The sequence below is a fragment of the Streptomyces sp. NPDC059092 genome (assembly GCF_042756365.1).
Lineage (GTDB): Bacteria > Actinomycetota > Actinomycetes > Streptomycetales > Streptomycetaceae > Streptomyces.
Window position 1 is genome coordinate 1 of record NZ_JBHZEJ010000024.1, and the last position, 99,221, is coordinate 99,221.

Annotated in this window: 96 protein-coding genes and 7 pseudogenes; 47 read left to right on the forward strand and 56 right to left on the reverse strand. The window is 71.3% G+C overall.

Annotation, left to right across the window (positions count from 1 at the left end; genetic code table 11):
• Positions 1 to 136: 136 nt before the first annotated feature.
• From ACFXPL_RS16345 to afsQ1, 6 genes are all read right to left on the reverse strand, one after another.
• Complete coding sequence (locus ACFXPL_RS16345) at positions 137 to 346, reverse strand: PspC domain-containing protein (RefSeq protein WP_384918912.1); 210 nt, start codon at positions 344 to 346, stop codon at positions 137 to 139.
• A gap of 94 nt (positions 347 to 440) precedes the next feature.
• Positions 441 to 1,088 (reverse strand): VanZ family protein, encoded by a 648-nt coding sequence (locus ACFXPL_RS16350; RefSeq protein ID WP_384918915.1) that lies wholly within the window; start codon positions 1,086 to 1,088, stop codon positions 441 to 443.
• A 142-nt stretch (positions 1,089 to 1,230) separates the two neighbouring features.
• Positions 1,231 to 1,863: a TMEM175 family protein gene (locus ACFXPL_RS16355; protein WP_384918918.1), complete on the reverse strand. Its 633-nt coding sequence runs from the start codon at positions 1,861 to 1,863 to the stop codon at positions 1,231 to 1,233.
• A 197-nt stretch (positions 1,864 to 2,060) separates the two neighbouring features.
• The gene (locus tag ACFXPL_RS16360) at positions 2,061 to 2,675 is read right to left on the reverse strand and encodes a hypothetical protein (protein WP_384918921.1); all 615 of its coding nucleotides are present in this window, start codon (positions 2,673 to 2,675) and stop codon (positions 2,061 to 2,063) included.
• A gap of 113 nt (positions 2,676 to 2,788) precedes the next feature.
• Positions 2,789 to 4,492: an ATP-binding protein gene (locus ACFXPL_RS16365; protein ID WP_384918924.1), complete on the reverse strand. Its 1,704-nt coding sequence runs from the start codon at positions 4,490 to 4,492 to the stop codon at positions 2,789 to 2,791.
• Entirely contained in the window at positions 4,489 to 5,166 is a 678-nt protein-coding gene (gene afsQ1 / locus ACFXPL_RS16370; protein WP_365636338.1) for a two-component system response regulator AfsQ1, read from the reverse strand. The genes ACFXPL_RS16365 and afsQ1 overlap by 4 nt, the downstream gene beginning before the upstream one ends.
• Before the next feature lie 159 nt (positions 5,167 to 5,325).
• Here afsQ1 and ACFXPL_RS16375 point away from each other — a divergent pair, with 159 nt between their 5' ends.
• On the forward strand, positions 5,326 to 6,087 hold the full coding sequence (locus ACFXPL_RS16375) for a SigE family RNA polymerase sigma factor (RefSeq protein WP_384918927.1): 762 nt from the start codon (positions 5,326 to 5,328) through the stop codon (positions 6,085 to 6,087).
• Positions 6,088 to 6,451: 364 nt separating this feature from the next.
• Here ACFXPL_RS16375 and ACFXPL_RS16380 read toward each other — a convergent pair whose 3' ends face one another.
• A complete protein-coding gene (locus ACFXPL_RS16380; protein ID WP_384918930.1) occupies positions 6,452 to 7,150 on the reverse strand; it encodes a uridine kinase in 699 nt (232 codons plus the stop codon).
• A gap of 180 nt (positions 7,151 to 7,330) precedes the next feature.
• Here ACFXPL_RS16380 and ACFXPL_RS16385 point away from each other — a divergent pair, with 180 nt between their 5' ends.
• The gene (locus ACFXPL_RS16385) at positions 7,331 to 7,765 is read left to right on the forward strand and encodes a hypothetical protein (protein ID WP_384918934.1); all 435 of its coding nucleotides are present in this window, start codon (positions 7,331 to 7,333) and stop codon (positions 7,763 to 7,765) included.
• Between the two features lie 6 nt (positions 7,766 to 7,771).
• Here ACFXPL_RS16385 and ACFXPL_RS16390 read toward each other — a convergent pair.
• The 5 genes and pseudogenes from ACFXPL_RS16390 to deoC all read right to left on the reverse strand — a co-directional run bounded on the left by ACFXPL_RS16390 (position 7,772) and on the right by deoC (position 11,719).
• Positions 7,772 to 8,023 (reverse strand): annotated as a pseudogene (locus ACFXPL_RS16390) (type II toxin-antitoxin system RelE/ParE family toxin).
• Entirely contained in the window at positions 8,020 to 8,274 is a 255-nt protein-coding gene (locus tag ACFXPL_RS16395; protein ID WP_384844870.1) for a type II toxin-antitoxin system Phd/YefM family antitoxin, read from the reverse strand. The pseudogene ACFXPL_RS16390 and the gene ACFXPL_RS16395 overlap by 4 nt, the downstream one beginning before the upstream one ends.
• A 92-nt stretch (positions 8,275 to 8,366) precedes the next feature.
• Positions 8,367 to 9,293 (reverse strand): aldehyde dehydrogenase family protein, encoded by a 927-nt coding sequence (locus ACFXPL_RS16400; protein WP_384918937.1) that lies wholly within the window; start codon positions 9,291 to 9,293, stop codon positions 8,367 to 8,369.
• Positions 9,286 to 10,764 (reverse strand): aldehyde dehydrogenase family protein, encoded by a 1,479-nt coding sequence (locus ACFXPL_RS16405; protein WP_384918940.1) that lies wholly within the window; start codon positions 10,762 to 10,764, stop codon positions 9,286 to 9,288. Before ACFXPL_RS16405 ends, ACFXPL_RS16400 begins: the two co-directional genes overlap by 8 nt.
• Positions 10,765 to 10,771: 7 nt before the next feature.
• Positions 10,772 to 11,719 carry a deoxyribose-phosphate aldolase gene (gene deoC / locus ACFXPL_RS16410; protein WP_384919161.1) on the reverse strand — a complete coding sequence of 316 codons (948 nt, stop codon included), beginning with the start codon at positions 11,717 to 11,719 and terminating at the stop codon, positions 10,772 to 10,774.
• 450 nt (positions 11,720 to 12,169) lie between these two features.
• On the opposite strand from deoC, the gene ACFXPL_RS16415 reads away from it, so the two are divergent.
• A complete protein-coding gene (locus tag ACFXPL_RS16415; RefSeq protein ID WP_384919164.1) occupies positions 12,170 to 12,913 on the forward strand; it encodes a PH domain-containing protein in 744 nt (247 codons plus the stop codon).
• A gap of 388 nt (positions 12,914 to 13,301) precedes the next feature.
• Here ACFXPL_RS16415 and ACFXPL_RS16420 read toward each other — a convergent pair.
• The 3 genes and pseudogenes from ACFXPL_RS16420 to ACFXPL_RS16430 all read right to left on the reverse strand — a co-directional run.
• Positions 13,302 to 13,526, reverse strand: a pseudogene (locus ACFXPL_RS16420) (SDR family NAD(P)-dependent oxidoreductase); the annotation flags it as partial.
• Positions 13,527 to 13,588: 62 nt separating this feature from the next.
• Entirely contained in the window at positions 13,589 to 13,768 is a 180-nt protein-coding gene (locus ACFXPL_RS16425) for a hypothetical protein (protein ID WP_384918943.1), read from the reverse strand.
• Complete coding sequence (locus ACFXPL_RS16430; RefSeq protein ID WP_384918946.1) at positions 13,711 to 14,166, reverse strand: ATP-binding protein; 456 nt, start codon at positions 14,164 to 14,166, stop codon at positions 13,711 to 13,713. The genes ACFXPL_RS16425 and ACFXPL_RS16430 overlap by 58 nt, the downstream gene beginning before the upstream one ends.
• Positions 14,167 to 14,387: 221 nt before the next feature.
• Here ACFXPL_RS16430 and ACFXPL_RS16435 point away from each other — a divergent pair, with 221 nt between their 5' ends.
• From ACFXPL_RS16435 to ACFXPL_RS16445, 3 genes are read left to right on the forward strand one after another with little or no spacing between them, the layout of a single operon-like run.
• On the forward strand, positions 14,388 to 15,263 hold the full coding sequence (locus ACFXPL_RS16435) for a Scr1 family TA system antitoxin-like transcriptional regulator (RefSeq protein WP_384918949.1): 876 nt from the start codon (positions 14,388 to 14,390) through the stop codon (positions 15,261 to 15,263).
• Positions 15,260 to 15,511, forward strand: coding sequence for a DUF397 domain-containing protein (locus ACFXPL_RS16440; protein ID WP_384918952.1), 252 nt, complete (start codon positions 15,260 to 15,262; stop codon positions 15,509 to 15,511). The genes ACFXPL_RS16435 and ACFXPL_RS16440 overlap by 4 nt, the downstream gene beginning before the upstream one ends.
• Entirely contained in the window at positions 15,508 to 16,047 is a 540-nt protein-coding gene (locus ACFXPL_RS16445) for a hypothetical protein (RefSeq protein ID WP_384919166.1), read from the forward strand. Before ACFXPL_RS16440 ends, ACFXPL_RS16445 begins: the two co-directional genes overlap by 4 nt.
• Before the next feature lie 129 nt (positions 16,048 to 16,176).
• Here ACFXPL_RS16445 and ACFXPL_RS16450 read toward each other — a convergent pair whose 3' ends face one another.
• The 4 genes from ACFXPL_RS16450 to ACFXPL_RS16465 form a co-directional block, all read right to left on the reverse strand.
• Entirely contained in the window at positions 16,177 to 17,067 is an 891-nt protein-coding gene (locus tag ACFXPL_RS16450; RefSeq protein WP_384918955.1) for a DUF3626 domain-containing protein, read from the reverse strand.
• A 206-nt stretch (positions 17,068 to 17,273) separates the two neighbouring features.
• Positions 17,274 to 18,968, reverse strand: a complete 1,695-nt coding sequence (locus ACFXPL_RS16455; RefSeq protein ID WP_384918958.1) for a phospho-sugar mutase — start codon at positions 18,966 to 18,968, stop codon at positions 17,274 to 17,276.
• 60 nt (positions 18,969 to 19,028) lie between these two features.
• A complete protein-coding gene (locus ACFXPL_RS16460; protein ID WP_384918961.1) occupies positions 19,029 to 19,859 on the reverse strand; it encodes a purine-nucleoside phosphorylase in 831 nt (276 codons plus the stop codon).
• Between the two features lie 359 nt (positions 19,860 to 20,218).
• Positions 20,219 to 20,656: a gamma-glutamylcyclotransferase gene (locus tag ACFXPL_RS16465; protein ID WP_329828899.1), complete on the reverse strand. Its 438-nt coding sequence runs from the start codon at positions 20,654 to 20,656 to the stop codon at positions 20,219 to 20,221.
• Positions 20,657 to 20,961: 305 nt separating this feature from the next.
• On the opposite strand from ACFXPL_RS16465, the gene ACFXPL_RS16470 reads away from it, so the two are divergent.
• Positions 20,962 to 22,398, forward strand: coding sequence for an NAD(P)H-quinone dehydrogenase (locus ACFXPL_RS16470; protein WP_384918964.1), 1,437 nt, complete (start codon positions 20,962 to 20,964; stop codon positions 22,396 to 22,398).
• A 398-nt stretch (positions 22,399 to 22,796) separates the two neighbouring features.
• The gene (locus ACFXPL_RS16475; RefSeq protein ID WP_384919169.1) at positions 22,797 to 23,780 is read left to right on the forward strand and encodes a DeoR/GlpR family DNA-binding transcription regulator; all 984 of its coding nucleotides are present in this window, start codon (positions 22,797 to 22,799) and stop codon (positions 23,778 to 23,780) included.
• Positions 23,781 to 23,873: 93 nt separating this feature from the next.
• On the opposite strand, the gene ACFXPL_RS16480 is transcribed toward ACFXPL_RS16475, so the two are convergent.
• On the reverse strand, positions 23,874 to 24,458 hold the full coding sequence (locus ACFXPL_RS16480) for a TetR/AcrR family transcriptional regulator (protein WP_384918967.1): 585 nt from the start codon (positions 24,456 to 24,458) through the stop codon (positions 23,874 to 23,876).
• 125 nt (positions 24,459 to 24,583) lie between these two features.
• Positions 24,584 to 26,338, reverse strand: coding sequence for an acetyl/propionyl/methylcrotonyl-CoA carboxylase subunit alpha (locus ACFXPL_RS16485; protein WP_384918970.1), 1,755 nt, complete (start codon positions 26,336 to 26,338; stop codon positions 24,584 to 24,586).
• A 349-nt stretch (positions 26,339 to 26,687) separates the two neighbouring features.
• Between ACFXPL_RS16485 and ACFXPL_RS16490 the strand changes: the two genes are divergently transcribed.
• Positions 26,688 to 27,152, forward strand: coding sequence for a hypothetical protein (locus tag ACFXPL_RS16490; RefSeq protein WP_384918973.1), 465 nt, complete (start codon positions 26,688 to 26,690; stop codon positions 27,150 to 27,152).
• A gap of 22 nt (positions 27,153 to 27,174) precedes the next feature.
• On the opposite strand, the gene ACFXPL_RS16495 is transcribed toward ACFXPL_RS16490, so the two are convergent.
• The 4 genes from ACFXPL_RS16495 to ACFXPL_RS16510 all read right to left on the reverse strand — a co-directional run bounded on the left by ACFXPL_RS16495 (position 27,175) and on the right by ACFXPL_RS16510 (position 29,943).
• The gene (locus ACFXPL_RS16495) at positions 27,175 to 27,789 is read right to left on the reverse strand and encodes a Maf family protein (protein WP_384918975.1); all 615 of its coding nucleotides are present in this window, start codon (positions 27,787 to 27,789) and stop codon (positions 27,175 to 27,177) included.
• 94 nt (positions 27,790 to 27,883) lie between these two features.
• Positions 27,884 to 28,012, reverse strand: coding sequence for a morphogenic membrane protein MmpB (gene mmpB, locus ACFXPL_RS16500; protein ID WP_384918978.1), 129 nt, complete (start codon positions 28,010 to 28,012; stop codon positions 27,884 to 27,886).
• 80 nt (positions 28,013 to 28,092) lie between these two features.
• Positions 28,093 to 28,299 (reverse strand): acyl-CoA carboxylase epsilon subunit, encoded by a 207-nt coding sequence (locus tag ACFXPL_RS16505; RefSeq protein WP_384918981.1) that lies wholly within the window; start codon positions 28,297 to 28,299, stop codon positions 28,093 to 28,095.
• Positions 28,300 to 28,329: 30 nt separating this feature from the next.
• Positions 28,330 to 29,943, reverse strand: a complete 1,614-nt coding sequence (locus ACFXPL_RS16510) for an acyl-CoA carboxylase subunit beta (RefSeq protein ID WP_384918984.1) — start codon at positions 29,941 to 29,943, stop codon at positions 28,330 to 28,332.
• 130 nt (positions 29,944 to 30,073) lie between these two features.
• Here ACFXPL_RS16510 and ACFXPL_RS16515 point away from each other — a divergent pair, with 130 nt between their 5' ends.
• From ACFXPL_RS16515 to hutH, 5 genes are all read left to right on the forward strand, one after another.
• Positions 30,074 to 30,958, forward strand: a complete 885-nt coding sequence (locus ACFXPL_RS16515) for a biotin--[acetyl-CoA-carboxylase] ligase (RefSeq protein ID WP_384918987.1) — start codon at positions 30,074 to 30,076, stop codon at positions 30,956 to 30,958.
• Positions 30,959 to 31,292: 334 nt separating this feature from the next.
• The gene (locus tag ACFXPL_RS16520) at positions 31,293 to 32,441 is read left to right on the forward strand and encodes an adenylate/guanylate cyclase domain-containing protein (RefSeq protein WP_384918989.1); all 1,149 of its coding nucleotides are present in this window, start codon (positions 31,293 to 31,295) and stop codon (positions 32,439 to 32,441) included.
• A 42-nt stretch (positions 32,442 to 32,483) separates the two neighbouring features.
• A complete protein-coding gene (locus tag ACFXPL_RS16525; protein WP_384918992.1) occupies positions 32,484 to 33,293 on the forward strand; it encodes an enoyl-CoA hydratase/isomerase family protein in 810 nt (269 codons plus the stop codon).
• Between the two features lie 101 nt (positions 33,294 to 33,394).
• Positions 33,395 to 34,561, forward strand: a complete 1,167-nt coding sequence (locus tag ACFXPL_RS16530; protein WP_384918995.1) for a diguanylate cyclase domain-containing protein — start codon at positions 33,395 to 33,397, stop codon at positions 34,559 to 34,561.
• A 111-nt stretch (positions 34,562 to 34,672) separates the two neighbouring features.
• Positions 34,673 to 36,220 carry a histidine ammonia-lyase gene (gene hutH / locus ACFXPL_RS16535; RefSeq protein ID WP_384918998.1) on the forward strand — a complete coding sequence of 516 codons (1,548 nt, stop codon included), beginning with the start codon at positions 34,673 to 34,675 and terminating at the stop codon, positions 36,218 to 36,220.
• 54 nt (positions 36,221 to 36,274) lie between these two features.
• Here the strand turns inward: hutH and ACFXPL_RS16540 are convergent, their stop codons facing one another.
• On the reverse strand, positions 36,275 to 36,688 hold the full coding sequence (locus tag ACFXPL_RS16540) for a cell wall protein (RefSeq protein ID WP_384919001.1): 414 nt from the start codon (positions 36,686 to 36,688) through the stop codon (positions 36,275 to 36,277).
• A gap of 155 nt (positions 36,689 to 36,843) precedes the next feature.
• Between ACFXPL_RS16540 and ACFXPL_RS16545 the strand changes: the two genes are divergently transcribed.
• The 5 genes from ACFXPL_RS16545 (at position 36,844) to ACFXPL_RS16565 (ending at position 42,553) form a co-directional block, all read left to right on the forward strand.
• The gene (locus ACFXPL_RS16545; protein ID WP_384919004.1) at positions 36,844 to 37,260 is read left to right on the forward strand and encodes a hypothetical protein; all 417 of its coding nucleotides are present in this window, start codon (positions 36,844 to 36,846) and stop codon (positions 37,258 to 37,260) included.
• A gap of 178 nt (positions 37,261 to 37,438) precedes the next feature.
• Complete coding sequence (locus ACFXPL_RS16550; RefSeq protein ID WP_384919171.1) at positions 37,439 to 38,710, forward strand: Ig-like domain-containing protein; 1,272 nt, start codon at positions 37,439 to 37,441, stop codon at positions 38,708 to 38,710.
• Positions 38,711 to 38,957: 247 nt separating this feature from the next.
• On the forward strand, positions 38,958 to 40,481 hold the full coding sequence (locus ACFXPL_RS16555; RefSeq protein WP_384919007.1) for an ABC transporter permease: 1,524 nt from the start codon (positions 38,958 to 38,960) through the stop codon (positions 40,479 to 40,481).
• A gap of 94 nt (positions 40,482 to 40,575) precedes the next feature.
• A complete protein-coding gene (locus ACFXPL_RS16560) occupies positions 40,576 to 41,259 on the forward strand; it encodes an ABC transporter ATP-binding protein (RefSeq protein WP_384919010.1) in 684 nt (227 codons plus the stop codon).
• 301 nt (positions 41,260 to 41,560) lie between these two features.
• Positions 41,561 to 42,553 carry a GNAT family N-acetyltransferase gene (locus tag ACFXPL_RS16565; protein ID WP_384919013.1) on the forward strand — a complete coding sequence of 331 codons (993 nt, stop codon included), beginning with the start codon at positions 41,561 to 41,563 and terminating at the stop codon, positions 42,551 to 42,553.
• Between the two features lie 79 nt (positions 42,554 to 42,632).
• On the opposite strand, the gene ACFXPL_RS16570 is transcribed toward ACFXPL_RS16565, so the two are convergent.
• Together ACFXPL_RS16570 and ACFXPL_RS16575 are read right to left on the reverse strand one after the other, a co-directional pair.
• The gene (locus ACFXPL_RS16570) at positions 42,633 to 44,276 is read right to left on the reverse strand and encodes a hypothetical protein (RefSeq protein WP_384919174.1); all 1,644 of its coding nucleotides are present in this window, start codon (positions 44,274 to 44,276) and stop codon (positions 42,633 to 42,635) included.
• A gap of 237 nt (positions 44,277 to 44,513) precedes the next feature.
• Positions 44,514 to 45,152 (reverse strand): TetR/AcrR family transcriptional regulator, encoded by a 639-nt coding sequence (locus tag ACFXPL_RS16575; protein WP_384919016.1) that lies wholly within the window; start codon positions 45,150 to 45,152, stop codon positions 44,514 to 44,516.
• Positions 45,153 to 45,251: 99 nt separating this feature from the next.
• Between ACFXPL_RS16575 and ACFXPL_RS16580 the strand changes: the two genes are divergently transcribed.
• On the forward strand, positions 45,252 to 45,746 hold the full coding sequence (locus tag ACFXPL_RS16580) for a cupin domain-containing protein (RefSeq protein ID WP_384919019.1): 495 nt from the start codon (positions 45,252 to 45,254) through the stop codon (positions 45,744 to 45,746).
• A gap of 45 nt (positions 45,747 to 45,791) precedes the next feature.
• Here ACFXPL_RS16580 and ACFXPL_RS16585 read toward each other — a convergent pair whose 3' ends face one another.
• The 8 genes from ACFXPL_RS16585 to ACFXPL_RS16620 form a co-directional block, all read right to left on the reverse strand.
• Positions 45,792 to 46,628 (reverse strand): alpha/beta fold hydrolase, encoded by an 837-nt coding sequence (locus tag ACFXPL_RS16585; protein ID WP_384919022.1) that lies wholly within the window; start codon positions 46,626 to 46,628, stop codon positions 45,792 to 45,794.
• A 313-nt stretch (positions 46,629 to 46,941) separates the two neighbouring features.
• Positions 46,942 to 48,690 (reverse strand): ABC-F family ATP-binding cassette domain-containing protein, encoded by a 1,749-nt coding sequence (locus ACFXPL_RS16590; RefSeq protein WP_384919025.1) that lies wholly within the window; start codon positions 48,688 to 48,690, stop codon positions 46,942 to 46,944.
• Positions 48,691 to 48,868: 178 nt separating this feature from the next.
• Positions 48,869 to 50,101: a ParB/Srx family N-terminal domain-containing protein gene (locus ACFXPL_RS16595; RefSeq protein ID WP_384919027.1), complete on the reverse strand. Its 1,233-nt coding sequence runs from the start codon at positions 50,099 to 50,101 to the stop codon at positions 48,869 to 48,871.
• A 121-nt stretch (positions 50,102 to 50,222) separates the two neighbouring features.
• Complete coding sequence (locus tag ACFXPL_RS16600; RefSeq protein WP_384919029.1) at positions 50,223 to 50,810, reverse strand: hypothetical protein; 588 nt, start codon at positions 50,808 to 50,810, stop codon at positions 50,223 to 50,225.
• Positions 50,807 to 52,414, reverse strand: coding sequence for a hypothetical protein (locus ACFXPL_RS16605; RefSeq protein ID WP_384919032.1), 1,608 nt, complete (start codon positions 52,412 to 52,414; stop codon positions 50,807 to 50,809). Before ACFXPL_RS16605 ends, ACFXPL_RS16600 begins: the two co-directional genes overlap by 4 nt.
• Positions 52,411 to 53,235 carry an ABC transporter ATP-binding protein gene (locus ACFXPL_RS16610; RefSeq protein WP_384919034.1) on the reverse strand — a complete coding sequence of 275 codons (825 nt, stop codon included), beginning with the start codon at positions 53,233 to 53,235 and terminating at the stop codon, positions 52,411 to 52,413. The genes ACFXPL_RS16605 and ACFXPL_RS16610 overlap by 4 nt, the downstream gene beginning before the upstream one ends.
• Before the next feature lie 35 nt (positions 53,236 to 53,270).
• On the reverse strand, positions 53,271 to 54,116 hold the full coding sequence (locus ACFXPL_RS16615; RefSeq protein WP_384919036.1) for a zf-HC2 domain-containing protein: 846 nt from the start codon (positions 54,114 to 54,116) through the stop codon (positions 53,271 to 53,273).
• Positions 54,113 to 54,688 (reverse strand): RNA polymerase sigma factor, encoded by a 576-nt coding sequence (locus tag ACFXPL_RS16620; RefSeq protein WP_384919039.1) that lies wholly within the window; start codon positions 54,686 to 54,688, stop codon positions 54,113 to 54,115. The genes ACFXPL_RS16615 and ACFXPL_RS16620 overlap by 4 nt, the downstream gene beginning before the upstream one ends.
• Before the next feature lie 359 nt (positions 54,689 to 55,047).
• Between ACFXPL_RS16620 and ACFXPL_RS16625 the strand changes: the two genes are divergently transcribed.
• Positions 55,048 to 55,482 (forward strand): helix-turn-helix domain-containing protein, encoded by a 435-nt coding sequence (locus ACFXPL_RS16625; RefSeq protein WP_384919041.1) that lies wholly within the window; start codon positions 55,048 to 55,050, stop codon positions 55,480 to 55,482.
• Between the two features lie 7 nt (positions 55,483 to 55,489).
• Here the strand turns inward: ACFXPL_RS16625 and ACFXPL_RS16630 are convergent, their stop codons facing one another.
• The 4 genes from ACFXPL_RS16630 to ACFXPL_RS16645 all read right to left on the reverse strand — a co-directional run bounded on the left by ACFXPL_RS16630 (position 55,490) and on the right by ACFXPL_RS16645 (position 58,091).
• Positions 55,490 to 56,098, reverse strand: coding sequence for a ClpP family protease (locus ACFXPL_RS16630; protein ID WP_384919044.1), 609 nt, complete (start codon positions 56,096 to 56,098; stop codon positions 55,490 to 55,492).
• Between the two features lies 1 nt (position 56,099).
• A complete protein-coding gene (locus ACFXPL_RS16635) occupies positions 56,100 to 56,759 on the reverse strand; it encodes an ATP-dependent Clp protease proteolytic subunit (RefSeq protein ID WP_384919047.1) in 660 nt (219 codons plus the stop codon).
• A gap of 140 nt (positions 56,760 to 56,899) precedes the next feature.
• Positions 56,900 to 57,811 carry a phosphorothioated DNA-binding restriction endonuclease gene (locus tag ACFXPL_RS16640; RefSeq protein WP_384919050.1) on the reverse strand — a complete coding sequence of 304 codons (912 nt, stop codon included), beginning with the start codon at positions 57,809 to 57,811 and terminating at the stop codon, positions 56,900 to 56,902.
• A gap of 34 nt (positions 57,812 to 57,845) precedes the next feature.
• Positions 57,846 to 58,091, reverse strand: coding sequence for a hypothetical protein (locus ACFXPL_RS16645; protein ID WP_384919053.1), 246 nt, complete (start codon positions 58,089 to 58,091; stop codon positions 57,846 to 57,848).
• A gap of 45 nt (positions 58,092 to 58,136) precedes the next feature.
• Between ACFXPL_RS16645 and ACFXPL_RS16650 the strand changes: the two genes are divergently transcribed.
• From ACFXPL_RS16650 to ACFXPL_RS16665, 4 genes and pseudogenes are all read left to right on the forward strand, one after another.
• Positions 58,137 to 58,358: a Scr1 family TA system antitoxin-like transcriptional regulator gene (locus ACFXPL_RS16650; RefSeq protein ID WP_384919055.1), complete on the forward strand. Its 222-nt coding sequence runs from the start codon at positions 58,137 to 58,139 to the stop codon at positions 58,356 to 58,358.
• 22 nt (positions 58,359 to 58,380) lie between these two features.
• Complete coding sequence (locus ACFXPL_RS16655; protein ID WP_384919058.1) at positions 58,381 to 58,608, forward strand: DUF397 domain-containing protein; 228 nt, start codon at positions 58,381 to 58,383, stop codon at positions 58,606 to 58,608.
• Positions 58,609 to 58,904: 296 nt separating this feature from the next.
• The gene (locus tag ACFXPL_RS16660; protein ID WP_384919062.1) at positions 58,905 to 59,474 is read left to right on the forward strand and encodes an SMI1/KNR4 family protein; all 570 of its coding nucleotides are present in this window, start codon (positions 58,905 to 58,907) and stop codon (positions 59,472 to 59,474) included.
• Positions 59,475 to 59,639: 165 nt separating this feature from the next.
• Positions 59,640 to 59,871, forward strand: a pseudogene (locus ACFXPL_RS16665) (IS5/IS1182 family transposase); the annotation flags it as partial.
• Between the two features lie 460 nt (positions 59,872 to 60,331).
• On the opposite strand, the gene msrA reads toward ACFXPL_RS16665, so the two are convergent.
• The 3 genes from msrA to ACFXPL_RS16680 all read right to left on the reverse strand — a co-directional run bounded on the left by msrA (position 60,332) and on the right by ACFXPL_RS16680 (position 63,575).
• Positions 60,332 to 60,997: a peptide-methionine (S)-S-oxide reductase MsrA gene (gene msrA / locus ACFXPL_RS16670; RefSeq protein WP_384919066.1), complete on the reverse strand. Its 666-nt coding sequence runs from the start codon at positions 60,995 to 60,997 to the stop codon at positions 60,332 to 60,334.
• Positions 60,998 to 61,084: 87 nt separating this feature from the next.
• The gene (locus ACFXPL_RS16675; RefSeq protein WP_384919069.1) at positions 61,085 to 62,149 is read right to left on the reverse strand and encodes a hypothetical protein; all 1,065 of its coding nucleotides are present in this window, start codon (positions 62,147 to 62,149) and stop codon (positions 61,085 to 61,087) included.
• A 322-nt stretch (positions 62,150 to 62,471) separates the two neighbouring features.
• The gene (locus tag ACFXPL_RS16680; RefSeq protein WP_384919071.1) at positions 62,472 to 63,575 is read right to left on the reverse strand and encodes a hypothetical protein; all 1,104 of its coding nucleotides are present in this window, start codon (positions 63,573 to 63,575) and stop codon (positions 62,472 to 62,474) included.
• A 90-nt stretch (positions 63,576 to 63,665) separates the two neighbouring features.
• Between ACFXPL_RS16680 and ACFXPL_RS16685 the strand changes: the two genes are divergently transcribed.
• On the forward strand, positions 63,666 to 64,826 hold the full coding sequence (locus ACFXPL_RS16685; RefSeq protein WP_384919073.1) for a cystathionine gamma-synthase: 1,161 nt from the start codon (positions 63,666 to 63,668) through the stop codon (positions 64,824 to 64,826).
• 19 nt (positions 64,827 to 64,845) lie between these two features.
• Here the strand turns inward: ACFXPL_RS16685 and ACFXPL_RS16690 are convergent, their stop codons facing one another.
• The 3 genes and pseudogenes from ACFXPL_RS16690 to ACFXPL_RS16700 all read right to left on the reverse strand — a co-directional run.
• A complete protein-coding gene (locus ACFXPL_RS16690) occupies positions 64,846 to 65,097 on the reverse strand; it encodes a hypothetical protein (RefSeq protein ID WP_384919076.1) in 252 nt (83 codons plus the stop codon).
• Positions 65,094 to 65,597, reverse strand: a complete 504-nt coding sequence (locus ACFXPL_RS16695; RefSeq protein ID WP_384919078.1) for a sigma factor-like helix-turn-helix DNA-binding protein — start codon at positions 65,595 to 65,597, stop codon at positions 65,094 to 65,096. The genes ACFXPL_RS16690 and ACFXPL_RS16695 overlap by 4 nt, the downstream gene beginning before the upstream one ends.
• 178 nt (positions 65,598 to 65,775) lie before the next feature.
• Positions 65,776 to 66,294 (reverse strand): annotated as a pseudogene (locus ACFXPL_RS16700) (MarR family winged helix-turn-helix transcriptional regulator); the annotation flags it as partial.
• A 256-nt stretch (positions 66,295 to 66,550) separates the two neighbouring features.
• Between ACFXPL_RS16700 and ilvA the strand changes: the two are divergent.
• Positions 66,551 to 67,783, forward strand: a complete 1,233-nt coding sequence (gene ilvA / locus ACFXPL_RS16705) for a threonine ammonia-lyase (RefSeq protein WP_384919081.1) — start codon at positions 66,551 to 66,553, stop codon at positions 67,781 to 67,783.
• Positions 67,784 to 67,939: 156 nt separating this feature from the next.
• Here ilvA and greA read toward each other — a convergent pair whose 3' ends face one another.
• Both greA and ACFXPL_RS16715 read right to left on the reverse strand, forming a co-directional pair.
• A complete protein-coding gene (gene greA / locus ACFXPL_RS16710) occupies positions 67,940 to 68,437 on the reverse strand; it encodes a transcription elongation factor GreA (RefSeq protein ID WP_384919084.1) in 498 nt (165 codons plus the stop codon).
• Between the two features lie 284 nt (positions 68,438 to 68,721).
• A complete protein-coding gene (locus ACFXPL_RS16715; RefSeq protein WP_384919087.1) occupies positions 68,722 to 69,129 on the reverse strand; it encodes a DUF4307 domain-containing protein in 408 nt (135 codons plus the stop codon).
• 97 nt (positions 69,130 to 69,226) lie between these two features.
• On the opposite strand from ACFXPL_RS16715, the gene mca reads away from it, so the two are divergent.
• Both mca and ACFXPL_RS16725 read left to right on the forward strand, forming a co-directional pair.
• On the forward strand, positions 69,227 to 70,108 hold the full coding sequence (mca, locus tag ACFXPL_RS16720) for a mycothiol conjugate amidase Mca (protein WP_384919089.1): 882 nt from the start codon (positions 69,227 to 69,229) through the stop codon (positions 70,106 to 70,108).
• Positions 70,101 to 70,352: a hypothetical protein gene (locus ACFXPL_RS16725; protein WP_384919092.1), complete on the forward strand. Its 252-nt coding sequence runs from the start codon at positions 70,101 to 70,103 to the stop codon at positions 70,350 to 70,352. Before mca ends, ACFXPL_RS16725 begins: the two co-directional genes overlap by 8 nt.
• Positions 70,353 to 70,486: 134 nt before the next feature.
• Here the strand turns inward: ACFXPL_RS16725 and ACFXPL_RS16730 are convergent, their stop codons facing one another.
• Complete coding sequence (locus ACFXPL_RS16730) at positions 70,487 to 73,729, reverse strand: tetratricopeptide repeat protein (RefSeq protein WP_384919094.1); 3,243 nt, start codon at positions 73,727 to 73,729, stop codon at positions 70,487 to 70,489.
• 179 nt (positions 73,730 to 73,908) lie between these two features.
• On the opposite strand from ACFXPL_RS16730, the gene ACFXPL_RS16735 reads away from it, so the two are divergent.
• The 4 genes from ACFXPL_RS16735 to ACFXPL_RS16750 all read left to right on the forward strand — a co-directional run bounded on the left by ACFXPL_RS16735 (position 73,909) and on the right by ACFXPL_RS16750 (position 77,998).
• Entirely contained in the window at positions 73,909 to 74,388 is a 480-nt protein-coding gene (locus ACFXPL_RS16735; RefSeq protein ID WP_384919097.1) for a nitroreductase family deazaflavin-dependent oxidoreductase, read from the forward strand.
• 147 nt (positions 74,389 to 74,535) lie between these two features.
• On the forward strand, positions 74,536 to 74,967 hold the full coding sequence (locus ACFXPL_RS16740; protein WP_384919100.1) for a hypothetical protein: 432 nt from the start codon (positions 74,536 to 74,538) through the stop codon (positions 74,965 to 74,967).
• A gap of 6 nt (positions 74,968 to 74,973) precedes the next feature.
• Complete coding sequence (locus tag ACFXPL_RS16745) at positions 74,974 to 77,304, forward strand: hypothetical protein (RefSeq protein WP_384919103.1); 2,331 nt, start codon at positions 74,974 to 74,976, stop codon at positions 77,302 to 77,304.
• Positions 77,305 to 77,476: 172 nt separating this feature from the next.
• Positions 77,477 to 77,998: a hypothetical protein gene (locus tag ACFXPL_RS16750; RefSeq protein ID WP_384919106.1), complete on the forward strand. Its 522-nt coding sequence runs from the start codon at positions 77,477 to 77,479 to the stop codon at positions 77,996 to 77,998.
• Between the two features lie 256 nt (positions 77,999 to 78,254).
• Here ACFXPL_RS16750 and ACFXPL_RS16755 read toward each other — a convergent pair.
• Together ACFXPL_RS16755 and ACFXPL_RS16760 are read right to left on the reverse strand one after the other, a co-directional pair.
• Positions 78,255 to 78,411, reverse strand: a pseudogene (locus tag ACFXPL_RS16755) (IS982 family transposase); the annotation flags it as partial.
• A gap of 25 nt (positions 78,412 to 78,436) precedes the next feature.
• A complete protein-coding gene (locus ACFXPL_RS16760; protein WP_384919110.1) occupies positions 78,437 to 79,195 on the reverse strand; it encodes an AraC family transcriptional regulator in 759 nt (252 codons plus the stop codon).
• Positions 79,196 to 79,250: 55 nt separating this feature from the next.
• Between ACFXPL_RS16760 and ACFXPL_RS16765 the strand changes: the two genes are divergently transcribed.
• The gene (locus ACFXPL_RS16765) at positions 79,251 to 80,612 is read left to right on the forward strand and encodes an MFS transporter (protein ID WP_384919113.1); all 1,362 of its coding nucleotides are present in this window, start codon (positions 79,251 to 79,253) and stop codon (positions 80,610 to 80,612) included.
• Here ACFXPL_RS16765 and ACFXPL_RS16770 read toward each other — a convergent pair.
• From ACFXPL_RS16770 to ACFXPL_RS16780, 3 genes and pseudogenes are all read right to left on the reverse strand, one after another.
• Positions 80,566 to 81,190, reverse strand: a pseudogene (locus ACFXPL_RS16770) (IS5 family transposase); the annotation flags it as partial. The gene ACFXPL_RS16765 and the pseudogene ACFXPL_RS16770 sit on opposite strands and share 47 nt — an antisense overlap.
• A gap of 615 nt (positions 81,191 to 81,805) precedes the next feature.
• Entirely contained in the window at positions 81,806 to 82,015 is a 210-nt protein-coding gene (locus tag ACFXPL_RS16775) for a DUF397 domain-containing protein (protein ID WP_384919116.1), read from the reverse strand.
• On the reverse strand, positions 82,012 to 82,845 hold the full coding sequence (locus ACFXPL_RS16780; RefSeq protein WP_384919119.1) for a helix-turn-helix domain-containing protein: 834 nt from the start codon (positions 82,843 to 82,845) through the stop codon (positions 82,012 to 82,014). Before ACFXPL_RS16780 ends, ACFXPL_RS16775 begins: the two co-directional genes overlap by 4 nt.
• Before the next feature lie 230 nt (positions 82,846 to 83,075).
• Between ACFXPL_RS16780 and ACFXPL_RS16785 the strand changes: the two genes are divergently transcribed.
• Positions 83,076 to 83,336 carry a hypothetical protein gene (locus ACFXPL_RS16785; protein WP_384919122.1) on the forward strand — a complete coding sequence of 87 codons (261 nt, stop codon included), beginning with the start codon at positions 83,076 to 83,078 and terminating at the stop codon, positions 83,334 to 83,336.
• Here ACFXPL_RS16785 and ACFXPL_RS16790 read toward each other — a convergent pair.
• Entirely contained in the window at positions 83,326 to 83,985 is a 660-nt protein-coding gene (locus tag ACFXPL_RS16790) for a hypothetical protein (protein WP_384919125.1), read from the reverse strand. The two genes, ACFXPL_RS16785 and ACFXPL_RS16790, sit on opposite strands and share 11 nt — an antisense overlap.
• 356 nt (positions 83,986 to 84,341) lie before the next feature.
• On the opposite strand from ACFXPL_RS16790, the gene ACFXPL_RS16795 reads away from it, so the two are divergent.
• Positions 84,342 to 84,704 (forward strand): type II toxin-antitoxin system RelE/ParE family toxin, encoded by a 363-nt coding sequence (locus ACFXPL_RS16795; protein WP_384919128.1) that lies wholly within the window; start codon positions 84,342 to 84,344, stop codon positions 84,702 to 84,704.
• Complete coding sequence (locus tag ACFXPL_RS16800; protein ID WP_384919131.1) at positions 84,701 to 85,018, forward strand: helix-turn-helix domain-containing protein; 318 nt, start codon at positions 84,701 to 84,703, stop codon at positions 85,016 to 85,018. The genes ACFXPL_RS16795 and ACFXPL_RS16800 overlap by 4 nt, the downstream gene beginning before the upstream one ends.
• 221 nt (positions 85,019 to 85,239) lie before the next feature.
• Here ACFXPL_RS16800 and ACFXPL_RS16805 read toward each other — a convergent pair whose 3' ends face one another.
• The gene (locus tag ACFXPL_RS16805) at positions 85,240 to 86,697 is read right to left on the reverse strand and encodes a CBS domain-containing protein (RefSeq protein WP_384919134.1); all 1,458 of its coding nucleotides are present in this window, start codon (positions 86,695 to 86,697) and stop codon (positions 85,240 to 85,242) included.
• Positions 86,698 to 86,939: 242 nt separating this feature from the next.
• Between ACFXPL_RS16805 and ACFXPL_RS16810 the strand changes: the two genes are divergently transcribed.
• The 10 genes and pseudogenes from ACFXPL_RS16810 to ACFXPL_RS16855 all read left to right on the forward strand — a co-directional run bounded on the left by ACFXPL_RS16810 (position 86,940) and on the right by ACFXPL_RS16855 (position 99,156).
• Complete coding sequence (locus tag ACFXPL_RS16810; protein WP_384919137.1) at positions 86,940 to 87,089, forward strand: hypothetical protein; 150 nt, start codon at positions 86,940 to 86,942, stop codon at positions 87,087 to 87,089.
• Between the two features lie 106 nt (positions 87,090 to 87,195).
• Positions 87,196 to 87,288 (forward strand): annotated as a pseudogene (locus tag ACFXPL_RS16815) (APH(3'') family aminoglycoside O-phosphotransferase); the annotation flags it as partial.
• Between the two features lie 78 nt (positions 87,289 to 87,366).
• Positions 87,367 to 89,442, forward strand: coding sequence for a thioredoxin domain-containing protein (locus tag ACFXPL_RS16820; RefSeq protein ID WP_384919140.1), 2,076 nt, complete (start codon positions 87,367 to 87,369; stop codon positions 89,440 to 89,442).
• A gap of 262 nt (positions 89,443 to 89,704) precedes the next feature.
• Positions 89,705 to 90,913, forward strand: coding sequence for a glycosyltransferase (locus ACFXPL_RS16825; protein WP_384919177.1), 1,209 nt, complete (start codon positions 89,705 to 89,707; stop codon positions 90,911 to 90,913).
• On the forward strand, positions 90,910 to 92,655 hold the full coding sequence (locus ACFXPL_RS16830; RefSeq protein ID WP_384919143.1) for a phospholipid carrier-dependent glycosyltransferase: 1,746 nt from the start codon (positions 90,910 to 90,912) through the stop codon (positions 92,653 to 92,655). Before ACFXPL_RS16825 ends, ACFXPL_RS16830 begins: the two co-directional genes overlap by 4 nt.
• Positions 92,652 to 93,965, forward strand: a complete 1,314-nt coding sequence (locus ACFXPL_RS16835; protein ID WP_384919146.1) for a glycosyltransferase — start codon at positions 92,652 to 92,654, stop codon at positions 93,963 to 93,965. Before ACFXPL_RS16830 ends, ACFXPL_RS16835 begins: the two co-directional genes overlap by 4 nt.
• A gap of 92 nt (positions 93,966 to 94,057) precedes the next feature.
• Entirely contained in the window at positions 94,058 to 96,535 is a 2,478-nt protein-coding gene (locus ACFXPL_RS16840; RefSeq protein WP_384919149.1) for a galactose oxidase-like domain-containing protein, read from the forward strand.
• A gap of 106 nt (positions 96,536 to 96,641) precedes the next feature.
• On the forward strand, positions 96,642 to 97,169 hold the full coding sequence (locus ACFXPL_RS16845) for a GNAT family N-acetyltransferase (RefSeq protein WP_384919152.1): 528 nt from the start codon (positions 96,642 to 96,644) through the stop codon (positions 97,167 to 97,169).
• Between the two features lie 161 nt (positions 97,170 to 97,330).
• Complete coding sequence (locus tag ACFXPL_RS16850; protein ID WP_384919155.1) at positions 97,331 to 98,134, forward strand: cupin domain-containing protein; 804 nt, start codon at positions 97,331 to 97,333, stop codon at positions 98,132 to 98,134.
• Positions 98,131 to 99,156, forward strand: coding sequence for a hypothetical protein (locus ACFXPL_RS16855; protein ID WP_384919158.1), 1,026 nt, complete (start codon positions 98,131 to 98,133; stop codon positions 99,154 to 99,156). Before ACFXPL_RS16850 ends, ACFXPL_RS16855 begins: the two co-directional genes overlap by 4 nt.
• The last annotated feature ends 65 nt before the right edge of the window (positions 99,157 to 99,221 follow it).

The following is a 99,221-nucleotide window of genomic DNA, read 5'->3' on the forward strand; positions in this document are numbered from 1 at the left end:
TGTGGCGGCGCTCCCGCCCTGCGCGGCGGGCGGGCGCCCCCTGCGTGGGGGTGGCGGGCGCTCGTGTGTGCTTGCTGGGGTTTCGGCGCGCCCGCACGGCATGGGGGCCGGGCCCTGCCGGGGCCCGGCGGGCGGGCTACCAGGCGGTGGAGGCCGACGCCCGCTTCTCGCCGGGCAGCAGTATCCAGAGCGCCAGGTACAGCAGGAACTGGGGTCCGGGCAGCAGACACGAGACCAGGAAGATCACGCGCATCGTGTTCGGGGAGATGCCGAAGCGCTGAGCCAGCGCCGCGCACACCCCGCCGAGCATGCGTCCGTGACGAGGGCGGACCAGACGACCGGCCATGGTGGGGCTCCTTCGCGAGACCATCGGGGGAGCATCCTTTGTCCGTGCTCCCGATAACTTCATGGTCGCGCGCCGGGCGGGGCGGAGCATCCCTCTACGGGGTCACCCCGACCCTGGAAATCGTCGGGGTGACCCCCTGAGGGGTCTCCTCCCACAGGGCCCTCTCGCCCGTGGCGGGCTTCCTGAGGGCCGACTCCCGGAGCGTCGTCTCCCCTGCGGCCGGCTTCCGGCCCGCGGCGGTGAAGCGAGAGCCGGCGGTACGGGGTGAGCCGGTGGTACGGGGCGACGCGGGCCCCCTGCGCACCGTACGGGAGCGCCGCACCCGGTCCTTCCCGCGGAGCCTGGCCCGGCACACCGGCACCACCGCGAGATGCGCGAGCGCCACCCCGACGGTGTTGAGGAGCAGGGAATCCACGTCGACGACCCGCCCGGGCACCGAGGTCTGCGCCATCTCGATCCCGAGCGAGAGCAGCGCGCCCGCCGTGACCGTACGTGTCAGGGAGGCCCAGCAGGAGACGGTGATCCGGCCGCCCATCAAGGGCAACAGCACCCCGACCGGGGCGAGCAGCAGCAGCCCCTCGCCGATCCGGCGCGCGGCCTCCAGGGGCCCGAGGGCCAGATCCGCCCTGAGGCCCGCGAACGGCGTCAGATTGGCCGCGTTCACCCAGATGACATCGAGGGGGCGGAGCGTCACCCACCCCACCAGCGAGAGATGCATGAGCAGGAGAACGAACCCCGTCATACGGAAGTGGAAGACGGCGCTGCCGCCCGGACCTTGACGCACGCCCCCAAAGACGCGGCGCGCCGCGTCATCGGTTCCGGGTGGGCCGGGGCAACGCGCGCATGAGACCGGTGTCACCCGCCCGGTGGACCGGACCGCGGCCTCATTCGAACGTGCGGACGATTGCTCGGACGGCCTCGTGGCGTCCGAGCGCGATCCTGATCGGGACCAGGACCAGCCAGGACCAGAGCGCCGCCGCGGGGGAGACGAGGAAGGCGATCGGCACCGTCGCCGCGAAGACCAGGGCGGTCGTGCCGAGGTCCGCGGCGATGTTCCGGCCGACGCGCCGCACGTCGGGGTGGGCCGTCCGCGGGTCGCGCCGGATGGAGAGGAGCAGCGCGAGCTGGAGCAGGTTGATGACGATGATGGTGGACGCGTAGACGGCGACGGACAGCGGCTGGGACGCGTACTCGGACAGCAGCGTGGTGGGGAAGGGGAGGAGCGCGATGACCCCGAGACCGATCAGCACGAGCCGGCCGGACAGCGCGTCCACGCCCCGGGCGAGCCCGAGGATCCGGTGGTGGTCGCGCCAGACCCCGGCGATGATCGTGAAGCTCAGCGCGTAGGCGCCGATGTGGGAGAACAGCCCGTGCACCATGGCGCGGAACCCGGCCGCGTCGAGCCCGGCGGTCACCTGGATGTCGAGCACGAGCAGCGTCATGGCGATCGCGAAGATCCCGTCCGACAGGGCGGTCAACCGGTTCAGCCTGGTCTCGTCCGCTCTGCCGCCGCTCACGGGAAGAGCATGGTCAGCTCACGCCCCGGGACCCGTCATTACGCCTGTGGAGGGCAAGCCGGACGGGCCCGGCGCTACGGCAGGACGGCCCCCGGCGGTACGGCAGGACGAGAGCCGGCGGTACGGGCGGCCGGCAGCCCCGGGCAGCACGGCGGCGACCCGGCCGGTACGCCGGACGCACTGCCGCGAGGCGTGTCTCAGCCGCCGCCGGCGCTCGCGCTCGGGGCCAGCGTCGGCACATCGGCGTCCGGATGCCGCTTCGTCTCCTGGTCGCAGACGTACGTACGCGTCGCGTACTCACCCGGGCCGCCCAGCACGACCCGGCCGTCCGTGGCCCCGCTCTCCGCGAACGTACAGACGATCTGGGCGAGCGCCGCCGACGCCAGATCCTCCGGCTGGCGGCTGAGCCGCACCGCCCCGGCCGGGTCGCCGCCGTGCGGGGCCGAGACGACCAGAGGCCCCCGTACGGAGGTGGTGAAGCCCGCCTCGCGCTCGGCGGCGGACGGCTCCGCCTGCAACTCGTCCAGCAGCGCCTGCGCGGTCTCCGCCGTGGCGCCGGCCGCCTTGCCCTCCGGGACCGTGGCCGCGCGCTCGACGGACGCGAGGCCGGAGGCGCACACCAGATAGACCCGGACCGGAACGCCGGACTCCGACTGCGTGATGACGTCCTTCCCGGCGATCTCGCACGGCATCCGCGACGGCGCGGGCCCGGCGTCCACCGGCACGGAGGTGGTCCTGATCCCGCACCCGGCGGCGAGCGCGACGAGCGCGACGACCCCGGCGAGGCGTCCGGCCGTACGGACAGCAGCCATCGGACCGGCCTCGGCGCGACCGTTCCCGGCGCGACCTGCCCCGGCGAGACCCGTCGTGTGGCGACCGGTACCGGTGTGACCTGCCCCGGCGCGACCGTTCCTCTTCCTGCGCGTCACCGTCGTCCGCCCGTCTCTCCCGGCTCCGTGTCCCCCGCCATGGGGCCACGCTCCGGCTCCTCCCCGCCGTCGCGCGGCAGCCGCAGCACGAACATCGCGCCGCCGTCCGGCACGTTCGTCGCCGTGATGTCCCCGCCGTGGATGTGCGCGTTCTCCATCGCGATCGACAGGCCGAGCCCGCTGCCCTCCGAACGCGGCCGGGACGCGCTCGCCTTGTAGAAGCGGTCGAAGACATGCGGCAGCACGTCCTCCGGGATGCCGGGGCCGTGGTCCCGTACCTCGATGACCAGTTCGTCGCCCTCGGTCCGCACCGCCACCCGCACCGGCGAACCGCCGTGCTTGAGCGCGTTGCCGATCAGATTCGCCAGGATCACGTCGAGCCGCCGCGGATCGAGCCGCACCATGATGCCGCGCGCGGCGTCCAGATCCACCGCGTCCAGCCAGGCGCGCGCGTCGATGCACGCCGTGACCTGGTCCGCCACATCGACGTCGTCCAGGACGAGCCGTGCCGTGCCCGCGTCGAAGCGGGTGACCTCCATCAGGTTCTCGACCAGCACATTGAGCCGCCGCGTCTCGCTCACCACCAGCGTCACCGCCGGCGCGATCATCGGGTCCAGGTTGTCGGCCTCCTCCTCCAGGACCTCCGTCACGGCGGTGAGCGCGGTCAGCGGGGTGCGCAGCTCGTGCGACATGTCCGCGACGAAGCGGCGGCTCGACTCCTCCCGCGCGCTCATGTCGGCGACCTTCTTCTGCAAGGACTCGGCGGCGCTGTTGAACGTACGGGACAGATCCGCCAGCTCGTCCGAGCCCGACACCCGCAGCCGTGTCCCGAACTTGCCCTCGCCGAGTTGCCGCGCCGCCTCACCGAGCCGTTGCACCGGCTTGAGCACGGTCTCGGCGGCGGCCTGCGCGAGGAGCGCCGAGCCGATCAGCGCGAGGGCCGTGGCGATTCCCAGCGACCAGGCCAGCGAGTTGAGATCCGCCTGCTCCTGGTCGAGGGACTTGAACAGATAACCGGTGGGGCCGCCGCCGATGATCCGCGTACCGCCCACCAGATAGGGGGTCCCGCCGCGCTCGGTGCGCTGCCAGAACACGTGGTACGGGTACTTGTTGGAGGCCGTGACCTGCTGCCGGTCGTTCACCGCGTTCCGGAGCGAGTCCGGCACGTCGTCCATGGTGAACATGTCGGGGTCCGAGGCGCCGACGATCGGCTTCCCCTTGTCCCGTGCGGCGATCAGCACCACGCTGTAACCGGAGTTGTCGCCCGCCATCCGCTCGGCGGTGTTCTGGAGATCGCCCTGGTGCGGCCAGAGCGGCAGCTCGGCGGCGCGGCTCTGCATCTCCTGCTGGAAGTCGTTGAGCGCCGAGTCCTGGGTACGGGTCAGCACGGCCTGGCGGTTGAGCCAGTACGCGATCCCCGAAGCGGAGACGGCGGCGGTCAGCGCCACGGCTCCGAAGACGATGACGAGCCGCAGCCGCAGACTGGTCCAGCGCAGTCCGGCGAGGAACGCCTTCCTCGCCGTACCGCCCTTGCCCGCGGCCGAGCCGCCGCGCCGCGGACGGACGTACGGGTCGACGGCTTGGTCCGCGCACCCCTGGTCCCGGCACGGCTCCGTACCCGCGTGACGGTCGTCGCCGGCCGAACTGTTCTTCTCCGGTGGGCCGGTCGTCGGCCCGTCCCCCCTGGGTACGTCACTCACGAAGGCGCGTCCAGCCTGTAGCCCACCCCGCGCACGGTACGGATCAGCGTCGGCGAGGACGGCACGTCCTCCACCTTCGCGCGCAGCCGCTGCACGCACGCGTCCACCAGCCGCGAGTCACCGAGATAGTCGTGCTCCCACACCAGCCGCAGCAACTGCTGCCGCGACAGAGCCTGTCCGGGCCGCCGGCTCAGCTCCAGCAGCAGCCGCAGCTCGGTCGGTGTGAGCTGAAGGTCCTCGCCGTTCTTGGTCACCGTCATCGCGGAACGGTCGATCACCAGGCTGCCGAACGTCGCGGAATCCGTGGACTCCCGCTCGCCACGCCGCAGCACCGCGCGGATCCGGGCGTCCAGCACCCGGCCCTGCACCGGTTTCACGACATAGTCGTCCGCGCCCGACTCCAGTCCGACCACCACGTCGATGTCGTCGTTACGGGCGGTCAGCAGGATGATCGGCAACTGGTCGGTACGGCGGATCCGGCGGCACACCTCGAACCCGTCGATCCCGGGCAGCATCACATCCAGCACGATCAGATCCGGCCGCTGCTCGCGGAGCAGTTTCAGGCCGTCCTCACCGGTCGCCGCGGTGGCCACCCGGTGGCCCTGGCGAGACAGGGAGAGTTCGAGGGCCGTGCGGATGGCGTCGTCGTCCTCGATCAGCAGCAGAAAAGGCACGGAGGTCATTGTGTCCCATGGGGGGACCGGAGTTCGACCGTTGCGTGCCACAGGTCCCTGTGACACGTCTGTGACAGACGGCGGACAGGGTCATGAAACTGGCTCGGCAAGCTCATTGCCACACGGAACGAACAGACTCCAACCGACGGGGGGCGCGGGATGAACGCACTGCACGGAACGACCTCAAGCGCAGTGGTCACGCGTCTTCACGACGTCACCAGGAGCACCGAGAAGTCCGGCGCCGTGAACGGGCGGGGGTGCGTTCGCGGCGCCGGGCGTCAGCACAAGCCGTCGTACATGACGGTGGTTGACGCGCCCCAGGCGGGCAGCGGGGGAGTCGCGTACGGGGAGGCCACGGGGGCCACGGGGGAGCGGAAGGTTCCGGCGGGGACGGCGGACGCCGAAGCGGCGTTCACCGCCTACGTCCAGGAGCGCCGCGCCTCCCTGTACGCGACCGCCTACCACCTGACCGGGGACCGGTTCGAGGCCGAAGACCTGCTCCAGAGCGCCCTGTTCTCCACGTACAGGGCCTGGGACAGGATCAGCGACAAGGCGGCGGTCGGGGGCTACCTGCGCCGCACCATGACCAATCTGCACATCAGCGCCTGGCGCAGGCGCAAGCTCAACGAGTACCCGACGGAGGAGCTGCCGGAGACGGCGGGCGACACGGACGCGATGCGCGGCACGGAGCTGCGCGCCGTGCTCTGGCAGGCACTCGCCCGGCTGCCCGAACTCCAGCGGACGATGCTCGTTCTGCGCTACTACGAGGGCCGCACCGATCCGGAGATCGCGGACATCCTCGACATCAGTGTCGGCACGGTGAAGTCGAGCATCTGGCGGTCGCTCCGCCGGCTGCGCGAGGACGAGGTCCTCAGCTTCGGCCGTGACGAGGAAGAGTCCTTCGGCGAACTGGTCGCCTGAGGGCAGTGGGGGGAGCACGGGGGAAACACGGGGGGAGCACGGGGGAATGTGGGGGGACCGTCGTTTCGGGGGAGACGGCGGAACCACGGGGGAAGTACGGGGGGTTCGGGGGAGAACCCGTGGGGATCAGGGGGAAAGCCACGGGGGGCAGGGGGGATACGGGGGGACAGTAAAAGCCGCGGGGGAACTGCGGTGACCAAGGGGGAACACGAAAAGGAAGCGGGACCGTACGGGCTGGGGGGCCGGTACGGCCCCGCTTTCGTGCGGTCCCGGTTTCCGTGCGGTCCCGGTTTCCGCGTGGCCCCGCTTCCTGCGCGGCCCTGCTTTCGTGCGGTGGTCCTGTCTCGCTCTCTCCGCGCGCGCGTCAGGTGGTGTTGCCCGTACGGGGCGCCGTGGACGCGGATTCCGCCGCGAGCCCGGAGCTTCGCTCGCCGCGCGGCGTGAGACGGGTGAGGTGAGGCCCGGCCGCCGCCGCGGCGATCCGGCCCAGCGCCTCCGCCTTGTCACACGGGTGGGCGCCCAGCGCCGTCTGCCGGCCGACGATCGCGCGCTCGGCCCGCATCAGCCGCCAGCCGCGCCGCAACAGGAACGGCACCGACTTCCGCCCCTCGCGCAGATCGCGCGCGAGCCGCCGCCGGAACGTGGTCGACGGCCGGCCCCGCAGACAGAGCGCGTCGGCCAGCACCCCCAGCTCCTGGCAGCGCGCGACGATGTCCGCGGCGAAGATGCCCTCCGCGAGGAACAGGGGCGCGCTGTCGATGTCCAGCGCCTCCGTGTCCACCCGCGAGCTGGTCGCGATCGAGTAGACGGGAACGGTCGTACGGCGCGTACGGCACAGCTCCACGATCGCCGCGACCGCGGCGTCCGCATCCCAGGACCGTACGGAGTCCCAGTCGATGTCCGCGCTGTCGGGGACCAGGGGCAACGTCGGGTCGTCGCCCTCCTTGTAGAAGTCGTCGAGGCGCAGCACGGGCAGCCCCGTACGGGCGGCGAGAGACGACTTGCCGGAGCCTGACGGCCCCGCGAGCAGCACGACTCGGGACGGAAGAGAGGGAGAGCTCACGGGACACCAGTGTGCGGCATCCGTCCGGCCGGTGAACCCCTGGGGGCGATCAGGCGAGTTCCCGCGGTCGATTTGGCGGGTTTATTGGCATCACCCGCCGAGGGTCGACTACGCTGAGTGCCGTTTCGATCACGGAAACCATCAACCCGGCTTGTACGCCCCGGCGAGGCAGGACATCCCATGGCACGTCACGCACTTCCCCCCGCCCAGCGCCGCACCCTGCTGCGCGCCGGCCTGACTCTCACGGCGGCGGGCGCGGCCCTCGGTCTGGGCGGCGCGGCGGCCCACGCGGCCCCGGCGCCCGCTCCCGCCTCCTCGTCCGACACGGAGACGCAGATCGCCGAATCGGGCCAGGCGGCGGGCCAGGCCCTCACCGGCGCACTCGGCTACGGGGTGGCGGGCGCCCTGAACCCGGTCACATCCCTCAAGCTCAACCCCCTGGCCGGCACGGGCGTGGACCCGCTGGACAACGCGGTGGCCACCCAGGTGGCCGACTTCAAGCCGATCTCCACGGCCTCGCTCACCGACCCGCTGGCCAAGGGGAGCGGCTCGCTCAAGGACATGCCGCTGGTGGGTCAGGCGGTGGGCCAGGTGGCGGGAGTGCTGCCGGGGTGAGCGGTGTCAGGGAGTGCGGCCGAGATGGGTGACAAGGATTCGGATGACTCCCTCGTCGATCACGTACAGGACTCGGTAGTCGCCGATGTGTAAGCGTCGCTCATCGGCCTATCCATACGCGACTGAGCCGCTCGGGCGCGGTTCTGTCGCGAGCGAATCCACAGCCTCGTACATGGCGGAGAGCCCGACCGGGTCGTCCTTGAGGAAGCGGAGAGCCGCGTTCGTCGCACGCGGCTCCCAGATGATCTCGTAGGTCACTTGTCCAGCCCCAGCATCTGTCGGACTTCGGCGTGCGGGATGCCCGGCTTCAGCGTCCCGCGCTCCTTCTCCAACCGGTACTCGGCCAGGGCGAGCGAGTCCTCCAGATCCGCGAGATCTTGCGGGTTGATCAGTATGGCCGCGACGTGTCCGTGGTCTGTGATGGCGATCCGTTCGCGAGAGTGAGCCGCCCGGCGAACCAGCGTGCCCAAGTTGGCGCGAGCTTCAGTCATGGCGTAGCTGTCAGTCATGTACAGAAGAGTACGATTCTGCCAAGTTCTGTGCATTACGGAAGCCCTGTTTCCGCTCAAACGAGGGAAAACAGGGCTTCCGTGTTGACGATTCAGTACGCCGAGCCGGACGCGCCCAGGCTGCCCGTCGGGTGCCAGACCGTCTTCGTCTCCAGGAAGGCCGTCAGCCGGCGCGTGCCCGGGTCGGCCGTCCAGTCCGTGGCGCCCGTGGCGTCCTGCGGGCGGGGGCGCCGTACGCGCTTCAGGTTGTCGGCCGCGGCGATCTCCAGCTCCTTGGCCAGCGCCTCGTCCGCGCCGGTCAGGTCGATCCCGTTGACGTCCTGGTGCGCGGCGAGCGGCTTCGCGATCTCCGCCGTACGGCCCGAGAGGATGTTGACCACCCCGCCCGGCACGTCGGACGTGGCCAGCACCTCGCCCAGCGAGAGCGCGGGCAACGGGGACGTCTCGCTCGCCACGACGACCGCCGTGTTGCCCGTCGCGATCACCGGCGCGATCACCGAGACCAGCCCCAGGAACGACGACTCGCGCGGCGCCAGAACAGCGACGACCCCGCTCGGCTCGGGCGTGGAGAGGTTGAAGAACGGCCCCGCGACCGGGTTCGCCCCGCCCACGATCTGGGCGATCTTGTCCGTCCACCCCGCGTACCAGACCCAGCGGTCGACCGCCGCGTCCACCACGGCCGCCGCCTTCGGCTTCGACAGCCCCTCGGCCTCCGCGACCTCCCGTACGAACTGCTCCCGGCGGCCCTCCAGCATCTCGGCGACGCGGTAGAGGACCTGGCCCCGGTTGTACGCCGTCGCGCCCGACCAGCCGCCGAACGCCTTGCGGGCCGCGACGACCGCGTCCCTGGCGTCCTTGCGGGAGGACAGCGGGGCGTTGGCCAGCCAGGCGCCCTTTGAGTCGGTCACTTCGTACACCCGGCCGCTCTCGCTCCGGGGGAACTTGCCCCCTACGTACAGCTTGTAGGTCTTGAACACGTTCAGACGGCCGGTGACAGCTCCGGCGGATTCCTTAGACATCGAGGTACGCCTCCAGGCCGTGGCGACCGCCCTCGCGGCCGTAACCCGACTCCTTGTAGCCGCCGAAGGGCGAGGTCGGGTCGAACTTGTTGAACGTGTTGGCCCAGACGACACCCGCCCGGAGCTTGTTCGCGACCGCGAGGATCCGCGAACCCTTCTCCGTCCAGATGCCCGCCGACAGGCCGTACTGCGTGTTGTTGGCCTTGGCCACGGCCTCGTCGGGCGTACGGAACGTCAGCACCGACAGCACCGGGCCGAAGATCTCGTCCCGGGCGATCGTGTGCGCCTGCGTGACATTGGTGAAGAGCGTCGGCGCGAACCAGTAGCCCGCCGACGGCAGCTCGCACGCGGGCGACCAGCGCTCCGCGCCCTCCGCCTCACCCATGTCGGCCAGCGCCCGGATCCGGGCGAGCTGCTCGGCGGAGTTGATCGCGCCGAGGTCGGTGTTCTTGTCCAGCGGATCGCCGACGCGCAGCGTGGACAGCCGGCGCTTGAGCGCGTCCAGCACCTCGTCGTGGACCGACTCCTGGACGAGGAGGCGCGAACCCGCGCAGCAGACCTGGCCCTGGTTGAAGAAGATGCCCGTGACGATGCCCTCGACGGCCTGGTCGACCGGGGCGTCGTCGAAGACGATGTTCGCGCCCTTGCCGCCCAGTTCGAGCGTGGCCCTCTTCCCCGTACCGGCGATCTCGCGGGCGATGGCCTTGCCGACGGCGGTCGAACCGGTGAAGGCGACCTTGTCGACGCCCGGGTGCCCGACGAGCGCCGCGCCCGTCGTGCCGTCGCCGGTGATGATGTTGACGACGCCCTTGGGCAGCCCGGCCTGCCGGCAGATGTCGGCGAAGAAGAGCGCGGAGAGCGGGGTCGTCTCGGCGGGCTTCAGGACGACCGTGTTGCCGGTGGCGAGCGCCGGAGCGATCTTCCACGCGAGCATGAGGAGCGGGAAGTTCCAGGGGATGATCTGCCCGGCGACCCCGAGCGGGCGCGGATCCGCCCCGTAGCCGGCGTGACCGAGCTTGTCGGCCCAGCCCGCGTAGTAGAAGAAGTGCGCGGCGACCAGGGGGAGGTCCGCGTCGCGGGTCTCCTTGATCGGCTTGCCGTTGTCGAGGGTTTCCAGCACGGCCAGTTCGCGCGAACGCTCCTGGATGATCCGCGCGATACGGAAGAGGTACTTGGCCCGCTCGGCGCCGGGCAGGACCGACCACTTCTCGAACGCCTTACGGGCGGCCTTCACGGCGCGGTCCACGTCGTCGGCACCGGCCTGGGCGACCTCGGACAGCACCTCCTCGGTGGACGGGCTGACGGTCTTGAAGACCTTGCCGTCGGCCGCCTCGCCGAACTCGCCGTCGATGAACAGCCCGTAGGAGGGTGCGATGTCGACGACCGAGCGGGACTCGGGGGCCGGCGCGTACACGAACGGGTTCGCGGGGGTGTTCCGGGACGTGCTCTTGGGTGTGCTCTGGGATGCCATCTCTGCCTCAGTCCACCGTGACGTAATCGGGGCCGGAGTACCGGCCGGTGCTGAGCTTCTGACGCTGCATCAGCAGGTCGTTCAGCAGACTGGACGCGCCGAAGCGGAACCAGTGGTTGTCCAGCCAGTCCGCGCCCACGGTCTCGTTGACCAGCACCAGGAACTTGACCGCGTCCTTCGTCGAACGGATGCCGCCCGCGGGCTTCACCCCGATCTGTACGCCGGTCTGCTCGCGGAAGTCGCGCACGGCCTCCAGCATCAGGAGCGTGTTGGCGGGGGTGGCGTTGACGCCGACCTTGCCGGTCGACGTCTTGATGAAGTCCGCGCCCGCGATCATGCCGAGCCAGGACGCGCGGCGGATGTTGTCGTACGTGGACAGCTCGCCGGTCTCGAAGATCACCTTGAGCCGGGCGGCCCCGGCCGCCTCCTTCACGGCGCGGATCTCCTCGTACACCTTCAGGTAGTGCCCCGCGAGGAACGCGCCGCGATCGATGACCATGTCGATCTCGTCGGCGCCCGCGGCGACGGCGTCGCGCGTGTCGGCGAGCTTCACGCCGAGCGCGGCGCGGCCGGCCGGGAAGGCGGTGGCGACGGAGGCGACCTTCACCCCGGACCCGGCGAGCGCGGCGACCGCGGTCTCCGCCATGTCCGGGTAGACGCAGACGGCCGCGGTCGCGGGCGCCGTACGGTCGGTCGGATCGGGCCGTACGGCCTTGGCGGCGAGCGCCCGGACCTTGCCGGGAGTGTCCGCGCCTTCGAGCGTCGTCAGGTCGATCATGGAGATGGCCAGGTCGATGGCGTACGCCTTGGCCGTGGTCTTGATCGAACGCGTACCGAGCGCGGCGGCGCGGGCCTCCAGGCCGACGGCGTCGACACCGGGCAGCCCGTGCAGGAAGCGGCGCAGTGTGCTGTCGGACGTGGTCACGTCAGCGAATGCGGGGGGGATGGTGGGCATGGTCACCAGATGAGCATATCTACGCGCGTAGCGACCTGTACAGGGGGTGTGAGGTTCCGCGGAGGAGCTGTTTCCGACCTGTGACCCGGGGCGGGGCGCTCGCGGGCGGGCGGGCGGGGGCGGGGGACGCGGGGGCCACGCCTGTCGGAGGCGTACGGCAGAATCGGACGTATGACGAGCCCTGCCCCCGACCCTGCGCCCGAGCCCGGTTCCGAGCCCGGTTCCGAGCCCGGTTCCGAGCCCGGTACCGAATCCGGTTCCGAGCCCGGTACCGAGAATGGCTCCGGGTTCGGTTCCGAGACCGGTTCCGGTTCTGAGGCCGGTTCCGGGTCCGGCTCCGAGAACGGCTCCGGGTCCGGCGCTGCTCCTGGCAGCCCCCCGGACGCCGCCCCCGGCGATGCCCCGGGCGCCGAGGGCGAGCGGCCGAAGGCCGGCCGGCCGGCGCGGGGGGTGACCGGGTCGAGCGACCCTGCCGGGCCGACTGAACCCGCAGGGCCGAGCGGTCCGGACGCGCCGAGCGGGTCGGCCTCGTCGGCGGATCCTGCCGAGAAGACGGAGAAGACGGAGAAGACGGAGAAGGCCGAGCCGGCCTACGCCGACCGTGTCTTCCGGTCGGGCGGCGGGATCGTGGGCGGCGGCCTGCTGCTCGCGCTCGTCCTGTGGATCGGCATCGACGCACTCGTCCGGGGCACGGGCCGCACACCATGGCTGGCACTCGCCGGGATGCTCTGCGTCATACCGCTGATCATCGCCTTCACCCTGCGCCCGGCGGTCTTCGCGGGCACGGACCGGCTCCGGATCAGGAACCCGTTCCGGACGATCGACCTGCCCTGGGGATCGGTCACGGACATTCGGGCCTCGTACTCGTGCGAGGCGTTCACGCGGGACAACGGGAAGTTCCAGCTCTGGGCGGTCCCCGTCTCCCTGCGCCAGCGCAAGCGCTCCGCCCGTCAGCAGACCCGCAGGGCGGGCGACGACCCGCACGGCAGGACCACGGTCAACGTGGACGTCACGGACCACCAGGCCAGAATGGCCACGGCGGACCGCACCACCGCCGACCTCCGGGACCTGGCCGAACGCTCCGCCAACCGCACCACCGCCCAGGGCGCCCCCGTGGTCCGCTGGGCCTACGAGGTCATCGCCCCGGCGGCAGCGGGCCTGGTGGTCCTGCTGGTGCTGCTCCTGGTGGGCTGAGGGCCTGGGGGCCTTGCGGGCCGGGTGGCCGGGTGGACCTGCGGGGTCTGTCGGGGCGCGGGGCGCGGGGGTTTGTCGGGGTGGGCCGGTGGTGGGTGGTGGCGGGCGGTCCGCCCCCTCCTGGGTTCGATGATCGCGGTTCCGGGGTGTGCGTCAAGGGCGCTCCTTTGTCGCGTCGGCTTCGCCGATTCCGCTGCGCTCCACCCTTGACCCACACCCCCTCCACCGCTGTGAAAGGCGTGGGGAGGGGCGGGGGAGGGGTCCCCTGGGAAACTCCGATGTCCATCGCGTCCGTTCCAGGCTTGCCGGTCGGTTCGCCCTGCGGGGCACGCGGTAGTGGAGTGGGGTGGCCCGGCTTTCGTCAAGCGTCCGCCGACCGCACGTGCGCGATTCGCTCAGGCCCGCCCTCGGCGGTGATGTCGGCGATCAGTGGTGTGATCCGGTCCTGTCCGGCGGCCGTCTCTTCGAGCGGTTCGCTTCGGCGGCCGATCGCGACCACGTGGGCGCCCTCGGTGGCGAAGGCGTGGGCCGTCGCCCGCCCGATGCCGGTGCCGGCTCCGGTGACGACGACGATCCTGCTGCTCTGCGGCGTGGTGATCTCCATGCCGGTCATCGTGCGACCCTGCCGCCAGCGGCAAGGTCAACCCGGCGGCCCGGGCAGGGCCAGCTCCTCTTTCAGCCGGTGCGCGTCGGGAACGTCTCGTCGGCCATGTCGTCATCGGCCTCCAGCGGGACGGCGCCGCCCAGACCCGCCAGCACCAGCTTGAGCAAGCGCAGGTAGGCCGGGTCGTCGCGGGTCAGGGGGCGGTTGGTCGGGACGAGGGCGGCGGTGGAGCCGTCGGGTCGGCCGGGCATGCGGTGGCCTCCAGGGTGAAGATCAGGCTCTTGCCGGTCAGCGTGGTGACGACGAACCATCCGGGGGCGAGGATGTCGAGCAGCTCAAGCCCTCTGCCATGGCTGTCCCCTGCGGTGGCCACGCGGCGCGTCGGCTCGGACTTGGACCGGTCGTGCAGCTCGATCTGGATCGAACTGCCCACGGGCGAATGGCAAATCAGATCGAACCCGCCCCCGCCGGCGTGCAGTACCGCATTGGTCGCGGTCTCGCTGACCAGCAGCTTGACCGTGTCGTGGTCCACCCAGGGGTACGGCGCGTAGGCACGGGCCGCTATGGCGCGGGCCTCGGGCACGGCAACCGCCGTACAGGGATAGCGCTCAACTGCCAAGACGTAACCACGCTGGTCGAGTTGGCTCATGGCCCACACCCCTTGATCACGGGCCCGGGATGTTCCAGGCCGCGCATGACGAGGACTGCGCACCACGGTTGAATGTGTTCGTGGTGTGCTTCCGACAGTCTGTGTCACGTGACGCGCAATGTGCAACCCAGTGTATGAACGCCAACCCGGAGAGTCATAGGGTGAGCGCCTGAGCGATACTCTGGCGGCGTCGGGAGACCACGCCGTTCGAAGGGAAGCCCGTGGCTGTCAGCGTCAACGCAAACGCGATCTTCGCCATGCGCCGGGTGGGCGAGGAACTCCAGCGCCTGCGCACGGAAGCGGGTCTCCAGCAAGGTGCGGCCGGAGAGGCGCTTGGTGTCTCGCGGTACACCGTGGGCAAGATCGAGCGTGGCAAGGCGTTCCCCACCGATGAGCAACTTCCCAAGTTGCTCAAGCTCTACAGGGTGACGCCCGAGGACCGTGCGGGCATCATCGCCACGATTGAGCAGGGCCGGTCGTACGGTCGTGCATGGTACGAACGCCCGGAGATCCAGGCTGTCTTCACCGGCGACTCATACCGCTACTTCTCGCTTGAAGACGCTGCGGAACGTCTCTTCGTGCACTCGGGTACGTATGTGCCGGGGCTGCTTCAAACGCGTGAATACATCGAAGCGATCGTTGCCTTCGGACAGAAACATGAGAGTGCTGAGTACCGCGAGGCGTTCGTCGAAGCGCGATTGAAGCGGCAGGAAGTGCTCACTCGCCGAAATCCCCTCACCGTGGATGCCATCTGTCTGGAGTCGGCACTCCGGGCGATGGTGGGCGGATCGGATGTCATGCGCGCGCAGCTACGACACTTGGTGTCGTGCGCCAGGCAGCAGAACATCACCCTGAGGATGATTCCCTTCTCCGCAGGAGCTCCGAGCATCGCAGTGTCTCTGTTCTCTATTATCGACTTCCCTGGGGCCGACAACCGAAGCGTTGTGTCGCAGGAGCGAGTAGGCGGTGACACTCTTGTGGAGGAGCCTGCTGAAGTCCGGCGTGCCCGCCGTAGATTCGCTGACGCGAGCACCCACACACTGGATGCAGAAGCGACCATCCGACGTATCGAAGAGATCGAGAAGGAACTCCCGTGAGTAACGAAAAGGATGACCTGTACGCCGCAGCGCTCAGCGGCGAGTGGGAGAAGTCCTCTTTCAGCAACGGCTCGGCCGAGACCTGCGTCCAGATCATGCCCATCAACGGCGGCGTCGCCTTCGGCGACACCAAGCGCCGCGACCTGGACGGTGCTCTCCGTTTCACCGACAAGGAGATGCTGGCGCACATACTCGCCGTCAAGGCCGGCCAGTACGACCACCTCATCCCCGAAGGAACCGAACTCTGACCGGTCACGCGGAGCGTCCGCTGCTCTTCCTGGACGTTGACGGAACGCTTCTGCCCTATGGCGGAGGGCGACTGCCGGCGGATCGAGAGGAGTGGGAGGGCTGGCAGAAGGTGTCCAATCCTCAGTTGGCGAAGATGGACCTCTCCCTCGGGCCGCGTTTGCTGGCGTTGCCCTGTGTCCTGATGTGGGCCACCGCCTGGATGCACGATGCCAACGAGGTGATAGCCCCGCTGCTCGGGCTGCCCGGGTTGCCGGTGACGGATCTGCCGGACGCGCCGGCGGAGGACATGGCGGGCGGGTTGCACTGGAAGACGCGGGCGCTGGTCGACGCTGCGGCGGGGCGGCCGTTCATCTGGGTCGACGACGAGATCACCGACCCTGATCGTGCCTGGGTGTCCATGCACCACCAAGGGCCCGCGCTCCTCCACCGCGTGGATTCCATGACCGGCCTCGCTGCGACGGACTGTGCCGTGTTCGATGACTGGCTGCGAGACGGCCCGTTCGCTGAGGCGGCGACCAAGCCGATCGGGGCGTGATCGGGCGCGTACCGTCAGCCGTCCGCTCTTCGCGGGCCATCACCTTTCTGAGGTGTCCGGATCGGTGGCGTCACGATCCAGAAGAGCTCCCGCAGTTCCCCCGTCAGCACCATCTCCTTCACGGGGACATCAGGTCGCGTCTGCTTCCGCCGGCGCCCGCAGTGCTGGCTCGGTAGCGGGCTTCAGGAGCTCCCCGAAGCGCGCCACGTAGTGCCACACACGTTTGAGCGCTTGCTCGTCGTGGCGGCCGGCGCGGGCGGCCTCCCCGACGGCGCGAGGGTCGATCCTCCCCGCTGTTGCGATCTCGGTTCCCAGGTCGATGTATTCCGGCCCGCGATAGTCGGGGTGGCACCGGAGTTCTTCGACGGCGAGGCTGAATCCGGGGTGCCATTCGACCGGGCAGGGAAGCCTCCGAGCCGAGGTCTCCACGGCCGTGCCGCGATAGCAGGGATCCAGGACCACGGCCTCCACATCTCGGCTCAGCCTGACTGGTCCGTGCACTTGTGCCTCGATGTAGTCGTCGAGCGCGTCCTGTTTGTCAGCCTCGGCGAGTTCGATCAGCGGCATGCGCGCTGCGATGCCGAAGGCCGACGGCTCCAGGAAACTGTCCGGATAGCAGAACGTGGTCCTCGTCAGCGTTTCGGCGGTCAGCCGAAAGTGGGCGGAGCCGAAACGCGGCGCGCCACCGACCGGCTTGCGACGGAAGTTCAACGCTCCATAGACCGGTCGTTCCTCCGCAGGCGCCACGTCGTACGCCCTGCCGAAGATCCGGCTCTCCCAGCGCCACCGGTCACCGCCCGGGTGGGCGGTCAGTCCCCCGTTGCTCGTGCCTGTGACGAACTGCGAGCGGTAGATGCCGTCCTTGGCCAGGGCATCGAGGATCGGCTTGTCCCGTGCCAGACGGTCCGGATGAAAATTGAGGGTCACGCGCAGCGCTGGATCCACGGGGTCTCCGGACGACTGCTCCGCGACGTGGCGCACGGCTTGTTCGTACGGCCTCGGGCGAGGGCGGGAACTCATTGATGCAGTGTCGCTCAAGCTGACCAACTGTCGCACTCGCGTGACCGCCATAGCCCGTCGTGCCGCCACGCCGTTCGCGATGGTCGGGCGCGCGAGGTTTCCGTCGGAGGGAGGCGCCACTTGACCGTTTTCGTGTGACGTCGGCGCCTGTTCGCCGGTGGCCGTGGCAGCCGCGTAGATGTCCGGAGGGGACGACGCGGTGGGCGTCAGATGCCGGCCGTCTCCGACAGGTCCCGCTTCAGGGCCGACAGCAGCTCCGCCGCCGTCGTACGGGCCGTGGGCAGTGCCGAGGCGTCGGCGACGGGGATCACGGCCTCCAGGTAGCACTTGAGCTTCGGTTCCGTGCCGCTCGGGCGGACGATGACGCGTGCGCGGTACGCGCCGTCCAGGTGGTAGCGCAGGCCGTCCGTCGGGGGGAGCGCGCCCGTGCCGGTGGACAGGTCCTCGGCGGCCGAGACCCGCAGGCCCGCCAGCTCCACCGGCGGGTGCTCGCGCAGCCGGCGCATGGCGTCGGCGATCACGGACAGGTCCTGGACGCGGACGGAGAGCTGGTCCGTGGCGTGCAGGCCGTGCGCCACGGCCAGGTCGTCCAGCAGGTCGGTGAGGTCGCGGCCCGACTCCTTCAGCTCCGAGGCCAGTTCGGCCACGAGCAGCGCCGCCGTGATGCCGTCCTTGTCACGTACGCCGTCGGGGTCGACGCAGTAGCCGAGCGCTTCCTCGTACCCGTACCGCAGGCCCTCGGCGCGCGCGATCCACTTGAAACCGGTCAGTGTCTCCTCGTGACCGAGCCCCGCGGCGGCGGCGATCCGGCCGAGGAGGGAGGACGAGACGATCGACGCGGCGAACGTGCCCGTCACGCCCCGGGCGACGAGGTGCGCGGCCAGCAGCGCGCCGACCTCGTCGCCGCGCAGCATCCGCCACCCCCCGTCGGCCGAAGCGTCGGGGACGGCCACCGCGCAGCGGTCCGCGTCCGGGTCGTTGGCGATGATCAGGTCGGGGCGGACGCGGCGGGCGGTGGCGAAGGCCAGGTCCATCGCGCCCGGCTCCTCCGGGTTGGGGAACGCGACCGTCGGGAAGGCCGGATCGGGCTCCGCCTGCTCCGGTACGGGGACGGGCGCGGGGAAGCCGGCGCGGGCGAAGGCCGCGAGCAGCGTCTCCGTACCGACGCCGTGCAGCGCCGTGTGGACGACGCGCGCGGTGCGCGGGGAACCGGGGGTGAGGACCGCGTCCGTACGGGCCAGATACGCGGCCAGGACCTCGTCGCCGAGGACGTCCCAGCCGGACTCCGGGCGGTCCACCGTGTCCAGCGGGCCCACCGCGTCGATCCGGGCGGCGATCTCCGCGTCGGCGGGCGGCACGATCTGCGAGCCACCCGAGTCGCCGCCCAGGTAGACCTTGTAGCCGTTGTCGCGGGGCGGGTTGTGGCTGGCGGTGACCTCCACGCCGGCGACGGCCCCGAGGTGCCGTACGGCGAAGGCCAGCACGGGCGTGGGCAGCGGCCGGGGCAGCAGGGCGGCGCGCAGGCCGGCGCCGGTCATCACGGCCACGGTGTCCCGCGCGAAGTCGGCGGACTTGTAGCGGGCGTCGTACCCGACGACCACCAGGCCGTCCCCGTCGCCCCGCGCCCTCAGGTACGCGGCGAGGCCGGCCGCGGCGCGGATGACCACGGCGCGGTTCATCCGCATCGGCCCGGCGCCCAGCTCGCCGCGCAGCCCGGCCGTACCGAACTGGAGCGTCCCCGCGAACCGTTCCGCCAGGGCGTCGAGATCACCGGCGTCGGCGCCTTCGATGAGTTCGCCCAGTTCCTCACGGGTCTCGCTGTCCGGGTCCTCGGCCTGCCAGGTCTTGGCGCGGACGAGGAGGTCCTGGTGGGCGGGGTCCTGGTGCGCGATCCGGTGCATGGGCCTGCTCCTGCGGGTGGCGTCTTCGGCGGGTGGGGCGAGGGGAAGGGGACGGTCGGGTCAGATGCGGTCCAGCACCCGCGTCAGCAGCGCGCCCATCTGGGTGGCCGAGTCGCGGCCCGCCTGAAGGACTTCCTCGTGGTTGAGGGGGGCGCCCGAGATGCCCGCCGCCAGGTTGGTGACCAGGGAGATGCCCAGGACCTCGGCGCCCGCCTCGCGGGCCGCGATGGCCTCCAGGACGGTGGACATGCCGACGAGGTCGCCGCCCATCGCGCGGACCATGTTGATCTCGGCGGGGGTCTCGTAGTGCGGTCCGGTGAACTGGACGTACACCCCCTCCTCCAGCTCCGGGTCGATCTCCTTGCACAGCGCGCGCAGCCGCGGGGAGTACAGGTCCGTCAGGTCCACGAAGTTCGCGCCGACGATCGGGGAGACGGCCGTCAGGTTGATGTGGTCGCTGATCAGCACGGGCTGGCCGGGGCGCATGCCCTCGCGCAGGCCGCCGCAGCCGTTGGTCAGGACGATGGTCTTGCAGCCCGCGGCGACGGCCGTACGGACGCCGTGCGCGACGGAGGCGACGCCGCGGCCCTCGTAGTAGTGCGTACGGCCGAGGAAGACCAGGGCGCGCTTCTCGGCGATGCGGTACGAGCGGATCCGGCCGCCGTGGCCCTCCACGGCCGGCGGCGGGAAGCCGGGCAGCTCGGTCACGGGGAACTCGGCCTCGGGCGCGCCGAGCGCGTCGACGGCCGGCGCCCAGCCGGAACCCATCACCAGGGCGACGTCATGGGTCTCGGCGCCGGTCAGCTCGCGCAGCCGGGCGGCGGCGGCGTCGGCGGCGGCAAGGGGGTCGGCGGGTCCGTCGGCGTTGGCCGGAATAACAGATGCGTTCACGCGGACGAGGGTAGCCGGTCATGCCCTACGCGCGTAGATGTATTAGGCACGGTCTCCATATCGTTGTGTTGCTGTTTCCGGCGAAAGGAGACGAAAGGGCCGGGAGGAAGGGGGACCGGGGCCCTTTCAGGGCAGGTGCGGGGGTGAGGTTGGCCGGATCTGTCCTGCCGGTGCGCGGATCAGGCTCGCCGCGCGGATTCGGCCCGTCGCGCGGAATTCGGGCCGGCGGGTCCCGCCGATCGGGTCTGCCGCGTCGTGCGGGGCCCTCCCGCCCCGTGCGGATCCGATCCGTCGTGCGGGGCCGTCCCCTCCTACGGAGCCGTCCCGCTGGACCGGTCCCGTCCGCGTGGTCCCTCGCCTCAGCAGGGGCGCTTGCGCAGCTCCATCACGTAGTCGTGCGGCGCCCCCGCCGACTCCGCCGCGTCGGCCAGTTCGCCCAGGTAGCGCGCCGAGGGCAGCCCGCCCTCGTAACCGTTCAGGACGTACAGCCAGGTCGGTTCCTCGCCGTCCAGGGTGTGCACCCGTACGCGCATCCGCCGGTAGATGTCGAGGCCCACGCCCTCCCAGCGGTCCATGGAGTCCTCGTCCATCGGCGCCAGGTCGTACAGCGCGACGAAGACCTGTGAGCGGGGCGCCTCCACGATCGTGGCGAGCGCGCCCTCCCAGCCCATCTGTTCCCCGCCGAAGGTGAGCCGCCAGCCGTTGAGCCAGCCGGTGCCGCGCAGCGGGGAGTGCGGGGCGCGGCGGGTCATGAGCCGCGCGTCGAGGTTGCCGGCGTACGCGGCGTAGAGCGACATGGGATTGAGGGTACGGGAGGTGTGGCCGTGGCCGCCGGTGCACGGGTCCGAGCGGGGCAGGGCGCGTGGGCCCTGCGCACGGAGCCCGGCGGAGCCCCGGGCGTGCCGCGGGCGCGGGTGGGGACCGTACGCGACCCAGGTGGGAGACGGCGCGTCGGGCCCGGCGCCCGGATGGAGGGACCCGGGGCGAAGCTACTTGAAGCGTGCGGGACAATGGAGTACGTACTGCATCCCCCGGGGCACCCCCCGGAACCCCGGCCGGGGTGGCAGACGGGCCGGGTTGACAACGCGAGGCGGACTTTTTCGTGACCCGGATCGTGATCATCGGTGGCGGACCCGGCGGATACGAGGCGGCGCTGGTCGGCGCCCAGCTCGGTGCCGAGGTGACCGTCGTCGACTGCGACGGACTCGGCGGGGCGTCGGTGCTCACCGACTGCGTACCGTCCAAGACCCTCATCGCGACCGCCGAGGTGATGACCACCTTCGACTCCTCGTACGAGGAACTGGGCATCATCGTCGCCGACGACACTCCCTCGGAGCAGGCCGCCCGCGTGGTCGGCGTCGATCTCGGCAAGGTCAACCGGCGTGTGAAGCGGCTCGCGCTCGCCCAGTCCCACGACATCACGGCCTCCGTCACCCGCGCGGGCGCCCGCGTCATGCGCGGCCGGGGCCGGCTCGCGGGCCGGCAGGCCATGGACGGCTCGCGCCAGGTCGTCGTGACCACGGCCGACGGCACGGAGGAGTCCCTCACCGCCGACGCCGTCCTGATCGCCACCGGCGCCCACCCGCGCGAGATCCCGGACGCGCTGCCGGACGGCGAGCGGATCCTCAACTGGACGCAGGTGTACGACCTCGACGAGCTGCCCGAGGAGCTGATCGTGGTCGGCTCCGGCGTCACCGGCGCCGAGTTCGCCGGCGCGTACCAGGCGCTGGGCTCCCGGGTCACGCTCGTCTCGTCCCGCGACCGGGTGCTGCCCGGCGAGGACCCGGACGCCGCCGCCGTGCTGGAGGACGTCTTCCGGCGCCGCGGCATGAACGTCATGTCGCGCTCCCGCGCCGAGTCCGCCAAGCGGGTCGGCGACCGCGTCGAGGTGACGCTCTCCGACGGCCGGGTCATCTCGGGTACGCACTGCCTGATGGCCGTCGGCGCGATCCCGAACACCGCGGGCATGGGCCTGGAGGAGGCCGGGGTCCTGGTCAAGGACTCGGGCCACATCAAGACCGACCGGGTCTCCCGCACCTCGGCGCCCGGCGTCTACGCGGCCGGTGACGTCACCGGGATCTTCGCGCTCGCCTCGGTCGCGGCCATGCAGGGACGGATCGCGATGTACCACTTCCTGGGCGACGCGGTCGCGCCGCTCGACCTCAAGACCGTTTCCTCGAACGTCTTCACCGACCCGGAGATCGCCACCGTCGGCTACAGCCAGGCGGACATCGACGGCGGGAAGATCGACGCGCGCGTCGTCAAGCTGCCGCTGCTGCGCAACCCGCGCGCGAAGATGCAGGGCATCAGGGACGGCTTCGTCAAGCTCTACGCCCGTCCCGGTACGGGCATCGTGGTGGGCGGTGTGGTCGTCGCGCCGCGCGCGAGTGAGCTGATCCACCCCATCGCGCTCGCCGTCGACAACAACCTGACGGTCGAGCAGATCGCGAATGCGTTCACGGTCTATCCGTCCCTGTCGGGATCGATCGCTGAGGTGGCGCGGCAGTTGCACACGCGGAAGACGGCCGACGAGAACTGAGACGGCGCCCGGTATCCGGGAAGCCTGAGGCGCCGAGCACGAGGTCGGGGCTGCTGTGGAGGCGGAACGGACCCTCCGCGGCAGCCCCGACCTCGTCCTGGCCGGCCCGTCGGCCCCTGTCCCCCCGTGCGTCCCCGGAGTCTGCCCGGCGCCCGCAGGCCCCGTCCGTCCCGGGAGCCCCGTCGGCCCCTCCAGCCCCGGTCGGGCGCACGCCCCGCCCGTAAGCCCTTTCTGCGGGCTTTGCGGCGTGCCCGAGCGGGCATGCTGCCTCTATACCATCAGGCGTGTTCGTTCGTGCACAACTTCTGTTATTCGGCGCAAACTGCTGAAAGCAGACGGTCATTGGGGTTACTGTCAGTTTCGTGTTCGCTGCAGAACGTCGCCAATTGATCCTTGAAATGGTGCGCGCCAACGGGGCCGTGTCGCTCCGTGAGCTCGCCCGCGTCGTCCAGACCTCCGAAGTGACCGTACGGCGCGATGTGCGGGCGCTGGAGGCAGAAGGGCTCCTCGACCGCCGGCACGGCGGTGCGGTACTGCCGGGTGGATTCACGCGAGAATCCGGCTTTCCGCAAAAGTCCCATCTCGCGACGGCGGAGAAGACCGCCATCGCCGACCTCGCCGCGAGCTTCGTCGAAGAGGGCGAGGCCGTCGTCGTCGGCGCCGGTACGACCACGCAGGAGCTGGCCCGCCGGCTCGCGCGGATCCCCGGTCTGACCGTCGTCACCAACTCCCTGCTGGTCGCTCAGGCCCTCGCCCACGCCAACCGCGTCGAAGTCGTCATGACCGGCGGCACGCTGCGCGGTTCGAACTACGCGCTGGTCGGCAGCGGGGCCGAGCAGTCCCTCCAGGGGCTGCGGGTCACCCGCGCGTTCCTCTCCGGGAGCGGACTGACCGCCGAGCGCGGGCTGTCCACGTCCAACATGCTCTCGGCGAGCGTCGACCGCGCGCTGGTGCAGGCCGCGGCGGAGGTCGTGGTGCTCGCCGACCACACGAAGCTCGGCGCCGACACGATGTTCCAGACGGTGCCCACCGACCTCATCAGCCGGCTGGTGACCGACGAGCCGCCCGCGCACGACGACCGCGCGGGGGCGGAGCTCCAGGCACTGGCCGACCAGGGCGTACGGGTCTCGGTGGCCGGTACGGGGAACAGCGCCGCGGCCGGTGGCGCGGACGGTGCGGCCGGTGGTGCCGGGAGCGATGTGATGCCGCCGGGCAGCCGGGGCCGTCGTGACGTACCACTGCCAGGACAGCGCCGTACGCACACGGCCGGGCCCGGCGCGGGGCCTGGTGGGCCCGGCGGGCAACTCCGGGGTGCGGGAGGCCCGTTGGGGCCGCAGGAGGCGGGCGAGAGGGCTCGGGTGGCGGACCTTCGGCGCCGGTAGCCCGGTAGTCCGGCAGTCCGGTGGTCCGGTATCCGGCAGGGGGCGGCCGTCGGAGCCCGGCGGCGCGGGCCGGGCGGGACGCGAGGCGGGGCCTTACGAGGCTTTGAGGCCCGTCAGCGTCAGCGTGAGCAGGCGGTCCGCCAGCTCCGGGTCGTCCGGTGACTGCTCCGCCGCCAGCGCGATCGCGTTCGTGAGCTGGAGCAGATCCCTGATGGAGACGCCCGTCCGCACGTCTCCCGATTCCTGCGCCCGCAGCAGCAGGCGCGCGCCCGCCTCGCGCATCGGGCCGCTGCACTCCGACAGCGCAGAACTCTCGTCGTTCGACGCCGACATGAGCGCCCGCGAGAGCCCCTGATACTCACCCGCATGAGTGATGACGGCGCGCAGCCATTCCGTCAGCGCGCGGCACGGACTCTCCGATTCCGCGAGGTCTTCGGAGCGCTGGAGCAGGTCGGCAAGCGCTTCCTGGAAGACCGCGTTCAGCAGCGCGTGCCGATTGGGGAAGTGCCGGTACAGCGTGCCGATCCCCACGCCCGCGCGCCGCGCGATGTCCTCCAGCGAGGTGTCCGTACCGTGCTCCGCGAAGCTGGTGCGGGCCTCGCCGAGCAGCCGCTCGTAGTTGCGGCGCGCGTCGGCGCGCATGGGCCGTGGCGGCGTGTGTGCCGTACTGCTGGCCATCGCGCGGTCCTCCTGTCGCCACCCCGTCTCCCCGGTGAGTCTACGGCGCAGGCCCCGCCCGGATCCTGGAAAGGATCGTGGATCGGGCGGGGCCTGCGCCGTGAACGCACCGGACGCGCGGGGTGTCAGTCCTTGATCTCGCAGATGGTCGCGCCGGAGGTGAGCGACGCGCCGACCTCGGCCGCGAGGCCCTTGACGGTGCCGGAGCGGTGGGCGTTGAGGGGCTGCTCCATCTTCATGGCCTCCAGGACGACGATCAGATCGCCCTCCTTGACCTCCTGGCCCTCCTCGACGGCCACCTTGACGATGGTGCCCTGCATGGGGGAGGCCAGGGTGTCGCCGGACGCCGCCGACGCCGACTTCTTCGCCGCGCGGCGCTTGGGCTTGGCGCCCGCGGCCAGCCCCGTACGGGCCAGGGACATGCCCAGGCTGACCGGCAGCGAGACTTCGAGGCGCTTGCCGCCGACCTCGACCACCACGGTCTCGCGGCCCGGCTCCTCGTCGGCGTCCACGTCGGCCGGGGCGGCGAAGGCCGGGATGTCGTTGACGAACTCGGTCTCGATCCAGCGGGTGTGGACCGTGAACGGGTCCGAGGTGAACGCCGGGTCGGTGACCACCTTGCGGTGGAAGGTCAGCGCCGTGGCCATGCCCTCGACGGTGAACTCGTCCAGGGCGCGCGCCGCGCGCTGGAGCGCCTGCTCACGGGTGGCGCCGGTGACGACCAGCTTGGCGAGCAGGGAGTCCCAGGCCGGGCCGATCACGGAGCCGGACTCGACACCCGCGTCGAGGCGGACACCGGGGCCCGACGGCGCGGCGAAGGTGGTGACCGTGCCGGGGGCGGGGAGGAAGCCGCGGCCCGGGTCCTCGCCGTTGATCCGGAACTCGAAGGAGTGGCCGCGTACCGCCGGGTCGTCGTAGCCCAGCTCCTCGCCGTCCGCGATGCGGAACATCTCGCGTACGAGGTCGAGTCCGGTGACCTCCTCGGTCACCGGGTGCTCCACCTGGAGCCGGGTGTTGACCTCAAGGAAGGAGATCGTGCCGTCGGTGCCGACCAGGAACTCGACGGTCCCGGCGCCGACATAGCCGGCCTCCTTCAGGATCGCCTTGGACGCCGCGTACAGCTGGGCGTTCTGCTCGGGGGTCAGGAACGGCGCGGGGGCCTCCTCCACCAGCTTCTGGTGGCGGCGCTGGAGGGAGCAGTCACGGGTCGACACGACGACCACGTTGCCGTGCGCGTCGGCCAGGCACTGCGTCTCGACGTGCCGGGGCTTGTCGAGGTAGCGCTCGACGAAGCACTCGCCGCGGCCGAAGGCGGCGACGGCCTCGCGGACCGCCGAGTCGTACAGCTCCGGGATCTCTTCGAGCGTACGGGCGACCTTGAGGCCACGCCCGCCGCCGCCGAAGGCCGCCTTGATCGCGATGGGGAGCCCGTGCTGCTCGGCGAACGCGACGACCTCCGCGGCGCCGGAGACCGGGTCCGGGGTGCCGGCCACCAGCGGGGCGCCCGCGCGCTGCGCGATGTGGCGGGCGGCGACCTTGTCACCCAGGTCGCGGATGGCCTGCGGGGGCGGGCCGATCCAGGTCAGACCCGCGTCCAGGACCGCCTGGGCGAACTCGGCGTTCTCGGACAGGAAGCCGTAGCCGGGGTGGACCGCGTCCGCGCCCGAGTCCTTCGCCGCCTGGAGCACCTTGGCCATGTCGAGATAGCTGGCCGCCGGGGTGTCACCGCCCAGGGCGAACGCCTCGTCCGCCGCGCGGACATGCAGCGCGTCCCGGTCCGGGTCGGCGTAGACGGCTACGCTCGCGATTCCGGCATCCCGGCAGGCACGGGCTACGCGGACAGCGATTTCGCCACGGTTGGCGATGAGCACCTTGCGCACGATGGCTCCCTCCTTGAAACAAGCTGAGTTTAGGGACTGCCGACACGCGCCGCCGAACAGTCCCCGCTGGTGAGCTGCACCGTACGGAGCGTGTTCCGATCCTCGCCCGGAGAGCGAAATCCCTTGTGGCACCACGGTACGCCGCGATCCTCCGTCGCACAGTAGCGCTCGGATGTGGTCCAGCTCTCTGTCGGACTGACCCTCCGCCGATCGCGATTCTTTGTGGAGTCTCTACGAATGGCGGCAAGATTCTTTGCCTTGGCCCGGGCCCTTGTCCCCGGGTTCACCGGTGCGTACCGTGCGCGATGGCGAACGTACTGCTGGTAACAGGTGAAAACAGGGGAAGAGGGTGGGGGCCGTGGCCCGGGGACCGGTGGCCTGGCTGGCCGCGATCGTGCTGGTGCTGGAGGCGGTCGGCATCGTCTTCGTCAACGGCATCCTGGCCACGGTCGTCGACCACCAGCGGATGTCCCTGGCCGGCCTGGACACCGACGCGATGTTCGCCGGGACGTGGGCGATGGGCGGTGTCTTCGGGCTCTACCTCGTGGGGTGCGCGGCGATCCTGGCGCGTACGGCGCTACGGAACCGGGCCCCCGGCCGCCTCGGGCGGATCGTGCTGATCACCTGCGCCGTGGTGCACGCCGTACTGGGCGCGCTGACGGTCGGTCTGGTGGGCTGGACGGCCTTCGCGGTGATGATGACGATCGTGGGGCTGGTGGTGCTGGTGCTGGTGGCGTACGAGGCCGGGCCCCGGCCCGCGGAGCAGGCACCGGACGAGGAGAAGCGCGCCACGCAGGGCCCGGCGCCCGCCTGACGCCGGGAGGGGCGGGAGCTTCTCAGGCCCAGAGGTCGGTGATCGTCACGCCGTGCGCCAGGAGCAGCGTGCGCAGCAGCGGCAGCGACAGGCCGACGACATTGCCGTGGCTGCCCTCGATCGAGTCGACGAAGGGGGCCGAGAGACCGTCGAGCGTGAACGCCCCCGCGACGTGCAGCGGTTCGCCGGAGGCGACGTACGCGGCGATCTCGGCGTCGCTCGGGGTGCCGAAGTGGACCGTGGTCGACGCGGTCTCGCCGGCCCGGCGGCCGGTCGCGGTGTCGATCACGCAGTGGCCGGTCCGCAGGATCCCCGTACGGCCGCGCATCGCCTTCCAGCGGAGGGTGGCCTCGGCGGCGTCGGCGGGCTTGCCGAGCGCCTCGCCGTCGAGTTCGAGCACGGAGTCGCAGCCGACGACCAGCGCCCCGGCGGTCTCGGGGAGCGCCGCCACGGTGGTGGCCTTGGCCTCGGCGAGGACGAGCGCCAGTTCGGCGGGGGTCGGCGCGGAGAGCGCGTCCTCGTCGACGCCGCTGACGACCACCTCGGGCGCGAGTCCGGCCTGCTTCAGCAGTCCGAGCCGGGCGGGGGAGGCGGAGGCGAGGACGAGGCGGCGTCGCTGAGCGTTCATGCCGGTCATGGTACGGAGCGGGCGGCGGCCCGCGTCGGCGGGTGCGCCGACGGGTGGCGACGGATGCCGACGGGCTGTACGGAAGGGCCCGCCCCGGGGCCGGTCAGTGCAGGCCGAGTACGAGCATCGCCAGCACCATCGCCAGGGCGAGCAGGATCCCCGCCCGGCGCATCATGCACTGTGCGTCGCGCAGCTCCTTGGGCGGCCTGTTCTCGGGATCGGACCACAACATGTCTCGATACTCCGGCGGACGGGCGCCCGGCGCCTGAGTACGTGTACTCAAGCACCGGACGCATCTGCCGGGCGGGTGCCTCAGCCCGGCCAGTACGTCCTGGCCCACGCGCGCGGCCCGGGGCGCGGCATCCTGCCCCGGGCGATGCGGTCGGGGGCGGACCACGCGGCCCTGGGTTCGGCCGCGCCGGGCGGGGCGCTCTCCACCGCGGCGGCGCGGGCCTGGACCACCGCCAGCGCGGCGGCCAGCTCCTCGCGGGTCGGGTTGCCCCGTACGACTTTGATCACCGTCAGTTCCCTTCCGTCGGGGAGGCGGGACTACAGGGGGATGTTGCCGTGCTTCTTCGGCGGCAGGCTCGCGCGCTTCGTACGGAGCTGACGCAGCCCCTTCACGATGTGGGCCCGGGTCTCCGACGGCATGATCACCGCGTCCACGTAGCCGCGCTCGGCCGCCACGTACGGGTTGAGCAGGGCGTCCTCGTACTCCTGGATCAGCTCGGCGCGCCGTGTGTCCTGCGCCTCTTCGTCGCCGGCGGCGGCGATCGTCCGGCGGTGCAGGATGTTCACCGCGCCCTGCGCGCCCATCACGGCGATCTGCGCCGTCGGCCAGGCGACGTTGAGGTCGGCGCCCAGGTGCTTGGAGCCCATCACGTCGTACGCGCCGCCGAACGCCTTGCGGGTGATCACCGTGATCAGCGGGACGGTGGCCTCGGCGTACGCGTAGATCAGCTTGGCGCCGCGCCGGATGATGCCGCCGTACTCCTGGTCGACGCCGGGCAGGAAGCCGGGGACGTCCACGAACGTCAGCACCGGCACGTTGAACGCGTCGCACGTCCGCACGAACCGCGCCGCCTTCTCCGAGGCGTTGATGTCCAGACACCCCGCGAACTGCATCGGCTGGTTGGCGACGATGCCGACCGGGAAGCCCTCGACCCGGCCGAAGCCCGTGATGATGTTCGGCGCGAAGAGCGCCTGCGTCTCCAGGAACTCGCCTTCGTCCAGTACCCGTTCGATCGCGGTGTGCATGTCGTACGGCTGGTTCGCGGAGTCCGGGATCAGCGTGTCCAGCTCGCGGTCCTCGTCCGTCGTCTCCAGCTCGGCCTCCTCGGGGAAGGCGGGCGGCTCGGAGAGGTTGTTCGACGGCAGGTACGAGAGCAGGGACTTGACGTACTCGACGGCGTCCTTCTCGTCGCCCGCCATGTGGTGCGCGACGCCGGAGGTCGTGTTGTGCGTACGGGCGCCGCCCAGCTCCTCGAAGCCGACGTCCTCGCCCGTCACCGTCTTGATGACGTCGGGCCCGGTGATGAACATGTGCGACGTCTGATCGACCATCACCGTGAAGTCGGTGATCGCCGGGGAGTAGACCGCGCCTCCCGCGCACGGGCCGACGATCAGACTGATCTGCGGCACGACGCCCGAGGCGTGCACATTGCGGCGGAAGATCTCCGCGAACAGGCCGAGCGCGACCACGCCCTCCTGGATACGGGCGCCACCGCCGTCGTTGATGCCGATGATCGGGCAGCCGGTCTTCATCGCGAAGTCCATGACCTTCACGATCTTCTCGCCGTACACCTCGCCGAGCGAGCCGCCGAAGATGGTGAAGTCCTGCGAGTAGACGCAGACGGGGCGGCCGTCGACCGTGCCGTAGCCGGTGACGACACCGTCCCCGTACGGGCGGTTCGTCTCGATGCCGAAGTTGGTCGAGCGGTGCCGGGCGAACTCGTCCAGCTCGACGAAGGACCCCTCGTCCAGGAGGAGACCGATCCGTTCCCGGGCGGTCAACTTCCCCTTCGCGTGCTGTTTCTCCACGGCGCGCGCGGAGCCGGCGTGCGTGGCTTCGTCGATACGGCGCCGGAGGTCCGCGAGCTTGCCCGCGGTGGTGTGAGCGCTGGTTCGGGCGGTGGTTCCCTGGGCTGTTTCCGGCTCGGACATCGGGATGCGGCTCCCTGCGGGTCACGGGTGTGATGCGGCGTGCGCCAACGCGCGGTTGCTACTGATCCGTAGCGTATCGGCGTGGATACCGTTCGGCAGTGCGGCGTTTGCCACACCTAGGGTGGCTTGCATGACGGAGCCCCATAACCATCCGGGTAACCCCCCGGACCGGCCCCACCCCGGCCGCTGGACCGACCTCGAACGCCCGCCGCTCGGCCTGCGCGCGCTGCGCCGCGGCCTGATCCTGCCCGGCGGGCTGTGGACCTCGCTCGACGTGGTCGAGGCGACCGGATCCACCAACACCGATCTGGCGGCACGGGCGGCGGGCGGCGCGGCGGAGGGCGCGGTGCTGGTCGCCGAGGAGCAGACGGCGGGACGCGGACGGCTCGACCGGCGCTGGTCGGCGCCCGCACGCTCCGGGATCTTCTTCTCCGTCCTCCTCAGGCCGGGCCCCGGGGTTCCCGTCGAGCGGCTCGGCTGGCTGCCGCTGCTGACCGGGGTCGCCGTCGCGACCGGGCTGGCCAGGGCGGCGGGCGTGGACACCGCCCTCAAGTGGCCGAACGACCTGCTGGTGACCGTGGACGGCGAGGAGCGCAAGGCGGGCGGCATCCTCGCGGAGCGCGCCGGTGCCGACGCGGTCGTGGTGGGCGTCGGCCTCAACGTCTCGCTGCGCGCCGACGAACTGCCCGTACCGACGGCCGGGTCGCTGGCGCTGGCGAACGCCGTCTCCCTGGACCGCGACACGCTGCTGCGCGCCGTACTGCGCTCCCTGGAGCGCTGGTACGGACAGTGGCGCGAGGCCGGCGGCGACCCGGCCGCCTCCCGGCTCCAGGAGGCGTACACGGCCGGCTGCGCGACGCTGGGACGGCGGGTCAGGGCGGAGCTGCCCGGCGGCCGTGAGCTGGTGGGCGAGGCGGTGGCGGTGGACGGCGACGGCCGGCTGGTCGTCGCGACGGACGACGGCGGGCTCCACCCGGTGTCCGCGGGCGACATCGTCCACGTACGGGGGGCATAGGACGCCCGTGTATGCACGGAGGCGTACGCGCGGAGGTGTACGCACGTCTGTGGGTATGCACGGGGCACGCGTACGGAGGTACGGCACGGGAGGCACGGAACGCGCGGCACAGGACGGGGGCACGGCGGGGCGGTCGCGGCCCCGCGCCCGCCCCGCCGCGGCACGGGGGCGGTCACCGGCGCTACGGCGTGCCCCGTACGCGCCCGGCCTTACCTCAGGACGGACCGCCCCATACCCACCCATGGACGTGAGCCAGCGCACATCTGCCGTATCGTTGAGGCGGTCCACGACAGATCGGCAGGGCAGTGCGCAGGGAACGGGCAGGAGGCGGCTGGTGACCGTCGATGATTCGGCTTCCGGCGCCGACACACCGCCGCCGGACCCCTCGGGTCACCCGACCCCGCACCATGTCGTCGATCACACGGCCGAGCCGACCGACGATCCCCTCGCGATCCGTCTCGAACAGCTCATCCTCGGCGCGGAGCGCCGCTACACACCCTTCCAGGCGGCCCGCACGGCCGGGGTCTCGATGGACCTCGCCTCCCGCTTCTGGCGCGCCATGGGCTTCGCCGACATCGGCCAGGCCAAGGCGCTCACCGAGGCGGACGTACTCGCGCTGCGGCGGCTCTCGGGGCTGGTCGAGGCCGGGCTGCTGAGCGAGCCGATGGCCATCCAGGTCGCCCGGTCGACGGGGCAGACCACCGCCCGGTTGGCCGAGTGGCAGATCGACTCCTTCCTGGAGGGGCTGACGGAGCCGCCCGAGCCGGGGATGACCCGTACCGAGGTCACGTACCCCCTGATCGAGCTGCTGCTGCCGGAGCTGGAGGAGTTCCTCGTCTACGTGTGGCGGCGCCAGCTCGCGGCGGCGACCGGGCGCGTGGTGCAGGCCGCGGACGACGACGAGATGGTCGACCGGCGGCTCGCCGTGGGCTTCGCGGACCTCGTCGGGTTCACGCGGCTGACCCGGCGGCTGGAGGAGGAGGAGCTGGGCGAGCTGGTCGAGGCGTTCGAGACGACCTCCGCCGACCTCGTCGCCGCGCACGGCGGCCGGCTGATCAAGACCCTCGGCGACGAGGTGCTGTACGCGGCGGACGACGCCGGTACGGCCGCGGAGATCGCCCTGCGGCTGATAGAGACCATGACGCACGACGAGACGATGCCCGCGCTGCGGGTCGGCATCGCGTTCGGCACGGTCACCACACGGATGGGCGACGTCTTCGGCACGACGGTGAACCTCGCGAGCCGGCTGACGTCGATAGCGCCGAAGGACACCGTCCTGGTGGACGGCGCGTTCGCGGAGGAGCTGATCCGTACGGGAGACGCCCCGGCCTCGGAGACCGAGGCGGCGGAGGCGGCGGCCCAGGCCGAGAAGGAGGGCGCGGTGCCGCCCGCGTACCGCTTCGGCCTCCAGCCGATGTGGCAGCGCCCGGTGCGCGGCCTCGGCGTCGTGGAGCCCTGGCACCTCGGGCGGCGCGCGACTTAGGATCACCCCTGGTGAACCGTCGTTGACCGGGAGGGTGCTGTGATGGCCGAGGGTGAGCAGAGGTTCGGGGAGTTCGTCGCCGTACGGCGGCACGGCGAGGGCGGGTACGTCGCGGAGCTGGTGCTCGACCGGCCGAAGGCCATGAACGCCGTCTCCGTCGGGCTGGCCCGCTCGCTGGCCGCCGCGTGTGCCGAGCTGGCGGCCGATCAGGACGTCCGGGCCACCGTGCTGACCTCCACGCATCCGCGCGCCTTCTGTGTCGGCGCGGACCTCAAGGAGCGGAACGCGCTGAGCGACGCCGACCTGCTGCGTACGCGGCCCACCGCGCGCGCCGCGTACACCGGCGTGCTGGAGCTGCCGATGCCGACGGTCGCCGCCGTGCACGGCTTCGCGCTGGGCGGCGGGTTCGAGCTGGCGCTCGCCTGCGACCTGATCGTCGCCGACCCGTCCGCGGTCGTCGGGCTGCCCGAGGTGTCGGTCGGGGTGATCCCCGGCGGCGGCGGTACGCAGCTCCTGCCCCGCCGGGTCGGTGCCGCCCGCGCCGCGGAGCTGATCTTCACGGCGCGGCGGGTGGCGGCGGCGGAGGCGGCGGGGTTGGGCCTGGTGGATCTGCTGGTGGACGAGGGCGCCGACCGGGACGAGGCGCTGGCGCTGGCGGACCGTATCGCCGCGAACTCGCCCGTCGGCGTACGGGCCGCGAAGCGCGCCCTGCGGCTCGGGCACGGGCTCGACCTGCGGGCCGGCCTGGAGGTCGAGGACGCCGCCTGGCGGTCGGTCGCCTTCTCCGGCGACCGGGCGGAGGGGGTCGCCGCGTTCAACGAGAAGCGGAAGCCGGAGTGGCCCGGCGCCTGACGGCGGTACGCGGGGGCGGCGGTCGGCGCGGTGCCGGGCGCGCTGTGACGAGGCGCCGCTCCAGGTGATCAAACCATCCCGAACCACCCTAAGGTGGGGTGATGGGAGTGGATGGGCGACTGCGCGCCATGGTGGCACTGTCCCAGGCGATGGCCGCGGCCCCGACGCCGCGGGAGTCCTGGCGGGCGGCGGCCCAGGGCGCGTGCACGGCGCTCGCGGGGAGTTTCGCGGCGCTGTCCGTGTGGGAGCGGGACCTCGGCCGGCTCAAGGTGCTCGTGAACGCGGGGGACCGGGCCGAGGGGGAGGAGGAGTACCCCGAGGGCGAGTCGTACCCCGTGCACCAGTTTCCCGAGATCGCCGAGTTCCTGCACGAGCGCTGGGCGGGCGGCGGCGGACCCAACGCCTGGGTCGAGACGGCGGCAGGGCCCGCGGGGGCCCCGGCGGACGGCGCCCGCGCCTTCGGGCCGCCCGGCTACTGCCACCAGCGCGTCGCGGCGCTGCGCCGGCGCGGCCGGGGGTGCTGCGTCGTCGCGCCGATCGTGCTGCACGGCAGGGCGTGGGGCGAGCTGTACGTGGCGAGACCGCTGGACGCGCCGCTGTTCGACGCGGACGACGCGGACTTCGCGACCGTCATCGCCTCCGTGGTGGCGGCGGGGCTGGCCCAGACGGAACGGCTCGAAGAGGTGCGCCGCCTCGCTTTCACGGACCCGCTGACGGGGCTGGCGAACCGCCGCGCGGTCGACGCGCGGCTCGACGAGGCGATCGGCTCGTACCGGGCGGACGGGGCCGTCGTCAGCCTCGTCGTCTGCGATCTCAACGGTCTGAAACAGGTCAACGACACGCTCGGCCACGCGATCGGCGACCGGCTGCTGGAACGGTTCGCCTCGCTCCTCTCCGTCTGTGGCGCACAGCTCCCCGGCGCGCTGTCGGCGCGGCTGGGCGGCGACGAGTTCTGCCTGCTGGCGGTGGGCCCGACCGCGGACGAGGTGATCGCGGTCGCCGCCGAACTGTGCGCGCGGGCGGGCGAACTGGACCTGGGGGAGGGGGTCGCGTGCGGGATCGCCTCCACGGGTGACCCGATCGGAGAGGTGCCCTCGGGGCGCCGGCTCTTCCGCCTGGCGGACGCGGCCCAGTACCGGGCGAAGGCGGTACGGGCGGCGGGCCCGGTGGTGGCGGGCCGCGACGGCACGGTGATCCGCCTGGCCGACACCCCGGCACCCCCGCTCCGCGACCGCCGCCGCTTCCGGGACGCGCCGCCGGCGTTGTAGCAGTAGCAGTAGCAGTAGCAGCCGCAGCCGCAGCCGCCGCCGTGGATGGCGGTGGTGGCGGGGACGGTTCGGAGGGTGACACTCTGAGATTCAGTCCGTACGCTCCTGAATATGGATATGCATACTGTCGTGGTGGGGACGTCAGGGACGACCGCCGAGGACGTCATCGCCGTGGCCCGCGGCCACGCCCGCGTCGAGCTTTCCGCCGAGGCCCTGGCCGCACTCGCCGCCGCACGGGGCATCGTGGACGCGCTGGCCGCCAAGCCCGAGCCCGTGTACGGGGTCTCCACCGGGTTCGGGGCGCTCGCCACCCGGCATATCGGGCCCGAGCTGAGGGGGCGGCTCCAGCGCAACATCGTGCGGTCGCACGCCGCCGGGATGGGGCCGCGCGTTGAGCGGGACGTCGTACGCGCCCTGATGTTCCTCCGGCTCAAGACCGTCGCCTCCGGGCACACCGGCGTACGCCCCGAGGTCGCGCAGACCATGGCCGACCTGCTCAACGCGGGGATCACCCCCGTCGTCCACGAGTACGGCTCCCTCGGCTGCTCCGGCGACCTCGCGCCGCTCTCGCACTGCGCGCTCGCGCTGATGGGCGAGGGCGACGCGGAGGGCCCCGACGGCACCGTGAGGACCGCCGGGGAACTGCTCGCCGCGCACGGCATCGCCCCCGTCGAACTGCGCGAGAAGGAGGGCCTGGCGCTGCTCAACGGTACGGACGGCATGCTCGGCATGCTCGTCATGGCCCTCGCCGACCTGCACCGCCTCTACACCAGCGCCGACATCACCGCCGCGCTCAGCCTGGAAGCCCTGCTGGGTACGGACAAGGTGCTCGCCCCCGAACTGCACGCCATCCGGCCCCACCCCGGCCAGGGCGCCAGCGCCGACAACATGCTGCGGGTGCTCGCCGGCTCCGGACTGACCGGGCACTTCCAGGAGGACGCGGCCCCGCGCGTCCAGGACGCGTACTCCGTGCGCTGCGCCCCGCAGGTCGCCGGGGCGGGCCGGGACACGCTCGCGTACGCCAGGCTCGTCGCCGACCGGGAGCTGGCCTCGGCCGTGGACAACCCGGTGGTGCTGCCGGACGGGCGCGTGGAGTCCAACGGAAACTTCCACGGCGCGCCCGTCGCGTACGTGCTGGACTTCCTCGCGATCGTCGCCGCCGACCTCGGTTCGATCGCGGAGCGCCGCACCGACCGGCTCCTCGACAAGAACCGCTCCCACGGGCTGCCGGCCTTCCTCGCCGACGACCCCGGGGTCGACTCGGGGCTGATGATCGCCCAGTACACCCAGGCCGCGCTGGTCAGCGAGATGAAGCGGCTCGCGGTGCCCGCGTCGGTCGACTCGATCCCGTCCTCCGCGATGCAGGAGGACCATGTCTCGATGGGCTGGTCGGCCGCGCGCAAGCTCCGTACCGCCGTCGACAACCTGAACCGGATCATCGCCGTCGAGCTGTACGCGGCGACCCGCGCCATCGAGCTGCGCGCGGGCCTGACGCCCGCGCCCGCCTCACGTGCGGTGATCGACGCGCTGCGGGAGACCGGGGTGGCGGGGCCGGGGCCGGACCGCTTCCTCTCGCCGGATCTGGCCGGGGCGGACGCCTTCGTACGGGAGGGGCTGCTGATCGCGGCGGTGGAGCCGGTGACCGGGCCGCTCGCCTGAGAGACCCCGGGAGGCGCCCGCGAGGCCGGCCGGCGGCCGGAACGTGCGGGCGGCTCAGAACGCGCGGACGCTTCTGCGGACCGAGTACGCGACGAACCCCACGCCGATCCCCAGGGACAGGCTCCCGCCGATCACGTACGGCGTCGTGTCCACGCCGCCCGTGTCCGCGAGTCTGGGCGCGTCCGCCGCTGCCGGGGCGTCCGCGGCCGGGGACGGCGGCGTGGACAGTGGCGTGGACGCGGCCTGCGTGGCCGGGACCACGGAGCTGTCGGTGCTGTCCGTGACCTCGGAGACCTCGGACCCGCCGACCGGTCCGTCGGCGGAGAGGCTCTGGGCGGAGGGCGCCGACCGCTGCACCGGGGCGGCACCCCGGTCGCCGGTGGCGTTCGCGGACGGAACGAACCAGAGAGCGCAGAGCAGGGTCGCGGCTGCGGTAGCCGTCAGCAGCGGTCGCCGTGCGACGGACACGTGATCGATCCCCCTTGTGGCAACGCCGAATTGGGTGAGTGGGGGAGATGCTAGCCAACTTCTCGACCGCCTTCGCACGGAGCCCGTTCTGTCGCCACCAGGTTCGCCGGTGCCGTACGGCCGGTATCGGGCTCCGGAGCCGTACGCTCCGTCGTATGACCACTTCAGAAACATCACGGTATGTGCGGGTAACGGTCGAATTGGTGCTGGAGGTCGAAGACCCCGAGCGCCTGGGCACCGCCGCCCTCGCCCGGATCGACGGCGACACCTCGGTACCCGACGACGAGCGGGAGCAGGCCAAGGCGGTGGTGCGCGGGGACGAGGCGGAGGCCCTGGCGTACCTCGTGGAGCCCCACGACCTGATCAAGGACGTCCCGGGGATCGGTCTCGCCCAGGCGTCGTGGACCAGCGAACTGATCGACTACGACCCGGACGCCGTGGAGTGGGATCTCTACGAGGTCGACGAGGACGGCGAGGACGGTGACGATCCGGACGACGAGGTGTCCGGGGAGGTCGGAGGCGTGATCGGAGGTGTGGTCGGCGGCGGAGGAGTCACCGCTGGTCGGCGCTAGCGCGCGAGCGTGCCACCCTGGTAAGCCTCGGCCCGTAGCAGTCGGCGGGCCGGGGCCGGCCTGTTTCCCGGTCGTGACCGGTGTGCGTGAGTGGTGTTCACCACACTGCCGGCTGATGCGGAACCGGACGAACCGATACACCCGTTCTTAAGGGTTATCGGCAGGGTAAGCGGCGATGATGGAGAAGCGTGTGATGACGGACAGCAAGCGGCGTCAGGCCCTCATGGCCGCGTCCGCGGTGCTCGGCGGCGTACTGGTGCTCTCGGCGTGCAGCGGTGACGGCGGGTCCAAGAGTGGCTCCGGGAGCTCGGAGAGCTCCTCTTCACAGGCTCAGGCGGACGAAGCGGCGGCCAAAGAGACCTCCGAGGCCCAGATAGTCATCGCGCCGAAGAACGGCGCGACGAACGTCGGTATCAACAACGACGCGAAGGTCACCGTCAGTAAGGGTGATCTCACGGACGTCAAGATGACGACCGCGGACGGCACCGCCGTCAAGGGCACGATGGCCGCCGATGCCAAGAGCTGGAAGCCGGACGGGCAGCTCGACCGCTCCACCCCGTACAAGATCGCCGCGACGGCGAAGGACACGAAGGGCCGCCAGGCCCACGAGAACACCTCCTTCACCACCGTCTCGCCCACCAACAGCTTCATCGGGAACTTCACCCCCGAGGACGGCTCCACCGTCGGTGTCGGCATGCCGGTCTCGATCAACTTCGACAAGTCGATCAGCGACAAGAAGGCCGTCCGGGACGCCATCACGGTCACGTCCAGCAGCGGCCAGGAGGTCGTCGGCCACTGGTTCAGCCAGACGCGCCTCGACTTCCGCCCCGAGCAGTACTGGAAGGGCGGCTCGACGGTCACCCTCAAGCTCGCCCTGGACGGCGTCGAGGGCGCCCCGGGCGTCACCGGCGTCCAGCAGAAGACGATCACCTTCAAGATCGGCCGTAACCAGGTCAGCACGGTCGACGCCAAGACGAAGACGATGACCATCACCCGTGACGGCAGCACGGTCAAGACCATCCCGATCTCGGCCGGCTCCCCCGACAACACGACGTACAACGGTCAGATGGTGATCTCCGAGAAGTTCAAGGAGACCCGGATGAACGGTGCGACGGTCGGCTTCACGGACGACGACGGCAAGGGCGAGTACGACATCAAGGATGTCCCGCACGCCATGCGGCTGTCCACCTCGGGCACCTTCATCCACGGCAACTACTGGGGCGCCCGCTCGATCTTCGGCAGCAGCAACACCAGCCACGGCTGTGTCGGTCTCGCGGACGTGAAGGGCGCGGGCGACGCCAACCAGCCCGCCGCGTGGTTCTACGACAACTCGCTCATCGGTGACGTGGTCGTCGTCAAGAACTCGAACGACCAGACCATCAAGCCGGACAACGGCCTCAACGGCTGGAACATGAACTGGTCGGAGTGGCAGGCCGGTTCGGAGGCCTGATGCCGTAGGCGCCCGGCCGTCCCGCCGAGCGCCCTGCCGCCTCACCCGCCTCGACTGCTTCACCCGCCTCATTCGCTTCATCGGCTTCATCCGCTTGATTTGCTTCATCCGGCGAGTTCGCCTCGCCTCTCCCGCTCGATCCGCGTACGGCGGCGGCACCCTCCCGGTGCCGCCGCCGTACGCGTTCTCATCCCGCTCTCACCCTCGCCTTATCCGGCCATCACAACAGGCCTCTAGCTTCACGCCCATGTTCTTCACCTACCTCAGGCGCGAGTTGCGCCGTCGCAGAAAGGCGGCGCTCGTCGTCGCCTCGGGGCTCGCCCTGGGCATCGCACTGGTGATCGTCGTCAACTCGGTCACCGCCGGCATGAGCCAGGCCCAGGACAAGGTCCTGCAGTCGCTGTACGGCCTCGGTACGGACATGACGGTCACCAAGGCCGCCACCCCGCCCGGGGAGGGGGACACCAGCCGCCGCCGCTTCGAGTTCGACGCGAGCGACAGCTCCGACCCGGACGCCGACGCCGAGCAGAGCAGCGACCGGGTGATGGTCCAGGGCTTCCAGACCCTGGCCTCCTCGACCGTGACCAAGGTCGGTGAACAGAGCGGCGTCGCCGAGGCCGTCGGCGGGCTCAGCCTCAACGTCCTCAAGGTGAACGGCGAGTTCAAGCGCGGCGAGTTCACCCCGCAGGAGGGCGGCTCCGCGTCCGGCCCCGGCGGCGGACAGGGCGGCGGCAACGGCGGGGGCACGGGCGGCGCAGGCGGCTCCAGCGGCTCCGGCGGCTCCGGCGGTGAAGTCCGGGGCGGTGGCGCGGCGTTCGACGTCAACTCGTACTCCGTCTACGGTACGGACGTCACCTCGCCCGCGCTCGGCCCGCTCACCTCCTCCAAGATCACCGAGGGCCGTACGTTCAAGAGCACCGAGACGGACGCCGCGGTCGCCGTCGTCGACAGCGCCTACGCCAGGGAGAAGAGCCTCGCGGTCGGCAAGACCGTCACCATCTCCGGTACGAAGTTCAGCGTCGTCGGCATCGCGACGGCCGACAGCGGCGACTCCGCCGCCAACCTCTACATCCCGCTGAAGAAGGCCCAGACCCTGGCCGACTCCAAGGACAAGGTCACCACGGTCTACGTCAAGGCCGCCGACTCGCAGCAGATCGACAGCGTCAAGTCCGCCATCCAGAAGAACATCTCGGGTACGACCGTCACCACCTCCGCCGACCTCGCCGACACGGTCTCCGGCTCCCTCTCCACCGCCTCCGGCCTCGCCACCACCGTCGGCAAGTGGCTCTCCATCGCCGTCCTGATCGCCGCCTTCCTGGTGGCCGGGCTGCTCACCTCGTCGGCCGTCAGCCGCCGGGTACGGGAGTTCGGCACGCTGAAGGCGCTCGGCTGGAAGAGCGGCCGGGTCACCCGTCAGGTCGTCGGTGAGGCGCTGGTCAACGGGTTGCTGGGCGGGGTGCTGGGCATCGCCCTGGGCCTCGGCGGCGCCTACCTGGTCACCGCCGTCAGCCCGACCCTCACCGCACAGCTCGGCTCCACGGGTGGCGGTGGCGGGGGCGGCGGCTTCGGCGGCGGAATGACGGGCGGCGGCGGACCGGGCCGGCAGACCGCGTCCAAGGCGCTCGACATCGCGCTGACGGCGCCCGTCTCCGTCTCCACCATCGGCGTGGCCGTGGCGCTCGCCGTCGCGGGCGGCCTGATCGCGGGCGGCTTCGGCGGCTGGCGCGCCTCGCGGCTGCGGCCGGCGGACGCGCTGCGCCGGGTCGAGTGAGGGCGCCGGGGGTCCGTACACCCGCCCGAACCGCGGTCAGAGCCGCGGTCAGAACCGCATTCCGTACAGCAGTCCGTACAGCAGGAGTTGAACCGTGTACCAGCTCAGAGGCGTCACCAAGCGCTACGCGCGCGGCAAGCAGACCGTCGACGCGCTCGCCGGCGTCGATCTGACCATCGAGGACGGCGGCCGGCTCGTCATCCAGGGACCCACCGGCGGCGGCAAGTCCACCCTCCTCCAGATGCTCGGCGGCCTCGACCGGCCGACCGGGGGAAGCGTGGAATTCGACGGGGTGGATCTGGCCGGACTGTCCGAATCCCGGCTCACCAAGGTACGGGCGGAGTCCATCGGCTTCGTCTTCCAGAGCTTCAACCTGATCCCCACGCTCACCGCCCAGGAGAACGTCGAGACGGCCCTCGTGCCCCTCGGCGTCAAGGGCGCGGCCCGGCGCGAACAGGCGGCGCGGGCGCTGGAGTCCGTCGGGCTCGGAGAACGCCTGGGGCATGTGCCGAGTGAACTCTCCGGAGGTCAGCAGCAGCGCGTCGCCATCGCCCGCGCGCTCGTGAAGCGGCCGAAGGTGCTGCTCGCCGACGAACCCACCGGGAACCTGGACGAGTCGATGCGCGACGAGATCATGGAGCTGCTGGAAGGGCTCTGGAAGGAGCACGGCCTGACCTTCGTCATGGTCACGCACGACAGCTCGATCGCCCGTCGTGCCCCACGACTCGCCACGATTCGCAAGGGCCGGGTCACGATCACCGAGAACGCGGCCGCCTGACGCGACGCTTTCCGCCGCATCTCCGGCGACGCCTTCCGAAGAGACGCTTCCTGAAGTAAAACCGTGTGAGAGAACAGCGGTTGGTGCGCGCGGCCATGCCGTTGGAACGGGCGACTATGCCGTGCGTCCATGCCTCGGGTTCGTGCCGTACAGCAGTGCCGACAGTGCCGTAAGGGGCGCTTGTGACTCCGGAGAGTCCGTGTGGCTCCCGGGGCGCAAGCGCCCACCTCGACTCGCCCGTCCGCCCGGATGTCCTCGTAACCCGGGGGCGTCGCCCCTCTCGCACGCGTAGGTTCGGTCCATGCTGATCACTCTGGGAAGTCCGCCCTCGGATGCCGAGACTGAATCCTGGTACGGAGTCGTCGCCGCGGCGCACGCCCGTGATCTGCCCGCCTCGACACCCGAGCGCAGCCGGGTCGAGACCGTGGGAAAGCTGCGCGTGCCGCCGGTGGGCGCGCGGACCGTCCATCTCGCGTCGGTGGACCCCGGCGGCGCGTACGAGGGAGTCGCCTCCCTGGTCCTGTTCACCGAGGAGAACAACCGCCATACGGCCTTCCTCGACACCCTGATGGTCCGCCCCGACGCCCGCCGGCACGGCGTCGGGGCCACCCTCTGGGCGGCGATACGCGCCGAACTCGTCGCGGACGGCAGGACATCCGTCTCCACCGTCCTCGAACTCGGCGGCGCGGGCGAGGCGTTCGTCGACAGCCTCGGCTTCACCAACGTCCTGCCGCTCGGCCGGTACGTGCAGCGGGTCCGCCAGGTCCTGGAGGGCATACCGCTCCCGGACCGCCCCGCCCTCCCCGACGGGCTGCGCTTCACCGACTGGCGGGGCGTCGTCCCCGACCGCTTGGCGGCGGCGTTCGCCCGCGCCCACGAGCCGCTGGGCGACGTCCAGCGGGGCCAGCTCGACGAACGGACCCCCTGCTGGGACCTCGGCCGGATCCGGGCGTCGGCCCGGCTGGTCGAGGAGCGTGGCGGGACCCTGTTCACCTCGGCGGTCCTCGACACGACGGACGGCGACGCGGTCGTCGCGTACACCGAAGTCGTCCTGGCCGCGCCCGCGGACATCCGCGCGGTCCAGTACGACACCCTTGTCGTCCCGCCCCACCGGGGCCGTGGGCTGGGCCGCGCCGTCAAACGCCACCACCTGGAACGGCTCCACGAACTCCGGCCCGGCGTAAGGGAGATCAGCACGACGGTCGCCGACGACAACCGGCCGATGCTGGCCGTGAACGAAGCGCTCGGTTACCGGCGCGAGCGGCCCGCCGGGATCTTCCAGACCAAGCTGTAGGACTCCACCGAGCCGGAGGCCCCCACCGAGCCGCCGTTCAGGACGTTCCCGCGACCGAATCCGCGACCGTTCCCGGGCGTCAGCCGTTCTCCGGGCAGCCGGCCGCCCCCGCCCACGGCAGCCGGTACGCCGAGTCCAGCCGGTACTCGCCCGCCGCCGGGACCGTCAGGCGTGTCCAGTCACCCGCGCGCGTGACGCAGGCGCCGGGCGCCCGGAGCCACGGCGAGTAGGCGATCCGTACCGTCACCGAGCCCGCCGCCTCCATCCGTACGACCATGGACGCGGCGTCGCTCCGTACGACGGTGGCCGGGGCCGGGACCAGGGGGACGGCGTCCCGTACGCGGTAGACCGTCCAGTTGTCGTCCCGCCAGACCGGCGTCAGCCAGTCCGGGGCGTGGGCGACCAGCGCGGCCTCGGCGGTGGCCGGGCCGTCGGGCCGGCCGTGCGGCAGCGCCACCAGGCCGACCGCCCAGCGGTCCAGCCAGGCCCGGTACGCGGCCGGGTCGAGGGTGCGGGCGCCGCGGGGGCCGTCGTAGAAGAGACGCCCGCGCTCGACATCGAGCTGACGGTTCCAGCCGCGCGCCATGTTGAGGTGCGGGGCGAGGACATCGGCCTCCCGGTGGTTACGGGCGGGGACGACCTCGACGCGGGTGCGGTCGGCGCCGAGCCGGTCCAGCGCGCCGATCACGCCCTTGGTGTGTGTCGCCCAGGCGGGCACGGTGGTGGAGACCACGAGGTCGTCGTCCGTCTTGCCGAGCAGCCAGTAGGTGTTGACGCAGACGGTCACCAGGAGGACGAGCGGAAGGACGGCGGACGCCCTGAGGCGTGCGGGGATACGGAGCGGGACAGGCCCGCGCGTCAGCAGCGCCGCCAGCAGTACGGGCGGGCCGGCCAGCCCCACCAGGCGCTCCACGTTCGTGCCGATCGGCGACGCGACCGAGAAGGTCAGGACGACCCCGGCCGCGTACACGAACGCCCCGTACCGCACCAGGCGCCAGCTCCGCGGCGCCGCAAGGCAGAGCGCCGCGCAGGCCACCAGCGGCATCCACAGTTTGCCGGGGCTCATCGGCTGTTCACCCTGGAAGGGGAAGAGCAGCGTGGTCGTCGCGACGATCAGGAACGGCGGGACGACCAGCGCGGCCCCCCTCACCCACCGCCGGTCGAGCAGATACGCCGCGCCCGCCACGACGAGGAAGAGCCCGGCGACCGGGCTGGCCAGGGTGGCGAGCACGCCGAACAGCCAGACGGACACCAGACGGCCCCTACGGAGCCCGCCCGTACGGAGCCCGCCCGTACGGAGCCCGCCCGTACGGAGAGGGAGCGTGCCGAGTACGGCGAGCAGCCCGAGGGCGACCCCCAGGGCGAACGTCGTCCGCCCGGAGGCGACATTGCACCAGAGGGCGAAGGCGCCGAGCAGCGCCGGCCAGACGGCCCGCGGCACCCCTGTACGGAGGAACAGCAGGGCCAGCACCCAGGTACCGGCGAGCCCCGCCAGCACGGAGACCGTTCGGACGCCTAGGAGCGCCATCAGGGGAGGGGCCAGCACGCTGTAGTTGGCGGTGTGCGTGCCGCCGTACCAGGAGAGGTTGTACGCGGAGCCCGGATGCCGGGCCATGAACCCGGCCCAGGCGAACTGCGCCGCCAGATCGCCCCCGCCGGTCGCCAGGACGGCGACCCACACGGCGTACAGCGGCACGACGGCCCCGGTCGCGATCAACGGCACCCGCCACCACGGCGGTCGCCGTATGCCGGTGGCGTCGTCCGGCTCCTGCCCCTCGTCCGGGACACGCGCCTCGTCCGGCTCCCGTACCCCCTCCGGGGCGCGCGCCCCGGTCTGTTCCTCCCCGGTCCGCCCCGCCACCGGTGTACCTCCGCTCATCCGCACGCGGTCAGCCTAGAGCGTGTCCGGCACGGAACACCGCCCGCCCGAGGGCACCGGTATACACCGGTACCGGCCCGGTCAGGACCCGGGGCCGCCGCGGCTCTCCCCTGTCTCCCGCAGTGCGGCCCGGGTGAGGGTCGTCGCGGTGTGCACGATGCTGGTGATGGCGTCCTCGGGTGCCAGTCCGTGCAGGTCGGTCAGGCCGAAGAGGGCCTCGGCGCTGACGACGACCGAGAGATCACGCTTGAGCTGGTCCAGCGTGGCGGGGTCGTCCGTGACGGGCTCGGCCGGGGGTGCCAGCGCGTGGTCTATCAGCCCGAAGCGCAGCCCGGGACGGGCGGCGGCCTCGGCGGGCCGGGTCACCGTGGCCGCGATCATGGCGCGGACCACGCCCTGCCGGGCCAGGACGTGGCGCAGCAGGAACTCGGTCGCGGTGGCCACGCGCTCCACCGGGTCGGCGGAGTCGGCGACCGGCTCCAGCGCCTCGGCGGCGCTGGGCAGTTGCCCGACGATGGCTTCGCGCAACAGGCTGACCAGGTCGGGGAAGTAGCGGTAGGCGGTGGCCTCGGAGACCAGGGCCGCCTTGGCGACCTCGGGCATGGTCACCTCGCGGCCGGTACGGCTGAGTTCGGCCGCTGCCTGCACGATCGCGGTGCGGGTGCGCAGCTTCTGGTTCGCACGGCCCGGCGTGCGGCCCTCCGCGCTCTGCGGTGCCATCGGTCCACCTCTCGTCGTCCGCGTGGTATCGGAGGGCTGGCTCGGACGAAGCAAGCGCCCTACCCTCGTGAGAGCATGCTCTCACAAAGGAGTCGACCCATGAATGACGTCTCGATCGTCGGTCCGGACGCCGGCGAGGTGATCGAGCTGGGTCCCGCCCGGGTGCGCATCCTGGAGGACGGCAGTACGACCGCGCACCGTCTCGGCATCGGGGAGATCACCCTCGCCCCGCACAGCGCGGGTCCCCCGCAGCACCGTCACGCCGAGCATGACGAGGGCTTCTACGTCGTGTCCGGCACCGCCACGTTCACCGTCGGACACACCGCGCACGACGCCCCGAGCGGCACGCTGGTGATGGTGCCGCCCGGTGTGCCGCACACCTTCGCCAACCTGGGTGACCAGCCGCTGGTCATGGTCAACACTTTCACTCCCGATCTGTATGTCCGGTACTTCCGGGATCTGCGGGACACGCTCGCGGAGGTCACGGAGAGCACGGAGGGGGCGGAGGGTGTGAAGGGCCGGGAGGCGACCGAACGCACCACCGTTGAGGTGATGGGCCGTTACGCCACCACCCCGGCCACCGACTTCGGCTGAGCGCGGGGAACCTTTGAGTGCCGGAGCCCTTCCGCACGGGGCGCGTCAGTCGGTCGTGCCGGGCTTGACGACGGTGTCGACGAAGTCGCCGATGGCGCCGAGCGTGCGTCCGAGCTGCTCGATGTGAGGGAAGTGGCCGGCTTCGGGGACGGGGACGAAGCGGCTGTTGGGGAAGGCGTCGGCGTAACCGCGGCCGTAGGTGGGGGAGGCGATGCCGTCCTCCTCGCCCCAGACGACGAGCACGGGGAGTGTGACGCGGTGGAGTCGGCCGCGGAGCTTGGCGTCGTGGGAGAAGCCGGCACCGCCGTAGACGGCCAGGGTCTTCTGGTTGGCCGCGGCGGCGGCGCGCTGCTCGTCGCTGAAGGTGGAGAAGTCGGGGCGGAAGGCATCCGTTGCGAACGAGAGCTTGGCGACCTCCGCGGGGGCCATGGTGCGGGGGTCGACGACCTGATTGGCCTTCATGTGCGCGTGGATGCCGACGGCGTTGAGGAGGGTCAGGGCGCCTATGCGGCCCTTGGTGTCGCGCAGCGCCATCTCGGCGGCGATCCAGCCGCCGACGGAGTTGCCTATCACCATGACGCCGGTCAGGTCCAGGGTGTCCAGCAGGTCCAGGTAGGCCACGGCCAGGTCGGCGACGGAGTCGCACCAGTCGGGGCGGGGAGTGCCGTCGAAGCCGGGGTGGGTGGGGGAGATGGCGTGGACGTGGTCCGACAGTGCGGTGGCCAGTCCGGTCATGGTGCGGGGGCCTGCGCCGCCGTGCAGGAGCAGGACGCAGGTGCCGTCCGCTTCGGCGCCGTACTCGTCGATGGTGACGGACAGGCCGTGGGCCAGGTCGACCGTGCGGGTGGTGTGGGTGGTGTGGGTGGTGGTCTGAGCAGTCATGGTGGCGACGCCTTTCGCGAGAGCTGACTCTCATGAGAATAGGCGACTCGCACTATTCGTGCAAGTCCACTCTCGCCATGCGTGTGGTCGGTCGCCGTGCAGCCCGTACGGCCCGTGCAGCCGGTGCGGCCCGTGCGCACGGCCCCAGGTGGCCCGTGCGGCCCGTGGCGCCGGGAAACGCGAAGACCCCCGGTGCGGCGCGCCGACCGGGCGGCGGTTCCCCTGCACCGGGGGCCTTCGTCTCTTCCCTTGTTCCGCCAGGCAGTCAGGCGGTCAGGCCGCCAGGCGGTCAGGCGGTCAAACAGCCAGGCCGTCAGTTCCGGAGCTGCCGCTCCATGGCCGCCTCGGTGACCACCCGCCCCGCGCGCAGTTCCACCCGCGTGCCCGCGAACTCGCCGCGGAAGCGCCGGTCGTGCGAGACCACCACGACGGCGCCCGGGTAGCCCCGCAGCGCCTCCTCCAACTCCTCGACCAGGCTGAGCGCGATGTGGTTCGTCGGCTCGTCCAGGACGATCAGATCGGCGGGCCGGGCGGCCAGCCGGGCCAGTTCGAGCCTGCGGCGCTGGCCGACCGAGAGCGCGGCCATCGGTACGGCCAGGTCCTCCCGCCGGAACAGTCCGAGGGCGAGCAGTTCGTCCGCGTACTCCTCCGGCGGCCCCGGCCGGCCCGCCGCGTACGCGTACAGGAGCGGACGCCGGGACGGTACGGCGGGCAGCTCCTGCGGGAGGTAGCCGATCCGTGCGGCGCCGCCGGGCGGGCCCGTGACCGTACCGCTGTCCGGGCGCAGGTCGCCCGCCAGCAGCCGGAGCAGGGTGGTCTTCCCCGCGCCGTTGGGGCCCGTCACGAGGAGGCGGTCGCCCGCCCTCACGCGCAGGGCCGCCACCCGGAGCCGGTCGCCGACGGCCACCTCGTCAAGACCGGCCACCGTGGGCCGGGACCAACCGGCCGATGAACCGGCCGACGTGCCGTCGCCCGTGCCGGAGTCCGTGCCGTCGCCGGGGCCGGAGCCCGTGCCGCGGCCCGTGCCGTCCTCCGCCGGTACGGCACGCAGCGCCGCCGTGAACCGCAAGGGCTCCGGCGGCGCCGGGACCGGGGCGCGGCGCAGCCGGTCCAGCCGTTCGCGCGCCGCCCTGACCTGCCCGGACAGCTTCGCCTCGTGCGAGCGGCGGTGCTTGCCGAACCCCTCGCCCGGGTCCCGGCCCGTGGACGCGAGGCGCTGGCCCGCCGCCTCGACCAGTTCCTCCGTGCGGGCCACTTCGGCCAGCCACTCCAGATGGTCCTGTTCCCGTCGGCGCCGGGCCGCGGCCTTCGCCGTCCGGTAGCCGGCCCAGCCGTCGCCGTACCGCGTCACCGCCCTGGTGTCCCGGTCGACCTCCAGGATCGTCGTCGCGATCCGTTCGAGGAACGCCCGGTCGTGGGTGACGGCGAGCACCGTCCCGCGGTGCGCCCGGAGCTGTTCCTCCAGCCAGGTGGTGGCCTGGAGGTCGAGATGGTTGGTGGGCTCGTCGAGGAGCAGCAGTTCGGGCGCCGAGGCGAGGACGCAGGCCAGCGTCAGCCGCGACCGTTCCCCTCCGGAGAGCGAGCCGAGTCGCCGGTCCCGGGGCAGGTGCGCGAGGCCGAGGGCGCCGAGCGCGGCGTCGACGCGCACGTCGGCCCGGTAGCCGTCACGTTCGTCGTACGCCGTCAACAGGTCGCCGTACGAGGCCAGTTCCGCCTCGCCGGCCGAGCCGAGGGCTGCCTCGGCCGCCGCGATCCGGCACTCCAGCTCGCGGAGGTCGGCGAGGGCCGCGTCGACGGCGTCCTGGACGGTGCGGGCGGGGCCGAGATCGAGGGTCTGGGCGAGATGGCCGACGCCACCGGGGAACGCGACGGTGATCTCGCCGCTGTCCGGCCGTTCGGCCCCGGCGAGCAGCCGCAGGAGCGTCGACTTGCCGGAGCCGTTCTCGCCGATGACGCCGGCCTTCTCGCCGGGGCGTACGGTCAGCGAGACCTGGTCGAGAACCGACCGGTCGCCGTACGCCTTGGACACGTCTTTGATCGCCAATTGGGCGCGTTCGCGCATGCTTCTTCCTGGTGTGTCATGCCCGTCCCCTCGGGGCGCTGCGCAGCAGCGGCACGGCTCAGCGAGGGGTGCCGGGCGGGACTGATGTCGGACCTGCGGTGCGGCAGGTACGGATCACAGGAAGAAGTAGTGCTTGAACATGGCGTCCAGGCTAGCCGGGACGCGGTGCGCGCCCCAGTTATTTCTTGTGGTCGGTCTTACCGGGCTTTCCCGGCTTTCCCAGCTTCCCCGGCTTGGCGGGCTTGGCCGGGAGGTGGCTTCGGTAGTCCAGCGCGTATGCCAGCTTGCCGGGCTTCGCGTCGGTGATCGGCGCGCTCAGCTTTCCGAACTCCCCGCCGGTCGGCTTCTTGCCGTCGTTCCACTCGGCCATCCGCCCCAGCTCGTCGGCGGTGCGGCCGTCGGAGATCACGGTGTCCCCCGGCGTCCCCGACATCGTCTCGGACGCGCCGCGCACCGCGGAGAGGTAGGAGGCGGGCGAGGTCAGATCGTACGAGCCGAGGTCGACCCGGTCGCGCAGCCAGGTGCCCCACAGGAACTCCAGGTACTCGGCGGCGTCGTCGGGCGCCTGGTAGCCGATGTCCCGCGTGAAGTAGACGAGGCTGCGGTAGCGGTCGTCGTGGAAACGGGCCAGGCCGAGCCGCTGCGGAAGCTGGGCCGTGGTGATCGGGCGGTTGTTCTCGTCGCGCAGCCACACCCACTTCTTGTCCTGCATCGTCCGCCAGAACGCGGAGGTGCCCAGACCGCTCAGATTGGCGGTGACGCGCAGCCGGATGTGGGTCTTCGGGCCGCCGTCGGCCGTCTCCAGGAACGACGTGAGGGTGTGGTGCCCGTCGGTCAGGTACAGCGCGCCGCCGGGGCCGACGACGACCGTCTTCATCGCCGCGCGGGTCTCGTCCGTCTCCTGGCCGACGGCGACGGTGCAGGTGAAGCTCGACGGCTTGGTGAGGGCGGCGCCGGCCGGAACCTTCGCCGCCTCCTCCTGGCCGTTGGTCTCGCACCAGTCGTCGAAGCGCTTGTTGAAGTCGCCGTTCTGCTCGTCCTTGGTGCTGCTGTAGCGGCCGAGCTTGTAGTAGATCTGGTCGAAGCCGACGGACGGCTGCGTGGGGCGGAGCTGGTCCAGCGTCACGTCGAGGAGATCACCGGTCCGCGCGCACTTCGCCTTCGTCGCCGCGCTGGAGTGCGTGGCGCCGTGCTTCGTGCCGCACTTCGCGGAGGGGGAGCCGGCAGTGAGGGATGTGGCGGGGGCGGCGACCGCCGGGGCGCCGCTCGCGACCGCGCCGCCCAGGGCCAGCGCGACGGCGGCCAGCCCGGCCGCCGCACCGCGCGTCTGCTTCCGTGTCGTCCGTCGGCGGGAAGTACGCGGCGCGGGCGTACGGTCTGAGGCGGGTCCGGGGCCGGGTGTGCCGGGCATACGGTCTCCACAAGTCGGTGGGCGGGCAGGACAGGTCGGCGGGGGGCGCGGACATCCACTCATTTCTCCCCGCCCCGGCCGGTGGCATCCGTACGACGGTGGAGTGGCCGCCAGGTGAACGTCAACGGCGCGGGCCCGCCAGTGCGTACGCCGCCCCGCCGCCCACGGCGAGGACCACCGCCGTCCAGAGCGCGGCGGTGGTCCCGGGCGGCTGGAGCATCCACGTCACCGCTTGCGTCCAACTCGCCTCCGTGGACGGCACGAAGAGCGATACCGCGCACCATCCCAGCGGCAGCGCCCACGCCGTCCGGCCGCCCCACAGCCGCGCCCCGAGCGCGACGGACCCCGCCGCCCCGGCCGCGTTGACGACGACGTAACCGGCCTCGAAGGCCAGTGAAGTCGGCGTGCACAGCAGCAGGACCGCCCCGGCGAGCACCCCGATCAGTGCGACGTGCGCCGCCCGGAGCGGCGCCCAGCGCAGCGCCGCCGTACGGTCGAGCGCCGCGTCCTGCCCGCTCAGCCCGGTCGCGGTCGCCGCCACCGCGGCGGCCAGCAGCAGCGCCCGTATCCGCGGATCGACCGGCGACCAGACGGAGGCGAACCACCCCGCCAGGGCCGCGGTGAGCAGCACCCCGGCGAGGGCGGCGGGGAGATGGCGGGAGCGGGCGTACAGGGCGGGACCGCGCAGCACCGAAGGCGCTCTGCTCACCGGGCGCCACCGCTCGCGGCGCCCGTGGAGCCGGTGGATCCCGCAGAGCCAGTGGAACCCGTAGCCCGGGCGGCGGCACCGCCCGTACCGCCCGTACCGTCCGTCAGCACCTTCAGCAGGTCCCGCTCGCCGCCGCGTACGGTGCCGTCGCCGTCGCAGGTCAGCGTGGCGTCCCGCAGGGCCACGATCCGTGCGCGCTGTTCGCCGGCGGGCAGCGCGCGCAGCGCCTCCCAGGCGGGGCGCGCCAGTACGCCGGCGTCCTCGCGCAGGTAGGCCAGGCCGGGCAGCGGCTTCAGCTCCCCGGTGAACCAGGCGGCGGCCACCGTGCGCGCCGCCCACTCCCGTACGGCGCGCTTCTCGTCGTACGCCCGCTCCTGCTCCTCCGTGGCCAGGTCCGCGTGCGGGTCGAGACAGGGCGCCGTCCCGGCTCCGGCCAGCAGGGCGCGGGTGGTCTCCTCCGGGGTGGCCCCGTCGAGGTGCCGCGCCTCGAAGTCGACGGGCAGGACCGCCGCGTCGCGCCGTACCGGAGTGCCGGGCGGCCACGGCGTGACCTCTTCCCGTACGGACGTCGGCGCGCCCGGAAGCCGGGACAGCAGCCGCAGCGCCTCATCGGCGGGGGCGGCGAACCCGTCCAGCCGGGACTCGTGCAGGCGCGTGACACAGACGCGGCCCTCGCACACCGGCTCCGTCACCGACGCGTCGACGATGTACGTGTCGTACGTGTCGCCCGGCAGCAGCGGCAGCGCGACCGCCGCGCCCAGCGCCATCGGCGCCAGCGCGAACAGCCGGGCCCGGACCCGTACGGCGCGGGCGGCCCGCCGCCCCACGGTGACCAGCAGCAGAAAACCGGTGGCCGCCACGCCGAGCAGCCACAGCGCCTGCCCCGCGCTCGCCTGCCAGGCGACGGTGAGGAACGCGCTGCTCGGGCCGGACAGCGAGGGGGAGAGCAGCATGACCTGCTGCGGCGCCGGATCCGGCAGCACGTAGCCGCTGAGCACCACCGCGCACATCAGGGTCACCAGGCCGAGCGCGGGCGGGGTGAACCGCGACGGTACGGTCCTGGCGATCCCCATGCCGAGCCAGCCACCGGCGATCAGCGCCAGCACCCCGACCGTCACGATCGGCAGCCAGCCGAGCTGCGGATGGCCGTTGTTGGTGACGACCTGGACGACCCCGGACAGGAACACCAGCAGGTAGGCGACGGTGAGGGTGAGCGCGAAGGCGGTCGCGTTCCCGGCTCCGCGGTGCCAGGCGGGGCGCGACGCGGTCGCGAGGAGTTCGGACGTACGGGAACGGTGGTCCCGCAGCCCCTGCACCGCCCCGGCGACCACCGCACCGGGCCACAGGAACACCAGGATCTCCCGCTGCCACCAGGCGGCCGCCGTGTAGCCGGCGGTCCACCGCTCGTCGCCGTGCGTCCAGGGGCCGGTGAGCAGATGGAGGTAGGCGAGGGAGACGACCAGGACCAGGATGCCCGTCAACAGGGCGGCCGAGCGCCGGAGTTCGATCCGCAGGATCCGCCCGAAACCGGTTCCGCGACCGGCCGCGGCCGTCATGTCCGGTACGGGGGCGGGAAGTACGGAGGCGGGCGGGGAGGCGGTCACCAGGCACCGCCCTTCCCCTGCTCGGGGCGGGCCAGGAGCGCGGTGTAACCGCGTTCCAGGGGACTGTCGCCCGCGTGCTCCTCGCCGCCCGCGGCGGAGAGTTCGTCGGGGGTGCCGCGGAAGACCAGCCGGCCGTCCGCGATGAGCACCACGTCCGTACAGGCCGCGGCGACGTCCTCCACCAGATGCGTGGAGACCACCACGCAGCTCTCCGCGCCGAGTTGGATCAGCAGCTCACGGAAGCGCAGCCGCTGCGCCGGGTCGAGCCCGACGGTCGGTTCGTCGAGCAGCAGGACCGCCGGGTCGTTGACGATCGCCTGCGCGATGCCCACGCGGCGCACCATGCCGCCGGAGAGGGTCTTCAGCCGGTGGTCGGCGCGGTCGGCGAGGCCCACGCGCTCGACGGCGCGCTGGACGGCGCCGGGGACATCGTGCGCGGGGACCTCCTTGAGCCACGCCATGTACTCGACGAACTCACGGACGGTGAAGCGCTTGTAGTACCCGAACTCCTGCGGCAGATAACCGATCCGGCGCCGCAGCTCACGCTGTCGGCTCTGGTCACCGGCGGCGGCGCCGAGCAGTTCCAGGGTGCCGGAGACGGGGTTCAGCACGGTGGCGAGCGCACGGATGAGAGTGGTCTTGCCCGCCCCGTTGGGCCCGAGGAGCCCGTGCACACCGGTGCCCAGCTCCAGGTCGAGCCCGTCGACGGCGATCTTCCGCCCGCCCGCCCGTACGGTCAGCCGCTCCGCTCTGATCTCCCAGGCATAGGTCCTGGGTGCCACTTCGGCGGCGGTCACGGCACGTGTCACTGCACGCGTCATGGTCGAACCTCCTCACTTGTCGGTCTGGATCGTTGTCAGCGCTGGGCGCCGAGGACGGTGAACGCGCCCCGGCGGGCGACCACGACGGCCACCCCCAGCACGAAGAGCACGCCCCACACCGGCAGGGCGCCGGTCCGCAGGGCGAAGGACGTACCGCTCGTCGTCATGGCCGGCACCACGATCCCCCCGGCCCACACCGTCACCAGAGCGGTCGCGGCGCGCGTCACCCCGATCAGCCCGCCGAGCGCGAGGGTGCCGGTGGTGAAGGCGAGACAGGGCAACAGCCACTGCGCGAGCGCCGTACCGGTGAGCCAACCGGCCACCGCCAGCACGGAGATGACCACGACGAGCATGGCCGTCGTCCGCCTGAGCACCAGAGGGAGCCCGGCGCGCGGGGTGGCCGTGACGATCTCGTACGCCGGATCGAGCCCGCGCGCCCACGACACGACGACGCCGAACACCGGCAGGACCGGCGCCAGCAGCGCGACGAGGGAGAGCGACTGACCGGCCACGGCCTCCAGGAACACGGCGACAAGCCCGGCGGCCACGGTCATGCAGAGCCAGGGCACCATCACCGGCGACGCCCAGGACGCGAGCGCCAGGTGGCGGGCCCGCCGCCGCACGGGCGCCGTGCCGGGGAGCCGCGGCGCCAGCTCCGACCAGACACCGTCGACGAGCGTGGTGACGGCCGGGGCGTGCGCGGCGGCGGCGGTGGCGAGGCGCCCGCGGCAGACGGCGCAGGACTCCAGATGGGCTTCGAGGGCCCAGACACGGTCGGCGGGGATGCCGGTGTCGCCGCGGGCGTACCGCAGGACGAGCCGCTCGGAGGCGTGCCGGGCCCCCTGTTCCGCATCGGTCTCTTCCCCGGTCTCTCCGCTCATGACAGAGCCTCCCGCATCGCTCTCCGTGCCCGCCGTGCGCGGGTCTTGACGGTGCCTTCCGGCACACCGAGCAGGACGGACGTCTCCCGTACGGTCAGCCCGTCCAGCACCATGGCCCGCAGTACGTCGCGCAGTTCGGGCGCCAGCGCCCCCAGCGCGTCCCCGACCTCGCCGCCCACCGAGCCGGCCAGCACCTCGTCCTCGGCGGCGGGCGCCACGGCCCCGGCGGCGCCCCCCTGTTCGGCCACCGCCTCCGGCAGCCGCGCGTGGTGCGCGCGCCGCCGGAAGGCGTCGACGAGGCGGCGGGCCGCGATCGTCCACAGCCACCCGACGGCGGACCCGCCGACCGCGGCCCCCGCGAACGCGCTCGCGGCGCGCCACACGGCGAGGTACGTCTCCTGCATGACCTCGGCGACGATCTGCTCGTCGGCACACCGCCTGCGCAGCCGAACGGCCAGCCAGGGCGCCGTACGCCGGTACAGCTCCTCGAACGCGGCGCGGTCGCCCTTGGCGACGAGCCGGACGAGTCCCTCCTCGTCCAGCTCCGCGGGTGTCCTCCTGCGTGTTCTCACACCGGCCAGACGCACGGAGGGGGCGCCGGGGTTTTCCATCCCGTGTGCCGTGCGTCACATCGGGGGGATGGGGTTCGGCCCGGTGGAGGCCGAGGCGGCCGTCGGGTGGCTCGTCAGACCTCCGTGAACGGGGGGACCGTGCGTCCCGTGTGCTGCGTGAGGCGGGCGAATCGGTACACGGGCCGGCCAGCGACTGGTGTCGGTACCGGTCGGTCGACTCGAAGTCGGGTGCGCGGTGGTCGGGGTGGGCGCCACCGGCGCGGTGGACGAGGCGCGGGAACTTCTGGAGCCCCGACCGTTTCGCCGGGGGCGGAACCCGGACCCCTGACGGCCGGGCCCGACCCCCCTACGCTGAGAGGGTGACCAGCCACACGCCGGACCGAGCCCGCGTCGTACCCCTGCGCCCACGTACGACGGAACCCGCCCCCGCGCGCGAGAAGCAGGCCAGGGAACCCCTCTGGCGCCATCTCGTCGGGGACGTCCTGCGGCGCGAGCGCCAGGCTCAGGAGCGCACGCTCAAGGACGTGGCCGAGGCGGCCCGTATCTCCATGCCGTACCTCTCCGAGCTGGAGCGCGGCCGCAAGGAGGCGTCGTCCGAGGTCCTGGCCGCCGCCGCGCAGGCCCTCGGACTCGGACTGGCCGATCTGCTCGCGCTCTCCCACGGCGAACTCGTCCGCCTGGACCGGGCCCGCCGGGAGCGCCCTTCCGGCGGTTCGGGCGACGGTACGGTCACGGCGCCGGCGGGGCGGAGCACGCGGGGAACCCGCCCCGGCGACGTGCGCCTCGCGGCCTGACCGGAGGTCAGCGAGCCGGGACCCTCCTCCGGCTCAGCACCTCGTCGGCCAGCCCGTACGCCACCGCCTCGTGCGGTGTGAAGACCCGGTCGCGGTCCATGTCCGCGCGCAGGGTCATCACGTCGTGGGGGGTGTGCCGGGAGAGGATCTCCTCGACCTCCGCCCGGATCCGTACCATCTCCTTGGCCTGGAGGCTGAGGTCGGAGACCGTCCCCTGGTGGCCGCCGCTCGCGGGCTGCCCGAGCAGCACCCGGGCGTGTTCGAGCACGTACCGCCGCCCCGGGTCCCCGCCCGCCAGCAGTACGGCGGCGGTCGAGGCCGCCTGGCCGACGCAGAACGTCGAGATCGGCGAGCCGATGAAGGTCATCGTGTCGTAGATGGCCATGAGCGAAGTGGACGATCCGCCGGGCGAGTTGAGGTAGATCGAGATCTCGGTCCCCGGGTGCGCGGACTCCAGGTGGAGCAGTTGGGCGATGACGACGTTCGCGACACCGTCGTCGATCTCAGTGCCGAGGAAGATGATCCGCTCCGACAGGAGACGGCTGTAGATGTCGTACGCGCGCTCGCCGCCCTGCGGTGTGCGCTCGATGACCGTCGGAATCGTGTACTGGCCCATGTCAGAGTCCGATCCGTCGCTGCGCACCGGCCGGCCGTACGTCGTCCAGCGACGAGACGACCCGGTCGACCATGCCGTACTCCTTGGCCTGTTCGGCCGTGAACCACCGGTCGCGGTCGCCGTCCCGGGAGATCGTCTCCGTCGACTGGCCGGTGTGCTGGGCGGTGATCCGCTCGATGGCCCGCTTCATGAACTCCAGGTTCTCGGCCTGGATCGCGATGTCGGCGGTGGTGCCGCCGATGCCGGCCGAGGGCTGGTGCATCATGATCCGCGCGTTCGGCAGGGCGGCGCGCTTGCCCTTCGCGCCCACCGTGAGCAGGAACTGCCCCATGCTCGCGGCGAATCCGATGGCGAGGGTGGCGACGTCGTTCGGGATGAGCTGCATCGTGTCGTAGATCGCCATCCCGGCGGTGACCGAGCCACCGGGGCTGTTGATGTACAGCCCGATGTCGCCGCGCGGATCCTCCGCCGACAGGAGCAGCAACTGCGCGCAGACCCGGTTCGCGGAGACATCGGTGACCTCGGTGCCGAGCACGACGATCCGCTGGGTCAGCAGCCGCGCCGCGAGATGATCGTCGAACGGCGTGGCCGCCGCGCCCGTGCCCTGTTCGGAGGCGTACGCGCTCGATGGGAAATCCAGGTCGGTGACGAGTGGGGACATGGGCCCTCCTTGGGGGCGGCGCGGCGCCGGTCGCCGCGCGTTCCTCCCCACCCTTGCCCGGTCGCCGCCCTGACGACGGGTCTCTCGGCCGTCGGCAGATCAGCCAACAGCAGAGGGACGGATCGTCCGCTCAGACGGGCTCAGACGGGCTCAGGCGTCCGGGCCTCCCCACGGAACACCTGCGCCGTATGCCAGTCGACGTGTTCGGCGGCCACGCCGGTGCTGCCGCTCTGCGGACCGACGAGCGCCCGCCCGCTCAGGTCGAGCACATGGCTCCGCGCGGCGGCCCCGCGCCCCACGAACTCCCGCGAAACGGTGATGCGGCGCCGGGCATCCAGCCCCAACACCCCCCGGTCGAAGAGCTTGTGGTGCAGCGAACACAGGCACAGCGCGTTGGACAGCTCGTCCGGCCCGCGGAACGCCCACCACCGCACATGCGCCGCCTCCAGCCCGACCGGCACCCCGCCGAGGGAACCGTCGAACCCGCAGAAGGCGCACCGGTATTCGTAGGCGACGAGCACCTGTCCGCGCAGCTCGACACCGCGCCGCCGGTCCTCCCGTACGGCCTCGGGCGCGGGGACCGGCCGTACGGCGGCGTCCACCTCCAGGTCGAGCCCGATGTCGGCGGCGATGTCGGCGTGGAGCGAGGGCGGGAAGTGCGTGTCCAGCAGCAGATGGACGAGTTGCCCGAGCAGCCCCGGGTCCGCGGCGAGGGCGGCCCGCAACTCCGGTACGAGCCGCCCCTCCGCCCCGCTCGCCCGCAGCGCCCGTACCCCTGTACCCGGACTCGCGCCCCCGGCGTCGGTCCGCACGGCCCACACACCGTCGCTGGTGAGATGGTGGAACGGATACGCGGGCGACGTCGGGTTGGTGGGCCCGTAGTTCCGCAGCAGCTCACGCAGGTCCCGCTCGATGTCGGAGTAGCGCAACCCCCGCTCGGGCCCGTCCCTGAACCGCCCCAGCGCGTACAGCATCAGCAGCGGCTTGTGCGGCGCGCGCACCCCGTTGCCGGTCCACTGCCGCAGGCTCCCCACCCGCTCCATCCAGTCCATGACACGCGACTGTAGGCACTACCGGTTCATACCGTCAGGCGGCCCCGGGCACCCACACCACCCGCGCAGTGGTGTCGTCGCCCCGGCCGAACCTCCCCACGGCCCGATCCAGCGAGGCCACGCTCATCCGCGTGCCGCCGCAGACACTCACGATCTCGGCATGCCCGTCGAACGCCATCCCCCAGGCGGCGACCCGCGCGTCCGCCTCTTCCGGCCCGTGGCCGGCGGGCTCGTACGACTGGACGACGGCGAAGAGCCGGGGCGCGGTGTCGGCGACCAACTCCTCCGTGAGGGCGATGAATTCGGCGCGGGTGAGGGGCGGGACGTGGGCGGGAGCCCCGGACTGGAGGGGCCGTTCTCGATCCTGACGCTGCCGGCGCCCATGCCCGACATCGGCTATACGGAGGGCCCTGCGGGCATGTTCTACATCGAGGACCGCGAACATGTACGAGCGTGGACCCTGCGGTTCGGCATCCTCACCGAACTGGCCCTCTCGCGCGCGGAGTCGAGGGACATGATCTCCGAAGCGGCGAAGCTGTACGCGTAACCTCAACGAAGGGAGCTGTCACATGACGCGGACGGACCCGGTGCGGCAAGCGCACTGGCACAAGAGCAGTTACTCGGGCGGCGGCGACACCGGCGGCGACTGCGTCGAAACCGCCCTCCTCCCCGACGGCCGCATCGCGTTCCGCGACAGCAAGCGCCCGCACGCGGCCGTACTGGCCTTCGGCCGCGCGGAGGCGGCGTCCTGGCTCCGGTACGTCAAGGCGGCGGAGCCTCGCGGTCTCGCGGACTGAACCGGGCGGGGTCCTCGGCCGGCCTGCCGAGGAACAGCGGCCGTGTCCGTGAGGATTTGGCGGGCGGTCACCTCGCCGAGCCGGTCCTGCACTTCGGGCCGGAAGGTGCCAGGCGGTCGTGGGGGCAGGAGGCTTGCTCGGAGTACTATCCCTGCGAGGTCCGCAGGCCGGCGCTCTCCAACGTGGCTTTCGGCGGGACACGTTTCGGGCCTACGGCGCCCGGCCTCGCCGCTTCGAGCAGTGAGCCCGCAGCGGCGCAGTCGTTTGGAGCATCCGTGCAGAGGAGGCGCAGGAGAATGAGCGTGGTGGAGAGCTGGTCCCGCGTGATGAATCTTCTTCAGCAGAATGCCCCGGCCGATCACGCGGAGCTGCCTGGGCCCGCTACGGAACAGATGCTCGCTGCCGCCGAGGAACGGATGGGTATCCCCCTTCCTCCGGATCTGCGGGCGTGGCTGCTGCAGAACAGTCTGGATCTTCCTGAGGAAGACGTGGACGACGATGTGGCATGTTGCGGCTTCGCCGGCTTCCCGGATGAAGGCAGCTTCTTTCTGGGTATCCGGGCGATGTCGGACCTCTACGCCAACCGCTCCAGGCCCGGTGGATTCGACCCACCGGACCAGCCGGACATTCCGTTCTGGCGCAATGAGTGGATCCCGTTCCTGTCGGACCAGGACGGCTGGATGGGAAAGTTCATCGACGCGCGGGACGGGCGTATCGGCAGGTGGTTCGTGGGCGAGATCACGACCACGGGCGAGTACGAATCACTGGCTCACTATTTCGACTCCGTGGCGGAGATGCTGACGAAGATCGCCGATGGAAACCATCCGGTCTGCGAGGTCGACGAAGGCCGACTCGTCTGGTCGTGACACAAGGTGTCCCCGGTTGTTGGGGGGACACCTTTCCTTGCGTATTCGCAGCGTGGCCACCGGTGGGGGCGCTGTAGGCGGCGTGGGAGCGGGGGCCGCGAGGGGCAGGGGGCGTGCCGTTGAGGAAGAAGTCCGACGTCTCAGTCCAACGTCACAGAAGCCCTATTGGTGCCCTGTCCCGCCTCACCCGACCTGCCTCACGCCCTGTTCGAGTGGGTCACGATGCTCATCGGCACCCGCGAGGGTGACAGACGGTGCAAACTCCCGCCGCACCGGGATATCCGTCGGCACCGCCCCTGCCGACGTCACAGCCGTCACCAGCATGCTCGCCGACCAGGCCCCGGGCCTGCTGAGGACGCTGCGCGAGCATGACCCGGAGTCCGTTCTTCTCGACGGCCTTGAACTCCGCGACAGCGACGCGCACGGGGTCATCGGCCGCGTCCGCCCCCGTCCTGGTCCTTGGTTCGAGCTGGTTCTCCATGGTGCTGGCCGCTTTTCTCTTCGCGGCCGGGACCGTGACCAGATCGGGGTCGCCGACTCAGGGCGACGTGGGACCGCCGGGGCCGAGTTGATTGAGCCGCCTGTCCGACGACTGGCGCTCGGCCACCGTCTGCTTCTGCTGAGCCCATTCTTCCTCGAACGTCAAGCCCCCCCCCCGCCCCCGCCGCGCCGCACCCGGCTCCCGGCCCCCGAGCCCGGGCCCCCGCCCGACGCGGTGCCCCGGACTCGGGAGATCATTTTCATCAGTCTTGGGAAAGCGGTCAGCCGTCTCCCGGGTCGCACACGTAATGAGCGGGGCATGTACACGGGGCGAGCACGCGGCCCGGGAACGTGGCGCCGACGGATCCGCGCGGCGGTCACTCGCCCGCCGACGCCACCCCGATCGGGCACGAGACGCCCGTGCCGCCCAGGCCGCAGTAGCCCGCCGGGTTCTTGTCCAGGTACTGCTGGTGGTCGGCCTCCGCCGGGTAGAAGGGGCGGCCTTCGGACGGGAGGATCTCCGTGGTGATCGTGGAGTAGCCGTTGCCCGTCAGGACCTGCTGGTACGAGGCGCGGGACGCGTCCGCCGTCGTGGCCTGGGCGGGGGAGTGGGGGTAGATCGCCGAGCGGTACTGCGTGCCCACGTCGTTGCCCTGGCGGAAGCCCTGGGTCGGGTTGTGGGACTCCCAGAAGACCTTGAGCAGCTCGGCGTACGAGACGGTCTTCGGGTCGAAGACGACGCGGACCGCTTCCGTGTGGCCCGTCAGGCCCGAGCAGACCTCGTCGTACGTCGGGTTCGGGGTGAAGCCGCCCTGGTAGCCGACCAGGGTCGTCCAGACGCCGTCCGTCTGCCAGAACTTGCGCTCGGCGCCCCAGAAGCAGCCCAGGCCGAAGTCCGCGACCTCCAGGCCCTCGGGGTACGGGCCCTCCAGGGGGTTGCCGAGGACCGTGTGGCGTCCGGGCACCGCGAACGCGGGCTCCGGCCGGCCGCGCAGGGCCTGCTCGGCGGTGGGCAGCTCGGGGGTGCGGCGGGACAGGAACATGGTCGGCTCTCCTCGGCTGTGGGGACTGTCCGTGACAACGCGTGAATCACCTGGCGCATTCCGGCCCGCGCTGAGCGCAGGACCGGCTCACCCGGCCTTGCGGACCGCCTTTTCGCGCGCCGCCGTGTACGCCAGCCTCGCGTCCCCGTAGTAGCGCCACGGAAGCGCCTCCACATAGCCGTCCACCAGCCGGAACTGCTCCAGCGCCGCGTCGTACCTGCCCTGCTCGGAGAGGAAGTGGGCGAGCAGATGGCGCAGCTCGGCGAGGTGGGGATGGTCGGCCGGGGCGGCTGCCGCGTCGATGAGCGCGGCGTCGACCAGCGCTGTCATCTCGGGGTTCCGGTGGTCCGGTGTCTCCGCCGAATCCTTGAGGAGCGCCTCGTACCAGGCGATCAGCGGGAAGGCCGACATCAGGCTCCCGGGCGGAGCGCCCGCCGCCGCGCGCGCCGCGAACTCACGGGCCAGTTCGTCGGAGCCCCGCCACTTCGCGCACCAGTACTGGAGGGCGCTGTAGTGGGCCGCGTAGTGGTTCGGGGCGAGGGCTGTCAGCTCGGTCCAGAGCCGGCGCATCTCCTCGTGCGGATAGCCCAGGCCGATCCCGGTCCAGATCTCGGTCACGTACGGTGTCGGGTCCCGCGGGTTGAGTTCCGCGGCTCGCGCGATCTCCTCCTGCGAGCGGGCCAGCGTCGTGTGGAACGCGTCGAACTGTTCGCTGCTCGTCTGTGCGGCCCACTGCCCGCCGCGCTGCCTCCACGCCAGGATCACCGTGCCGCGGGCCCGGACGACCGCGGCGTCGGGGTCGTCGGGACGGGCCTTCTCCCAGGCGACGAGCCAGCCGTCGCCCTTGGCGGCCGCCTCACCGAGGCTGTACGCGTACGACGAACGCCGGTCCCAGTCCGTACCGGTCGCGGCGAGCAGGTCGGCGGCCGGCTGCCAACTGCCGTTCCTGGCCGCTTTGAGGGCGCCCGTCAGCTCGGGTACGGGACGCGCTGCGTGATGCTCGTCGAGCTGGTCCAGGGGCAGCAGCCCCAGCTCGACGGAGCGGGCCGACTGCTTGACCGGGGCGGAGGCGTCCGACGCGCCGGAGCGTCGGTTCCTGAACCAGAGAAAGGCGAGGACCGCGACGGCGATCACCGGGAGAAGGTTGGTCATGGCGTTCCTGTCGGCGGGCGGAGAAGGCGGACACCAGGGGAGGAGGCACGCCCGGGTCCCGGCAGCTTCTCCCCCACGGACATGCGGCATGGACATGGGGCAGGGAAATGACCATGAACGCGCGGTGGGGGGAAGGTGATCATCCCGCATCGCCTACCGGCGCGGCAACACAGATCCCGTGCCGTTCAACGTAGTTGGGAAAATGGGGGGGCTGGTGGGGGTGGGCCGGGGCACCGGCGCCGGCCCCCGCCTCGACGTCCGGAGTGCCGGCCCCCCGCCCTCGGCCCCCGGAATGTCGGCCCCCCGCGCCCCCGGCGGCCCGTCAGCGCGCGATCGTCGCCGGGCTGCCGCCGTTCGCCTCGTAGCCCGCCACCGCCAGCGCCCGGTACACCGTGTACTGCGCCGCCGGGTCCGCGTCGTGCGTCCACGGGAGGGCGCCCACGTGGCCGTCCACCTGGACGAGCTGGTTCATCGCCTCCGCCCAGCGTTCGCACCGTACGAGGAAGAGGATCAGCAGGTGCCGTACGTGCGAGAGCATCGGGTCGTCCTGCCGCGCCGCGTGGACCGCGAAGAGCGCGCCCTCTACCGCCTTCGTCACCACCGCGCTCTCGTAGAAGCCGCGCACCAGGTTGACCTCGGGAAGGTGCTCGTACACCGCGAAGAGCGGCAGCGCCGCCAGCAGCGAGCCCTGCGGGGCGCGGGCCGCCGCGGCCGTGGCGAACTCGTCGGCCTCGTCGCGCGAGCCGTGCCACTTCTCGCACGCGTAGTGCAGCGCCGCCAGATGCGCCCCCATGTGCGCCGGAGCGCGGTCGATCACCTTCGCCCAGAGCAGGTCGAACTCCTCACGCGGGTAGCCGAGCCCGCGCGCCACCGCCAGCTCCACGATGTACGGCACCGGGTCGCCCGGCGCCAGCAGCGCCGCCTGGCCGCAGACCGTACGCGCCTCCTCCAGGATGATCCGGAAGTCGTCCGTCCCCGCGGCCGACGAGCGCCACGCCTGCTGCACCAGGAACTCCGCGTGCACCGCCGCCCCGCCCGCGTCCTTCGGCGACTCCGAGCGCCACGCCCGCAGCCACGCGCCCCCGACCCCGGGCCGCTGCTGGAGCTCCAGCGAGGCCGCCCCCGCGAACGCCTGCACCCGCTGCCAGCGCACCTCGCCGCCCTTGTCCGTCCCGGCGAGGAGCTGCGCGGCGGCGCGCCAGTCCTGGGTCCCCTGGACGACGTCGAGGACGTCGAGGAGGTCCTGGTCGGGGCCCGGCATCCGGATGTCCAGCTCCTCCTGCCGTACGAAGCCGTACGCGGCCGGGTCGGCGGCGTCCGGTGAACCGGGCGCGACCTGGCGGATACCGCCGCCGCGGCGCCGTACGTACGGGGCGATGACCGCGGCCAGCAGGCCCATCGCGAGCAGGACCCAGAGAATCTCCATGCGTCCATTGTCCCGGACGCCGTCCGGTACGGAATCACCCGTGGCCGTGTACGGAACGGGCGCGGGCCGCGCGGCGCTACCCTCGGGCCCATGAGCCACGAGCACTCCAACGACCAGCATCGTTTCGAGACCCTCGCCATCCACGCGGGGAACACCGCCGACCCCCTCACCGGGGCGGTCGTACCGCCGATCTACCAGGTGTCCACGTACAAGCAGGACGGGGTGGGCGGCCTGCGCGGCGGTTACGAGTACAGCCGCAGCGCCAACCCCACCCGTACCGCCCTGGAGGAGAACCTCACGGCCCTGGAGGGCGGCCTGCGCGGGCTCGCCTTCGCGTCCGGGCTCGCCGCCGAGGACTGCCTGCTCCGTACGCTGCTGGCCCCCGGCGACCATGTCGTCATCCCCGACGACGCCTACGGCGGCACCTTCCGGCTCTTCGCGAAGGTCGTCTCCCGCTGGGGCGTGGACTTCTCGGTCGCGGACACCTCCGACCCGGCGGCCGTACAGGCCGCGCTGACCCCCCGCACCAAGGTGATCTGGGTCGAGACCCCCTCCAACCCGCTCCTCAACATCACCGACATCGCGGCCCTCGCGGCCATCGCGCGCACGACCAGGGCGAAGCTCGTCGTCGACAACACCTTCGCCAGCCCGTACCTCCAGCAGCCCCTCGCGCTCGGCGCGGACGTCGTCGTCCACTCGACGACCAAGTACATGGGCGGGCACTCGGACGTCGTCGGCGGCGCGCTGATCGTCGAGGACGAGGCGCTGGGCGACGAGTTGGCGTACCACCAGAACGCCATGGGCGCCGTCGCCGGGCCGTTCGACGCCTGGCTCGTGCTGCGCGGCATCAAGACGCTCGCCGTCCGCATGGACCGGCACTGCGAGAACGCCACGCGCGTCGCGGAGATGCTCGCCGGTCACCCGCGCGTCTCCCAGGTCCTCTACCCGGGGCTGCCCGACCACCCCGGCCACGAGATCGCCGCCAAGCAGATGAAGGCGTTCGGCGGGATGATCTCGTTCCGGGTCACGGACGGCGAGGAGGCGGCGGTCGGCGTCTGCGACCGCGCGAAGCTCTTCACGCTGGGGGAGTCCCTGGGCGGCGTCGAGTCGCTGATCGAGCACCCGGGCCGGATGACGCACGCCTCGGCTGCGGGTTCGCCGCTGGAGGTGCCCGCCGACCTGGTCCGGCTCTCCGTGGGGATCGAGTCGGGCGACGACCTGCTGGCCGATCTCCGGCAGGCCCTCGGGTAACAGCACCTCGGACCGGCGCTCACCAGCCTTCCAGCGGGGGCGTCGTCGTCGCGGGCGGCGGCACCCACGGGTGTACGACCCACGCCCACACGGTGAAGACGACCACCGCCGCCAGCAGCACCGTCCAGACCACCCGGCGCGCGACCCGGCGCCTGCGCAGCACCCGCTCGCCGCGCCGGGCCGCCCTCGGGACGAGATCGGCGGGTACGGCCGGACGCGGCAGGTCCAGCAGCCGCCGTATCTCCGCCTCCTTGCGGTTCGTCCCGCTCATGGGCGGGCCTCGCCGGGGACCGGAGCTCCTGCGGCTGTCTGCCGCAGCGTCGCCATCGCGCGGGCGCAGAGCGCGCGGGCCCGGTCCTCGGGGAGGCCGAGCAGGGACGCGGTCTGCTCCTCGGTGAGGCCCTCGTACAGCCGCAGCACGAGGACCAGCCGCTCCCGCGCGCCGAGCCCGCGCAGCAGCCCGCCCTCCTCCGGGGCGCTCCCGGAGGCGGTGCGCCGGTCCGCCCGGCGGACGCGCCACGCCTCGTCGGCGAAGCGCAGGGCCAGTTCCCGGCGGGTGTGGTCGTACGGGTCCTCGTCGTGCAGGTGGTCCCACTGCGCGTACGTACGGGCCAGCGCGGCGACCAGCAGGCGCTGCGCCCGTGGCGTCGCCGTGGGCGGCTCGGCCGTCAGCAGCGCGGCGGTGTGCAGCAGCCGGCCGGCCGCGCCCGCAGCGTAGACCTCGAACTCCCGGGCACGGCGGCGATCCGTGGTCGCCCGCCGCTCTCGCACGACCTCATATCAGGCCAGGGGGACCGCCCGGGTCAAGAGGGCATCAGGAGCCGGTGTTCCCGTCCGCCTCCGGCTTCGACGGCTCTGACGACTCCGGTCGCTCCGACAGCTCCGACGACTTCGGCGGCTCGTCCTCCGGGTTCGCCGCCGGCTCCGCGTCCGCGCCCGGCTGCTCGCCGGCCGGCAGCCGCGCCGCCCGGGAGGCGAACGCGCCGTTGAGGCGGGTGAGCAGGGTGGTGAAGGAGTCCCGCTCGTCCTCCGTCCAGTCCGCCGTGACCTGGGCCATCAGCGCGCGCCGCGAGGAGCGCACCTCGTCGAGCTTGGCCAGCCCGCGCGCCGAGAGCTGGAGCACGACCGCACGGCCGTCCTCCGGGTGCGAGGTGCGCTTGACCAGACCGGTGTCGACCAGCGGCGCGACCTGCCGGGTGACGGTCGAGGAGTCGATGCCCATCCCGGCGGCCAGCGCCTTGACGCCCATCGGGCCTTCCTGGTCGAGCCGGTTGAGCAGCAGATACGCGGCGCGGTCCATCGAGTTGCGGACCTGGCCGACACCGCCGAGCCGGGTCTGTTCGGCCCGCCGGGCGAAGACGGCCACCTGGTGCTGGAGGGCATCGAGGAGGGCGGCGTCGTCCGATGGGTCGACGGTCCGCTCCCGGGAAGCCGACGCAGCGGAAGTCATGTCCTGAATGGGGGGCATGGCTGGAGGCTCTTTCGTACGGGGGTCGTGTGGTGGTGGACAGAGTACGCGGCCGGGCTCCGCACCGTACCGGCCCTGTGGAAACCGGGTGGAGAAGAAGTGCGCGGGGCGTGCGCGGGTGTATCGCTTCCCCTGCCTCTGCCTCACGCACTCCCTCCCGCGCTCCGCGTCCCCCGCCCGCACGCCCGGCAGGGGCCGGGCCCGGGGCCCGCGCCCGTACGCCGCACCGCCCCGCGTGAGCTGCGAGACTTGCCGCATGAGCTTCGGTACGTCCCGCCCCTCTCCCCACTCCCTGATGCTCGACGACATCCGAGGGGCCCAGAAGATGCTCTCCGGTGTCGCGCGGACGACCGCCATGGAAGGCAGCAGACACCTCACCGCGCTGGTCGGCGCCCCGGTCCTGCTCAAGTGCGAGAACCTTCAGCGCACCGGCTCCTTCAAGCTGCGCGGGGCGTACGTACGGATCGCCGGTCTCTCCCCGGAGGAGCGCGCGGCGGGCGTCGTCGCGGCCAGCGCCGGGAACCACGCCCAGGGCGTCGCCCTCGCCTCCACCCTGCTCGGTGTCCGATCGACGGTCTTCATGCCGGTCGGCGCGCCCCTGCCCAAGGTGGCGGCGACCCGCGACTACGGCGCCGAGGTACGGCTGCACGGCCAGGTCGTCGACGAGACCCTGGCCGCCGCCCAGGAGTACGCGCACGATACCGGCGCGGTCTTCATCCACCCCTTCGACCACCCGGACATCATCGCCGGGCAGGGCACCGTCGGGCTGGAGATCCTGGAGCAGTGCCCCGAGGTACGGACCATCGTCGTCGGGATCGGCGGCGGCGGTCTCGCGGCCGGAATCGCCGTCGCCGTGAAGGCGCTGCGTCCCGACATCCGGCTGATCGGCGTACAGGCGGCCGGGGCCGCCGCGTACCCGCCCTCGCTGCGCGCGGGCCGGCCGGTGACCGTCGAATCGCCCCACACGATGGCCGACGGGATCAAGGTGGGACGGCCGGGCGACATCCCCTTCCGGATCGTGGAGGAGCTGGTCGACGAGGTGCGCACGGTCTCCGAGGACGAGCTGTCCAGCGCCCTGCTGCTCTGCCTGGAACGGGCCAAGCTCGTCGTCGAACCGGCGGGCGCGAGCCCGGTGGCCGCGCTGCTCAGCGACCCGGAGGCGTTCCGAGGACCGGTCGTCGCGGTGCTGTCGGGCGGCAATGTGGACCCGGTGCTGATGCAGCGCATCCTGCGCCACGGCATGGCGGCGGCGGGCCGCTATCTGAGCCTGCGGCTGCGGGTCACGGACCGCCCCGGCGCGCTCGCCACGATGCTCGGCGTGCTGTCGGTGGCCGACGCCAACGTCCTGGACGTGAGCCATGTACGGACGGACCCGCGGCTCGGGCTGACGGAGGCGGACGTCGAGGTGCACCTGGAGACGAAGGGGCCCGCGCACTGCGCGGACGTCGCGACGGCGCTGCGCGAGGCCGGGTACACGATCCTCGGCTGAGAGGCCGGGTACACGATCCTCGGCTGAGCACGCGCCGTACCGCCCCGCGATCGGAGCGTGCCGGGGGATGCGGAAGGGCCGGTGTGTCCGACGGTATGCCGGGCACACCGGCCCTTTCAGGCAGGCGTTCAAGCAGAGGTGAGCGTGCGCGCGGGCTCAGGCCTGGTACGGCGTGGCCTCAAGGATCTTCACCTTGGCCTTGTTGCCGTTCGGGAGCTCGTACTCAGCGCTCTCACCGATCTTCTTGCCGTTCACCCCGCTGCCCAGCGGGGACTGCGGCGAGTACGTCTCGATGTCGGAGCTGGCGTACTCGCGCGAGGCGAGCAGGAAGTCCAGCGTGTCGTCCGGGTCGCCGTCGAAGGCGATCGTCACGACCATGCCGGGGGCCACCACACCACTGGCCGCGGGCGCCTCGCCGACCTTCGCGCTCTCCAGGAGCTGGGTGAGCTGGCGGACGCGCAGCTCCTGCTTGCCCTGCTCCTCCTTGGCCGCGTGGTACCCGCCGTTCTCCCGCAGGTCGCCCTCCTCGCGGGCAGCAGCGATCTTCGTGGAGATCTCCGTGCGCGCGGGACCAGACAGGTACTCCAGCTCGGCCTTGAGCTGGTTGTACGCCTCCTGGGTGAGCCAGGTGACGTTTTCGCTGGTCTGGGTCACTGGTGCTCCTCGTAGGTGCTGGGGATACAAAGCAACGCCCTACCCAGAAGCATGTGCCGTCTCGGGTGGGCGAAACCACGAGCCTAACAATTTCGTGGCGCGAGGGGGAGGACAATTGCCGTCAGATATGGATCGGCGCAGGTCAGCGCCGAGATCCACCGCGATGCGCGGCGGGTCTCCGCAGCGGCCCCGGGGCGGTCGGCCGTCCGCCCGGTGGCCCGGACGCTCGTCCGTGCGCCCGGTGGCCCGGACCCGCCCTGCGGCCCGTCGGGCCGGCCGTCCGGTCAGTCGGACGTGCAGTCCACCAGTTCCGTACTGGTCGCGCTCTCCGTCGTACGGATCGTGACCACCTCGTCGATCCGGGTCTCACCCGGCCCGAAGCGCACGTCCTTGCGGCCCACTTCCCCGAAGCTCTCCGCCAGCGAGCGCAGCGTGCAGCTTCCGCTCGCGTCCCGGTCCTTGCGGACCTCCAGGTGCGCCTCGACCTCGGTCGCGGAAATCCGCTTGAACTTGATCAGCTCACCGGAGACACTCCGGTCGATCACGTAGTGGTAGCCGTACCAGCCGAGCAGGGCCACCAGCACTCCGCCGAGCACCACGCCCAGGCGGCGCAGCCGCCGGTCCGCGCGCGCGTCCCCGTCCCCGGAGCGGCCGTACCGCCCTGCGGGAAGCTCTTCGCGCACCGCAGCCATGATCGTTCCTCTCGGGCGGGGACAGCCGGAATTTCCGTCCCCCGATATCCGTCACTATAGAAGCCGACCCAAGCGCCACATCACTGAGGATCGAGTCTTGACTGAGCAGCTACGGCTGATGGCCGTTCACGCCCACCCCGACGACGAGTCGAGCAAGGGCGCGGCCACCATGGCCAAGTACGTGTCCGAGGGGGTGGACGTGCTGGTCGTGACCTGCACGGGAGGCGAGCGCGGCTCCATCCTCAACCCCAAGCTCCAGGGTGACGCCTATATCGAGGCGAACATCCACGAAGTACGCAAGAAGGAGATGGACGAGGCCCGGGAGATCCTCGGCGTCCAGCAGGAATGGCTCGGGTTCGTCGACTCCGGGCTGCCCGAGGGAGACCCGCTGCCGCCGCTGCCCGAGGGCTGCTTCGGGCTGGTGGACCCGCAGGAGGCGGCGGGCCGGCTCGTCCGGTCGATCCGTGAGTTCCGGCCGCAGGTCATCACCACGTACGACGAGAACGGGGGCTACCCGCACCCCGACCACATCATGACGCACACCATTTCGATGATCGCGTTCGATGGGGCGACGGACAAGGAGAAGTTCCCCGAGGAGGACTTCGGCCCGGTCTGGCAGCCCGAGAAGCTCTACTACAACCAGGGCTTCAACCGGCCGCGTACGGTCGCGCTCCACGAGGCGCTGCTCACCCGCGGCATGGAGTCCCCGTACGGCGAGTGGCTGGAGCGGTGGAAGCAGATCCAGCGGGTGGAGCGGACGCTGACCACGTTCATCCCCTGCGCGGACTTCTTCGAGATCCGCGACAAGGCGCTGATCGCGCACGCCACGCAGATCGACCCGGAAGGCGGCTGGTTCCGCATCCCGATGGAGCTCCAGCGGGAGATCTGGCCCACCGAGGAGTACGAACTGGCGAAGTCGCTCGTCGATACGTCCCTCCCCGAGAGCGACCTCTTCGCGGGCATCCGCGACAATGCCTGATATGTATGCGACCCAGGCAATGACCCAGCTCGTTCCTCTCGCCCAGGAGCTGGACCAGAACAAGGTGACGCCCGGCGTGCTCGGGTTCATCGTGTTCGCGGTGATGGCGGGCGGCGTGTGGCTGCTGATGAAGTCGATGACCCGCCACATGGGCAAGGTCGACTTCGAGGAGGCCCCGGAGCGCGAGCCGAAGGCGCCCACCGGACAGCGGTCACCCGCGTCACCCGCCTCGCACGGCGAGTAACGGGCGGTAGCGGTAGCGGTACGGGGTGGGTCCGCGCGGTCCGAAGGACGGCCGCCCCCTCAGGAGGGGAGCGGCCGGTCCTCGCGCGCTCCGTACCCGTACGGGGCAGGCACGTACGGGCATGGCGGGCTTCGTCAGGCGGGCGTGACCTCCACCGGCACGCCCATCACCTCGCGCGCGTGCCGGTTCGGCACCATGCCGAGGTCCCACGCCTGCCAGCCGTCCTCCAGCCGTACGCCCCGGCCCAGCATCACCGCGAACGTGGCCAGCGAGTCCGCCAGCTTCCCGTCCCGCGCCGGGTGGACCGCCGCGGCCAGCTCCGCCAGCTCCTGTTCGGCGACCGCCGAGCCCACCTCCGTACCGCCCGCCGAGCCGTACGGCAGCAGCGTGCAGCGCAGGAAGCGCGACCAGTCCGCGCCGCGGTGGTCGCCGTACGACGTGAAGAGCGCCGTCGCCTCGTCGCACAGCGCCAGCGCCTGGGCCGCGCGGTTGTTGCCCGCGTCGACGACGGCCAGTTCCAGACACGTCCACGCCTCGCCGTGCGCCACCCCGATCCGCCGGAAGTCCGCGCGGGCGTCGACCAGGAGCTGCCGGGCGAACCCCGAGTTGCGGAGGTTGCCGGTCTGCGCGGCGCGCTGGTCACGGGTGACCCGGCCCGAGTGGTGCCGGGCGCAGGCCAGCCCGTACACGTCACGCATCCGCGAGAACATCGTGCGGGCCCGCTCCAGCTCCCGTACCGCCTCGTCGCGGTCGCCGCCCTCCTCCAGCGCCTGGCCCAGGTAGTACAGGGTCCACGCCTCACCGCGCGCGTCCTCGTTGTCCCGGTGACTGGCCAGCGCCTCGCGCAACTGCTCGACCGCCTCCGCCTGTTCACCCTCCACCAGCCGCGCCCGCGCCAACTGGGTCGTCGCCCACGCCTCGCCCCGGCCGTCCCGAGTCCGCCCGTACAGCTCCAGCGCCGCGCGCAACTCGCCCTCCGCGCGCGCCACATCACCGATCCGCAGGAACAACTGGCCGAACTGGAAGTGTGCCCACGCCTCGCCGTGCACCGACTCGCTCTCGCGGTGCAGCTCCAGCGCCGACGTGAGCATCCCGAGCGCCTCCTCCAGACCGCCGCGGTCCCGCTCCACCGCCGCCAGCGCGTGCAGCGTCCAGCCGCGGTCACCCGCCAGCGCCGCCGTCTCCTGGAGCGCCAGCGCCTCGCGCAGCCTCGCCGCCGCCTCCGTCAGATTGCCCTGGTGGTGCAGGGTGATGCCCAGCGAACAGAGCGCGCGGGCCGCGCCCGCCTCGTGCTGCGCCTCCTGGTAGAGGCCCACCACGGAGGTCAGGGTCGTGCGCGCCTTGTCCAGCTCGCCGAGCTGCCGGGCGGCGATGCCCGTACGCCACTGGACCGAGCGCACCAGCAGCCCCTGGTCCACCGCCTGCGTCAACTCGTTGATCTCGCCCAGCCGGTAGAGGTCGCCCCGCAGCAGGCAGTAGTCGCAGAGCGCGCCCAGCAGATTGAGCACCGCCTGCTGATCCACACCCTCCGCGTGCCGCAGCGTCGCCGTGATGAAGCTCGACTCGTCGTCCAGCCAGCGCAGCGCCGCGTCCAGCGACGAGAAACCGTGCGCGCCCGCCGCGCTCCTGAAGAGGTCCGCGCGCGTGGACGTCTTGCCGTCGACCAGCCGGATCACGGAGTCGGCCAGCTCACCGTAGTTACGGATCAGCCGCTCCTGCGCCGCCGTACGCTCCTCCGCGGGCTCCTCGTCGCGCAGCCGCGCGTGCACGAAGGTCCGTACGACATCGTGCAGCCGGTAGCGGCTGCCCCGCACATGCTCGACCAGACCGGCCCGCGCCAGCGCCGCCAGCAGCCGCCCGGCCTCCTGCTCGTCCGTCGCCAGCAGCGCCGCGCCGGCGCCCACGCCCAGCGAGGCGCGCCCCGCCAGCGCGAGCCGCCGCAGCAGCCGGCGGGCCTGGTCGTTCTGATCGGTGTAGCGCAGCCACAGGGCGCGCTCGACGGGCCCCACCGGGCCGTACGCGTCGAGGTCCGCGGCCAGTCGGTGCGCGGTCCGACCGTCACCGAGCGAGGAGCCGGCGATGCGCAGGGCCAGCGGCAGGCCGCCGCACAACTCCCTTACCCGGTCGGCCGACTGGGCGTCGTACGGCGCCCCTCCCGCCTCCTGCTCCGCTCCGGCGGCGGCGCGCAGCAGCTCATCGGCGCCCGCCCCGTCCAGCGCCTCGACGGGCAACTGATGTACCCAGGCAGGGACATCGGCCGACAGCTCGACAGGCTGCCGCGCCGTCACCAGCACCAGGCTGTCGGAGCGCTCCGGTACGAGGGTGCGCACCTGCTCGGGGTCGGAGGCGTCGTCCAGGATCACCGTCACCGGCAGACCCGTCAGTTGCTGGTGGTACAACTCGCCCAGCCGCCGCACCTGTTGCTCGGGCGAGGCCCCCTCGCGGAACAGCAGCTGCTCGCGCGGCGCGCCCAGCCGGTTCAGCAGGTGCAGCAGCGCGTCACGCGTCGACAGCGGCGCCTCCAGGGTGCCGCCGCCGCGCAGATCGACCAGGCAGGCGCCCCGGAACTGGTCCCTGAGCTGGTGCGCGGCCCGTACGGCCAGCTCCGTGCGGCCGGCCCCGGGGGCGCCGTACAGCACGACGACCGTCGGCTTCGTCTCCGTCGACGCCCGGGCGGCGTGCACCCACTGCGCGATCTTCGCCAGCTCGGCCCTGCGCCCCGCGAACGGCCCAGCGGGCTCCGGGAGATGGCCGAACGACTGCTCCAGTACGGTACGGCGGCGGGCGGCGGCGCTGCGGTCCCCGCCCCGCAACTGCGGTACGACGGAGGACTTCTTGGCGCTGCGGCGCGTCGCGGACACCAGCACCCGCTGCTGGTCGAGGAACGGCCGGATGCCCCGGACCTCCAGCGCCGTCAGCCACTGGAGCCGCAACTGTTCCGCGCCGCCCGGCTGTCCGGCCGCGCCGGCTCTGCGGTGCGCGGCCGGCCAGTGCGAGGCGGTCACCTTGGCGACGGTGGTCGCGGCCCCGGCCACGGCGACGACGGCGCCCGCGCCGAGGGCGATCCCGGTCGCCGTCCCCAGCGCGACATCGGCGCCGACGGCGGCCACGGCGGCGACGGACGTGACCAGGACGGGCGTGCTGATGTTCTGCCGGCTGAACCGCTGGGACAGCGGCGTCTCCTGCGCCTGCGCGGCGTCCAGGGCCTGCGTGTACGCGGCGTACTCCTCGGCCGCCCCGGCGGCCATCGCGTCCAGGGCCCCGCGCCCGCGCGCCAGCAGCGCGTTCCCGTCGGTCCGCCCGCCGGAGCGCCGTACCTCTTCCTCCACGGCGCGTACCAACAGCCTCTCGGCCTCGGCCCGGTGGCTTTCCCGCATATGCGTCCCCCTCCGAGAGCATGGTGAGTGCACATTGTCCTGCGGACGGGGCCCGATGGCGAGTAGTGCCTGTCGTTCGGCTGTTCGCCGGCCCCGTACAGGAATGATTGCCTCCGTCTCGTGCGTTCCCCCGGACGAGGACTCTTTCGACAGCACCCGACAGCATGGAGATGGACAGCATGCCCCTCAAAGGCGAGTACGAGCCGAGCGTTCAGCAGTTGGTCCGCGACCAGGTGGAGCTGTACGAGAGCTCCGGTGGCACGCAAGGCACGACGCTGGAATCCCTGGTCGGCCCGGACGACGCGAAGCGCCGCGACCTGCCCGTCATCGTCCTGACCACGCTGGGCGCGAAGAGCGGCAAGATCCGCAAGTCCCCGCTGATGCGCGTGGAGCACGACGGCGCGTACGCCGTGGTCGCCTCCCTGGGCGGCGCCCCCAAGCACCCGGTCTGGTACTTCAACATCCTGGCCGACCCGAGGGTGGAGCTCCAGGACGGCCCGGTGCGCCAGGACATGGTGGCCCGCGAGGTGACGGGCGACGAGAAGGACCTGTGGTGGGCCCGCGCGGTGGAGGCGTTCCCGGACTACGCCGACTACCAGAAGAAGACGGACCGCGTGATCCCGCTCTTCGTCCTGGAGCCGGCGGCCGAGGAACACTGACCGGCCTTCGAACCGTACGGCGTGCCCTCCGCCCTCCGCCTGCCGCGGAGGGCGCGCCCGGCACCATGGGCGCCTGTCACTCCGAGAACCTGATCGAATACCGTGTGTCCTCACAGGCCGGCGGGCAGACGGGCAGGGGGAGGGACCGTGACGTTCGACCAGGAGTGGGCGGAGCTTCGCGGACAGGCGGCGGAGCGGGCGCACACCCGGCTCAACACCGTGACATCACCAGGCAGCGGCGGCAGCGCGGCCGACAGCGATCTCAGCGTGAACCGCGACGACCTGGGCGCGATCGGCCACGACGCCTACGAACTGCGCACCCGGCTCACCCGCGACGGGGACCACGCCCGGCCCGCGACGTTCGACGCGGCGATCGCCCTCACCAACGAGAGCTTCGCGAGCGGCTCGGCGCTCCTGAAGGTCCACGACCGGTGGAACACGCAGTTGCGCACCCTGCTCGACGCCTGCGCCCAGGTCTCGAACCACCTCAACTACACGCGGGCCGCGCACGCGAACGACGATGTCCGGATCGCCGGGGACCTGATGTCCGTCTCCAAGCTCAACCAGTACATGAAGTGAGCGCGCGTGCCCGAGCTGACGTACGAGAACATCATCGGCCTGCCTCTGGGCAAGCTCAAGACCGCGGTCGACGACTGGTCGGACATGATCGCGAAGCTGGACAGACTGGCGGAGGCCGCCGACGACGGCATGAGGACGAAGGCCGACAAGGCCGACTGGGCGGGCGTCAACGCGGGGGTCACCAAGGCGTTCATCAGTAGGACCGCGAAGGAGTTCGGCGACGCGGCCAAGGAGGCCAAGGGCGTCAAAGCCGTCCTCGACGACGCGTACACGGTCTTCAAGAAGGCGCAGGACGAGCTGACCGGCATCAGGGACGAAGAGGGCCCCAAGGCGAACGTCCACGTCGACGCCCGCGGCAAGGTGACCGCGCGCATGCCGGTGCAGCGGGACGTCAGCGCGCGCACCGACAGCAACTTCGCGGAACTGCAACGCAAGGAGAAGGCCGCCCTCGCCGAGTGGCAGGCCCGGATCGACGACATCGTCGAGCGGTGCGAGGTCACGGACGATTCGCTGCGGAGGGCTCTCGAAGCGAATGTCTCCGAGGACCACAACTTCGGCGCCCCGAAGTACGGCAGCCTGGAACACGAGGCGGCGGCCCGCGCCTCCGCACTGGCGGACAAGGGAACCGCGCTCACGCACCCCGAGTTGCAGGAGCAGAACGAGATCCTGCGCCAGTACGGCAGTTCACCCGAGTTCGCCACCCGATTCTACGAGAAGCTCGGCCCGGAGAAGTCCCTCGAATTCTTCGGCCAGCTCTCGACCGACACGTACGGCGACTACGGCAAGCTCGACAAACAGCGACTGAAGGACATCCAGGAACTCCAGCAGAACCTTGGCCTCACCCTGGCATCGGCCTCCCAGGACAAGGCGTTCACCACCGAATGGGGCCCGGAGCTACGCAAACTGGGCACCCAGCAGATCCCGCTCACACCGTACGGTGGCACCCCGCCGTACGGTTACCAGCTGCTGGGCGGGATCATGCGCTACGGGAACTACGACCCCAAGTTCCTCAACCCGATCGCCGAGCACGTGGCGCAGCTGCACCAGAAGAAGCCGGATTTCTTCGCGAGCTCGAAGCCGATGGGCGGCCAGTTCGAGAACCAGTACAACCCGTCGGGCGTGAACGGCTCCGGGTACGACCCCATGGTGTCGATGCTGGAGGCGCTGGGGCACAGCCCGGAGGCGTCGAAGGAGTTCTTCACGGCGGATCCGACGGCGTACAACGAGGACGGGACGGTCGGGGACGGGGAGGCGGACCTTGGCGAGAAGAAAGCCGAGCATCCCATCGAAACGTATCTCGATTTCTTTGCGAACGAGAAGTATGATTCTTTCCCGGACGTTGAAACAGTCGATCCGGGTGAAACCGAGAAGGCGCGAAACTTCCTGCCGGATGCGCTGGGGCATGCGCTTGAATCCGCGACCCTCGGATATGCGTGGGACGAACCGGATGTGAACGTTGTCCGTGACGAAAAAAATGCTGAGATCATGGGGACGGTTGTCGGAACGTACGCAGAGGATGCGGCACTCCTCAAAAAACAGGAAGCCTTGTCGGACAGCCTGGGGCGTATGGGTGCCGGATACGTCAATGACATCGACTGGGCGCTCAACAAGTCGAGGGGAGACACTTTCTTCGCGCAGAGCGATTACCCTGGCGCGCATGCCAGCCTCAGTCGGGAGCAGGCCCGTGGATTCCTCAGCGTCCTGGGGCAGCATCCGGATGCGTACGCGACCATGACGACTGCCCAACGGGTCTACACCACAAGCCTGTTGGATGCCCAGGTGGGCGAGAACGGTCAAGTCGACGGGGAGCGTGCCTGCATCGCGGTCTCGACCGGAGCCCAAGTCCAAGGACATCTGGATGAGGCGCGCGCGGCCCAGGTCGATGCCGAGGGAGTGAAGAAGCACGAGGAGTACACGGAAGCACAGGAGGCGGATTCCGCGTGGGTCTCCTTCGGCGCGAGCGCGGCGATCGGTGGAGCTGTCGCGTTCCTCCCGCCCGTCGCCGCTGTCGGTGCGGCGGCCGTTCTCATTCCGCTTGCGACGGATACGGCCACAGGGGCCCTTGAAGAATTCGTGTCGCAGTCCATCAGTGACTGGTCCGGAAAATCTTTGGATGAAAAAATTGAGAAGCTCGATGACCTGACATATGCGCAGAGGGTCGAAGTGTACCGTGCAGGTGAATCGAGCGCAGAAGCCCCGATGGAGAGTTTTATGATGCGGCAGGGAATTGGATGGGATGAGAATCTTGCCAGAGAAATGAGAGATTCTGTACAGAATGGTTATTCTGTGGGTAACACGAGGGAACAGCAACAGGGTAACCGGTCGGAGACCGGATGAAACGGGGAGGCGGCTGATTGTGTCCTGTGTGAGGACGCTTAATATTCTCGGAATTTCGCTTCTGCTCTGCATGGGGCTCTCCGCGTGCGGAGGTGAGGGTGAGGAGGAAGAAGTCCCCCTCTCTGTAGGTGAATTGTGTGACGGTGTATTTTCCGGTGACAGTGCGCGGGCCGTGGAGTCCGTGTTCCCCGTCGCGAAGTTCCGCCCCGGGGGGCTGAACGGGAAGAAGAGGACTTCCGAAGAAATCAAGGAGAATTACGAGAAGGGTGATGAGTTCGCGGGCAGCAACTTCTGTCAAATCGTAGGGACGGAGCGGCCGGGCCCGCTGGTGAAATTGAGTTTCGGGTTTTACGAACCCCTTGACATTGAAGATGCCGGGATTTCATTCAACGAGAATGTCTACGGAATGCCGGCGCGTTCCGTGGCCGCATCGGACAGTGCTTACCTCTATTTCGAGTGCGCCAGTCCGCGGCTCGACGGTTCGGATGAACAGGCCGCCCTGATCGTGGGGAGGCTGAGGTATGAGCGAAAAACGGCAGAGGGGACGCTCGCCCAGCGCGACGCCAATATGACCATCCTGCACGCGGCCACCCTCGCCGTGGCGAAAAAGCTGGAATGCGAGAACGACGGCGGCCTCCCGGCGAAGGCCGACCTCCGGGTCCTGGAGGCTTCCAACTCCGACAAGGAGCAGTGAGAAGCGAGGGCCGCTGCGGCCGGCCAGGGCTCCGCGTCGTCACACCGGCCACGCCCCGACGAAATCCCCCGGGCCCCGGACCAGGTCGACCCCGCCCGCCCCGGTGATCCCCGTCGTTCCGCCGAGGGTCGCGACGACCAGGCCTGTGGAGATCGGTGCTTCTACCGGCAAAGCCGGTGACGTTCATCAGGGCTCCCGTGATAGGTAGAATTCATCTACATAGATACATTCCATCTAAATGATCGATTCCAGGGGATCAGTGGTCATAGGCGGTCAGTGAGCGCGGGACGGGCTGTCCGGTGTGATCGTTGTGCCGGATCGCGGCGGTTATTGCGAGGATTCGCTGCATGACGCGGGCGATTGACACCGCCGGGGGTGCGTCCTCGGTGCTGTTCGAGGTCGAGTTGGCCTTTGGCTCACGAAGCCTGGCCTGGGAATTCACCCACCGGGTGCGATGCGATAGGTTCCCGGTGTCTGGCCCATGGTGCGGCTGAACGTGTCGATGAACGCACTGGTCGTGGCCCATCCGCACTGGCGTCCCGTTTCACTGACGCTTGCTCCTTCCGCCAGCAGCACCATGGCGTGAAACACCCGGACGTTGGTCCTCCACTGTGGATAGGTCATGCCGAACTCGCTCCTGAACAGCCGGGCCAGGGTGCGCTCGCTCACGCCGATGCTCCGCGCGAGCCAGGCGGCAGTCCGCGGCTGCCGCAGATCGCCGGCCACCAGCGCGCACGCCTGCCGCAGCAGGGAGTTGTTGGGGGTGGGCAGCGTCAATGGCTCCACAAGGGCTCGCCGCAGCCGGTCCCGCAGGACGGCGCGCAGGTGGCGTGCCTCCTGCTGCGGGAGGGACGGTTCACTGCACGCGATGATCAGTTCGCGCACCAGGTTGTCCACGGCCACAACGACCGGCGCCCGGGACCTCAGCAGGACGTCGTGGGCGGCGAAGCCGAGCGTGTGCACGGAGCTGTGCCCGTGCACCCGGTGCTGATGCCAGATGCCCGCCGGAATCCACACGGCGCGCGCCCTGGACGCGACCCAGGATGCCTCGCCCGTCTGCACCGCCAGCACACCGGCGCTGACGTAGAGAAGCTGGTGATAGCCATGCTGGTGGCGGCCGATGGCCTCACCCGCGAGGTGGGCATGCGTGGTGTCCCTGGGCTCCGCCGTCTCCTCCGTCTGACTGTTTTCCGACATACGACGGCAGAATAACGGAAGCGGTACACCGCGCGGTCCTGCCAGCGTGGTGACCATGCCCACGACATCCCACACCCCGCGCGATCGTCCTCCCACGGCCCCGCCCGCACTGAAGGCCCGGCTGGTCTCCGGTCTGCGCGGTATCGCCCTCGACACCCGCCCGCTGGCGCACCCTGTCTTCCGCCGCCTGCTGATCGGGCAGGGCGCGGCATACATCGGGACCATGGTCACCGGCGTCACTATCCCGGTACAGGTGTACGCGCTGACGCGGTCGTCGCTGATCGTGGGGCTGGCGGGGCTGGCCGGCCTCGTACCGCTCGTGGTCTTCGGCCTGTACGGCGGCGCCATCGCCGACCGGTTCGACCGCCGTACGCTCTACCTGGCATCGGCCTGCCTCACCTGGGCGATCACACTCGCCCTGCTGTTCCAGGCGCTCGCCGATCTGCGCTCGGTGCCCCTCATCCTCGCCCTCGTCGCTGTCCAGGCCGGCGCCTTCGCCGTGTCGTCCGCCGCCCGGGGCGCGATCATTCCCCGCATCGTTCCCACCCCGTTGGTACCCGCCGCGAACACGCTGTACTTCACCGTCGGCAATGTCGGGCAGGTCGCCGGGCCCCTTGTGGCGGGCCTCCTGATCTCGCTGCCGAACGGCTACTGCTGGGCCTACGGCGCCGACGCCGTGCTGTTCTCCGTCCTGCTGTACTCGGCCGTCAACCTGCCCCCGATCCTGCCGACCGGCTCGGGGGCCCGCACCGGCGGGCTGCGCTCGGTCTTCGACGGGCTGCGGTTCATCGCCGCCGCCCCCGTGCTCTGGATGTCCTTCGCGGTCGACATCGCGGCGATGACGCTGGCCATGCCGACCGCCCTGTTCCCGGAAGCGGCCCAGCTGCGCTTCGGCGGAGGAGTGGGACTGCTGTACTCGGCCATCGCCATCGGGTCGGTCGCAGCGGGGCTGTTCAGCGGATGGATCGGACGAGTGCGCCGCCAAGGCCGGGCGCTGGCGATCGCCGTCACCACCTGGGCGGCGGCCATCGCCCTCGCGGGCACCGTCCACCACCTCCTCGCGGCCGCGGCCCTGCTGGCCGCTGCCGGAGCGGCGGACCTCGTCAGCGCGGTCTACCGCGAGACGATTCTGCAGACCTACGCACCAGACGCCATGCGTGGCCGACTGCAAGGCGTCTTCACCGTCGTCGTCGCCGGCGGTCCGCGCCTCGGAGACCTACGTGCTGGCGCCATGGCCTCCGCCACCGGTCTCGGTGTCGCGTGGACAGGCAGTTCGCTGCTCTGCGTGATCGTTGTCATCGTCGGCGCACTGCTTGTCCGACCGTTCTGGCGCTACACCGTCACCCCGGCACAGCCGCCATCCCCGCCCACGCGTCGAGTTTGTCGAATCGGGTCGCGATCGCGCGGAACTGCTTGAGACGGGCGAAGCATCGTTCGACTACGTTGCGGTCGCGGTAGATGACCTTGTCGAACGTGGGCGGTCGGCCGCCGAGTGCCCCGCGTCGTCGGCGGTCGGCCGCCTGGTCTCGGCGCTCGGGGATCGTGGCGACGATGCCCCGGCGCCGCAGCAGGTGGTGGATCGCCTTGCTGGAGTACGTCTTGTCGCCCAGCACGCGTTCGGGCGTCGTGCGCGGGCGACCCCGTGCGGCGCGCGGGACGCGGATCCCGCATCGTTGACATTGCCGGGCGTGAGCACGAGCGACAGCGGCAGGCCCCGGCCGTCGACGGCGAGGTGGACCTTGGTGGTCAGTCCGCCTCGGGACCGGCCGAGGGCCTGGCGCCCCTGCGAGCCGCCCGGATCTTCCAGTTCGTCCCCGTCTGTGGCCCCCTTTTACGGGCGCCAGCCGCGTGCTGGTGAACCCGATTGATCGTGGAGTCGACCGAGACGGTCCATTCCACCCGGCCCACCGTGTCGTCGCGAACCTGGGCATGTTCCAGCAGCTTCGCCCAGGTTCCGTCCGCCTCTCAGCGGGCGAACCGCTCGTAGATGGTCTGCCGCGCCTGCCACAAGATCAATGATCGGAGTGCTCGGGATCGGACTCGCACGCGGGGTCTGCCACGAACCGGCTCAGTCGGTAGGTGGTCGGCTCAACAAGACGGCTACACAGCGTGTCGATCCGGATCATCGACCCGTCGATTCGTGCCTCCCGAAGACGGTGCAGATACACGCGCAACTCCGCCTTGTCCCGGGTCTCGCAGATCATTTCCCACCGCCCTGCCTCCAGCGCAGTGCGAGCAGCAAGCCGCTGCCTCCCGGCCTCTTGCCGCCGTTTCCTCTTCCCTTGCCCTTGCCCTGGCACCGGCCCAGAATCGCTGACCAGCGTCAGGACAGCAAGGCAACTGAACCGAGCAGTGATCATTTGTCGGACACGCCCTGGTCCCATGCGCGCAGCCGATCCCTTGGAATTGATCATCTAGGGCCTTGCTGGTTCCGGGCGAGCGAACCCGTTCGGGAAAACGTTCGAGGTCGTGGCGCGATGGTCCGGAACCTGCCCTCACCGCCGTACGACCCAGGTGAAGGCTGGAGGACCAGAAGCGGGGGCGGTGCTGGACAGGCGGTGCGGGGCGGGGGCGGACCGATGGGCCCGCCCCCTGGCCCCGACGCCGCCTTTACGCGCCGGAGGTACGGGCGTACGCGACCAGCGCGGCCCAACTCGCCTGGGAGAAGGCGAGGGTGGGGCCGTGCGGGACCTTGCTGTCACGGACGGGGACGAGACCGTGGGTGTGGGCGTAGGCGGGTGACCACTCGACGCAGTTGCCGCCCTCGCCGCTGCTGTAGGCGGACCTGACCCACACGGTCGGGGCTGGGGTGAGATTCACAGTGTCTCCATCTGCTCTCTGATGAGGACGGCGCTCTCCCGTGTTGAAAGCGCTTCGCTCGTCAGATCATCGTAGGCGCGCATGGCCGTTCGAGCATGCTCGGGATCCTCGATGATGCTCGACGTGCGAAAAGCCTCTACCGAGACCACGGTTGAGTGATTCGGCGCGGTCAGAAGCGAGATCGGGCCATCCACGAGGAGATGAGGTTCCGCGTCGAACGGCAGTACCTGCACACGTGTGGTCGGCCGCGTGCCATGCCCCAGAAGCACCGACAGTTGCTCACGCATCATGGCGGGACTCCCCATCCGGTGCCGAATCACGGACTCGCACAGCACCACATAAACGTTCGGTGGGGCAGTGCCCAGGAGGAGTTCCTGCCGGACGAGTCGTGCCCGCACCAGCCCCGCGATCTCCTCGTCAGTGGCGCGTGGGTTGCTGGACCGGAACAGGCTTCGGGCATATTCCCCGGTCTGGAAGAGGCCGGGAAAGATGGTCGGTGACCACTCGCGGATGATCGTCGCTTCCCGTTCCAGCGCCATTCGACGGCGGAACACCGCTGGGTAGGACTGTGAGACCACCTCCTCGTGCAGTCGTTTGAACAGGCCGTTCGTCTCGAAGATTTGATCGAACAGCGCGGGCAGATTGCTGGCGATCGGCGGCACCCCGCGTTCGATCCGGCTGATGGTCGATTTCGACGTACGCGCCTTCCGCGCCAGGTCCGACTGCGTCAGCTTGCCGGCCGCCCGCGTTTCCCGTGCGTCCCGCAGTGCCTCACCGAACACCTCCCTCGGATTGCTAGCCCCGCTGTAGTCGCCGTACCGCTCCGTCATGTGAGAACCCCTTGACCAGAGTTCTGGGAATGGGTGTCACCCGTGACGTCCGCGCAGGCCGACCCGAGTGGGTGGAGGCCGTCCAAAATGCAGGTTGGTCGCTGAACCCCTTCCAGGGCAACACCTCTGGTCACACTATGAACGTGTCCGGTTACTCGTTGTCGAGAGGTTGGCTATGACAAGCCACGGCATCCGAACCCCCTTCCGTGCCCGGCCGAGGCGGTGTCGCGATGGCGAGTAGCGACGCGCGGCGGCTGCTGTCGCTGATGATCGCCACGTTCGGGGTGAACGGCACGCTCGTCGTGCCGAAGGGTGGCTTCGGCCTGGAGGGCGACCTGGACTCGGAGGGCCCGGATCTGGTCCCCGGTTCCGCGCTGCGGTGGCCGCCGTGCCGGTGCGGTGGCCCGACGTGCCCTGATGCCGGGGACTCGGACGCGCGATCGGCGCCGTACGGAGGCGAGCCTCCTCGCGGACCGGACGTCAGTCGCTGACCGTGCCGAGGAAGTGGTCGGCGTCCTCGGGCTCGGCCAGCCTTCCCATCTCCAGCCAGGAGCCGTCGGCGAAGCGGATCCGGAAAGTGGCGAATCCGCGCGGCTGGCCCGCCTCCCCTTCGACGCGGGCCTGGTCGAGGGGGAATTCCGCGACGCTCCGGAAGCCGGCGGCCTTGTTCGGTGACAGCCGGCGGCGCGGGGACGCCGCGACGCAGATACGGTCCCGGGCCAGCATGACCATGCGTTTGCGGTTGGGTGAGTGCCCGTACCGGCGGAGCAGGAGCTGGCCGGCGGTCAGGTTCCAGTCGCCGTCGAAGACGCCGTTGGTCGGGTCGGTGGCGCCGTCACGCGGTGGCCGTGACCGTCGGCCCCGCGGTCCCGGACTCCGTCGCCGCGAGGACGGGCGGGTGATGGTGGTGAGGTCTTCCAGCTTCCCGATCAGCATGATCGGGATGACGACGAAGAAGAACACCACGCCCCCGACGTACAGCAGCCAGTGGTGACCCGGCTTCAGCCGTCCCTTGCCCGCGGCGCGGTGAACGTCCTTGGGCGGGGCAGGGACGGTCTTCTGGATCTCGCACCAGACCAGGGCCACGGGATCCTCCCCCAGGACCTTCCGCGCCCGCCGCCGCACCGCTCGTTTCGCCATGCCGGAGATCGTAGTGCGCCCGACGAAGTGTCAGGTGGGGCGGGCATCGCCACGGCCGGGCAGTACCGGGCAGGCCTCCGGCGGGCCTGATGCCGGTCAGGGCAGTGTGTGGGCTGGGCGTTCGCGGTGCTCGGGATCTGATGACGGGCGGTTTCGGCGGTGGCTGGTGTGAGCGGTGGCGGCCGGCGACTCCGGAGCTGGCCTTTTTCTTACGGAGGACGGCTCTGCGTCCCCGTTTCACGCCCCCGCGGAACGCTCGATAACGCGCCTTGCTCGATTCCTGAGCCCATGTCTCGAACCACGTCCGCTACGCGTCGGCCGAACCCAGAGTGTATAGCGTTCGCTATACTCGTTGTATGGACGGCGAGTGGGAGATCTTTCTGGTCGACGAGGTGCGCGACTGGATCGAAAACCTTGATGACTTGGCGCATGCCCGTGTGGTGCAGGCGCTGGACGCCCTGTCGGAGGGAGGCCCAGGGCTTGGGCGCCCGCTGGTCGATACCATCCATGGATCATCGATGGCGAACCTCAAGGAACTACGTCCTGGCACTGTGCGAATCTTGTTCGCTTTCGATCCATGGCGCTGCAGCATTCTGCTGGTGGCAGGTGACAAGGCGGGGCAGTGGAACGAGTGGTACCGGGAAGCGGTTCCACTGGCTGAGGAGCGCTACGAGATCTACGTGAAGGAACGGGCTCAGGAAGAAGGAGGACGGTCATGAGTGGCTACACGCGCTGGCAGGACATCCGCGCTGAGCATGTTGCCCGCGCCGGAGGCGAGGAGGCGGTACGAGCAGGCAAGGAGGAGTTGCTCGCGGAGATGACCGGCCGCCGTCTGGCGGAACTACGGCGGGCCCGAGGGCTGACCCAGCAGGACGTGGCCGACCGTATGGGTGTGACCAAGGGGCGCGTGTCGCAGATTGAGCGGGGACACATCTCCGGCCAGGACGTCCTCGCCCGATTTGCCGTCGCTCTGGGTGGGCGCCTGCATCAGGCCATTTATTTCGATGACGGGGACATCGCGGCCATCGCCTGAGGCGCGCACAGTGGTGGAAGCGGGCCCGCGAAAAGGGCTGGCTGCGCGAAATGATTCGCGCGCACCGTATGGGCGTATGGGTGGGACAGGTCGCCAGGATGGCCTCGTGGCGACTGTCGGAGCCGTGTCCTGTCCTCGGCCGTGGGAGTGTGCGGCAGGCGCGGTGCCTACGGGCCGCGCAGGCGACGCCTACGCGGGGATCGGGCGTCCCGGAGGTTTCGTCAGGCCCCGTACTTCCGCAGCGCCGCGATCATGCGACGGATCTTTTGGACGTCGTTTTCTTCGACGCCGTCCGAGTTGAAGTGCATCAGCTCATTACGGATCTTCCGCAGCTCGTCGAGCCTCTTCACGAAGACCCTGCGATCCAGCGGCCACCCCAGTGTCTCCCACATGGGTGGGTTCTCCAGGATTCGCTGGTAGTCCCCGAACGACATGTCATCGAACGACATGATCCCACCACTGCCGTCCGGATCGCACAGCTTGACGGCTTCCGCCAGGTCGACGGAGTCGGAGGCCACTCTGCGCAGTCGCTGATCCAACTCGCCTATCAGGGAGAAAGGGGTCGCCAGAGCGCCGTAGGCCGCGGCGGCATCATTGGCGGTAACGATTCCGGCGATGATGTTGGTCTCGTCCTTCACCAGGACGAAGCCGAACTGAGTGAGCTGGGGCAGCACGTCGATCAGATGGTGGTCGTAGGGCACCGAGTGGGCCGGAACGATTGCCTGTGAGAAGGGGGCGTCCGCGTCGGAGTGCCGTGCCATGGCTATGGACTCCCAGGTGACCGCGCCCTGAAGGTTCCGGCTGCCCGTCATCACCGGAAGCTGAGAATAATCGTTGAGGGTCATCTTGGTAACGGCTTCCTCGAAGGTCGAGTTCGGGGAAACCGAGACGACCCCTGAGAGCGCCGAGTCCAGACGCCCGACCGTGAGATCCATGATGGGCTCACGCTCGCTGTCGTCCACGGTGTTGTCCACACTCGTGTCCCCGTGGTCCGGCACCTCGTGGTCGGCGGCGCCGACCAACAGATCGGGCTGCTCATCCGTCTCCGGCTCGCTGTCCTTCTCCACCGGGGTGCTGACCAGTCGAACCGAGGCATCGAGGGGGACGGCCCCGAAGTCGGGCGATGTCGACAGGGCGTGATTCGACAGTTCGGCGGCGACCTGGTTGCTGATCAGGTAGCCGCGCCGAGCCGCGCCCCACCAGCCGAAGAGTTCCCGGACGGTGAGCGCGACAGGCTGCCCGTCTGCGGCCGCTTCGCGGGCGTTCTTCAGCCTTTCATGCCGGACAGTGGAGAACTTTCCGTCCTCCGATTCCTCGGGAGCCTGCTCCGCCAAAGAGTCCAGGAGTCGCTGCCGAAGGGTGTCCAGCATGGTGCCGTCGCGCAGCGCCCAGGCGTTCCAGCCGTCGAAGGAGCCACTGCCCACGGCTGCCTTGGCCGCTCTGGACGGGGAGGCGAACTGGCGTCCGTTCTTGAGCTTGATTGCGTGATCTCTGGACACCCAGGCAATGTGAGTGGTGCCCACACGGGGCCGCTCGAAGATCAGTTCGGTACCAATGTCCAATAGTCCGGCACGTACGAGATCCGAGACACGTACACGGCGTCCCGAAATCAGATACGAAGCGCGGCCTGGGACAGCAAGGTCAATCTCTCCGCCGGTGTGGTGCCCTGTGTCCGTCATACGTTCCTCCCCGCAGCCTCGGACCATATTGCAGGTCCTCGGCGCCTCCCCCGATCGGTGATCAGCAGATCATCACAGATGGTCAGGCTTCGCGTCGAGACTTTTCGTGCGCGGACGCATTACCGTCGACCTCTTCCGCGGGGTAGGTACATTCGCGGCCCCGCACCGGAACCGGCGCACCTTTAATGGTGTCAGCGTCCTGGGACTGTTTCTCTGCGTGCACTGCGCGTGGCTGGTGATCGGTGCTGGACCTCGGTGATCCGCTGCACCTGCCGTACGTTCAACTGGTGCACCTCTGGCGGGTTGACGGCCTCATGACGCTCACCGGGCTGCTGCCGGCCTGCCGCGTGGCCCGGGTCGGCCCGGTCGCCGAGTTGGGCACCGGCGAATAAGCCGTGGGGCAGGGCGCGGCGTGCCCCCGCCCTTGAAGAAGGGGGCGGGGTGCGCGCCGGACGTCCGAGCTGGGCGGTCCTTGCCGGCGGCTCGAACTCGCCTGCGGCGGACGGGGCGTTCGCCGGCCGGTACGGAGTCGCACTCGACCGTGAGCGGGAGCGCTTCTACCTCCACCTCGATCCGCTCACCTGGGGCTGAGCCCTTCGCCCGGGTCCTGGGCGTGTCGCTCCTCGGCCCGGGGTGGGTGCGGCGCGGGTGTGCGCGAGGATGGGGTGCATGGCGAACCGACTGGCCCATGAGACCTCCCCGTACCTCCTCCAGCACGCCGACAACCCCGTCGACTGGTGGCCCTGGTCGCCGGAGGCGTTCGCCGAGGCCCGGCGCCGGGGGGTGCCGGTGCTGCTCAGTGTGGGGTATTCGAGTTGCCACTGGTGCCATGTGATGGCGGGCGAGAGCTTCGAGGACGTGACCACCGCCAAGTACATGAACGCCCACTTCGTCAACATCAAGGTCGACCGCGAGGAGCGGCCCGATGTCGACGCCGTCTACATGGAGGCCGTGCAGGCCGCCACCGGGCAGGGCGGGTGGCCCATGACCGTGTTCCTCGACGGGGACGGCGCGCCCTTCTACTTCGGTACGTACTTCCCGCCCGAGCCCCGGCACGGCATGGCGTCCTTCCCGCAGGTGCTCGAAGGTGTCAGCTCCGCCTGGACTGGCCGGCGCGAGGAGGTCGCCGAGGTGGCCGCGCGGATCGTCGGGGAGCTGGCCGGGCGGTCGCTCGCGCAGAGCGGGGACGGGCCGCCCGGGGAGGGGGAGCTGGCGCAGGCGCTGCTGGGGCTGACCCGGGAGTACGACGCGCAGCGGGGCGGGTTCGGTGGGGCGCCGAAGTTTCCGGCGGCGATGGTGGTGGAGTTCCTGCTGCGCCACCACGCCCGTACCGGTTCCGAGGGCGCGCTCCAGATGGCGACGGACACCTGTGAGGCGATGGCGCGCGGCGGGATCTACGACCAGCTCGGCGGCGGGTTCGCGCGCTACTCCGTGGACCGCGAGTGGACCGTGCCCCACTTCGAGAAGATGCTGTACGACAACGCCCTTCTGTGCCGGGTGTACGCGCATGTCTGGCGGGCCACCGGCTCCGAGCTGGCCCGTCGGGTCGCCGTCGAGACCGCCGACTTCATGGTCCGTGAACTGCGCACCGCCGAGGGCGGGTTCGCCTCCGCCCTGGACGCCGACAGCGAGGACGGCAGCGGCAGCGGGAAGCATGTGGAGGGCGCGTTCTACGTCTGGACGCCCGGCCAACTGCGCGACGTGCTGGGGGAGTCCGACGCCGAGTTCGCCGCCCAGTACTACGGGGTGACGGAGGAGGGCACCTTCGAGGAGGGCGCCTCCGTGCTGCAACTGCCCGTCGGGGAAGGGGTGGTGGACGCCGGACGCGTCGAGTCCGTACGGGCACGGCTCCTCGCCGCCCGCGAGGAGCGGCGGGAGCGGCCGGGGCGCGACGACAAGATCGTGGCCGCCTGGAACGGGCTGGCCGTCGCCGCGCTGGCCGAGACCGGTGCGTACTTCGACCGGCCGGACCTGGTGGAGCGGGCGACCGAGGCCGCCGATCTGCTCGTACGCCTCCACATGGACGGGGCGGCACGGCTGGCCCGTACCTCGAAGGACGGGCGGGCCGGGGCGAACGCCGGGGTGCTGGAGGACTACGCCGATGTGGCGGAGGGGTTCCTCGCGCTCGCCGGGGTCACCGGTGAGGGCGTCTGGCTGGAATTCGCCGGGTTCCTGCTGGACATTGTCCTGGACCGGTTCGTGGCGGAGGGCGGTGCGCTGTACGACACGGCCGACGACGCCGAGCAGTTGATCCGCCGGCCCCAGGATCCGACGGACAACGCCACGCCGTCCGGCTGGACGGCCGCCGCCGGTGCGCTGCTCTCGTACGCGGCCCACACCGGCTCCGAGCGCCACCGGAGTGCGGCGGAAGGGGCGTTGGGGGTCGTCAAGGCGCTCGGGCCGCGGGCGCCGCGCTTCATCGGCTGGGGGCTCGCGGTCGCCGAGGCGGCGCTGGACGGGCCCCGTGAGGTCGCGGTCCTCGGTGCGGAGGGCGGTGCGGAGGGCCGCGTGGGGGACGGTGCGGCGGCCGAGGGTGTTGCCGCGATGCACCGGGCCGCTCTGCTGGCCACCGCGCCCGGCGCCGTCGTCGCGGCCGGTGCGCCGGGGAGCGACGAGTTCCCGCTGCTGGCGGACCGCCCGCTGATCGGCGATCGTGCCACCGCGTACGTCTGCCGGCGCTTCGTCTGCTCCGCCCCGACGACCGAACTCGAACACCTGAAGGGTGAATTGGGGGTGTTCGAGTAGAGGGTGGCTGATTTCTGACCCGTGGTGAATGGGACCGAAACGCAGCATTCACCCAATCGGCCCTCCAGTCGTCACAGGTCCCCCTTATTGTCTTCACAGCAGACGCAACAAGTGCGCGTGGGGGACATGCGTACAGGGGGATGACGGGTGCGCCGGCGGCCAGGGGGGCCTTGCCGCGGCCACCCAGGCCGAGGGGGGCCGTGTGGTCACGTCCGTGTTCATAGCCGCGTTCATCGCCGCCGTATCACTGGCGCTGTTCTGGATGGCCGCGTTCACGCTCTGGTGGCAGATGCATGCCTGGCGTACGCCCGAGACGCTGGCCGCCACCCGGTTCGACCCGCCCGACGGCGGCCGGGCGGGCTCGTTCTCGCTGCTCCTGCCCGCCCGCCACGAGCAGGCGGTGCTGGAGCACACCATCGAACGGCTGCTGGAATCCAGCCACTCCAGCTTCGAGATCATCGTCATCGTCGGACACGACGACCCGGAGACCGCGGCGGTCGCCGAGCGGGCCGCCGCCCGCGACCCCGGCCGGGTCCGGGTCGTCGTCGACACCCACGAGGCCAAGAACAAACCCAAAGCGCTCAACACCGCGCTGCCGCACTGCACCGGTGAGATCGTCGGGGTCTTCGACGCCGAGGACCAGGTCCACCCCGAGCTGCTCACCCACGTCGACCACGCCTTCCGCTCCACCGGCGCCGATGTCGTCCAGGGCGGCGTCCAGCTCATCAACTTCCATTCGAGCTGGTACAGCCTGCGCAACTGCCTGGAGTACTTCTTCTGGTTCCGCAGCAGGCTCCATCTGCACGCCCAGAAGGGGTTCATCCCGCTCGGCGGCAACACCGTCTTCGTACGGACCGACGTGCTGCGCGAGGCCGGCGGCTGGGACCAGAACTGCCTGGCCGAGGACTGTGACCTGGGCGTACGGCTCTCCAGCGTCGGCAAGAAGGTCGTCGTCGCGTACGACTCCGACATGGTCACCCGCGAGGAGACACCCGGCTCGCTGATGTCGCTGCTCAAACAGCGCACCCGCTGGAACCAGGGCTTCCTCCAGGTCTACCGCAAGGGTGACTGGCGTCAACTGCCCACATCCGGGCAGCGTCTGCTGGCCCGCTACACCCTCATGACCCCGTTCTTCCAGGCGTTCACCGGGCTCGTCATCCCGCTCAACGTCTGTATCGCGCTCTTCCTCGACGTACCGGTCACGGTCGCGTTCGTGACCTTCCTGCCGCTCGTCACCGCCCTCGTGACCTTCGTCTTCGAGATCGTCGGACTCCACGACTTCGGCAAGCAGTACGGACTGCGGATCCGCCTGACGCACTACCTGAAGCTCATCGCCGGCGGCCCCTTCTACCAGGTCATGCTGGCCGGCGCGGCGATCCGTGCGGTCTGGCGCGACCGGCGGGGGCGCGACGACTGGGAGCTGACCAGCCATGTCGGCGCGCACCTCACCCGAGAGGACGTCCACGCGTGACCTCCACCCTCCCCGTGGTGACGACGGAGACGGACCAGAGACCGCTCGTACCCGCGCGGAACGGCCCCGCCCCGCAACTCCCCGCCGAGCAGGACCCGGACCGGAAGACCCCCGCCGTCCACGGCACCGGACCACGGGGCGCCGTACGGCCCGTGGTGCGCTTCCGGCGCTCACGCTCCGATCTGGTCCTCTGCGGGGTCCTCCTCGTCGCGATCCTGCTCGTTCAGGGCTGGAACATCCAGCACTACCCCACCCTCAGCGACGACGAGGGCACCTACCTCGCCCAGGCCTGGGCCGTCCAGGAGGGCAAGGGCCTCGCCCACTACACGTACTGGTACGACCATCCGCCGCTCGGCTGGATGCAGATCGCCTTCCTGACCTGGCTGCCCTCGCTCTTCTCGCCCGAGGCCATGACGGTCGCCCCCATGCGCTGCGCGATGCTGCTGGTCAGCGCCGCGAGCGCGGTCCTCCTGTACGTACTGGCCCGGCGGCTGTGGCTGCCGCGCTGGGCGGCCGGTCTCGCGATGGTCCTCTTCGGGCTCTCCCCGCTCTCCGTGGTGCTCCAGCGGGAGATCTTCCTCGACAACATCGCCGTGATGTGGATCCTGCTGGCGTTCTGCCTCGCGGCCTCGCCGAGCCGCCATCTCTGGCACCACTTCGCGGCCGGTCTGGCCGCCGCGACCGGCGTGCTCACCAAAGAGACCATGCTCGTGGTGCTGCCCGCGCTGCTGGTCACGATGTGGCGCCACAGCCACCGCGACACCCGTAAGTTCGCGGTCACCGGAGCCGTCACCGCCTGTGTGCTGACCGGCCTCTCGTATCCGCTCTTCGCCCTGCTCAAAGGCGAGTTGCTGCCCGGCGGCGGCCATGTCTCGCTGTGGGACGGCATCACGTACCAGATGAGCCGTCCGGGCTCCGGCTTCGTCCTCGACCCGGGCAGCGGCTCGTACGGTGTGCTCCAGTCCTGGCTGTACTACGACCGGATCCTGCCACTGGGCGGCATCGCGGGCGCGCTCCTGCTCATGGTCACCCTGCGCTGGTCGGTCACCGCGCGGGCGCTGGCCGGGCCCGCCCTCGCCGTCGTGATCCTGACCGCCGTCGCCCTGCGCCCGTCCGGCTACCTGCCCGCGATGTACGTCATCCAGGGGCTGCCGTTCCTGGCACTCGTGCTGGCCGGCGGCGCGGCGAGCGTCACCCACGCCGTACTGCGCAGGTGGCGCCGCCCGGAGCAGAGCCGCACGGTGACGGGCCTGCGCTGGACGGCCCTGGCCGCGCTGGCGGCGACCGCCGCCGTACTCGTCGTACCGCGCTGGTACGACGGCGACCGCACCGCGCTGACCGCCGACGCCAACGCCCCCTACCGGGCCGCCGCCTCCTGGATGGCGCGGGAGGTCCCCGACCCGTCCCGGGCCCGGGTGCTCGTGGACGACGCGCTCTGGCTCGACCTCGTACACGCGGGATACGAACCGGGCCTCGGCGCCATCTGGTTCTACAAGGCCGACCTCGACCCGGCCGTCACGAAGACGATGCCCGGCGGCTGGCGCGACCTGGACTACGTCGTCGCCTCCCCGACCGTACGGCGCGACGCGCGCGACCTGCCCAACGTGCGCGACGCACTGAACCATTCGACGTCCGTCGCCGTCTTCGGCACGGGCGAGGACCGGATCGAGATCCGGCGGATCACCGGGAACGACCGTGCTGCCGCACGGAACGGCACCAGCACGGGAGGCGACGAGCGATGAGCATTCCTCCGCCCACCGGGGCCGGCGAGCCGGGACCCCCCGGACGCCACGGACCCCCCGGACGCCACGAACTCGGCGACCCCGTGCTCGAAGCGACCGCCGTCGCCGAACCCGGCGCGGTCACCGTCATCATCCCGACCTTCAACGAGGCCGGGAACGTGCGGGAGTTGCTGCGGCAGCTCACCGACGCCGTACCCGCAAGGCTGCCCTGCGAAGTGCTCTTCGTCGACGACTCGACGGACGACACCCCCGCCGTCATCGCCTCCGCCGCGCAGGACTGCCCCTTCCCCGTCACCGTCATCCACCGCGACACCCCCGAGGGCGGCCTCGGCGGCGCCGTCGTCGAAGGGCTCAAGGCCGCCGGATCCGACTGGATCGTCGTCATGGACGCCGACCTCCAGCACCCGCCCGCGCTCGTCCCCGACCTCGTCGCCGCCGGTGAGCGCGCGTCCGCCGACCTCGTCGTCGCCAGCCGCTACCTCGACGGCGGCAGCCGCGCCGGGCTCGCGGGCGGCTACCGCGTCGCCGTCTCGCGCGCCGCGACCTGGCTCACCAAGGCTCTCTTCCCGGGCCGGCTGCGCGGCATCAGCGACCCGATGAGCGGCTTCTTCGCGATCCGCCGCTCCGCCGTCACCTCGGACGCGCTGCGCCCGCTCGGCTACAAGATCCTGCTGGAACTGGCCGTACGCTGCCGCCCCGAGCAGCCCACCGAGGTCCCGTTCGTCTTCCGCGACCGTTTCGCGGGCGAGTCCAAGTCGACCGCCAAGGAGGGCCTGCGCTTCCTGCGCCACCTCGTGGAGCTGCGGACGGCCTCCCCGCTCGCCCGGATGGCCGCCTTCGGACTGATCGGGCTGACCGGCTTCGTACCCAACCTGCTCGCGCTGTACGGGCTGACGGCGGCCGGGGTGCACTACCTGCCGGCCGAGGTGGCGGCCAACCAGTTCGGCGTGGCGTGGAACTTCGTCCTCATCGAGCTGCTGCTCTTCCGCAGCCGGCGCGCCCACCGGCACTGGGCGGACCGGGTGGGCCGGTTCGCGCTGCTCGCCAACGCCGATCTGCTGCTGCGGATCCCGCTGATCGCGCTGTTCGTGTCGCGGTTCGGGATGGGGGCCCTGACGGCGACGGCGTGCGCGCTGCTCGCGACGTTCGTGGTGCGGTTCGCGGGGACGGAAGCGCTGGTCTACCTGCCGAAGCGGACCCCCGGGCGGCGGCGCGGCAGCCGGGGCGGCGGCGCGGCGCGGCCGGAGGCGGAAAGCCCTGTGGCGTCGTCCGGCAGGGTCAGGGACCTGGAGACGGAGGTCGGCCGGTGAACCCGTTCCGTACGCCGGGAACCCTCCGCGGGCCGAGCCGGAGTCGTACGCCGGGAATCTTCCACGGACCGGGCCGGCTCCGTACGCCGGTGATGTTCCGCGAGCCCGCCCGGCCGGCGCGCGCCTCGCGCCGTACCGCGCTCCTCGCCGTCACCGCGCTCACCGCCGGGCTGCTGCTGAGCGCCCAGCAGCCCGCGCTGGCCGGGGCCGATCTCGTCAAGAACCCCGGCTTCGAGACACCGGGCACCGGCGGCGCCGGGGACATGCCGTACTGCTGGGAGCAGTCAGGCTGGGGCGACAACGACTTCTCCTTCACCACCGTCGCCGACGCCCACTCCGGCACGAAGGCCCTCAAGGTCGAGCTGACCCGCCGGGCCGACGGCGACCGCAAGGCGCTCATCACCGAGTCCGCCGCCTGCGCGCCCGGCGTGCGGCCGGACCGGCAGTACGACCTGTCCCTCTGGTACAAGTCGACCACTCCGGATGTCGCGCTCACCCTCTTCCGGCACGACACCACCACCGGCTGGCAGTACTGGACCGACCTCAAGACCCTGGAGCTGAGCCCCGGTTACCGGCGCGCCGAGGTCCGCACCCCCGTCGTCCCGCCCGGCACCGACCGGATCACCTGGGGCGCCTCCGTGTACGGCACGGGCAGCGTGACCACCGACGACTACGGCATGGATGAGGTCGCCCCGCCACCCGCCGAGCCCGGATGCACCGGGACGCCGCAGGAGTGCGCCGACGGGAAGTGGGAGGTCCTGCCGACCGAGAACCCGGTGCGGTCCATGCACTCGGTCGTCCTCCACAACGGCAAGGTCCTGCTGATCGCCGGCTCGGGCAACGACGTCGACAGCTTCGAGGCCGGCACCTTCACCTCCGCCGTGTACGACCCGCGGGACGGCTCGTACCGTACGATCCCGACGCCCGACGACATGTTCTGCTCCGGCCACGTCCAGCTCTCCGACGGCCGCGTGCTGGTCATGAGCGGCAACAAGGGCTATCCGTCGGCGGACGGCACGGTCGGCTACCAGGGGTACAAGGACAGCTACGTCTTCGACCCGGCGACCGAGACGTACAGCAGGACCAACGACATGAACGACGGCCACTGGTACCCGTCGGCCACCCTCATGGGCAACGGCGACGTGCTCTCCTTCGGCGGGCTCCGCGAGGACTCCACCGGCTCGGTGACCGCCGAACGCTGGTCGGCCACGGAGGAGAAGTGGCTCCCGGCCTGGCAGGTCAACCAGACCTGGTCGTACTGGGGCCTCTACCCGTCGATGATCCTCATGCAGGACGGCCGCCTCTTCTACTCCGGCAGCCACGTCTTCGGCAACGGCACCCCGGGCACCGGCTCCTCCGTCTACGACTACGACGCCAACACCGTGACCGACATACCCGGGCTCCGGAACAAGGACGAGCGCGACCAGTCGGCGAGCGTGCTGCTGCCGCCCGCCCAGGACCAGCGGGTACTGACGATCGGCGGCGGCAACATCGACTCCAACCCGGAGGCGGGCCGGCTCACCGACCTCATCGACCTCAAGGACCCGAACCCCCGCTACACGGCGGGCCCGCCGCTCCCGCAGGGCACGGTCGACCTCGGCAACGGCCCGCAACCGCAGACCGGGGCGCAGGGCAAGATGTACGGCTCGGCGGTGCTGCTGCCGGACGGCAAGGTGCTGGAGACGGGCGGCGCGCTGCACAACCGGGCCAACCCGGTGTACGAGTCGTCGCTCTTCGACCCGGCGACGGACACCTTCGACCCGGTGGCGGTCGATCCGGAGGCGCGCGGCTACCACTCCTCGGCGTTCCTGCTGCCCGACGGCCGCGTCATGACGACCGGCGACAACCCCGGCAACGGCACCTGGAACCACCAGGTGTCCCTCTACACCCCGCCGTACCTCCTGCGGGGCGAACGGCCCCGGATCACCTCGCTGATCGACAACCAGTGGCTGTACGGAGACACGCGGCGCATCACGGTCGACCGGCCGATCGCCAAGGCGGAACTGATCCGCCCGGCCGCGGTGACCCACTCCTCCGACCCCAACCAGCGCTTCGTGGACCTGCCGCTCACGGTGGACGGCGACAACGTCGACCTGAACGTCACGAGCAACCCCGACCTGGCGCCCCCGGGCTGGTACATGCTCTTCGCGGTCGACGCCAACGGCATCCCGTCGGTGGCCGAATGGATCCACCTCGGCGGTCCGCCCGCCCTGGCCGCGAAGGCCGCCGGGTCGGCCCATGTCCACGGCTTCGCAGGCGAGTTGACCCAGCCCGCGAAACAGAGCCGGAAGCCCAGGGCCTCGGAGCCGGTGAGCCCGCGGGTGGCGGGATGCGACCGGCACTACGGCTCCGCGAACGTCTGCGTACCGACGGTCTTCCCGGAGACGGCCACGGTCACGGGTGCGGGTGCGGGTGCGCGTGCGGGCCGTGAGGTGACGAAGGCGCGGTGCGCCTGGCTCGCGGCCAACGACTACGGCCGGCTGAAGGTCAACGGCAAGGACGACCCGCTCCGTCTGGACCCGGACAGGGACGGCGTCGCCTGCGGAAAGGGCGACCTGAAGGTGCGGTGATCCGGCGGCCCGGAGGCGGATATTCGGTTGGGCGGGCGCGTGACGCCGTGTTATTCCTGGCGGGTTCCGTAGATCGATCGTACGAAAACCCGAAGGGCTGGCCGGTGTGGTGCTCGGAAACCTGGTGAAACTGCGGGCCATGGAGCCGTCGGACGCCGAGGCGCTGTGGCGGTGGAACCACGACCCCGAGGTCATGCGCTGGATGAGCGACGGTTACGCGCAATCGCAGGCCCGGGTCAGGAAGAGCATGGAGGAGCGCCCGCGCAACGCGTACGGCGATGTGCTGTACGGCGTCGAGACGCTGGACGGCGCCACGCTCGTCGGCCTGGTCCGGCTGCGGGACACCGAGCCGGAGACGGGCTGTGCGGAGCTGGACATCTACCTCGGGGAGAAGGAGTACTGGGGGCGCGGTTACGCCACCGACGCGATGCGGACGATCTGCCGGTACGGCTTCGAGAAGATGCGGCTGCACAAGATCACGCTGACGGTGGTCACCGAGAACCACGCGGCCCACCACGTCTACCGGAAGGTCGGCTTCGTGGAGGAGGGCAGGCTCCGTCAGGTCTTCCGGCGCGACGGCCGGTGGTACGACATGTTCACGATGGGCCTGCTGGAGGGCGAGTTGCGCGACTGACGACCTGTCAGGCCGTGGTCCCGGGCCTCGGCGGCCTCGTGGGGCGGGCTGGGCGCCGTGACTTCACCGGGATGTCAGAGGCCCGCCCTATCATCGGTTCCGAGTGTTCCCGGTCACAGCTCTACGCTGCGATCGTGGTCGACAGCGCGAGGGGGGCGTTGATGTTCGACGTGGAATTCGGGGCCCGGTCCGGTGCGCCGGGTGTGCGGGGGATGGCGCGGCTGGCGCGGGGGCTGCCGTACGGCGTGGAGGTGTTCCACCTCCGGCCCGACGGCCGGGTGCTCTTCGCGGACCGGGAGGGGGCCCGGGAGCTGGGGCCGAGCGAGGAGTTCCTGCGGTTCATCGACGACGGGCAGTTCGCCCACTATCTCGTCGGGGACGCGCGGACCTCCCCCGAGCGGCCGTCGAACGCGACGTTCAAGCTCGGGGTCGTCGGCCCGCGCAGCGCGTTCACCCCGCACGCGCACGGCGGGGAGCACATCGTGCTCAGCCTCGGGCACGCGTCCTGCGGTCTGTACGATCCGGTACGGCGCCGGGTCGCCGAGGTGCGGCTGTTCCCCGGGGCGATGATCCGGATACCCGAGATGATGCCGCACTCCTTCGCCAACCGGGGTGCGCAGCCGCTCAACATCCTCGCCGCCAACACCGGTTTCGGCATCGACCACGAGGACTACGCGATCACGGCGGACGAGGCCGAGCGCCGTGCCGCCGGTGCGGGAGCGGGGGCCGAGGTGCCGGTGGAGGTCGAGGTGGGCGGCGGGCCGGCCACCTCCGGCCAGGGATCCGCCGTCGGCCGTGTCTCCTCCGCCGTCGGTCAGGTTGCCGCCGACTACGGGAAGCTCGCCGCCGCGCTGCGCGAGATCGAGGGCCTTCAGCGTGCCGGCGGGGTCGGCGCCGTCGGCGCGCGCGAGCGGCTCGCCGCCGGGCTGCGGCGGGCCGCGGCCGTGCTGGAGGGGCCCCGATGATCTGTCCGCACTGTGACCAGAACCTGCTCCAGCGGGAGCGTACGGGCCGTACCTGCTCCAAGTGCAACCGGCAGTTCGCGCTGGACCCCAAGACCAACTCGCTGCGGCTGAGCGACGTACGGATCAGGCGCGTCGTCGCGAAGCTCACCGACGGCGGCCGGACCCGGATCACCGTCAACCAGCTCTGGTACGCCCTGACCCGCGGGAGGACGAGGCGGGGCAGCGGCCGGGCCGGCGCCGTCGGATGTCTGGCGGCCGGGCTGCCCGTGGCGCTCGTGCTGCTGATCGGCGGGATGTCCGCCGACGCGGGGGTGGTCGCGTTCCTCGGCTTCCTGCTCGGTGTCGTCACCGTCCTCGTGTACGCCTCGTCCCTCGGACGCCGCCACCGCGCCGTCGAGGCGCATCCCCTCAGCCACTTCCGCTCCACCTCGATGAGCCTGTGGGTGTCGGTCTACGGCTCGCTGCCGCCCGGCGTCGTGGACGAGAGACACTTCCGGCACCCGGAGCCGCCCGCGCGGCCCAGGGCGGTGCTGCTCTGCGGTGACGCGAGCATCGCCGCCTTCCTCGCCGCCAACGGGATACCCGGGAGGTACGACATAGCCCTCGCCACCCGCGCCGACCAGGTGGCGCCCGGTGCGGTGCCGGTGATCGTGCTGCACGACGCCGATGTGACGGGCTGCCAGTTGGCCGGGGACATCCGTGCCGCCCTGCCCGGCCGCCGGGTCGTCGACGCCGGGCTGCCGCCCCGGGCCGTCATGAACGCGCCGGGCGCCGTGCCCGTACGCGGGCCCAGGCCGCCGGCCGGGGTGCTGGGCCGGCTGCGCGGGAGCGGGGCGCTCACCGACGCCGAGGTGGACTGGCTGGCCAAGGGGTGGTCGGGCCCCCTCGGCGCCGTGCCGCCCGGCAAACTGATCGCCGCCGTCACCCGCGTGATCGAACGCGTCACGGGGGCGAAGGACGCCGACGTGGCGAAGGCCGAGGCGGTCGGATTCCTCACCTGGCCCGGCGAGGCCGCCTCATGACGGGCGAGCGCCGGCCGGACCGGGCCGGAAGCGCCGCCGGGCCCGGCGACGGGACACGTGACCGG

Excerpts from the sequence above, each read along its gene's own strand:
- ACFXPL_RS16345 (WP_384918912.1), bottom strand. The coding sequence starts at position 346 with ATGGCCGGTCGTCTGGTCCGCCCTCGTCACGGACGCATGCTCGGCGGG.
- ACFXPL_RS16350 (WP_384918915.1), bottom strand. The coding sequence starts at position 1,088 with ATGACGGGGTTCGTTCTCCTGCTCATGCATCTCTCGCTGGTGGGGTGG.
- ACFXPL_RS16360 (WP_384918921.1), bottom strand. The coding sequence starts at position 2,675 with ATGGCTGCTGTCCGTACGGCCGGACGCCTCGCCGGGGTCGTCGCGCTC.
- ACFXPL_RS16375 (WP_384918927.1), top strand. The coding sequence starts at position 5,326 with ATGAACGCACTGCACGGAACGACCTCAAGCGCAGTGGTCACGCGTCTT.
- ACFXPL_RS16385 (WP_384918934.1), top strand. The coding sequence starts at position 7,331 with ATGGCACGTCACGCACTTCCCCCCGCCCAGCGCCGCACCCTGCTGCGC.
- ACFXPL_RS16395 (WP_384844870.1), bottom strand. The coding sequence starts at position 8,274 with ATGACTGACAGCTACGCCATGACTGAAGCTCGCGCCAACTTGGGCACG.
- ACFXPL_RS16400 (WP_384918937.1), bottom strand. The coding sequence starts at position 9,293 with ATGTCTAAGGAATCCGCCGGAGCTGTCACCGGCCGTCTGAACGTGTTC.
- ACFXPL_RS16405 (WP_384918940.1), bottom strand. The coding sequence starts at position 10,764 with ATGGCATCCCAGAGCACACCCAAGAGCACGTCCCGGAACACCCCCGCG.
- deoC (WP_384919161.1), bottom strand. The coding sequence starts at position 11,719 with ATGCCCACCATCCCCCCCGCATTCGCTGACGTGACCACGTCCGACAGC.
- ACFXPL_RS16425 (WP_384918943.1), bottom strand. The coding sequence starts at position 13,768 with ATGCCCGGCCGACCCGACGGCTCCACCGCCGCCCTCGTCCCGACCAAC.
- ACFXPL_RS16430 (WP_384918946.1), bottom strand. The coding sequence starts at position 14,166 with ATGAGCCAACTCGACCAGCGTGGTTACGTCTTGGCAGTTGAGCGCTAT.
- ACFXPL_RS16450 (WP_384918955.1), bottom strand. The coding sequence starts at position 17,067 with ATGAGTTCCCGCCCTCGCCCGAGGCCGTACGAACAAGCCGTGCGCCAC.
- ACFXPL_RS16455 (WP_384918958.1), bottom strand. The coding sequence starts at position 18,968 with ATGCACCGGATCGCGCACCAGGACCCCGCCCACCAGGACCTCCTCGTC.
- ACFXPL_RS16465 (WP_329828899.1), bottom strand. The coding sequence starts at position 20,656 with ATGTCGCTCTACGCCGCGTACGCCGGCAACCTCGACGCGCGGCTCATG.
- ACFXPL_RS16475 (WP_384919169.1), top strand. The coding sequence starts at position 22,797 with ATGGTGCGCGCCAACGGGGCCGTGTCGCTCCGTGAGCTCGCCCGCGTC.
- ACFXPL_RS16480 (WP_384918967.1), bottom strand. The coding sequence starts at position 24,458 with ATGGCCAGCAGTACGGCACACACGCCGCCACGGCCCATGCGCGCCGAC.
- ACFXPL_RS16495 (WP_384918975.1), bottom strand. The coding sequence starts at position 27,789 with ATGACCGGCATGAACGCTCAGCGACGCCGCCTCGTCCTCGCCTCCGCC.
- mmpB (WP_384918978.1), bottom strand. The coding sequence starts at position 28,012 with ATGTTGTGGTCCGATCCCGAGAACAGGCCGCCCAAGGAGCTGCGCGAC.
- ACFXPL_RS16510 (WP_384918984.1), bottom strand. The coding sequence starts at position 29,943 with ATGTCCGAGCCGGAAACAGCCCAGGGAACCACCGCCCGAACCAGCGCT.
- ACFXPL_RS16515 (WP_384918987.1), top strand. The coding sequence starts at position 30,074 with ATGACGGAGCCCCATAACCATCCGGGTAACCCCCCGGACCGGCCCCAC.
- ACFXPL_RS16525 (WP_384918992.1), top strand. The coding sequence starts at position 32,484 with ATGGCCGAGGGTGAGCAGAGGTTCGGGGAGTTCGTCGCCGTACGGCGG.
- ACFXPL_RS16530 (WP_384918995.1), top strand. The coding sequence starts at position 33,395 with ATGGGAGTGGATGGGCGACTGCGCGCCATGGTGGCACTGTCCCAGGCG.
- hutH (WP_384918998.1), top strand. The coding sequence starts at position 34,673 with ATGGATATGCATACTGTCGTGGTGGGGACGTCAGGGACGACCGCCGAG.
- ACFXPL_RS16545 (WP_384919004.1), top strand. The coding sequence starts at position 36,844 with ATGACCACTTCAGAAACATCACGGTATGTGCGGGTAACGGTCGAATTG.
- ACFXPL_RS16550 (WP_384919171.1), top strand. The coding sequence starts at position 37,439 with ATGGAGAAGCGTGTGATGACGGACAGCAAGCGGCGTCAGGCCCTCATG.
- ACFXPL_RS16555 (WP_384919007.1), top strand. The coding sequence starts at position 38,958 with ATGTTCTTCACCTACCTCAGGCGCGAGTTGCGCCGTCGCAGAAAGGCG.
- ACFXPL_RS16565 (WP_384919013.1), top strand. The coding sequence starts at position 41,561 with ATGCTGATCACTCTGGGAAGTCCGCCCTCGGATGCCGAGACTGAATCC.
- ACFXPL_RS16575 (WP_384919016.1), bottom strand. The coding sequence starts at position 45,152 with ATGGCACCGCAGAGCGCGGAGGGCCGCACGCCGGGCCGTGCGAACCAG.
- ACFXPL_RS16580 (WP_384919019.1), top strand. The coding sequence starts at position 45,252 with ATGAATGACGTCTCGATCGTCGGTCCGGACGCCGGCGAGGTGATCGAG.
- ACFXPL_RS16585 (WP_384919022.1), bottom strand. The coding sequence starts at position 46,628 with ATGACTGCTCAGACCACCACCCACACCACCCACACCACCCGCACGGTC.
- ACFXPL_RS16590 (WP_384919025.1), bottom strand. The coding sequence starts at position 48,690 with ATGCGCGAACGCGCCCAATTGGCGATCAAAGACGTGTCCAAGGCGTAC.
- ACFXPL_RS16595 (WP_384919027.1), bottom strand. The coding sequence starts at position 50,101 with ATGCCCGGCACACCCGGCCCCGGACCCGCCTCAGACCGTACGCCCGCG.
- ACFXPL_RS16610 (WP_384919034.1), bottom strand. The coding sequence starts at position 53,235 with ATGACGCGTGCAGTGACACGTGCCGTGACCGCCGCCGAAGTGGCACCC.
- ACFXPL_RS16615 (WP_384919036.1), bottom strand. The coding sequence starts at position 54,116 with ATGAGCGGAGAGACCGGGGAAGAGACCGATGCGGAACAGGGGGCCCGG.
- ACFXPL_RS16630 (WP_384919044.1), bottom strand. The coding sequence starts at position 56,098 with ATGGGCCAGTACACGATTCCGACGGTCATCGAGCGCACACCGCAGGGC.
- ACFXPL_RS16635 (WP_384919047.1), bottom strand. The coding sequence starts at position 56,759 with ATGTCCCCACTCGTCACCGACCTGGATTTCCCATCGAGCGCGTACGCC.
- ACFXPL_RS16640 (WP_384919050.1), bottom strand. The coding sequence starts at position 57,811 with ATGGACTGGATGGAGCGGGTGGGGAGCCTGCGGCAGTGGACCGGCAAC.
- ACFXPL_RS16655 (WP_384919058.1), top strand. The coding sequence starts at position 58,381 with ATGACGCGGACGGACCCGGTGCGGCAAGCGCACTGGCACAAGAGCAGT.
- ACFXPL_RS16660 (WP_384919062.1), top strand. The coding sequence starts at position 58,905 with ATGAGCGTGGTGGAGAGCTGGTCCCGCGTGATGAATCTTCTTCAGCAG.
- msrA (WP_384919066.1), bottom strand. The coding sequence starts at position 60,997 with ATGTTCCTGTCCCGCCGCACCCCCGAGCTGCCCACCGCCGAGCAGGCC.
- ACFXPL_RS16675 (WP_384919069.1), bottom strand. The coding sequence starts at position 62,149 with ATGACCAACCTTCTCCCGGTGATCGCCGTCGCGGTCCTCGCCTTTCTC.
- ACFXPL_RS16680 (WP_384919071.1), bottom strand. The coding sequence starts at position 63,575 with ATGGAGATTCTCTGGGTCCTGCTCGCGATGGGCCTGCTGGCCGCGGTC.
- ACFXPL_RS16685 (WP_384919073.1), top strand. The coding sequence starts at position 63,666 with ATGAGCCACGAGCACTCCAACGACCAGCATCGTTTCGAGACCCTCGCC.
- ACFXPL_RS16690 (WP_384919076.1), bottom strand. The coding sequence starts at position 65,097 with ATGAGCGGGACGAACCGCAAGGAGGCGGAGATACGGCGGCTGCTGGAC.
- ilvA (WP_384919081.1), top strand. The coding sequence starts at position 66,551 with ATGAGCTTCGGTACGTCCCGCCCCTCTCCCCACTCCCTGATGCTCGAC.
- ACFXPL_RS16715 (WP_384919087.1), bottom strand. The coding sequence starts at position 69,129 with ATGGCTGCGGTGCGCGAAGAGCTTCCCGCAGGGCGGTACGGCCGCTCC.
- ACFXPL_RS16725 (WP_384919092.1), top strand. The coding sequence starts at position 70,101 with ATGCCTGATATGTATGCGACCCAGGCAATGACCCAGCTCGTTCCTCTC.
- ACFXPL_RS16730 (WP_384919094.1), bottom strand. The coding sequence starts at position 73,729 with ATGCGGGAAAGCCACCGGGCCGAGGCCGAGAGGCTGTTGGTACGCGCC.
- ACFXPL_RS16735 (WP_384919097.1), top strand. The coding sequence starts at position 73,909 with ATGCCCCTCAAAGGCGAGTACGAGCCGAGCGTTCAGCAGTTGGTCCGC.
- ACFXPL_RS16760 (WP_384919110.1), bottom strand. The coding sequence starts at position 79,195 with ATGTCGGAAAACAGTCAGACGGAGGAGACGGCGGAGCCCAGGGACACC.
- ACFXPL_RS16765 (WP_384919113.1), top strand. The coding sequence starts at position 79,251 with ATGCCCACGACATCCCACACCCCGCGCGATCGTCCTCCCACGGCCCCG.
- ACFXPL_RS16780 (WP_384919119.1), bottom strand. The coding sequence starts at position 82,845 with ATGACGGAGCGGTACGGCGACTACAGCGGGGCTAGCAATCCGAGGGAG.
- ACFXPL_RS16785 (WP_384919122.1), top strand. The coding sequence starts at position 83,076 with ATGGCGAGTAGCGACGCGCGGCGGCTGCTGTCGCTGATGATCGCCACG.
- ACFXPL_RS16790 (WP_384919125.1), bottom strand. The coding sequence starts at position 83,985 with ATGGCGAAACGAGCGGTGCGGCGGCGGGCGCGGAAGGTCCTGGGGGAG.
- ACFXPL_RS16795 (WP_384919128.1), top strand. The coding sequence starts at position 84,342 with ATGGACGGCGAGTGGGAGATCTTTCTGGTCGACGAGGTGCGCGACTGG.
- ACFXPL_RS16800 (WP_384919131.1), top strand. The coding sequence starts at position 84,701 with ATGAGTGGCTACACGCGCTGGCAGGACATCCGCGCTGAGCATGTTGCC.
- ACFXPL_RS16805 (WP_384919134.1), bottom strand. The coding sequence starts at position 86,697 with ATGACGGACACAGGGCACCACACCGGCGGAGAGATTGACCTTGCTGTC.
- ACFXPL_RS16820 (WP_384919140.1), top strand. The coding sequence starts at position 87,367 with ATGGCGAACCGACTGGCCCATGAGACCTCCCCGTACCTCCTCCAGCAC.
- ACFXPL_RS16825 (WP_384919177.1), top strand. The coding sequence starts at position 89,705 with ATGGCCGCGTTCACGCTCTGGTGGCAGATGCATGCCTGGCGTACGCCC.
- ACFXPL_RS16835 (WP_384919146.1), top strand. The coding sequence starts at position 92,652 with ATGAGCATTCCTCCGCCCACCGGGGCCGGCGAGCCGGGACCCCCCGGA.
- ACFXPL_RS16840 (WP_384919149.1), top strand. The coding sequence starts at position 94,058 with ATGTTCCGCGAGCCCGCCCGGCCGGCGCGCGCCTCGCGCCGTACCGCG.
- ACFXPL_RS16850 (WP_384919155.1), top strand. The coding sequence starts at position 97,331 with ATGTTCGACGTGGAATTCGGGGCCCGGTCCGGTGCGCCGGGTGTGCGG.
- ACFXPL_RS16855 (WP_384919158.1), top strand. The coding sequence starts at position 98,131 with ATGATCTGTCCGCACTGTGACCAGAACCTGCTCCAGCGGGAGCGTACG.